The sequence below is a fragment of the Hymenobacter terricola genome (assembly GCF_017921975.2).
GTDB lineage: Bacteria > Bacteroidota > Bacteroidia > Cytophagales > Hymenobacteraceae > Hymenobacter > Hymenobacter terricola.
Map to the genome: position 1 here is coordinate 1 of NZ_JAGEMO020000018.1, position 115,343 is coordinate 115,343.

At 63.3% G+C, this 115,343-nt stretch carries 87 protein-coding genes, 1 tRNA gene and 1 rRNA gene (1 of these 89 running past the window's edge); 43 read left to right on the forward strand and 46 right to left on the reverse strand.

Annotated features, from left to right (window positions below; genetic code table 11):
* The 6 genes from J4G38_RS14185 to J4G38_RS14210 form a co-directional block, all read right to left on the reverse strand.
* Positions 1–77, reverse strand: a 16S ribosomal RNA gene (locus J4G38_RS14185); the annotation flags it as partial.
* A gap of 1,108 nt (positions 78–1,185) precedes the next feature.
* On the reverse strand, positions 1,186–2,454 hold the full coding sequence (locus tag J4G38_RS14190) for an adenylosuccinate synthase (RefSeq protein ID WP_210518455.1): 1,269 nt from the start codon (positions 2,452–2,454) through the stop codon (positions 1,186–1,188).
* Between the two features lie 141 nt (positions 2,455–2,595).
* On the reverse strand, positions 2,596–2,946 hold the full coding sequence (locus J4G38_RS14195; RefSeq protein WP_210518457.1) for an STAS domain-containing protein: 351 nt from the start codon (positions 2,944–2,946) through the stop codon (positions 2,596–2,598).
* Complete coding sequence (locus J4G38_RS14200; protein ID WP_210518744.1) at positions 2,943–3,419, reverse strand: Fur family transcriptional regulator; 477 nt, start codon at positions 3,417–3,419, stop codon at positions 2,943–2,945. Before J4G38_RS14200 ends, J4G38_RS14195 begins: the two co-directional genes overlap by 4 nt.
* Positions 3,420–3,628: 209 nt before the next feature.
* Positions 3,629–3,961, reverse strand: a complete 333-nt coding sequence (locus J4G38_RS14205; protein ID WP_226163423.1) for a CHY zinc finger protein — start codon at positions 3,959–3,961, stop codon at positions 3,629–3,631.
* Between the two features lie 2 nt (positions 3,962–3,963).
* The gene (locus J4G38_RS14210; RefSeq protein ID WP_210518459.1) at positions 3,964–6,162 is read right to left on the reverse strand and encodes a RelA/SpoT family protein; all 2,199 of its coding nucleotides are present in this window, start codon (positions 6,160–6,162) and stop codon (positions 3,964–3,966) included.
* A gap of 140 nt (positions 6,163–6,302) precedes the next feature.
* Here J4G38_RS14210 and J4G38_RS14215 point away from each other — a divergent pair.
* From J4G38_RS14215 to J4G38_RS14225, 3 genes are all read left to right on the forward strand, one after another.
* Positions 6,303–6,384, forward strand: a tRNA-Leu gene (locus tag J4G38_RS14215).
* Between the two features lie 88 nt (positions 6,385–6,472).
* Entirely contained in the window at positions 6,473–7,801 is a 1,329-nt protein-coding gene (gene tig, locus J4G38_RS14220) for a trigger factor (RefSeq protein WP_210518461.1), read from the forward strand.
* Between the two features lie 143 nt (positions 7,802–7,944).
* Positions 7,945–8,652 (forward strand): ClpP family protease, encoded by a 708-nt coding sequence (locus tag J4G38_RS14225; RefSeq protein ID WP_317198203.1) that lies wholly within the window; start codon positions 7,945–7,947, stop codon positions 8,650–8,652.
* Positions 8,653–8,762: 110 nt separating this feature from the next.
* Here J4G38_RS14225 and J4G38_RS14230 read toward each other — a convergent pair whose 3' ends face one another.
* From J4G38_RS14230 to J4G38_RS29175, 7 genes are all read right to left on the reverse strand, one after another.
* Complete coding sequence (locus tag J4G38_RS14230) at positions 8,763–10,937, reverse strand: prolyl oligopeptidase family serine peptidase (protein ID WP_226163425.1); 2,175 nt, start codon at positions 10,935–10,937, stop codon at positions 8,763–8,765.
* 423 nt (positions 10,938–11,360) lie between these two features.
* A complete protein-coding gene (locus J4G38_RS14235; RefSeq protein ID WP_210518465.1) occupies positions 11,361–11,648 on the reverse strand; it encodes an outer membrane beta-barrel protein in 288 nt (95 codons plus the stop codon).
* Positions 11,612–11,785, reverse strand: a complete 174-nt coding sequence (locus J4G38_RS14240) for a response regulator transcription factor (RefSeq protein ID WP_210518467.1) — start codon at positions 11,783–11,785, stop codon at positions 11,612–11,614. The genes J4G38_RS14235 and J4G38_RS14240 overlap by 37 nt, the downstream gene beginning before the upstream one ends.
* Positions 11,772–12,752, reverse strand: coding sequence for a sensor histidine kinase (locus J4G38_RS14245; RefSeq protein WP_210518469.1), 981 nt, complete (start codon positions 12,750–12,752; stop codon positions 11,772–11,774). Before J4G38_RS14245 ends, J4G38_RS14240 begins: the two co-directional genes overlap by 14 nt.
* Positions 12,701–14,506 (reverse strand): ligand-binding sensor domain-containing protein, encoded by a 1,806-nt coding sequence (locus J4G38_RS28985; protein ID WP_210518472.1) that lies wholly within the window; start codon positions 14,504–14,506, stop codon positions 12,701–12,703. The genes J4G38_RS14245 and J4G38_RS28985 overlap by 52 nt, the downstream gene beginning before the upstream one ends.
* Positions 14,437–14,805 carry a two-component regulator propeller domain-containing protein gene (locus J4G38_RS14255; protein WP_226163428.1) on the reverse strand — a complete coding sequence of 123 codons (369 nt, stop codon included), beginning with the start codon at positions 14,803–14,805 and terminating at the stop codon, positions 14,437–14,439. Before J4G38_RS14255 ends, J4G38_RS28985 begins: the two co-directional genes overlap by 70 nt.
* Positions 14,750–15,109, reverse strand: a complete 360-nt coding sequence (locus tag J4G38_RS29175; protein WP_394371041.1) for a two-component regulator propeller domain-containing protein — start codon at positions 15,107–15,109, stop codon at positions 14,750–14,752. The genes J4G38_RS14255 and J4G38_RS29175 overlap by 56 nt, the downstream gene beginning before the upstream one ends.
* A gap of 89 nt (positions 15,110–15,198) precedes the next feature.
* Between J4G38_RS29175 and clpX the strand changes: the two genes are divergently transcribed.
* Positions 15,199–16,422 carry an ATP-dependent Clp protease ATP-binding subunit ClpX gene (gene clpX / locus J4G38_RS14265; protein WP_210518478.1) on the forward strand — a complete coding sequence of 408 codons (1,224 nt, stop codon included), beginning with the start codon at positions 15,199–15,201 and terminating at the stop codon, positions 16,420–16,422.
* A 263-nt stretch (positions 16,423–16,685) separates the two neighbouring features.
* Here the strand turns inward: clpX and J4G38_RS14270 are convergent, their stop codons facing one another.
* The 5 genes from J4G38_RS14270 to J4G38_RS14290 form a co-directional block, all read right to left on the reverse strand.
* Complete coding sequence (locus J4G38_RS14270; RefSeq protein ID WP_210518480.1) at positions 16,686–20,663, reverse strand: IPT/TIG domain-containing protein; 3,978 nt, start codon at positions 20,661–20,663, stop codon at positions 16,686–16,688.
* Between the two features lie 283 nt (positions 20,664–20,946).
* Positions 20,947–22,059, reverse strand: a complete 1,113-nt coding sequence (lpxB, locus tag J4G38_RS14275) for a lipid-A-disaccharide synthase (RefSeq protein ID WP_210518481.1) — start codon at positions 22,057–22,059, stop codon at positions 20,947–20,949.
* Positions 22,060–22,186: 127 nt separating this feature from the next.
* Positions 22,187–22,603: a 6-pyruvoyl trahydropterin synthase family protein gene (locus tag J4G38_RS14280; protein WP_210518483.1), complete on the reverse strand. Its 417-nt coding sequence runs from the start codon at positions 22,601–22,603 to the stop codon at positions 22,187–22,189.
* A gap of 84 nt (positions 22,604–22,687) precedes the next feature.
* The gene (locus J4G38_RS14285) at positions 22,688–23,689 is read right to left on the reverse strand and encodes a FecCD family ABC transporter permease (RefSeq protein WP_210518484.1); all 1,002 of its coding nucleotides are present in this window, start codon (positions 23,687–23,689) and stop codon (positions 22,688–22,690) included.
* Positions 23,689–24,600: an ABC transporter substrate-binding protein gene (locus J4G38_RS14290; RefSeq protein ID WP_210518486.1), complete on the reverse strand. Its 912-nt coding sequence runs from the start codon at positions 24,598–24,600 to the stop codon at positions 23,689–23,691. Before J4G38_RS14290 ends, J4G38_RS14285 begins: the two co-directional genes overlap by 1 nt.
* A 74-nt stretch (positions 24,601–24,674) precedes the next feature.
* On the opposite strand from J4G38_RS14290, the gene rfaD reads away from it, so the two are divergent.
* Together rfaD and J4G38_RS14300 are read left to right on the forward strand one after the other, a co-directional pair.
* A complete protein-coding gene (gene rfaD / locus J4G38_RS14295) occupies positions 24,675–25,643 on the forward strand; it encodes an ADP-glyceromanno-heptose 6-epimerase (RefSeq protein ID WP_210518488.1) in 969 nt (322 codons plus the stop codon).
* Between the two features lie 109 nt (positions 25,644–25,752).
* Positions 25,753–27,150 (forward strand): FAD/NAD(P)-binding protein, encoded by a 1,398-nt coding sequence (locus tag J4G38_RS14300; protein ID WP_210518490.1) that lies wholly within the window; start codon positions 25,753–25,755, stop codon positions 27,148–27,150.
* Positions 27,151–27,232: 82 nt separating this feature from the next.
* On the opposite strand, the gene J4G38_RS14305 is transcribed toward J4G38_RS14300, so the two are convergent.
* The 4 genes from J4G38_RS14305 to J4G38_RS14320 form a co-directional block, all read right to left on the reverse strand.
* Positions 27,233–27,520 carry a hypothetical protein gene (locus tag J4G38_RS14305; protein ID WP_210518492.1) on the reverse strand — a complete coding sequence of 96 codons (288 nt, stop codon included), beginning with the start codon at positions 27,518–27,520 and terminating at the stop codon, positions 27,233–27,235.
* A gap of 167 nt (positions 27,521–27,687) precedes the next feature.
* Positions 27,688–28,695 carry a zinc-binding dehydrogenase gene (locus J4G38_RS14310; protein WP_210518493.1) on the reverse strand — a complete coding sequence of 336 codons (1,008 nt, stop codon included), beginning with the start codon at positions 28,693–28,695 and terminating at the stop codon, positions 27,688–27,690.
* Positions 28,696–28,853: 158 nt separating this feature from the next.
* A complete protein-coding gene (locus J4G38_RS14315) occupies positions 28,854–29,732 on the reverse strand; it encodes a rhomboid family intramembrane serine protease (RefSeq protein ID WP_210518495.1) in 879 nt (292 codons plus the stop codon).
* Between the two features lie 139 nt (positions 29,733–29,871).
* Positions 29,872–30,735: a hypothetical protein gene (locus tag J4G38_RS14320; protein WP_210518497.1), complete on the reverse strand. Its 864-nt coding sequence runs from the start codon at positions 30,733–30,735 to the stop codon at positions 29,872–29,874.
* A gap of 155 nt (positions 30,736–30,890) precedes the next feature.
* Between J4G38_RS14320 and J4G38_RS14325 the strand changes: the two genes are divergently transcribed.
* Both J4G38_RS14325 and J4G38_RS14330 read left to right on the forward strand, forming a co-directional pair.
* Positions 30,891–31,193, forward strand: coding sequence for a hypothetical protein (locus tag J4G38_RS14325; RefSeq protein WP_210518499.1), 303 nt, complete (start codon positions 30,891–30,893; stop codon positions 31,191–31,193).
* A gap of 137 nt (positions 31,194–31,330) precedes the next feature.
* Entirely contained in the window at positions 31,331–33,148 is a 1,818-nt protein-coding gene (locus tag J4G38_RS14330; protein ID WP_210518501.1) for a family 10 glycosylhydrolase, read from the forward strand.
* 345 nt (positions 33,149–33,493) lie between these two features.
* On the opposite strand, the gene J4G38_RS14335 is transcribed toward J4G38_RS14330, so the two are convergent.
* The 3 genes from J4G38_RS14335 to J4G38_RS14345 form a co-directional block, all read right to left on the reverse strand.
* Complete coding sequence (locus J4G38_RS14335) at positions 33,494–34,753, reverse strand: hypothetical protein (RefSeq protein ID WP_210518502.1); 1,260 nt, start codon at positions 34,751–34,753, stop codon at positions 33,494–33,496.
* A 190-nt stretch (positions 34,754–34,943) separates the two neighbouring features.
* Positions 34,944–36,494 (reverse strand): SusD/RagB family nutrient-binding outer membrane lipoprotein, encoded by a 1,551-nt coding sequence (locus tag J4G38_RS14340; protein WP_210518504.1) that lies wholly within the window; start codon positions 36,492–36,494, stop codon positions 34,944–34,946.
* 162 nt (positions 36,495–36,656) lie between these two features.
* Entirely contained in the window at positions 36,657–39,800 is a 3,144-nt protein-coding gene (locus J4G38_RS14345) for a SusC/RagA family TonB-linked outer membrane protein (RefSeq protein WP_210518505.1), read from the reverse strand.
* A gap of 299 nt (positions 39,801–40,099) precedes the next feature.
* On the opposite strand from J4G38_RS14345, the gene J4G38_RS14350 reads away from it, so the two are divergent.
* The 5 genes from J4G38_RS14350 (at position 40,100) to proC (ending at position 48,979) form a co-directional block, all read left to right on the forward strand.
* A complete protein-coding gene (locus tag J4G38_RS14350; RefSeq protein ID WP_210518507.1) occupies positions 40,100–43,300 on the forward strand; it encodes a SusC/RagA family TonB-linked outer membrane protein in 3,201 nt (1,066 codons plus the stop codon).
* Between the two features lie 89 nt (positions 43,301–43,389).
* Positions 43,390–44,688, forward strand: a complete 1,299-nt coding sequence (locus tag J4G38_RS14355; protein WP_210518509.1) for a RagB/SusD family nutrient uptake outer membrane protein — start codon at positions 43,390–43,392, stop codon at positions 44,686–44,688.
* Between the two features lie 96 nt (positions 44,689–44,784).
* Entirely contained in the window at positions 44,785–46,680 is a 1,896-nt protein-coding gene (nagB, locus tag J4G38_RS14360) for a glucosamine-6-phosphate deaminase (protein WP_210518511.1), read from the forward strand.
* Between the two features lie 160 nt (positions 46,681–46,840).
* Positions 46,841–48,022, forward strand: a complete 1,182-nt coding sequence (locus J4G38_RS14365; RefSeq protein ID WP_210518513.1) for an acyltransferase family protein — start codon at positions 46,841–46,843, stop codon at positions 48,020–48,022.
* A 156-nt stretch (positions 48,023–48,178) separates the two neighbouring features.
* The gene (gene proC / locus J4G38_RS14370) at positions 48,179–48,979 is read left to right on the forward strand and encodes a pyrroline-5-carboxylate reductase (RefSeq protein WP_210518515.1); all 801 of its coding nucleotides are present in this window, start codon (positions 48,179–48,181) and stop codon (positions 48,977–48,979) included.
* A 40-nt stretch (positions 48,980–49,019) separates the two neighbouring features.
* Here the strand turns inward: proC and J4G38_RS14375 are convergent, their stop codons facing one another.
* The 3 genes from J4G38_RS14375 to J4G38_RS14385 all read right to left on the reverse strand — a co-directional run bounded on the left by J4G38_RS14375 (position 49,020) and on the right by J4G38_RS14385 (position 54,321).
* Positions 49,020–50,645, reverse strand: coding sequence for a 3-(methylthio)propionyl-CoA ligase (locus tag J4G38_RS14375; RefSeq protein WP_210518517.1), 1,626 nt, complete (start codon positions 50,643–50,645; stop codon positions 49,020–49,022).
* 82 nt (positions 50,646–50,727) lie between these two features.
* Entirely contained in the window at positions 50,728–51,105 is a 378-nt protein-coding gene (locus J4G38_RS14380) for a GxxExxY protein (RefSeq protein WP_210518519.1), read from the reverse strand.
* Positions 51,106–51,183: 78 nt separating this feature from the next.
* Positions 51,184–54,321 carry a glycoside hydrolase family 3 N-terminal domain-containing protein gene (locus J4G38_RS14385; protein ID WP_210518521.1) on the reverse strand — a complete coding sequence of 1,046 codons (3,138 nt, stop codon included), beginning with the start codon at positions 54,319–54,321 and terminating at the stop codon, positions 51,184–51,186.
* 1,263 nt (positions 54,322–55,584) lie between these two features.
* Here J4G38_RS14385 and J4G38_RS14390 point away from each other — a divergent pair.
* The 9 genes from J4G38_RS14390 (at position 55,585) to J4G38_RS14430 (ending at position 68,951) form a co-directional block, all read left to right on the forward strand.
* Positions 55,585–56,139 (forward strand): T9SS type A sorting domain-containing protein, encoded by a 555-nt coding sequence (locus tag J4G38_RS14390; protein ID WP_210518523.1) that lies wholly within the window; start codon positions 55,585–55,587, stop codon positions 56,137–56,139.
* Between the two features lie 318 nt (positions 56,140–56,457).
* Complete coding sequence (locus tag J4G38_RS14395; protein WP_210518525.1) at positions 56,458–59,025, forward strand: T9SS type A sorting domain-containing protein; 2,568 nt, start codon at positions 56,458–56,460, stop codon at positions 59,023–59,025.
* Positions 59,026–59,273: 248 nt separating this feature from the next.
* Entirely contained in the window at positions 59,274–59,417 is a 144-nt protein-coding gene (locus tag J4G38_RS14400; protein ID WP_210518527.1) for a hypothetical protein, read from the forward strand.
* Positions 59,418–59,531: 114 nt separating this feature from the next.
* On the forward strand, positions 59,532–60,323 hold the full coding sequence (locus J4G38_RS14405; protein ID WP_210518529.1) for a hypothetical protein: 792 nt from the start codon (positions 59,532–59,534) through the stop codon (positions 60,321–60,323).
* A gap of 80 nt (positions 60,324–60,403) precedes the next feature.
* Positions 60,404–60,982: a hypothetical protein gene (locus J4G38_RS14410; RefSeq protein ID WP_210518531.1), complete on the forward strand. Its 579-nt coding sequence runs from the start codon at positions 60,404–60,406 to the stop codon at positions 60,980–60,982.
* A 61-nt stretch (positions 60,983–61,043) separates the two neighbouring features.
* On the forward strand, positions 61,044–62,855 hold the full coding sequence (locus J4G38_RS14415; RefSeq protein ID WP_210518533.1) for a DUF885 domain-containing protein: 1,812 nt from the start codon (positions 61,044–61,046) through the stop codon (positions 62,853–62,855).
* Positions 62,856–63,103: 248 nt separating this feature from the next.
* Complete coding sequence (locus J4G38_RS14420) at positions 63,104–64,888, forward strand: DUF885 domain-containing protein (RefSeq protein ID WP_226163430.1); 1,785 nt, start codon at positions 63,104–63,106, stop codon at positions 64,886–64,888.
* Positions 64,889–65,010: 122 nt separating this feature from the next.
* A complete protein-coding gene (locus J4G38_RS14425) occupies positions 65,011–66,642 on the forward strand; it encodes a serine hydrolase (protein ID WP_210518535.1) in 1,632 nt (543 codons plus the stop codon).
* A 56-nt stretch (positions 66,643–66,698) separates the two neighbouring features.
* Positions 66,699–68,951, forward strand: a complete 2,253-nt coding sequence (locus tag J4G38_RS14430; protein ID WP_210518537.1) for a M3 family metallopeptidase — start codon at positions 66,699–66,701, stop codon at positions 68,949–68,951.
* A 239-nt stretch (positions 68,952–69,190) separates the two neighbouring features.
* On the opposite strand, the gene J4G38_RS14435 is transcribed toward J4G38_RS14430, so the two are convergent.
* Entirely contained in the window at positions 69,191–71,071 is a 1,881-nt protein-coding gene (locus J4G38_RS14435; RefSeq protein WP_210518539.1) for a T9SS type A sorting domain-containing protein, read from the reverse strand.
* A gap of 187 nt (positions 71,072–71,258) precedes the next feature.
* Here J4G38_RS14435 and J4G38_RS14440 point away from each other — a divergent pair, with 187 nt between their 5' ends.
* From J4G38_RS14440 to J4G38_RS14455, 4 genes are all read left to right on the forward strand, one after another.
* Positions 71,259–72,629, forward strand: a complete 1,371-nt coding sequence (locus J4G38_RS14440) for a POT-type proton-dependent oligopeptide transporter (RefSeq protein WP_210518541.1) — start codon at positions 71,259–71,261, stop codon at positions 72,627–72,629.
* A 17-nt stretch (positions 72,630–72,646) separates the two neighbouring features.
* The gene (locus J4G38_RS14445; RefSeq protein WP_210518543.1) at positions 72,647–74,701 is read left to right on the forward strand and encodes an alpha/beta hydrolase family protein; all 2,055 of its coding nucleotides are present in this window, start codon (positions 72,647–72,649) and stop codon (positions 74,699–74,701) included.
* 107 nt (positions 74,702–74,808) lie between these two features.
* Entirely contained in the window at positions 74,809–76,317 is a 1,509-nt protein-coding gene (locus J4G38_RS14450; protein WP_210518545.1) for a M28 family peptidase, read from the forward strand.
* A gap of 92 nt (positions 76,318–76,409) precedes the next feature.
* A complete protein-coding gene (locus J4G38_RS14455; protein ID WP_210518547.1) occupies positions 76,410–77,039 on the forward strand; it encodes a flavin reductase family protein in 630 nt (209 codons plus the stop codon).
* A 95-nt stretch (positions 77,040–77,134) separates the two neighbouring features.
* Here J4G38_RS14455 and J4G38_RS14460 read toward each other — a convergent pair whose 3' ends face one another.
* Positions 77,135–77,473 (reverse strand): hypothetical protein, encoded by a 339-nt coding sequence (locus tag J4G38_RS14460; RefSeq protein ID WP_210518549.1) that lies wholly within the window; start codon positions 77,471–77,473, stop codon positions 77,135–77,137.
* A 124-nt stretch (positions 77,474–77,597) separates the two neighbouring features.
* Between J4G38_RS14460 and J4G38_RS14465 the strand changes: the two genes are divergently transcribed.
* On the forward strand, positions 77,598–78,764 hold the full coding sequence (locus tag J4G38_RS14465; RefSeq protein ID WP_210518551.1) for an esterase/lipase family protein: 1,167 nt from the start codon (positions 77,598–77,600) through the stop codon (positions 78,762–78,764).
* Between the two features lie 80 nt (positions 78,765–78,844).
* On the opposite strand, the gene J4G38_RS14470 is transcribed toward J4G38_RS14465, so the two are convergent.
* The 3 genes from J4G38_RS14470 to J4G38_RS14480 form a co-directional block, all read right to left on the reverse strand.
* Positions 78,845–79,150: a hypothetical protein gene (locus J4G38_RS14470; protein WP_210518553.1), complete on the reverse strand. Its 306-nt coding sequence runs from the start codon at positions 79,148–79,150 to the stop codon at positions 78,845–78,847.
* A 108-nt stretch (positions 79,151–79,258) separates the two neighbouring features.
* Entirely contained in the window at positions 79,259–80,872 is a 1,614-nt protein-coding gene (locus J4G38_RS14475) for an HTTM domain-containing protein (protein WP_210518555.1), read from the reverse strand.
* 137 nt (positions 80,873–81,009) lie between these two features.
* Positions 81,010–81,222: a hypothetical protein gene (locus tag J4G38_RS14480; RefSeq protein WP_210518557.1), complete on the reverse strand. Its 213-nt coding sequence runs from the start codon at positions 81,220–81,222 to the stop codon at positions 81,010–81,012.
* A gap of 219 nt (positions 81,223–81,441) precedes the next feature.
* Between J4G38_RS14480 and J4G38_RS14485 the strand changes: the two genes are divergently transcribed.
* The 5 genes from J4G38_RS14485 (at position 81,442) to J4G38_RS14505 (ending at position 87,631) form a co-directional block, all read left to right on the forward strand.
* Positions 81,442–81,858, forward strand: a complete 417-nt coding sequence (locus J4G38_RS14485) for a thiol-disulfide oxidoreductase DCC family protein (protein WP_210518559.1) — start codon at positions 81,442–81,444, stop codon at positions 81,856–81,858.
* A gap of 319 nt (positions 81,859–82,177) precedes the next feature.
* Entirely contained in the window at positions 82,178–84,658 is a 2,481-nt protein-coding gene (locus J4G38_RS14490; protein ID WP_210518561.1) for a reprolysin-like metallopeptidase, read from the forward strand.
* A gap of 238 nt (positions 84,659–84,896) precedes the next feature.
* Positions 84,897–85,841: a T9SS type A sorting domain-containing protein gene (locus J4G38_RS14495; RefSeq protein ID WP_210518563.1), complete on the forward strand. Its 945-nt coding sequence runs from the start codon at positions 84,897–84,899 to the stop codon at positions 85,839–85,841.
* 238 nt (positions 85,842–86,079) lie between these two features.
* Positions 86,080–86,994, forward strand: a complete 915-nt coding sequence (locus J4G38_RS14500) for a T9SS type A sorting domain-containing protein (RefSeq protein ID WP_210518565.1) — start codon at positions 86,080–86,082, stop codon at positions 86,992–86,994.
* An 88-nt stretch (positions 86,995–87,082) separates the two neighbouring features.
* Positions 87,083–87,631: a cupin domain-containing protein gene (locus J4G38_RS14505; RefSeq protein WP_210518567.1), complete on the forward strand. Its 549-nt coding sequence runs from the start codon at positions 87,083–87,085 to the stop codon at positions 87,629–87,631.
* A 28-nt stretch (positions 87,632–87,659) separates the two neighbouring features.
* Here the strand turns inward: J4G38_RS14505 and J4G38_RS14510 are convergent, their stop codons facing one another.
* From J4G38_RS14510 to J4G38_RS14525, 4 genes are all read right to left on the reverse strand, one after another.
* The gene (locus tag J4G38_RS14510; protein ID WP_210518569.1) at positions 87,660–88,883 is read right to left on the reverse strand and encodes a serine hydrolase; all 1,224 of its coding nucleotides are present in this window, start codon (positions 88,881–88,883) and stop codon (positions 87,660–87,662) included.
* On the reverse strand, positions 88,883–89,998 hold the full coding sequence (locus J4G38_RS14515) for a mandelate racemase/muconate lactonizing enzyme family protein (protein ID WP_210518570.1): 1,116 nt from the start codon (positions 89,996–89,998) through the stop codon (positions 88,883–88,885). Before J4G38_RS14515 ends, J4G38_RS14510 begins: the two co-directional genes overlap by 1 nt.
* 201 nt (positions 89,999–90,199) lie before the next feature.
* Entirely contained in the window at positions 90,200–90,886 is a 687-nt protein-coding gene (locus J4G38_RS14520) for an outer membrane beta-barrel protein (protein WP_210518572.1), read from the reverse strand.
* Positions 90,887–90,975: 89 nt separating this feature from the next.
* Entirely contained in the window at positions 90,976–91,200 is a 225-nt protein-coding gene (locus J4G38_RS14525; RefSeq protein WP_210518574.1) for a hypothetical protein, read from the reverse strand.
* Between the two features lie 363 nt (positions 91,201–91,563).
* On the opposite strand from J4G38_RS14525, the gene J4G38_RS14530 reads away from it, so the two are divergent.
* Positions 91,564–92,253, forward strand: coding sequence for a hypothetical protein (locus J4G38_RS14530; protein ID WP_210518576.1), 690 nt, complete (start codon positions 91,564–91,566; stop codon positions 92,251–92,253).
* A 584-nt stretch (positions 92,254–92,837) separates the two neighbouring features.
* On the opposite strand, the gene J4G38_RS14535 is transcribed toward J4G38_RS14530, so the two are convergent.
* The gene (locus J4G38_RS14535) at positions 92,838–95,339 is read right to left on the reverse strand and encodes a glycoside hydrolase family 31 protein (protein WP_210518578.1); all 2,502 of its coding nucleotides are present in this window, start codon (positions 95,337–95,339) and stop codon (positions 92,838–92,840) included.
* Positions 95,340–95,561: 222 nt separating this feature from the next.
* Here J4G38_RS14535 and J4G38_RS14540 point away from each other — a divergent pair, with 222 nt between their 5' ends.
* The 6 genes from J4G38_RS14540 (at position 95,562) to J4G38_RS14565 (ending at position 101,970) form a co-directional block, all read left to right on the forward strand.
* A complete protein-coding gene (locus tag J4G38_RS14540; RefSeq protein ID WP_210518580.1) occupies positions 95,562–96,920 on the forward strand; it encodes a glycosyltransferase in 1,359 nt (452 codons plus the stop codon).
* Positions 96,921–97,033: 113 nt separating this feature from the next.
* Positions 97,034–97,675 (forward strand): REP-associated tyrosine transposase, encoded by a 642-nt coding sequence (locus J4G38_RS14545; RefSeq protein WP_226163431.1) that lies wholly within the window; start codon positions 97,034–97,036, stop codon positions 97,673–97,675.
* 61 nt (positions 97,676–97,736) lie between these two features.
* A complete protein-coding gene (locus J4G38_RS14550) occupies positions 97,737–98,207 on the forward strand; it encodes a YdeI/OmpD-associated family protein (protein ID WP_210518582.1) in 471 nt (156 codons plus the stop codon).
* Between the two features lie 183 nt (positions 98,208–98,390).
* Complete coding sequence (locus tag J4G38_RS14555) at positions 98,391–100,277, forward strand: alpha-amylase family glycosyl hydrolase (protein ID WP_210518584.1); 1,887 nt, start codon at positions 98,391–98,393, stop codon at positions 100,275–100,277.
* Positions 100,278–100,986: 709 nt separating this feature from the next.
* Entirely contained in the window at positions 100,987–101,667 is a 681-nt protein-coding gene (locus tag J4G38_RS14560; protein WP_210518586.1) for a metal-dependent hydrolase, read from the forward strand.
* 66 nt (positions 101,668–101,733) lie between these two features.
* Positions 101,734–101,970, forward strand: a complete 237-nt coding sequence (locus J4G38_RS14565) for a cyclomaltodextrinase C-terminal domain-containing protein (protein ID WP_210518588.1) — start codon at positions 101,734–101,736, stop codon at positions 101,968–101,970.
* 146 nt (positions 101,971–102,116) lie between these two features.
* On the opposite strand, the gene J4G38_RS14570 is transcribed toward J4G38_RS14565, so the two are convergent.
* The gene (locus tag J4G38_RS14570) at positions 102,117–104,162 is read right to left on the reverse strand and encodes an alpha amylase C-terminal domain-containing protein (RefSeq protein WP_210518590.1); all 2,046 of its coding nucleotides are present in this window, start codon (positions 104,160–104,162) and stop codon (positions 102,117–102,119) included.
* Positions 104,163–104,310: 148 nt separating this feature from the next.
* On the opposite strand from J4G38_RS14570, the gene ggt reads away from it, so the two are divergent.
* Positions 104,311–106,062 (forward strand): gamma-glutamyltransferase, encoded by a 1,752-nt coding sequence (gene ggt, locus J4G38_RS14575; protein WP_210518592.1) that lies wholly within the window; start codon positions 104,311–104,313, stop codon positions 106,060–106,062.
* 113 nt (positions 106,063–106,175) lie between these two features.
* Here the strand turns inward: ggt and J4G38_RS14580 are convergent, their stop codons facing one another.
* Genes J4G38_RS14580 through J4G38_RS14590 form a run of 3 tightly spaced genes read right to left on the reverse strand, consistent with a single transcriptional unit; the run spans position 106,176 to position 108,740 of the window.
* On the reverse strand, positions 106,176–107,051 hold the full coding sequence (locus J4G38_RS14580) for an SDR family oxidoreductase (protein WP_210518594.1): 876 nt from the start codon (positions 107,049–107,051) through the stop codon (positions 106,176–106,178).
* Complete coding sequence (locus J4G38_RS14585) at positions 107,044–108,048, reverse strand: NAD-dependent epimerase/dehydratase family protein (protein ID WP_210518596.1); 1,005 nt, start codon at positions 108,046–108,048, stop codon at positions 107,044–107,046. Before J4G38_RS14585 ends, J4G38_RS14580 begins: the two co-directional genes overlap by 8 nt.
* A complete protein-coding gene (locus J4G38_RS14590; RefSeq protein ID WP_210518599.1) occupies positions 108,048–108,740 on the reverse strand; it encodes a TIGR04283 family arsenosugar biosynthesis glycosyltransferase in 693 nt (230 codons plus the stop codon). Before J4G38_RS14590 ends, J4G38_RS14585 begins: the two co-directional genes overlap by 1 nt.
* A gap of 234 nt (positions 108,741–108,974) precedes the next feature.
* On the opposite strand from J4G38_RS14590, the gene J4G38_RS14595 reads away from it, so the two are divergent.
* Positions 108,975–109,784, forward strand: a complete 810-nt coding sequence (locus tag J4G38_RS14595) for a DUF547 domain-containing protein (RefSeq protein WP_210518601.1) — start codon at positions 108,975–108,977, stop codon at positions 109,782–109,784.
* 21 nt (positions 109,785–109,805) lie between these two features.
* The gene (locus J4G38_RS14600) at positions 109,806–110,438 is read left to right on the forward strand and encodes a DUF6134 family protein (protein ID WP_226163432.1); all 633 of its coding nucleotides are present in this window, start codon (positions 109,806–109,808) and stop codon (positions 110,436–110,438) included.
* Positions 110,439–110,620: 182 nt separating this feature from the next.
* On the opposite strand, the gene J4G38_RS14605 is transcribed toward J4G38_RS14600, so the two are convergent.
* The 4 genes from J4G38_RS14605 to J4G38_RS14620 form a co-directional block, all read right to left on the reverse strand.
* On the reverse strand, positions 110,621–111,826 hold the full coding sequence (locus J4G38_RS14605; RefSeq protein WP_210518603.1) for a hypothetical protein: 1,206 nt from the start codon (positions 111,824–111,826) through the stop codon (positions 110,621–110,623).
* A gap of 212 nt (positions 111,827–112,038) precedes the next feature.
* Positions 112,039–112,407 carry a hypothetical protein gene (locus J4G38_RS14610; protein ID WP_210518605.1) on the reverse strand — a complete coding sequence of 123 codons (369 nt, stop codon included), beginning with the start codon at positions 112,405–112,407 and terminating at the stop codon, positions 112,039–112,041.
* A 215-nt stretch (positions 112,408–112,622) separates the two neighbouring features.
* A complete protein-coding gene (locus tag J4G38_RS14615) occupies positions 112,623–112,973 on the reverse strand; it encodes a hypothetical protein (protein ID WP_210518607.1) in 351 nt (116 codons plus the stop codon).
* A gap of 150 nt (positions 112,974–113,123) precedes the next feature.
* Positions 113,124–114,197, reverse strand: a complete 1,074-nt coding sequence (locus J4G38_RS14620) for an NYN domain-containing protein (RefSeq protein WP_210518609.1) — start codon at positions 114,195–114,197, stop codon at positions 113,124–113,126.
* A gap of 163 nt (positions 114,198–114,360) precedes the next feature.
* Here J4G38_RS14620 and J4G38_RS14625 point away from each other — a divergent pair, with 163 nt between their 5' ends.
* Positions 114,361–115,343 carry the beginning of a TIM-barrel domain-containing protein gene (locus J4G38_RS14625; RefSeq protein ID WP_210518611.1) on the forward strand. It continues 2,059 nt past the right edge of the window, so only the first 983 of its 3,042 coding nucleotides appear in the window; its start codon is at positions 114,361–114,363; its stop codon lies beyond the right edge, outside the window.

Genomic DNA, 115,343 nt, shown 5'->3' on the forward strand with positions numbered 1-115,343 from the left:
GCTAAAGACCGTTCGACTTGCATGTATTAGGCCTGCCGCTAGCGTTCATCCTGAGCCAAGATCAAACTCTCCATTGTATAAATTCCTGCACCTATTCGAAAATAGGCTGATGTCGAGTGCTGACCTTGCTCACATATTGACGTTATCGTCTAATTCGTTTCGCTTGGTTTATTCCACAGTGTCCTTTTCTCGAGAGAAAAATAACAAGTGAAACACTTACTATTTTGTTTGTTTCCGTCATTCAAAGAACGTGTGTTACTTCCATTCGAAGTAACAGTGTGAGTTGCGATTCAACTCCTTATGTTGATAAAGCAATGCACTAATTGTCATGGGAGTGCAAAAATACCAACTTCTTTTTACCCGATAAACACTAACGCGTTTTTTAAAAAAATTCGTTGATGTTTTCAAATTCAATTGCTTCCTATTGAGGCAGATATTTTGTTGCTATTCAAAACGTTAAACTCATTTCGTGTTTGGCTTTGTTCGTTTTGGGAGTGCAAAGGTAGAATATTTTTCTGAATCGACAAGTTTTAAGCGAAAAAAATTTTAGAATATTTTTGCTGCGCTTTTCAATTCTCGATGCCTCCTGTTGAAGCGGGGGTGCAAAGGTACGGTGACCTTTTTCGGTTTTGCAAGTTGTTTGAAAAATAAATCTTCAGTCCTTGTTTTCCGTCGCGGCATAATAGGACAAGCCTATCAACACTTGAGTTCCACACTTTTTCAGATTTTGCCTTAAGCTTGCGTTTCAGGGCTACCCATGGTCCGTTTGACGTTTTGGGACTGCAAAGGTAGAAGGACTTTGGGCAGCGGCAAGGGGGTATTCAACTAAATAGTTGGAAAAGGGTTATAAGTAGCTGATTGCTGGGATTAAAAAAAGTAGCTCAGCATTTGTTTTAATATTGACAAAGCGCATTTCAAAGTCGATTGGGGAATGAATCAGCTCGGTTATTGGCCATGGACTGGCCGGTAGTTTCTCCCGAAAATGCCGGTGGCATAGCTTCTACCGTTGCACACGGCAACAGCTATTCCCCTTTGTGACAGGCGGGGCAAGTGAATGGTTTGAGGTTTTTTTTCGCAAAAAAGTGCCGTGGTAAAGCCCCTACCCCACTGGGAAAGCTGTACCACGGCGCTTTTCTGTTGAAGCCTTTAAGCTTCGATTGCCTGTTTTTGCCTCTGGCGGGTGACTTAGCGGTGCAGAGTACTTACTCTGTCGGGGCCAACGCTGACAATGCGGATGGGAACCTGGAGCTCACGCTCCAGGAAATCGAGATAGGATTGAAGGTTGGCAGGGAGTTGAGCGGCGTCGGTAATGGCAGTTAGGTCGGTGTGCCAGCCGGGAAGGGTGACGTATTCGGGAGTAATGGTGGTGAGTTCGCCGGGGTCGGGAAGCCGGGGGGTACTTTCACCAGTGGCGGTGCGGTAGTGAGTGCAGGCCTGGATTTCGGTGAAAGTGTCGAGGACGTCGGCTTTCATGAGGTGAAGTTCGGTAACGCCGTTGAGCATGATGGCGTAGCGGAGGGCAGGCAAGTCTATCCAGCCGGTGCGGCGGGGGCGGCCGGTGGTGGAACCGAACTCACGGCCGGCCTGGCGGATTTGCTCGCCCACGGCGTCGTGGAGTTCGGTGGGGAATGGGCCGCTGCCGACGCGGGTGCAGTACGCTTTGGTGATGCCGTATACCTTATCTATATGACGGGGGGCAATGCCGAGGCCGGTGCAGGCGCCGGCGGCGATGGTGCTGGAAGAGGTGACGTAGGGATATGAGCCGAAGTCGATGTCTAATAAGGAACCCTGGGCGCCTTCGGCGAGGATGCGTTTGCCTTGAGTGAGAAGGTCGTTGAGGAGGTATTCGGTATCGGTGAGCTGGAGGGTGCGGAGGAATTCGACGGCGGAGAAGAAGTCGGCTTCAAGCGCTTCGATTTCCAGCGCCTTATTATAGTGTAAAGCGAGCGAGGCGTGCTGGGCAACTGCTTCCTTATAACGGATTTCAAAATCGGGCAGCAGGATGTGGCCGACGCGGAGGCCGACGCGGCCAATTTTATCGGAATAAGTGGGGCCAATGCCTTTGAGGGTACTGCCGATTTTAGAGCCCCCACGGGCTTCCTCGCTGATGCGGTCGAGGGCGCGGTGCGACGGGAGGATGAGCTGGGCTTTTTTGGAAACGTAGAGGTTTTTAGCCCAGTCTACTCCCCTATCGGTGAGCTTTTGGAGTTCCTGGCGGAAGACGATGGGGTCGAGGACGACACCGTTGCCGACAATGTTCAGAATATGGGGATGAAAAATACCGCTGGGCACCTGGTGCAGGACGTGCTTAATGCCGTCGAAGGTGAGGGTGTGGCCAGCGTTGGGGCCGCCCTGGAAGCGGGCTACGGCGTCATAGGTCGGCGCGAGGACGTCTACGATTTTGCCTTTGCCTTCATCGCCCCATTGGAGGCCTACTAATACGTCTACGGGCATGGTACTCTGGGTTGTTGTTTTTGAAAGCAGCGAAAGTGCTTAGCTGGCTGCCTTCGTTGGGAGAAATAATTACGGCGTGTTGGAGTATCGTTCCAAAGCCCTCGGGGGGTGCGGGATGACGAATGACAAAAAACAGCCGCCTTATTGGGCGGCTGGGATGAGTTGCTGGCGGGCGGCGGCCTCGTCGGCGGATACGGTAAAGATATTGTTTAGCTTCGTGACAGCCAGCATCTTCTTGGGATGGTCGGCGGGGTTGATGAGGACCATTTCGCCGCCGCGACTGCGGAATTTGGTGAGGAGCGCAACGAGGACGCCGATGCCGGTGCTGTTGATGTAGCGGATTTCGGAGAGGTCAACGGCGCATTGATTGAGGTCTTCGCCGAGGTGGCTGTTGACGGACTGGAGGAGTTGTTCGGTATCGGGGCTGCCGATGAGGTCGCCGGTGAGGCGAACGAAGAGAATGCCGTTTTGGACGGTGCTGGTGGTGGTCATGCGGGGGTGGCGGAACGGGCGGCAGCCTGGGCGCGACAGTCGCCGCAGATGCCGTACAGATTCAAAGAATGGTGCAAGATATGGAAGTTCAGCAGGTCACCGACCATGGTCTGGATGCCATGGATGCGCGGGTCGCAGAATTCCACCACCTTATGACATTCGGTGCAGATGACGTGGTCGTGCTGGCGGTAGCCGTAGCTTTTCTCGTACTGGGCAAGGTTGCGGCCAAACTGGTGCTTGCTCACGAGGCCTTGCTCCACTAAGAGGTCCAGGGTGTTATACACGGTGGCGCGGCTCACTTGCAGGCCGCGTTCTTTCATGCCGGCGTAGAGTTCTTCAACATCGAAGTGACCAGAGCGGGCGTAGATTTCTTCGAGGATGGCATACCGCTCGCTGGTTTTGCGCAGGCCTTTGTTCTCGAGGTGAGCAGTGAAGAGTTTTTTGACCTCCTCCAACTTATCGGTATTGAGTATGGCCTGGGAGGCGGCGCTGGGGGTGTGCTTGGCAGCGTAGCCCGTTTCGGAAGAGCCGCCCACCCCCTGCCCAGTTTCATCAATTGGCTCAGCGGCCGGGCCTGAGTGCTTGTGAGAAGCTATTGGGGTTGTGTTCACGGTATACTAAAGGTGTAGTGGGCAGGATGGGAAGCCACGGCTAGACAAGCAGCAACAACTGCTTTTGGTTCTTACCGCTCAAAATAGAGGTGGTAATGATTGGCGCAGCCGGGGTTAAAGGCAGCCTGGCAGGCGGGGCATGTATTGTCGCAGCTCAAGTAACCGGCGATGCTGAGTGTGCTTTTGCAGTTGCCGCAGTAAATGGCTTCGGTATGGAATCCCGATTTGGGCCAGACCACAGGCGCGTGGCCGGCAGTTTCGTGGTGGCATTCGATGCAGGCGTAGAAGGCTTCGCAACACTTGAATTTAATGGCAATGATATCCCGCTCGGAGTGATAGTGGGCGCATTGGGTGCGCTCATTCACCTTGGCACCGTGAATGATGATGGGTTCAACAATTTTCACGACTATGAATCAAACCGGTCTACTTGCAGCACGCCATTCACCTTACTCAGCCGCTGAATGAGCTTATTCAAGTGGTCGGTGTCATTCACAAATACCATGATTTGGCCTTCGAAAAAGCCGTCATTGGCGTCGACGGTGATGGAACGCATATTTACCTTCAGGCTGGTGCTGATGATGCGCGTAACGTCGTTGACGATGCCCACGCGGTCGGAGCCCTTCAGGCGAATACCGGCGAGGAAGGCCAGTTCGAGCTGGTCGGTCCATTTGGCGCGCACGATGCGGTTGCCGTAGTTCGACATTAAATCCACGGCGCGGTGGCAGCTGGTGCGGTGGATGATGAGGCCTTGGTCGGTTTCGAAGCCGAACACGTCGTCACCGGGAATAGGGTTGCAGCAGCGGGCAATGCTGTAGTTGAATTTGTCGGTGTGTTCGCCGACGACAAGCATATCGGGGCGCACGCCACGGATTTTCTGCACCTCGTTGTCGAACGTTTTTGGCTCGAGCACGGACGGCAAAGGCTTAGCGGAACTGAAAATCGACTCCCGGATGGAGCGGCCATCAACCTGCCCCACCGCGAGGCGGTAGTAGAAATCCTGAGCGCTGGGCACATTAAAATAGGCCAGCAGACGGTTGAAATTCTCCTGGGTATTGGGCACATTAATGAGTTCCATGCGCTTTTCCAGGATGAAGCGGCCGTCTTCGGCTTTGGCGCGCTTATCATCGCGCAGGAAATCTTTGATTCTGGACCGTGCCTTGGTCGTGATGACGTAATTCAACCACTCCTGCGTGGGGCGCTGCTTGTGCGAGGTCAGGATTTCAACCTGGTCGCCGTTGTGGAGCTGGTAGCTGAGCGGTTCCAGCTTCTGATTGACCTTGGCCCCGAGGCAGTGCAGGCCGATTTCGGAATGGATTTCGAACGCAAAGTCCAGCGCCGTCGCCTTATCTGGCAGAATAACCAGCTTGCCCTTGGGCGTAAAGGCGTAGACCTCCTTCACGAACAAGTTCTGACGAAACTCGTCCATGAATTCGAGCGCACTGGAATTATTGGATTCCAGCATATCGCGCACCTTGTTCACCCAGCCCTCGAGCGAGCTTTCGGGCTGGAGGCTGCCGGTATCTTTATACTTCCAGTGCGCGGCGTAGCCCTTCTCGGCGATGTCGTCCATGCGGCGCGAACGGATTTGCACCTCCACCCACTGCCCGGCGCGCGACATGACGGTGGTGTGCAGGCTTTCGTAGCCATTGGCCTTGGGCGTCGACACCCAGTCGCGCAGGCGGTCCGGGTTTGGCTGGTAGAAATCCGTCACAATGCTATATACCTGCCAGCAAGCCGCTTTTTCCTGCTCCGGCGGCACATCCAGAATCACCCGAATGGCGAACAAATCATACACCTCATCGAAGGTGATGTTCTGCTTCTTGATTTTCTTAAGGATGGAATAAATGCTTTTCGGCCGGCCCTTGATTTCGTAATCGAAGCCCTGTGCCTTCAGTTCCTCATCAATGGGCTGCACAAACTCCTTGATAAAGCGGTTGCGCGTCGCCTGACTCTGCCGCACCTTGGCCTTGATTTCGTTGTACGTCTCCGTATCGGTGAATTTCAGGTACAAATCCTCCAGCTCACTCTTTATAGTATAGAGCCCAAGCCGGTGGGCCAGCGGCGCGTATAGATAGAGCGTTTCCGAAGCAATTTTCAGCTGCTTGTGGCGCGGCATCGAATCCAGGGTCCGCATGTTGTGCAGGCGGTCCGCAATTTTGATAAGAATCACGCGCACGTCCTCGCTCAACGTGAGCAGCATCTTGCGGAAATTCTCCGCCTGCTCGCTCGTGCCGTACTCAAAAACGCCGGAAATTTTCGTCAGCCCATCAATAATCCGGGCAACTTTGGTCCCGAACTCGCGCTCAATATCCGAGATTTCAGTAGGGGTGTCCTCCACCACATCGTGCAGCAGCGCCGCCACAATGCTGGTTGTGCCCAGCCCAATTTCCTCCACCGCAATCTGCGCCACGGCCAGCGGATGCAGGATATACGGCTCGCCCGACTTGCGTCGCATCTCCTTATGGGCCTCCAGGCTCTGGTTGAAGGCTTTTTTGATAAGCTTGGGGTCCCCGTCCTTCAGGTACGGCTTGGCCGTGCGCAACAGGCGGCGGTAGTGGCGCAGGATTTCCTGGCGTTCGGCTTCGGGAGAGATAACGGGAGGCATAATAGGTAAAGTAACAACGCAAGGCGAGAAAAGGTGGCCCGCGGCGCCCTACCAAGGCTAGTTGTTGCCAGGCTTTGCACACAATGGATTTAGCGAGTACCTTTGCGGGCCCATAGCAAACGGCCCATGGGAAAGAGCACGCGGATATGGCGAAATTGGTAGACGTGCCAGACTTAGGATCTGGTGCCGCAAGGCGTGTGGGTTCGAGTCCCTCTATCCGCACTTTCATTTGATGTAGGCCTTCAGTCGTATAGGCTGGAGGCTTTTTTTTCAACCTTTCAACCTGGCCAGCGGAAGCGGGCTCCCTGTTTTGAACATTACCCTCGACAAGAACGACGAGCAGCTGACCGGGCTGCTGACCGTACACCTGACCGAAGCCGACTACACGCCCACCGTCGACAAGCAAATCAAAGAGTACACCAAGCGCGCGCAGGTGAAGGGCTTCCGGCCCGGCATGGTGCCCGTGGGCATGGTGCGCAAAATGTACGGCAAAGGCATTCTGGCCGAGGAAATCAACAAAATGCTGGGCAAGGCCGTGGACTCCTATATCAAGGAGAACAACATCAAGCTGCTGGGCGAGCCGCTGCCCGTGCCGAGCAACGTGGATTTCGACACCGACAAGGACTTCGATTTCTCGTTTGAGCTGGGCCTGCTGCCCGACTTCAGCCTGCCCGCCGAGGGTGCGCTGAACGTGGAGCGCCACCAGGTGACCATCGACGAGGAGACGCTGGCCCAGACCAACGAGCAGATTGCCCGGCAGTACGGCGAGACGACCAACCCCGAGGAATCGGAAGCGGGCGACTACCTCTTCGGCAAGCTGAAAAAGGCCGACGAAGAAGGCGAAGGCCGCACGGTGTTGCTGCCTATTAATAAGGTAACCGGCGACGTGGCGCAGTTCGTGGGCAAAAAAGCGGGCGACTCGATTACGTTCGACCTGCAAGCGGCTTTCGGCAACGACGCGGCGTCGATTTCGAACTTCTCGGGCCTGAGCAAGACGGAAGCCGCGGAGGCCACCGGCGACTACGTGCTGAACGTGGAGAAAGTGAACCGCACGGCGGCCCCCGAATTCAACCAGGAGCTATTCGACAAAGTATTCGGCCCGGAGACAGTTTCTTCGCAGGAAGAGTTTGATGCCAAAGTGCGCGAGACGATTCAGTCGAACTACGACCGCGAGAGCGACGGCGCGCTGAACAACAGCATCGTGGAAAACCTGGTGAACACAGTGGACATCAAGGTGCCCACGGAGTTTTTCAAGAAGTGGCTGGTGCGGGCCAACGAAGGCAAACTGACCCCCGAGAAGGTGGAAGAGCACTACAACGACTACGAGAAGGAGCTGAAGTGGAGCATGATTCGCAACAAGGTGGTGGAAGACGCCGGCCTGCAAGTGAGCAACGAGGAGATTGTGAACCGCACGCTCGATAAAATCATGGGCCAGTTCAACATGCCGAACATGCCCGACGAGATGCGCGAATCGATGCGCAGCTACGCCGACAGCTTCCTCAAGCAGGAGAACGGCAAAAACTACGTGAGCGAGTACGAGGCCATTCTGGCAGAGAAAGTGCTGGAAAACCTGCGCGGCAAAGTTGTTGTTACGGATAAGCCCGTAACGGCCGAAGAATTCCGGACCCTGCACAGCTAATTGCTAAGCAGCCCGATTTTTGGAAAAGCCCTTACTTTGACGAGTAAGGGCTTTTTTGTTGGGGTTTCGCCAACATTCGTTTACTTCGTTCGTCTTTCTAACCTCACCCGTGCAGGCTTTTGCCCGCACCACATTTTTCTCCAATGAATCCATTACTGAATAAGCAGGAGTTTCGCAAGTTTGCCGTGAAGGGCCAGGGGCTCAACGGGCTGGGCGTGGACCAGTATTTGAGCCACATGGAAGGCATTGCCCGGCCGTATGTGAACAACATGACCCGCTCGGTTATCGAGGAGCGTCCGCAGAACTTCCGGGAAATCGACGTGTTTTCGCGCCTCATCATGGACCGGATTGTGTTCCTGGGCACGGCCGTGGACGACTACATCGCCAACATCCTGACGGCCCAAATGCTGTTCCTGGAATCGGCTGATGCCAAAAAAGACATACTGCTGTACATCAACTCGCCCGGTGGCTCGGTGTATGCCGGTTTGGGCATTTACGACACCATGCAGTACGTGAACCCCGACGTGGCCACGATTTGCACCGGCCTCGCGGCTTCGATGGGCGCGGTGTTGCTGGCGGGCGGCGCGGCCAACAAGCGCTCGGCCCTCCCCCACGCCCGCGTGATGATTCACCAGCCGTCGGGTGGTGCGCAGGGGCAGTCGTCAGATATCGAAATCACAGCTCGTGAAATCCTGAAACTGAAGAAGGAGCTGTATGACATTCTGGCGCAGCACACCGGCAAAACCTACCAGGAAATCCACGACAATTCGGACCGCGACTACTGGATGCGCGCCGATGAGGCCAAAGAATACGGCCTGATTGACGAGGTGCTCGAGAAGAAGAAAGCCTAATCACGGATTTAGCCGGAGTTTCCGGATTTCACGGATTAATTGTTTAGCAAAAACGCTCCTGCTGGTTCAGCAGGAGCGTTTTTTGTTTTTGCATAGCCCTTTGAACAGCTTTACTTCACGGCGGTGGCGGTGGGTTGGAAGGCGGGGTGGCCGGCTTGCCAGAGGCCGAAAGCGTACATGTTGGCAAAGTTGCGGAAGGCTACTTTTTTGTCTTCGGTGAAGTGGCCGTTGTCGTAGTTGACTTGCATGAGCACGGGCTTGCCCGAAGTGCTGGCGGCTTGCAGGGCGGCAGCAAGCTTGCCCGGCTGCCAGACGATTACGCGCGGGTCATTCATGCCGCCCACGCAAATGACGGCGGGGTACTTGGTGCCAGGCACAACGTGTTGGAAGGCGTCCATTTCGTAGAGGCCCATGCACTGCACCGAGTCTTTCACGGTGCCGAACTCGGGGGCATTGACGGGGCCGTTGGGAGTGTTTTCAAACCGTAAGGCATTGGAGCAGCTCACGTTGCTGATGGCCGCCGCGAATAAATCGGGCCGCTCGGTGATGGCCCGGCCGATGAGGACGCCGCCCGCGCTGGTGCCCATGCCGATGAGGTGCTGGGGGCTGGTGTACTGGTTCTTCACGAGGTAGTCGCCGCAGGCAATGAAGTCTTTCCAGGTGTTGGGCTTGGTGGTCTGGTAGCCGGCACGGTACCACTTATCGCCTTTTTCGGAACCGCCACGAGGGTGGGTTTGGGCTATAATAATGCCTTGGTTGAGCAGGGCCAGGTTTTGCCGGCTAAAGTACGGAGTGGCCGATATGCCGTAGGCCCCGTAGCCGTTCATCAGGCATACCGCGTTGCCATCTTTTCTCAGGCCTTTGCGGTAAATGAGCGAGAGCGGCACCATCGTGCCGTCGTGGCTCGGCACTTCCAGCTCCACCACCACCAGGTCGGCCACACCGGGATAGTTCATGGGCACGTAGAAGGGGCTGATGGTCAGCTTCTGGCCGGTGGGGTTGTAGTCGTACAGCTTGCCAGGGTCGTTCCAGGAAGTCACGTAGACCAGCGCGTCGTTGTTCTCGGATGGGTTATAGGGTTCGATGCCTACCGTGCCGCGGGTGGGCACCGGCACATCGGCCCACTGCTGGGTGCGGGGGTCGTACTGCCGGAGGTGCTCGTTGATGCCGTCGCTCAGAGTCACGAACAGGTAATCTTTGGTCGACGTCAGGCGGGTGATATTCTGTGCGCCTTCGGGTAGCAGCACTTTGGCGGTGGCGGGGTTGGGCGCGGCCGCGTCGGTAACCAGAACCCGGCCGTTGGGCGCCCCTTTCACGCTGTGCAGGTAGAGCCGGCTGCCTATTTTGAGGTAGCTGTACACGCTGTCGGTGGGCGCGGCCAGGCGCTTCCAGGTAATGGTGGGCTTGCCAAGGTCGGCCGGCGCGGCAAACCAGGCATTGGCGCGGCGGTCAACCGAGCTTAGCTCCCCGTACAGCTGGGTGTAGTCGTTGGAGAAATACAGGATGGGATATTGGTCGGGGCGGATGCCCATGTTTGGGTTTTTAGTCCGCGAAAACAACTCGGGGTCGGCCTTGGGCGAGCTGCCGAGGCGGTGCAGCCGGGCTTTGGTGTTGAGGTTGCCCTGGGGGTCTTTGGGGTCGTTCGAGTTTTGCGGGGTGTAGAGGAAGCCGCTGTTGTCGGGCAGCCAGTCGACCGAGCCGCCGAATACTGCCGGAATGGTTTCGGGGCGAAACGCTTTGGTAGCCACCGTCATGGTGCGCAGGGTCGACAGTTCGGCCCCGCCTTCCTGCAAGCCGATGACCACCAGCTGGCCGTTGGGGCTGGGCGTGAAGGCCGTCATGGCATAGCTTTTCTGCTTGTCGGTGGCCAGCGTCAGGGGGTCGAAGAGGAGCTTTTCGGGGCCGGTTTTGCTCTCGCGTACGTACAGCTTGCCCACTTTCTCGCTGGGCAAGGTTTTGCGGTAGAAGTAGCGGGTGCCGCGCCGCTTGATTTCGCCGTAGCGCACGGCCAGCAGCTTGTCGTAGTCCTCGAAGGTTTTGATGAGCTGGTCGCGGCCCGGAATCTGGTCGAGGGTCTGCACGGTATAGTCGCCCTGGGCTTTGAACCACGCCTGCACCTCGGGGCTTTTCGTGTCTTCGAGCCAGCGGTAATTATCCACCACGGTCTTGCCGAAGTAGGTGTCGGTGACGGGGCGCTTGGGCGTAGCCGGCAGGTTTTGCGCCCAAGCCGGAAGCGAGGCGGCGGTAACGGTCAGGGCTAGCAGGCCCAATAAAATCGTTCTCATAGCAACCGTGGTTTTGGTGAAGAGGTTGGATTGATTGAAAGTAAGCACACACATGGCAGTACGATGCGGAAAAATTATTTATTAAGATAAATAATTTAAAACACCTCACGCACAGCAGCCGGTAGAACCATTCTGCACTGGCAGCTGGCTAATGGTACCGAAGTAGTGGGCGGGGGCGGTGCTGCTGGTCAGGCACCAATCACGGCCATGCGGAGCCGAACCGGCGCGGAGCTAGGCCCGGCTGGGCGCGGCGGAAGTACCGGTATAGCCGTGAAAACCCACCCTTTCGCCAGATGAGGCGTTATAGTTGAGGACGAAAAGACCAGTTCCAGATGTTGAGATTGCAGTTCCATAGTGAGTGCAGAAAGGGGAATTGAAGGAATCAGAAAGTCTTGGTTGGTGGCCCGCCCGGGGCTAAGCGGCTCAGAATTTGGCCGTGAGGCCGATTTTCCGGTAGCTCTGGTCGTAGCCGAGCTCGGCGAAAGCCCCGATATTCTGGGCAAAAAAGTAGCGGCCGCCCACAAACAGGCCTGACGTGACGGCGGTGGAGCTGGCCGTGCCCAGGGAGTTGCCTTCGAAGGAAACCCCGGCGTACCGCATGCCCAGGCCCACTCCGCCATAGGCATCAAACTTGTCGGACACGGGGTAGTGAAGCGCGCCGCGCACCATCACAATCACGTCGGTGTACTTCCACTTGTCGCCGTCGCCCAAATCGTAGCAGGCACTTCGGCCTGGGCCAGGGCCACGCCGACGTAGCCATCGGCGGCCAGCAGCAGACGGTAGCCGGCCGGGGCCAGCGTGGCCCGAATAAATTCGCGAACCTCGTCATTATCCTCAATAACAAGCACGATATCGGCATCCGCTCCGGGCGCTCAGCTCCGAAACCACACCGCCGCTGATGCTTTCCGGCGCATGCGTGCGTTTGATAAAGGAGGGAGCAGCGCTCACTGCTACGCCGCTCGCCACCGCCCGCAGCCCGCGCGGCAGCTGCACCGTGAAGGTGGCGCCCAGGCCCGGCTCGCTGGCCACGGCCACGGTGCCGCCGTGCAGGGCGGCCAGCTCGCGCACCAGCGCCAGGCCGATGCCGGTGCGCTGGCCATCGGCACCGGCGTCATTGGCCTGGTAAAACCGGTCGAAGAGGTGCAGCAATTCTTCGGCATCGATGCCCGAACCGGTGTCGCGCACGGCAACAGCCACGCCGCCCGCCGAGGTGGCCGCCACCGGCGGCAGCTCCGCCACGGTAACGGTGACCATGCCGCCGGCCGGGGTGAAGCGCAGGGCATTAGCCAGCAGGTTGGTGAGGATTTCCTTCAGCTTGCCGGCATCGAACACCAGCAGCACGAGGTCCCAGGGGGTTTCGCAGTACAGCATAATCTGGCGGCTTTCGGCGAGGGAGGAAAACGACACCACCAGCTGCCGCGCGGTGGCCGCCGCATCGCCGGAAGCGGGCAGCAGGCGCAGCGCCCCGGCTTCCAGCTTGCTCAAATCGAGGAGTTGGTTGATGAGCGTGAGCAGCTTGTGCGCGCTTCGCAGCACCAGGCTGCCCTGCTGGCGCACGGCGGGGTCGGCCGGTTCGGTGGCCAGCACTTCGGCCGGCCCCAGAATGAGGGTGAGCGGGGTACGCAGCTCGTGGCTGATGTTGGTGAAGAAGTTGGTTTTCACCCGGTCCATTTCCTGCAAGTGAAGCAAGGCTTGTTGTTCGAGCTGGCGGTTGGCCCGGTCGCGCTCGCGCACCTTGGTGTAGGCCCGCACGCCGTAAATAATCAGCCCAAACCCGCAGCTATACAGCACGTAGCCCACCAGGTGCGCCACCACGGCGGTCGAATACTGAAGGAAAACGTGGCCGGGCGGGCGCTCCACACGCCTGCTTCGTTGGCGGCTTTCACTTCGAACGTGTAGCTGCCCGGCCCCAGGTTGGTATAGGTGGCGGAAGTGGCCGTGAGGGGCCCGGCCCAGGTCTGCTCGAAGCCCCGCAGCCGGTATTGGTACAGCACTTTCTCGGGGTTGGTCAGGTTCACCCCCACGTAGTCGAACGTGAGGTGATTGAGCCGGGCGGGCAGCGCCATGCCCGGCGCAATAGCCGTGTCTTTGAGGAAGATGCGCAGGCCGGTGAGCTGGGTGAGCGGGGCCACGCGGTTGAACTGGGCGCGGGCGGGGTCGTAGTGCATCAGGCCGTTCACGGTGCCCACCCACAGCCGGCCGCCGGGCTCCAGGAGCACGGAATTTTGGTTGGCCTCCTGGCCCATAAAGCCTTCGTGCAAGCCGTAGCTCACGGTCTGGCCCCGGAGCGGGTAGAAGCAATCGAGGCCGCGGTTGGTGCCCACCCACACCTGCCCCACTTCGTCGCACTGCACGAAGTAGGGGTTGCTGGATTGCAGCCCCACTTCGGGGCCGAAGGCGTGCGTGCGGCCGGTGCCGGGGGAGTAGCTCAACACGCCCTGCCCAATGGTGCCCAGCCACAGCTGCCCGGCTTTTTCTTCCGATATCGAGCCCACGCTCAGGGTTTTGGCCTGCCCGTCTACGCGTTGGAACGTGTCGTGTTCGGTATCAACCCGAATCAGGCCGTGGTCGTCGCTGGCCAGCCACAGCCCACCCGCGTGGTCCCGAAACACCTGCCAGAACACGTCCGAAATCAACCCATTGTGCTTGGTGGTGAAGGTTTTGAACCGGTTCGTGGCCGGGTCGAACACCGTCAGGCCGAAGCCCGGGGTCACCAGCCACACCCAGCCGTGCCGATCTTCGGCAATACTCACCACATTGTGCCCCGCCACGCCGGGCACCTGGTCGAAATAGGTCCGGTGGCCGGTGGCGGGGGTGTAGCGGGCCATCCCATTTTCGCTGCCCACCCAGTTGTTGCCGTGCTGGTCGCGGCAGAGGCAGCGGATGTAGTGGCTGGCCTTGCCCGGCCGCAGCGGCACGGGCCGGCACTGCGGCCCGCCCGGCGGGCCCGGCTGCAGTTCCACCAGCCCAGCGCGGGTGCCCACCCAGTAGCGGCCGGCGCCCACGGCCGGCACTGCCAGCACTTCATTATCCGGAATTCCCTCGGGCTTGCCGCACTGCTCAAACCGCTCATCGGTGGGGTGTTGCGCAATGCCCTGGTCGTGCACAAACCAGATGTTGCCCTCGCGGTCTTTGAGCCGGTCGTTGTTTTCGTTGCTGTCGAGAAAGCTGCGGCTGGCCCGGCAGCGGAAGTGGCTGGCCCCCGCCGGCAATTGGCTGAGGCCGGCCGTGGTGGACCACACGTTGCCGGCGCGGTCCTGCACCACCCGCATCACCGGGATGGCGCACAGGCCTTTGGCCACGCCGTAGCGCCGGGCCCGCCAGGGCCGGGCCGCGGTGCCGGTCCCACTCAGGCGCACCAGGCCCTGGGCCGTGGCGCACCACAGCAGCGTGTCATTCACCCGTTGGAAGTGGTTGATGGCCACGTGCTGCACTTCCGGCGGCAGCACCGGGGCCGGTCCCGCGCGCGGGTTCAGCAGGGTCAGTCCCATGCCCGTGCTCACCCACACCCGGCCGGCAGGGCCGGCCGCCACGTGGCGCACCGAGCGCGAGGACAGGCCTTCCGCCACGCCATAATGGCTAACAATGGTATCCCGGGGCCGCAGTCCAGGCGGAACAAGCCGGCTTCCAGCGTGGCTACCCAGATGGTCTGGCTGGTGGCCGGAAACACGCAATACACGCCGGCCGGGATGCCCAGCCCACGCGGCCGGCAGCGCCGCACCTGCTCATCGGGCCGAACAAAGGACACGCCGCCGTAGTTGTGCCCCATCCATAAGGTGCCGTCGGGGGCGGCGGCCACGTCTTTCACGTGATTACCGGGCAGGCCCTGAACGGTGGAAAGGGTGCGGAATTTTTGCCCGTCGAACACACACCCCGCCCTGGGTGCCGGCCCACAAGTGGCCCTGGCCGTCCTGGCACATGGCGTACACCCTGGTCTGCGGCAAGCCGTTGGCCAGGGTGTAGTCGCGCAACGCCAGGGTTTGCGCGGCAGCCCCGGCAGCAAGCAACCACCGGCCGATAAATAGCGTCCTCAGCAGTATTCTCACCATATCGAACCAGCGTACCGTTACCAAGTAACTACATTGCAATAGCTTCCGTCGTACCAGCAATTGCCGAAAAACTACGCGATATATGCGCAATGCCGTATTGCTAGCCTTCGATGGCGGCACCATTTTTCTGGCCGCAGACGTTGGGCTTGTTGTACCTTTGAGCCCGCTTGTCTGAAAGCCAGCCCCTCCCACCCTATTCTATTCCTCCCTCCGTGGCCGAAATATCCTGTTCCTTTTGCAATAAGAGCAAGCGCGAAGTTGCCGTTATGATTTCGGGCATCAACGCCCACATCTGCGAGAAATGCGTGGGCCAGGCCCAGCACATTCTCGACGAAGAGGCCAAAGCCCAGGATGCCAGCAAGCAGCCCAAGTTCAACCTCATCAAGCCCAAAGCCATCAAGGAACATCTTGACCAATATGTAGTTGGCCAGGACGAAGCCAAGCGCGTGATGGCCGTGGCCGTGTACAACCACTACAAGCGCCTGATGCAGAAGCCCACCGAGGACGAGGTGCAGATTGAAAAGTCGAACATCATCATGGTGGGCGAAACCGGCACCGGCAAAACTTTCCTGGCCCGCATGCTGGCCAAAATCCTGCAAGTGCCCTTCTGCATCGCCGATGCGACCGTCCTCACCGAGGCCGGCTACGTGGGCGAAGACGTGGAAAGCATCCTCACCCGCCTGCTCCAGGCCGCTGACTACAACCTTGAAGCCGCCGAGCGCGGCATCGTGTACATCGACGAAATCGACAAAATTGCCCGCAAGAGCGACAACCCCAGCATCACGCGCGACGTGAGCGGCGAGGGCGTGCAGCAGGCGCTGTTGAAGCTGCTCGAAGGCACCAACATCAACGTGCCGCCCCAGGGCGGCCGCAAGCACCCCGAGCAAAAAATGATTTCGGTGAACACCGAGAACATCCTCTTCATCTGCGGCGGCGCGTTCTCGGGCCTCGACCGCATCATCAAGAGCCGCCTGAACACCAAGCCGATGGGCTTCGCCAAGACGAACCTTGAGGAGCAGGTAGATACCCAGAACTTCCTGCGCTACGTGACGGCTCAGGACATCAAGAGCTTCGGCCTGATTCCCGAGCTGATTGGCCGCCTGCCCGTCCTCACCCACCTCAACCCGCTGGACCGCAGCACCCTCCGCCTGATTCTGACCGAGCCCAAAAACTCGCTCGTGCGCCAGTACAAGCGCCTGTTCGGCATGGAAAACATCGAGCTCAGCTTCACCGAAGATGCGCTGGAATACATCGTGGAGAAGGCCGACGAATACCGCCTCGGCGCGCGCGGCCTGCGCTCCATCTGCGAGAGCATCATGACCGATGCCATGTTCGAAATGCCTTCCGAAGCCGATTCGGACGCGCTGCAGATTAACCTGAGCTACTGCCGCAGCAAGTTCGAGAAGTCGCCGTTGCGCCACATGCGGGCCGCGTAGCCTCCTAACGAAACCTCACCCCGGCCCCCCTCTCCAAAAAAGAGGGGGAACCAGTTCAGCCTAAGGAGTAAGAAAGAAAAGAGCCCAGCGCGAATGCGTTGGGCTCTTTTTGTGCATAGAGGTTAGCCAAGAACAGGACCGGTGCCCCCTCTTTTTTGGAGAGAGGGTGAGGTTAAATGCCCGCGCCGCTTGCACAAAAAAAGGCCCGCCAATCGGCGGGCCTTTTCCTTATCCAGCCAGGACATTCCCGGCCAAATCCATCCTTACTCCACTACCACGCGCTGGATGCTCGGAGCGCGGCCGTCCATCTGCACGGTGAGCAGGTAGGTGCCGCTGGCCAGGCTGGTGGTGGGCAGTTCGGTGGTGGTGCCGCTGAAGGTACGGGTACCTACTGTCTGGCCCAGCACGTTGCGCAGCGTAACCGAAGCTTTGCTGGCCGAAGCCGTCAGGGAGATGTGCATGGTGCCTTTGCCCGCCACCGGGTTGGGCCACACGCTGAACCCGCTCTGGTTGGCTTTGGCCGTGGCCGATACCACCGTCACGGTGAACAATACCCCGTTGCTGGGGATACCGCCGGCCGTGGTCACTACCACGTCGCCAGTGGTGGCGGTGGCGGGCACGGTGAAGGTGATGGTGTTGTCGTTCACCACGGTGAAGTTAGTAACGGCCAATCCGTTGAGCGTAGCGGCCGTGGCAGCCGTGAAGTTGCTACCCGTGATGGTCACGCTGGTGAGTGCCGGGCCGCTGGTTGGGTTCAGGCTGGTAATGATGGGAGCTGGTGGCGGCGTGGCGCAGTTTGTGCTCAGCACGAAATTGCCGGCCGATGTCTGGTAGCCAGTCACAAAAACCAGGTAACGGGTGCCGTACACCGAAGCAAACGTCACCGCAGAGGCGTATTGGGCAGCCCCGCAGTTTACGTCGTCGTTGCCGGCCACGCAGACGTAGGCCCCGCAAGGGCCCGAATACACAAACAGCTTGGTATCGAAATTGGTACCGGCGTTGCAAGTAGCAACGGTGATGCTGGCGCCGGTGCCGACGAGGGAATAAAATACGCCGCCTGCGTCCACGGTTTCGGTACAGCTGCCGGTCGGGTCACCGGTGTCAGTAGCCCCAAGAGTTGAGCCACTCACGTTCTGGCCACAAGTTAGCGCAATCGCATTGGCACAAAAGTCGTTGGGGATTGGCAACAGGAAAGCGACCGCCGACGTGCCAGTTCCGCCGACGCTTGTCACGGTGATAAAGCCGCTGGTGGTGCCGGCGGGCACGGTCACGGTAATCTGGGTGGCCGAGTTCACGACGAATCCGGGGGCCACCGTGCCATTGAACGTGACCTGGGTAGCGCCCGTGAAATAGTTGCCCGTGAGCACCACCACCGTGCCCACCGGGCCCGTGGTTGGAGTGAAGGAAGAAATAACCGGCACCAGAATGACGAACGGGGTAGTCGAGACGCCCACCCCATTGGGGGCTGTCACGGTGATAAGGCCGCTGGTGGTGCCGGCGGGCACGGTCACGGTAATCTGGGTGGCCGAGTTCACGACGAATCCGGGGGCCACCGTGCCATTGAACGTGACCTGGGTAGCGCCCGTGAAATAGTTGCCCGTGAGCACCACCACCGTGCCGGGGAGGCCCGAAGTAGGCGTGAACGATGTAATTATCGGCACCGGAGGCACCGTAAAATCGGTAGCCGAAGTGCCCGTGCCCAGCGGCGTGGTCACGGCAATGGGTCCCGTGGTAGCGCCGACCGGCACCGTCACGGTAATCTGGGTGGCCGAGTTGATGGAGAAGGCCAGTGCGCCCGTGCCATTGAAAGCCACCTGCGTAGCCGCCGTGAAGTTCGTGCCGGTGATGACCACCGTGTTGCCTATCGGGCCGGTGGTGGGCGTGAAGCTGGTGATGGTGGGCGGGCTGCCCACCAGGAACGGCGTGGCCGATACCGCCGTGCCGGCGGGCGTGGTAACCGCGATGAGGCCAGTGCTGGAGCCCGCCGCCACCGTGGCGATGATGCTGGTGGCCGAGCTCACCGTGAAAGTGGCAGCCGTGCCATTGAAGCTAACGGCCGTGGCACCCGTGAAGTTGGTACCGGTGATGGTAACGGCCGTGCCTGCCGGCCCGCTCGCGGGCGTGAAGCTGGTGATGGCGGGACCGGGGCCGGGAGCAATGGTGAAGTTTGCGTTCGAGACGTCGAAGAAGTAGTTATCGGCAGATTCCACCATCACGCGGGCCTGGGCCGTGGTCACGTTGGGCGCGTTTACGGCGGCGGTGCCATTGTTGGGCACGTTGGCGGCCAGCAGCACGGGGTACGTCAGGCCACCATCCAGGCTCAGGCGCAGGTTCACGGTGGCGCAGCTCACGGGGGCTACATCGGTGCCGGCTACGTCCCAGGTCACGGTTTGGGCCGCGCCGCCCGTCCAGCTCACGGCCGTGTTGGGGGCTGTTACCAGAAATGGGCCGGCGGTGCTGCTCACGCTCAGGTTCACCAAAGCGCTGTAGTCTACGCCGCCGATAACACCGGCCGCGCCGCTGTGGGTATCGCGGGCCGTGCACCGGAATTTGAGGGTCCGCGTCACCGTGGGCAGGCGCTCACCGAGCACGGTGGTGTTGTTCACCAGGTCGGTCAGGCGTGGGAAGTAGCGGGTGGCATCGAAGCTGGGCACAAAGGAGCGGAACAGCGGCGGCGTATCATTAGCCGCCTGGGCGGCGGTGGGCGACCCGGCCGGGCCGAGGTCCAACTCTTCCCACATATAGGTCAGGGGGTCATTTTCAGCGTCGGTAGCCGAAGCCGTGAGCTTGAAGGGGGTGCTGATGGGCAAGGTTTTGCCACTAGCCGGCGCGGTTACCACGGGAGCCGTGTTGCCGGTGGCGGTGGTAGTGCCGCAGGTAGTGGTGGCAATAAAAGCCTGCATTTCCTGGTAGTTGCCCGTGTGGAAGATGGGGTCGGAATGGGGTTGCAGGTCATTGGCCGAGCCGCAGATGCCGGCATAAGCCATGATGGTCGAGCCCGAGCCAGGCTCCCAGGCCGTGCTGGCGTTGCGGTTGCCACCGCCGCAGTTACCGCCCGTCCCGTTGAATGGATGATTGCCGGCAAACTGGTGGCCCATTTCGTGGGCTACGAAGTCAATGTCGAAGGCATCGCCCACGGGGTTCGGTAAACCAGTTACGCCCTGGGCCTTGCGGGTGCTGGAGCACACAGCGCCCAAGCTGGCCACCCCACCGCCACCGGTGCTCACCACGTGGCCGATATCGTAGTTGGCCGTGCCGATGATGCGGTCGATGTTCGATTGGTTCTGGCTCAGCAGCACGTTGTTGGTGTTACTGTCGTCGAAGACCGGCGAAGGCTGCGTGCCGATGCCTCTCAGGAAAATCAGTTGGTTGTTATTGGCTACCAGCACCATGCGCACGGCCAGCTCTTTTTCGTACACCCCCACCACACGGTTCACGGTGGCTACTTCGCCAGCCATTACGGAGGCAACGGTGTTGCCTTTCGTGACGGCGTATTCGGGCGTGCAGGCCAGGGCCAGGCGGTAGGTGCGCAGCTGCGGGCCGCTGAGCAGGGCGGCGGTACTGCCGCTGGTGCGGGCCGCCGTCGCCAGCCGCAGGGCAGTGGCCTTGGCGTCGGCAGCGGTAGCCACAAAACCGCAGGAAGGCGGGGTGCCGGCCGCGGCCCGGTTCATGTCTTTCCTATAGAATTCGAGGTAGTGCCGGGCATCGGTCCGGGTCACGGGGTCGATGTAAAAGCTGTTGCCGTTGCCAGTCAGCACCTGGGCATGAAAGCCGAGTTGCGTAATGTCGAGCCGTACCGAGGCCGAAGCATCGTCGAGCCCCACCCCGGCGTAGGTTTTAATGTCCGGAAACTGCGCGGCCAGGGCCGGGGCCATCACCGGGGCCTCGCGCACGGCAAAGCGGCCCGTGCTGCCATTGGGCAGGGGCAGCGCCAGCACCAGCGGAACGGCGTTGGCCCGGGTTTCCAGAGGGGCGGTGGCCAGGGCGGCGCGCAGGGCCGCCACGTCCAGGGTCAGGGCCTGGGAGTGAAACAGGGCTTCGGACAGGGGCGATGCGGCCGCGGCAGTCCGGGCTTCGGCATTGGCCTGAAAGAACTGCGGGGCCGACTGCTGGGCCTTCGCGCCCAGGGTCGTGCCCCACGTCAGGAGCAATGCCGCTCCTATTCGGCCCAGTTTTTTTCCAAACGAGGAATTAGTTGCCAGCCGTTGGGTGGCCGGCGGGCAGTGGTAACAAATCTTCATACTTAAGGTGGTTGAGGTGGAGACAGTAAATCTAAGGAGAAAACTGCCCGCCTCAAGTCCCTCAATCGCCCTATGCTGGCGAATAATCGACAAATCTACTGCATCAAATCACCAACCTATTTTACGCAAATCCAGTGCTCAGCTTAATCAGGGTCTATATACAGGTTTTTTGGCGCAAAAAGCATGAGGGAATTCACCGCCTCATGCTCGTATTTTATATATAGCACTTCCGGCCACCAAGCGTCGGGCAGGCATGGCCATTCTATGTCAGCGGCGCCCGCACTCAGCCGGCTTGCAGGTATTTCACCATCAGCTCGGCCGTTTTTTTGGCGGCCTGCTGCTGGCCCAGCTTGGCGCGCAGCTCGGCATAGCCGGTTTCGATGCGCGCCTGGTACTCGGCATTGGTGAGCAGGGTGCGGAGCTCGTCGAGCAGGTTGCGAGCGTTGAAATCGCCCTGAATCAGCTCTTTTACCACCTCGTGCCCCGCAATCAGGTTGACCAGGGAGATGTAGGGCACCTTAATCACCATTTTGCCGATGGCGTAGCTCAGGGCGCTGGTGCGGTAGCACACAATCTGGGGCACGCCAAACAGGGCGGTTTCGAGCGTGGCCGTGCCGCTCGTGACGAGGGCGGCCCGGGCGTGGCTCAGCAGGTCGAAGGTCTGGTCGAACAGGAACTTGATGCCGTTGCGCTCGAAGTGGCGGTAGTAGTTCGGGTCGAGGTTGGTGACGCCGGCCACCACAAACTGGTATTCCTGAAAACCGGGCAGAATGGCAATCATCTCGTGCAGCATTTCCTCAATTTCCTGCTTGCGCGAGCCCGGCAGCACCGCAATGATGGGCCGGGCCGGGTCGAGCTGGTTGCGCTCAAAGAAATCGGACGTGGGCTGAAATTCGGCCACCGCGTCGGCGGTGGGGTTGCCGGTGTAGTCCACGGCGTAATCGAATTTCTGGTAGAACTCCGTTTCGAACGGCAGGATGACGAACATCTTGTCGACGCGGGCCTTCACCTGTTCCACGCGGCCCTGGTTCCAGGCCCAGATTTTGGGCGAAATGTAGTAGAACACCTTGATGCCCTTGTCCTTGGCAAACTTGGCCATGCGCATGTTGAACCCGCCGTAATCGACCAGAATCAGCACATCGGGCTTATAGGCCAGCACATCCTGCTGGCATTGCTTCAGGTACCCGCGAAACTTGAGGACGCTGGTGGCCGCTTCCAGAAAGCCCATGATGGCCAATTCCTGGTAGTGGCGCACCAATTCGCCGCCCTCGGCCTGCATCAGGTCGCCGCCCCAGTAGCGGAATTCGGCGGCGGTATCCTGGCCGCGCAGCTCGCGCATGAGATGGGAAGCGTGAAAATCGCCCGACCGCTCGCCGGCAATGAGGTAGTATTTCATTAAAGCAGTTATCAGTTAGTAGTTATCAGTGAGCAGTTTGCCGTTATCATTGTCGTTATTTTTTGTCCGATAAAACCTGGTATTCCGGGCAACTGCTAACTGTTTAATTGATAACTGTTCACTGACCTTAGCCGCCGTAATATTCCACGAAATTGCGCGGTGTTTCGTAGAGCTTTACGCAGTGGAGCTGAGCCTGGGTGATGGCGGGCAGCTCGCGCTCGATGATTTGCCAGAAAGCAATGGCCAGGTTTTCGGTGCTGGCCATTTGGCCGGCCATGAAGGGCACGTCGAGGTTGAGGTTCTTGTGGTCCACCTGGTCGGTGACGTGCTCACGCAGCAGGTCGGAAAGGGCCTTCAAATCCACCACAAACCCGGTTTCGGGGTCGGGCTGGCCCTTCACGGTCACAATGAGGTCGTAGTTGTGGCCGTGCCAGTTGGAGTTGGCGCAGGGGCCGAAGACCTCGCGGTTGCGCTCATCGCTCCACTTGGGGTTGTGCAGCTTGTGGGCGGCGTTGAAATGTTCCTGGCGGCTGACGTATATCATGCTTTAGTTGTCCGTTGTTAGGTGTTAGTTGTCAGCTTTAAAGGGGCTTTCACCACCTGACAACTGACAACCAGCGACTACCAACTATGTGGTTTTCCGCAGCAAATATACAAAGAAGGGTACCCCGAACAGGGCCGTGACCAAGCCCACGGGCAGCCCCGCCGGCGGGTAGAGCAGCCGGGCCAGCAGGTCGCAGGCCAGCAGAAAGCTGCCGCCCAGCACCGCGCACCCCAGCAGATTGTAGCGCCCCGTGGTGCCCAGCAGGCCCCGCGTGAGGTGCGGCACGAGCAGGCCCACGAAGCCCACCGGCCCGCACAGCGCCACCACCCCGCCCGTGAGGCCGGCCGCCAGCAGCACCAGCAGCCAGCGCCGCCGCGCCACGGGCAGGCCCAGGGCGGCGGCCCGCTCCTCGCCCAGCAGCAGTAAGTTCAGGTCTTTCTGCATGAAAGCCAGCACGAACAGGCTGATGCCCAGCGCCGCCGCCGGGTAGGGCAGCACGGCCCAGCCGGCCCGCTCGAAGCTGCCAAAGGCCCAGAACACCACGCTGCGCAAGCTGCCTTCGGGCGAAGCCAGGAAGGTGAGCAGGCTGCCAATTGCCGCCGCCAGGGCTCCCACCGCCACCCCCGCCAGCAGCAGCGGGGCCGGCAGAATCCGGCCGCGCCGGGTGCCCAGCGCCACCACCAGCAGCGTGGCCAAAAAGGCGCCCGCCAGGGCCGCCACGGGCGGCAGATACACGCCCATAAACGTGAGCGAGGGCACCAGAACATACGTGGCAATGGCCCCCAGCGAAGCCCCCGAGGCCGTGCCCAGCAGGTACGGGTCGGCCAGCGGGTTGGTGACCAGGGTTTGGAGGAGGTAGCCGCTCACGGCCAGGCTGGCGCCGGCCAGCAGCGCCAGCAGCAGGCGCGGCAGGCGCAGCTGCACCAGCACCAGCTGGGCCGGGTCGGCGGGGTTATAGTGACGGAAAGTATTCAGGATGAAGCTGTACGATGTGGCGTAGCTGCCCACGCGCAGGCCCAGTACCAGCAGCGCCAGCATGAGAACGAGGCCGCCGGCCAGCCACAGAACGGGGCGCCGAACCTGCATCAGCGGGCGGAAACGGGGGGAGCGGATTCAGCGCGCAGCAGCAGCTTTTGCAGCTCGCGGACCGACTCGACTACACGGGGACCGGGGCGCTCCATCAGGTTGCCGGTGATGGCGTACACGCGGTGATTTTGATAGGCTTTGATGCGCTTCAGCTCGGGGTAGTTTTTGAAAAACGTGCTGTCCAGCTTCTCGAAGCTGCCGCCGAGCAGCACGTCGGGGTTCAGCTTGAGAATGTATTCGCGGGTGAGGGCCGGGTAGGGCTGCGGGAAGGTTTCCGTCACGGCATTCTGGCCGCCGGCGAGGCGGATTTCATCCGTAAACAGCGTGTTCTGGCCGTAGCAGTAAATGGGGTCCTGCCAGGTAATGGCCAGCACTTTGGGCAAGGAAGGGACCGGATGGCCCGGTGCACTGCCAAGCAATTTCAGGCGCTGGCGCAGCGAATCGGCAACGTGCTTGGCCTGCGGCTCCCGGCCCAGCAAATGCCCCACGGTTTCCATTCCCTTAAAAACGTCCTCCACAGTGCGATAGCGCTGGTAATACACCGGGATGCCCAGCTCCTTGAGCCGCTGGGCATCATCAACGGACGTGATGCCTTCGGTAGTGAAAACCACGTCGGGCTTCAGCAGCACCAGTTTTTCGAGGTCGAGCGGGTAGTTGTTCACCACCGGCTTTCGGGACACGGGGGCGGGAAAATTGTCCTGGGGCACGCGGGCCACGATGGTGGCGGTATCGGCCACGGCGTACAGCATTTCGGTCATGCTGGGGGCCAGGGCCAGCACGCGGCGCGGGTGCGCGGGCAGGCTGACGGTGCGGCCCAGGCCGTCGCGCACCGTGACGGTGGCCTCGGGGGCAGTGGCGGGGTGGCAACCCAGCAGCAGCGCCAGGGGTAAAAGCAGCAATCGAACACGCATGGCGCAAAGGTAGGCCGGCGGCTTCGCGGCCCGGCGCGCCGGTTTACCTTTGCTCCTTTCCAAACCCGCCCAGTATGATAGTAGTCACCGGCGCGGCCGGCTTCATTGCCAGCTGCCTTGTCTCCCGCCTCAACGCCGCCAATTTTAACGACATCGTCGTGGTGGATAATTTTTCCATCGAGAAGAAGCTGCCCAACATCGAGGGCAAGAAGCTGCGCGAGTATGTGGACCGCGAAACGTTTTTCGACTGGCTCGATGCCAACCACGAGCAGGTGGAATTCATCTTCCACCTCGGGGCCCGCACCGATACCGCGGAGATGGACCCGGCCGTGTTCGACCTGCTCAACCTGAACTATTCGAAGCAAATGTGGCTGGCCTGCGTGCGCTACAACCTGCCGCTGGTGTACGCTTCGTCGGCCGCTACGTACGGCGACGGCACCCTGGGCTATACCGATACCGACGAGGCCCTGTTCCCGCTCTACCGCCCGCTGAACCCCTACGGCGACTCGAAAAACGACTTCGACAACTGGGCCTTGCAGCAGGAGGAAAAGCCGTATTTCTGGGCGGGTTTGAAGTTTTTCAACGTGTACGGGCCCAACGAGTACCACAAGGGCCGCATGGCCTCGGTTATCCTGCACGCCTTCAATCAGATTCAGCAAACGGGCTCGATGATGCTGTTCAAATCGCACAACCCCGACTACACCGACGGCGGGCAGATGCGCGATTTCGTGTACGTGAAGGACGTGGTGGAAGTGTGCTTTTTCCTGCTGAACCACCGCACGCATTCCGGCATCTACAACCTCGGCAGCGGCCAGGCCCGCACCTTCCTGGATTTGGCGCTGAACACCTTCCAGGCCCTGGGCCGCACAGCCGATATCCAGTTCAAGGACACGCCGGAGGACATTCGCGACAAGTACCAGTACTTCACCGAGGCTGATATGAGCAAGCTCCAAAGCATTGGCTACGAGCTGCCGTTTACCCGCCTGGAAGATGGCATTCAGGACTACGTGCAGAACTACCTGGTGCCGGGCCGGTACATGTAGCAAGCAGCGGTAGAGACGCATATTTGCGTCTCGTTGCTCGCGCCGTTTGAATGTAACCTCAACGACGAGACACAAATATGCGTCTCTACTCCGCCTCTCCACTCGCTCCGTGACCCCACCCGCCAGTCCCGTTATTACTGTCATCGGCGGCGGCTTCGCGGGCACGGCGCTGGTGCTGCAGCTGCGGCGGCAGCCCGCGCTGGCCGGGGCCGTTATTCACCTCATTGAGCCCCGCGAAATCCCCGGTCCGGGCCTCGCCTATACGGCCCGGCGGCCCGAGTATCTGCTTAACGTGCGCCCCGGCGCCCTCAGCCTCTACCCTACCGTACCGGTCCACTTTACGGAGTGGCTGCACCGGCAGCCGGAAAGCGCTGCCGGTGTGCCGGAGTACGCTTCCCGCGCCACTTACGGCCGCTACCTACACGAGGAATTGGCCACGGTGCTGTCCTTGGCGGCCGGCGATGCGGGCGTGCGCTGGCACGCCACCACGGCCACGGCCGCCCCGCTCCTTTCCGATGGCCGCCGGGCCGTGCAGCTGGCCGATGGCACCGAAATCCGCAGCGACTACGTGGTGCTGGCGCTGGGCAATTTCCCGCCTCCCCCGCCCACCGGGCCCGATTTGCGCTACCTCCAGCACCCTGGCTACCACGCCGACCCCTGGGCCACGGGCAACCTGCGCCGCATCGGCCCCGATGAGGAAGTGCTGCTCATCGGCTCGGGCCTGACGGCGGTGGACGTGCTGCTGGCCCTGCGCCAGGATGGCCACCGCGCCCCGGTAACGGTGGTGGCCCGCCACGGCCGCTGGCCCGCCGCGCACCGCCCGGCTACAACGGCCTATCCCAGTTTTTACCCCGAGCTGGCTCCCGAAACCACGGTTACGGGCGTGGTGGCGGTGTTCAAGCGGCATTTGCGGGCGGCGGCGGCACAGGGCATTGACTGGCGGCCGGTGCTGGACTCGCTGCGGCCGGATTTGGGCCGCATCTGGGCGGCATGGCCGCTGGCGGAGCAGAGCCGGTTTTTGCAGCATCTGGCCGGGCTGTGGTCGGTGGCGCGGCACCGCAGCCCGCCGCATAATGCCGAGGCCGTAGCCGCCCTCACCGTCGTTGGTTTCGTGCAAATGCAAGTGGGAGCCGTGCGCGAAATATTGCCTGACGGCGACCAATTGCGGGTGCGCGTGCGGCCCCACGGCACGGCCGGCTGCTGGCACACGGCGCACCACGTTATCTGCTGCGCGGGGCCGCTGCTGGACTATGCCCGCATCGCCACTCCGCTGGTGGTGAGCCTGCGCGAGGCCGGCCACCTCACCCCCGACCCGCTGCACCTGGGCATGCTCACCGATGTGCACGGCGCGCTGCTGGGGGAAGATGGCGCGGCTTCGCCGACGTTGTTTACGCTGGGGCCCAGCCGGCGGCCGGCGTATTTTGAGTCGACGGCCGTGCCGGAATTGCGGCAGCAGGCCGGGGCTTTGGCAGCGGAAATTGCTAAGCGGCAATTCAACCGGGCTTAACTCTGGGGAGCATAAAAAAACTGCCTGAACCGTTCCCGAAGGAAACGATTCAGGCAGCAAAGCCCACGGCAAAAAGCTGAAATTACGCGGCCATGCGGCCGGTTTGCGCCGGAAACAAAGTCCGTACCGACGCTTCTTCCGCAAAAAACGAGGGGACAAGGGGCGTTGCTTCCGGGGCCGTAGCCGCAGCCGTTTCGTTGGCGTGGTGGCGCAGGGAGCGCATCAGGAGGTAGCGGTATTTTTCGGCGTCGGCCAGGGCCTGCTCGACGGCTTGCACCGCATCGGAGAGGGTGACGACGGACTGCAGCTCACGGCGCGGACGCCGGGCTTCGAAGACGTGACCATTGAGGTATTCGGCAGCAGATTTCATGGCAAAAGCGGGCTGTTTTTCAATCGACCTTCAGCGTACTTTACCAACCCCAAAAAGCCCGTTTTCATTCCCAATAAAACCTTTTACAGCAATCTTTTACCGCCCCAGAAGAGGCTTGAGAATCAGTAGCACCCAGGCTTCTCTCCCAGCGGTTTCACGGCCGTCTTTCACCCGATTTTCAGCACGATTTTGCCGAACTGCGCACCGGCTTCGAGGCGGCGCAGGGCGGCTTCGCCTTCGGCCAGCGGAACCACCTCATCGACCACGGGCACGATTTTCTGTTCCGTGACCAGGGCCAGCATGTCCTCAAAATCCTGGCCGGTGCCCATGGTGGAACCCAGGACGCTGAGCTGCTTCCAGAATATTTTGGCGGGCGGCACGTCGGGAATGGTCCCCAGCGTGCCCCCGTAGAACACGATGCGACCACCGGGCACGGCCGCGTCGAGCAGGGCGCCGAAGGCGGACCCGGCGGCGCTGTCGATGATGACATCGAACGGGCCGCCGGCTTGCTGGACGAGGGTTTTCACCCAGCCCTCGGTGTTGTAGTTGATGCCGCCCTGGGCCCCCAGCGCCTGGGCGCGGGCAATTTTCTCGTCGGAGCTGGAAGTGACCCAGACTTCGGCGCCCCGGGCGGCGCAGAGCTGCGCGGCCGTTATCGCCACGCCCCCGCCGATGCCGGTGACCAGCACCCGTTCCCCGGCCTGCACCTGGGCGCGGGTGAAAGCGGCCCGATAAGCCGTGAGGCCCGCCAGCGGCAGCGCCGCGCCCTGTTCGAAGCTGAGGTGCGCGGGCAGCGGGTGGATGTACTGGGCCGGCAGCACGATGTATTCGGCGAAAGTGCCGGGGTCGGGCATGCCCAGCACCACAAAATCGCGGGCCTGAGCGCGGGGGTTGTCGCCCCAGCGCAGGCCGGGGTTGACGAGCACGCGGCTGCCCACTGCGGGCGCGTCGGCGGGCACGCCGGGGCCGTGGGCGGCTACTTCACCAGCGCCGTCGGCCCCAAGGGTGCAGGGCAGCTTGATGCCGGCGTACTTGCCCTGCTGGATGAACACGTCGCGGTGGTTGAGGGCGGCGGCGTGCAGTCGCACCAGGATTTCGCCGGGGCCGGGCGTGGGCGTGGGAATTTCGCGAACGGTAGCCGGCTGGTGGACGGCATCAAGCTGGAGGGCGTGCATAATTTCAGTTTACAGTGAGCAGTGAGCAGTGAGCAGTGAGCAGTGAGCAGTGAGCGAACTTAACCCCATGCGATTTCACAATGCTTACGGACGGTTTTTGTTCGAGGCAGCATCCATCATCGTTGTCTTCCATATCCCAACTGCTCACTGCTCACTGCTCACTGCTCACTGCTCACTGCTAAATGAGGCCGCAAGCCAATCAGGGCCAGCGGGCCGGCGATGAACAGGCCCGTGGCCAGCCCGCCGAGGTGGGCGGCGTTGTCGATGTTGCCGGTGAGGCCGGAGAGCAGGTTGCTGAACACCAGGTAGAGCACCAGGCCCAGCATGGCGCGGCGGTCGGACTTATCGAGCACCAGCTTTTTGCCGATTAACAGCACCAGCAGCAGGCCGTAGAGGCCGAAAATGGCCCCGCTGGCCCCCACGGAATTGATGCCATCGGCGTGCCACCAGAGGCTGGCCAGGCTGCCGCCCACGCCGCAGGCCAGGTACACCAGCAGCAGGCGCAGCGGCCCCACCCGGTCTTCCACCAGCAGGCCCAGCAGCCAGAGCGAGAACATATTCAGCAGCAGGTGCGACATGCCGGCGTGCACGAACAGGCACGTGAGCAGCCGCCAGGGCTGGCCGTGCAGCGTGAGCCCCGACACATTGGAACCCCAGAGCACCAGCTGGTGCGCGGTGGGATTGGAGGCCGAGACGCCGCTGAGCACCATGAGGCCGAACACCAGCAGGTTGAGGTCGAGCAGCAGCGGCGTGGCCAGGAAGCGGCGCGAGGGAATAAACAGGCCGCGCAGCAGCTGGCCAATCAGCTGGGACCAGGTTTCGGCGGCGGGCAGCGGGAGCGGCGGGGCGGGGCGGGCGGCATCGGGCAGAAGCTCGCGTCGCCGCAGCTCGGCCACGGCGGCGGCCCCCACGGCGGGCGGGTAGCGGGCCGCGTTCTGGGCCAGGTACAGCAGCTCGGCCTCGGTTTTCTGGGCGAAGAGCTGGGCGGCCAGGGCGGCCGTGGAGCCGGGAAGGTTGTCGGGGGCGGATGAGTCCATTGGAACCGGACGCGGCAAGGAATGCGCCAGCCTGACCAACCGGCCACTTTGCCAGATGTTGGGCGGGCAGTAGCGCGGACTTTGTAGTCCGCGAATAGCACCGTTGCACTCGCGGACTACAAAGTCCGCGCTACGTTCCTCACATCCTTACGTGCTTGAGAATGGTGCTGTAGGGCCGGCCCGTGACCGGCGACTTCGGCAGCAGGCCCGACAACAAGTCGCTGACATCGGCGGTGCGCTTGCGGGTATTGTCGTTCTCGTAGGCTTGCGGGTTGTTGGCCACAATCAGCAAATCGCCCAGGCCTTCCTGCTGCTGCCGGGCCACGCGCGACATAATGTCGAGGTGGCTGGCCATGGCCGGGCTGAACTTGAAGCCATAGCGCATGGCCTTGTTCCACAGCTCCCAGCTGGCCCCTACGGCCTGCACGTGCCCCGGCAGGGCGGCATCGAGCTTGCCCAGGCGGGCCTGCTCGAATACGTATTCGGTCTGGGTTTCGGCCGTCCAGAACCGCTTGGCCAGCTCGCGGTACTGGTGCAGCGGCATGCCCGCCTTGGCCGCGGCGGCGCGCTCGGCGGCGGGAATGTGCTGCACCTGCTCCTGCACGCTCCGCAGCACGGCGGGCCCAAAATCGGGGATGACCGAAGTAGCTACTTCCGTGAGCCGGGGCGGGGCTTTGCGGGGCGCGGTGGGGGCGGTGGTAGCAGCCGGGGCCGGGTGGTTTTCCTGCTTGATGAAGTAGGCAGCCACGAGGCTCACCACCAGCACCGCCCCCACTAGTGCGGCCAGCAAACCGGTTTTGGGGCCGGTTCGGGCCAGCTCGTGCGGGGCCTCCAGGTTTTGGGGCAGGGGCGCGGCGGGCGCAGCTACCTGCACGCCGCGGCGGCGCAATTCGCGCCGGGCCCCGTCCACCAAAGCGGGCTGGTAGTGCTCGGGGTGCTCGACAAAGTACAGCAGCTCGGCGTCGGTTTTTTGTTGGTAGAAGCTGGTGGGTGAGTCGGACACGGCGGCGAATGGGGGCTGAGGAATGGAAGCAGCTGGCAAGATGGCACCGGCCGCGCAAACTGCCGCGCCCAACCGTAGGGCACCGCCGCCGTAAAGCCTCTAATGGGCCTGCATCAGGGCCCTGGCTATTCTTTCATTTCCCTTTCTTCATCGCCATGCCCAGCCCCGAGCAAACCCCCACCGACCCGCAACCCGACCAGGCCAGCTCCGCGTCGACGCCCGACCAGAGCGCCGAAAGCGACGCCACCATCAGCACGACTCCTAACCTGGACGTCGACACCGATTCGAGCACCGAAAATACCGGCCTGCTCCCCAGCAGCACGCAGCAGAACATGGGCGACGGCGCGGGCATTCGCGGCGACTACGGCGACGCCAGCCAGACCAACGGCCTCGAAGGCGGGCCCGACCAGAGCGCGACCGACCAACCGATGACCGACACCGAGCTGACCGGCTCCTGAAGCACGAGTACCGCGAATTTCCCATTCGCCGCCGCACCATTTTGGACCAGTGGCAATGGCGGGGCGGCGGATGGGAAATTCGCGGTATTCATTCACGGCGTAATTTGCAGCATCATTCGTGTTGCTGAATTTTATTGATGCTTCGTTTCCCCGCCGCTGGTCGGCTTCTGTTGTTTCTGCTGCTGCTGAGTGGCGGCTTACTTTCGGCCCAGGCCCAAACCCCGGCCGACTCTACCGAAACGGTTGAAGCCCTGCCGCCCCCCAAGCGCGAACTGCGCGGCATGTGGATTGCCACCGTTGAAAACATCGACTGGCCCAACCAGCGCGGCGAGGCCCCCGAGCAGTACCGCCGCGACTACCGCCGCCTGCTCGACGCCGGCCAGCGCGCCGGCCTCAACGCGGTGTTCGTACAAATCCGGCCCGCGTCGGATGCCTTTTACAAGTCCGACATCGAGCCCTGGAGCAAGTGGCTGACCGGCGTGCAGGGCAAGGCCCCGGCCGGTGGCGACGACCCCCTGCCCTTCCTCATCACCGAGGCGCACCGGCGCGGCATGGAATTCCACGCCTGGTTCAATCCCTACCGCGCCACCATGGATTCGGTCACGCGCCGCCTGGCCCCGAACCACCCCTACCGCCAGCATCCGGAGTGGTTTCTGCGCTACGCCGGGCAGCTGCTCTACAACCCCGGCCTGCCGGCGGTGCGAGCCCACATCACCCGCGTCATTCTGGACGTGGTGCGGCGCTACGACATCGACGCCGTGCATTTCGACGATTATTTCTACCCTTACCCCGAGCCCAACCAGGTGTTTCACGACGAAGCCGCCTTCCGCGACTTCAACCCCGAGGGCATCGCCAAGCTGGCCGACTGGCGCCGCAACAACGTCAACGTCCTCATCCGCGACCTGCACGACAGCATCCAGTCGGCGAAGCGCTGGGTGAAGTTCGGCATCTCGCCTTTTGGTGTCTGGATGAACAAATCGGCCGACCCACTGGGCTCCGATACCCGCGCCGGGCAGCCTTCCTATTCGAATCTGTACGCCGATTCGCGGCTGTGGCTGGAGAAGGGCTGGATTGACTACATCCTGCCGCAGCTGTACTGGAGCACCACTTTCCGCCTCGTGCCCTACCCCATTCTGCTCGAATGGTGGACCCGCAACCACTTCGACCGCCACCTCTACATCGGCCACGGCACCTACCGGATGCTCGAAAGCACGCGCTCCGACACCACCTGGCGCAACCCACGCGAGCTGCCCCGCCAAATCCGTCTCAACCGCGGCTACGACGGCGAGGCCAGCGGCAGCGTGTTCTTCTCGGCCAAATCCCTGCTCAGCAACCCGCTCCACACCACCGATTCGCTGCGCCTGAGCCTGTTCCGCTACCCGGCCCTCATCCCCACCATGCCCTGGAAGGATGCCGTGCCGCCCCTGCCCGTCACCAACCTCACGCTGCGCCGCCTCAGCCACTACGTCACCCTCAACTGGCAGTCCGGCCCGCCCGCTCCCGACGGCGACATCGCCACCTACTACGTCCTCTACCGCTTCGAAGCCTCCGAGCGCAGCACGCCCAACGACCCGCGCCGCATCCTGGCGCTGCCCCGGCCCGCGCCCGGCTTCCCCGCCACCTTCGTGGACACCACCGCCGTGCCCGGCCAGGCCTACGCCTACTACGTGACCGCCGTGGACCGCCTGCACAACGAAAGCCGGCCCATGCGCGTCATCACCAGCGGGCAGCAGGGCCCCGAGCTGGCCGTGGGCCAATCACCCGCCGGCACCGCCCGCCCGGCGCAGCCCGCCTCGCCGCCCATCGCCGCCAAGCCGAACCCCACGCCGACGAACCCGCGCCTCACCCTGCCCGCCAGCGAAAGTCCCGACAAAGCCGCCCCGTTCACCAAAGTCAAAATCAAGGAGAAGCCCCGGAAGCGCGGCTTCTTCGGGCGGCTGTTTGGCGGCGGGTGAGCCGGCAAATTGCCCGCCACAGGTGGCGGCATACCTGAGCACACCGGTGAAGGGCATTGCCACAAGTGGCGGGCCGTGTGGGCACACCGGTGAAGGGCATTGCCACAGATGGCGGGCCGTGTGGGCACACCGGTGAAGGGCATTGCCACAGGTGGCGGGCCGTGTGGGCACACCGGTGAAGGGCATGGCCACAGGTGGTGGTCCTACTAAGCACACCGGTAGTGGGGCCTGCCGCATGCGGTAATGCCCATCGGCACTACGCCCACGGCATTGCCGCATGCGGCAATGCCAGTGGGGACCGCACCGATGGCACCTGCCGCATGCGGCGGAAGCTTTACCGACTACCTACAGCAGCTTATATTCGAACCTGACCCGCGCATTGGAGCCGGCGGTGCTGGGCTTCACGCTCAGAATCCGAAGCAGCGCCAGCTCGGCACCGCGCACGCGCACGGCGTACACATCGTCGGCCGCCACGGGGCCGATGTCGGTGAGCAGGGCCGCCGCGTTGGCGTAGAGGGTGGTGCCCACGGCGTTGGCCGTGGCCGAGGTGTAGAAGCCTTTATCGAGCTGGGCGGCGGTGATTTTGACGTAGCGCGTGGTGTTGGCCGCCGACAGCGTGATGGCGCTGCCGTTGAGGCCGCTCACGAACAGGTCCTTGGCGGTGGCCGGGTTGGCGGCGGGCTCAATGAGGCCGGTGCGGAAGTTGAACGCGAGGGAATCGGGCGTGGCGTTGGGGCCGCCGCTGATGCGGCCGGTGCGCAACGTGGCCAGCGGCGTGGGATTGGTGACGTTGATGGCCGGCGCGGTGGCGGTTACCGTCTGCACGGCGCCGTAGGCCACGAACGAGAATACCACCGACTGGCCCAAAGCCCCGCGCGGAACAGTCACGTCAATGGTGCGGGTGTTGGCCGCGCCGTTGGAGGGATTGCGCACCACGCCCACCCGCACCGGGGCCCCGGTGCCAATGCGGTAGAACGTGGTGAGGCTGTCCACGGCCTTGAACAGCGGCGCGGCGGGCGCGGGCAGGGCCGGCGGCGTGGGCACCACTCCAATACCGGTTTCATTGATGATGAGCGAATAGCCAATGATGTCACCCTCGCTTTGCGCGGTGGCCGCCAGCCCGTTGCGGTAGGTGGCCGGCGTAGCGCCAAACTTAATCGTGATGGGCTGGGCCACGTTGTAAGTGAAGCGGCGCAGGCGCCTGGCCCCGTTCTGGAACGTCAGGGTCACATCGACGCGCACGGGCACGCCGTTCACGGCGTTGGCGGGCACCACGTAGGGGACGGCTTGGGCCAGCAGGCCCCCGGCGGCGTTGAACGTGCCATTGGCCGGGTACGTGCCCGTCACCACCGAATCGGCCTTATTCACCACCTGAAACACGGTGATGTCGCGCAGCTTATCGGTTTCGGCGTAGGTGACGTAAAGCGGCACGCTTTCGCCCGGCGCGTAGCGGGTGCCCAGCGGCACGCGGGGCAGGCCCAGCCCCGCAAATCCCGGGTCCTCAACGGGCTGGTAATAATCGTCCAGCTCCTTTTTACAGCCGCCGAGCAGCAGCCCCAGGAGCGGCAGCGCCAGCAACAGGTTTTTAAACGAGAAACAGTTCATATCGTGAGGTATTGAAGTCAAGGGAAGGAAAGGCATTTGCACTGAGAAGGGGAACCGTCATGCAGAGCGCAGCGAAGCATCTCGCGTGTGGTGGTAATCTCAATCGTTGGCCGTCATTGGTTGGTGGTGGCACGCGAGATGCTTCGCTGCGCTCTGCATGACGGCCCTTTTACTCAGTCAGACAATGCCGTTACGGCCGGTCAAACCACAGCGGCTTGGTCACGTAGTCCTGGTCGGAAGTGGCCCCGGCTTCGGTGTAGAGGCCGATTATGGCGTTGGGGTTCACGGTAACTTCGGTGGCGCCGGGCAGCAGGCGGCGCGGAAGCTTGCCGGCCCCCAGCGGCGGGTTGTTGTTCACGTAGTACGGCAGCAGGAAATTGACGTACAGGTCGGCGCGGTAGTCGTAGCGGCGCAGGTCCGACCACGAATCCGGGTTCAGGAACATGGCAATGTATTTCTGCTCCATGATGCTGCGCAGCGTGAGCGTGGCCTCCGTCTGGGGCACGGCGCTGCTGGCCAGGTAGGCGGCAATCTGCCCATCGAGGATGACCGGGAACGTGACGGCCGGCGGCGAATACGAGCCGCCCGCGCCCACTTTTTTCATGTGCGCCGTGATGCCGGCGCGCAGGGCGGCCAGGGCGCGGGGCTTGTTGCCGGCCAGGAACTCGGCTTCGGCCTCAATAAACTTCAGCTCGTGGTAGGTGATGGCCTCGTAGTAGCCCAGGTCGCGGGCGTACCAGCTGCCATAAAAGTCGGTGAGCGTGGAGCCGGGCGTGAGGTTGGCCGTGGTGCTGGTGCCGCGGCCGGGGTCGATGCCGGTGCTGATGGTGGGCGTCAGGATGCCGAAGCGCGGGTCGACCACGCCGGGAAACGTGGTGCCGTTGAGGTATTTGACGATGTTGGAGGAGAACGTGGCCGTGCCGAAGTTGGCGCGGGTCACCCCGAAAATGTTGGTCGTATTCGCCAGCGGGGCCACGGCCGTCTGGAAGTTGATTTGCGCGTCATCGGCCGAAGTTCGGAAGGCGTTGTTGCACAGGGCCAGCACGGCGTTGGGGTCGTAGTTGGCCTTTTTGGTGAGGTGCTGGGCCTGGCGGGCTTTCAGGGAATAGGCCAGGCGCACCCATTTGGCGGGGTCGCCCTTGTAGAGAATGTCGCCGCTTTCGCTGGGGGCCGTGCTGTAGAACGGCCGGAACTCCGCGCTGGCGGGCTTGCTCATTTCCACAATGCCCTCGTCGCAGAGCTGGTTGATGGTGGCGTAAATCTGCTGCTGCGAATCGTACTTGGGCGTGAAATTGGCCCCGCCCTGGTAGGCTTCGGAGTACGGAATATCGCCCAGCATATCAGTAGCGTGGGCCAGAATCATGGCCTGCATGATTTTACCGGCGCCCACGTAGTACGGCGAGCCTTCGTCCTGCGCCACCTTCTGCATCACCGGAATGTTGCCACCCGACTGAAAGTAGGAGTAGTTGAAGGTATTCGTGCTCTGCGCATTGGTGAAGTAGTACTGGTCGTTGCCGCCGCTGTTGGCCGTGCGGCTCACCACGTACTGCGTGATGTAGGGCGTGCGCAACGCCGTGAACATCTGCGTCTGAATGCCGTTGGAAATAATGCCTGGCAGCAGGAAGTTGGGCGTCGAGACGACCGGATTGTTGGGGTTGTTGTTCACGTCGAGAAACTTCTCGCACGCGGTCAGGGCCGGGAGGCTGAGTAAGAGGCCGAAGCCCAGAATATATCGTTTCATGGGGTTAGTAGTTAGTGGATTGGCCGTCGGGCCGTCATGCAGAGCGAAGCGAAGCATCTCGCCTGAGAAAGTAAATCATTCGCTGCAACAGCATTGATTACTGCTGCACGCGAGATGCTTCGCTTCGCTCTGCATGACGTGCTTTTTAGACCAGCACATCGGTTAGAAATTGACCCGCACGGCCATGTCCACGCCGCGGGTGGCGGGCACGTTGCCGTAGTCGAAGCCGTTGGAGCCGCCGCCGCGCACGCCCGCGCCGGCTGCGGCCGTTTCGGGGTCGGCACCGCTGTACTTGGTCAGCAGTATTAGGTTGCGGCCGGTCACGCTCAGCTCCACGCCTTTGATGAACTTGGTGGGACTCAGCAGGCTGGCGGGCAGGGCGTAGCTGAGGGTGGCGTAGCGCAGGCGGGCCCACGAGCCATCTTCGATGAAGGCGGTGCCCACCCGGCCCAGAATGCTGGTGTAGTAGGCCTGGGTCAGCTCCACGGGGCGGGTATTGGCCGCGTACACGGTGTTGCCGCTGGCGTCCTTGGTGGCCACCACGCCGTCGAACACGACTTGCTTGTAGCGGTCCACGGTGCGCGGCGAGGTGCCCACGCCGGTCTGGTACCAGTCGTTGCCGTTAATCACCTTGCCGCCCACCCGGAAATCAAACAGCGCGGCCAGCGACAGGCCTTTGTAGGTGAAGGTGTTGGTGAGCTGGGTGGTGAAGCGCGGGGCGCGGTCGCCGGCGTAGGTCAGGTTGGTGTTCACGCTGGGGTAGCCTGTTTTGGCGTCAACAATGACCTGGCCGTAAGCGGGGCTGGCGGGGTCGGTCACGCGCACAAAATCGGTGGCCCCCACGCCCGTGATGGGCCGGCCCGGAAAGGCGCCGCCCTCGTGCACGTCGGTGATGAAGGCATCGGACTGAAACACCACCGTGAGCGGGTAGGGCAGCTCTTCGACGCGGTTGGTGTTGTGGTAAAAGTTGGCAATAATGTCCCAGCTGAAGTCCTTGCCGCGCACGGGCGAGCCGGTGAGCGAAACTTCCTGGCCTTCGTTGGTCACCACGCCGCCGTTGATGTATTGGAGGATGAAACCGGCGGCCTGGCTCACGCGGGGCGCGATAATCTGGTCCGAAGTGCGCGAGTAATAGTAGTTGAAATCCAGGCCCAGCCGGTTTTTGAGAAACTGGAGGTTGGCCCCGGCTTCGTAGGTGCGGGTGCGCTCGGGCTTTAGGTTGGGATTCGAGCCGAAGAAGTCGTTGCGGAAGCCGCCGCCGATGTAGGTATTCTGGGCCAGCGCGGCCTGAATGCGGTAGGGCTGCGTATCCTTGCCCACCTCGGCCACCGAGGCGCGCACCTTGCCATAGTTCAGGATGTTGCTCTGGTCGAGACCCAGGGCTTTGGTGAACTCATAGCCGATGCCGGCCGAGCCGTAGAGGAAGCCCTTGCCGTAAATCTTGTTCTGGTCGGGCCGCGGCAGGGTCGAGGACCGGTCGTAGCGGCCCTGCAATTCCACAAATACCTGGTTGAACGCGCTGATGCTCAGGCGGGCGAAGTTGCCGATGAGGTGGCGCTTGGTATCGCGCTGCAAGGCGCTGCGGTTCACGGTATTATTCAGCCCCACAAAGCCGGGGTTCTGGAAAATCAGCCCGATGTAGTCCACGGCCTGGTCCTTGTTTTCCTCAATGGTGCTGCCCAAAATGAACGTACCGCCGAAGTTGGGGCCGAAATCCTTGGTGAACGTGGCCAGCGTGGAGGCCGTAATCAGGCGGAACTGGTCCACGGTTTCGGCCAGGCCGCCGTTCTGGTTGCCCACCTGCGAGGTGCCCACGGCCCGCACCGAGGTATTGCGCGAGGTGTACAAATCGGTGCCAATGTTGTGGCTCAAGGTCAGCCATTTGGCCACCTTGAAACTCAGCTGGATGTTGCCGATGAAGCGGTTGGTGCGGTCGGTCTGCGGGTTTTTCTCGACGGTGAAATAGGGGTTGTCGGCGTCGGCATCGGTGCCGTTGCCCAGGGCCAGCAGGCGGCGGCGGGTGCCGTCGGGGTTGAGGTAGTTGCGGGCGTCGTCGTTGCGCGGCCAGTCCAGCAAGCTCAGCAGGTAGCCGCCCGACGACCCGAACAGGCCCGGCCCCTGAATAGGCCGCTCGCCACCCGAAGTCAGGTACTGGGCTGAACCACTGACGCTGAGTTTGGGCGAGATTTCGGCCGTGCCCGACAGGCGCACCGTGGTTTTGTCGTACTTGCTCTGGGGCGTCACGCCGCTCTGCTGCAGGTTGGAAGCCGAGACGAAGAACGTGGCCTTGTCCGAGCCGCCCGACATGTTCAGGAAGTTCTGGTAGGTGTAGCCCTTGCGGTAGAAGTTGGCCAGGTTGTCGTACACCGGCTGTCCCGGCGCAAAGCGCGGCCCGAACGAAACCCGCGTGGTGCCATCAAACAAGCCGTTGGAACCCTGGCCGTACTGGTCCTGCATCTTGGGCAGACGGTTCACTTCATCCACCGATACCTGGCTGCGCACGTTGAGCGTGGTGCGCCCGGCCGTGCCTTTTTTGGTGGTAATCACCACCGCGCCACCGGCGGCACGCAGGCCGTAGAGGGCGGCGGCGGCCGGCCCTTTCAGCACCGTGATGCTGGCAATGTCCTCGGGGTTGAGGTCGCCGGCGCGGTTGGCCGAGCCCACCGAGCGGCCCAGCAGGCCGTTGAACTGCGAGCCCGCACCCGGCGCGGCGCTCTCCGAAAACGAGCCGTTGTCCATTATCATCCCGTCGATGACGAACAGCGGCTGGTTGTCGCCATCGAGCGAAGTGCCGCCCCGGATAACGATGGCCGCGCCTTCGCCCGGCGCCCCGCCCGAGGACGTGATGTTCACGCCGGCCACCTTGCCTTGCAGCGCGTTCACGAGGTTGGTCTGGCGCGAATCGATGATGTCCTTGCTCTTCACTTCCTGCACCGAGGTCACGAGCGTGCGCTTGTCCTGGGCAATGTTGTAAGCCGTCACCACCACTTCATCGAGGCCGGTGGTGCTTTCTTTCAGGGCCACATCCACGGCGCCGGCGGCGTCCACCGTGCGCTCCTGCGAGGTGTAGCCAATGAAGCTGAACACGATGACGGCTCCCGGCGCGGCCGATACCGAATAGCGGCCGTCGGCGCCGGTGGTGCTGCCGGTGGTGGTGCCCTTCACCAGCACGGTCACGCCGGGCAGCGGGCTTTGGTCGGTGCCGGAAGTCACGATGCCGGTGACTGAGCGGGAAGTTTGGGCCCAGCCGGGAGAGGCCAGCAGCACGCCCAGCAAGAGCAGGAATAGCCAGTAGGTTTTTTTCATGGGAACAGGAATTAGTGGGAAATCGAATAGGAATCGGTGAAATTAGCCCCGCAGATGCCCAGCACGGCGCGGGCCAGCTTCGGCCGGGAGCATCAGGGGCTGAAGGAATTAAAACAGTGCAGCAGCATATGCCCTATGCAGAAAAAGGAAGAAGAAGGCTTCAAATGTGCGAAATATTCAGTTAATACTCATGAAAGGTCGACTTTAAGAAAATGGCTATTTTTCCGGGAAAGCACAATTACATAAAGTTTTTCTGATATTAGTGGTATGCCTTTTATCCCCACCAAACCCACTTCACTATGCGAAACTCTTACAAATCAGGCAATCTGCTCCACCGTTGGGTCGGACTGCTGCTGTGCTTGTTGTTGGCGGTGCCGGCGGCGGCCCAGTCTCCGCAGCGCTACACCCTGAAGGGCCGCGTGACCGATGCCGGCGGCCACGAGCTGCCCGGCGCTACCGTGCTGCTCAACGGCACGGCGTTCGGGGCGGCCACCGGGGCCGACGGTGCCTACGCGCTGTCCACCACCGTGGCCCCCGGCGCCTACACGCTCACCGTGTCGCTGATTGGCTACGCGGCCGTGTCGCGGCCCCTGACCCTGGGCGCCGATGAAACCGTGACCACCGACGTGGCCCTGACCGAAGCCCGCCAGAAGCTGGACGAAGTGGTGGTGGTGGGCTCCACCATCAGCGCGCCCAAGCGGGAGCTGGGCAACGCCATCAGCACGGTGCGGGCCGAGGATTTGGCCCAGAGCGGCTCGGGTGGGCTGCTGAATTCCCTGCAGGGCAAGGTGCCCGGCGCCCAGATTACCCAGAACTCGGGCGACCCGGCCGGCTCGCTCTCGGTGCGGCTGCGCGGCGTGCACTCGCTGAGCGGCTCGTCGGACCCGCTGTATGTGATTGACGGCGTGATTGTGAGCAACGCCAGCACCAACGTCTCGCAGCTGGCCCTGAGCAACGACATCGGCGTGGCCAATGCCGGCCAGAACCGCCTGGCCGACCTGAACCCGAACGACATCGCCAGCATCAACATCATCAACGGGGCGGCGGCGGCGGCCCAGTACGGCTCGCGGGCGGCCAACGGCGTGGTGCTCATCACCACCAAACGCGGGCAGAACGGGACGCCCCGCGTGTCGGTGTCCACCAGCTTCAACATCAACGAGCTGCGCAAATCGGTGCCGGTGAATACGTACGGCAAGCAGTTTGGCTTTGCCGGGCTGCGGCTTTATACCATCGGGGGCATTTCGGCGGCCCAGATTGCGGCCAACCCCGGCACGACTACCACCAACATTACCCGCGCCGGCGCGACGACGGCGCTGGCATCGAACCTGGTGGACGTGCCGCGCTACAACTACTTCGACCAGATTTTCCGGACCGGCAACGGCACCGACGACGGGGCCTCCATCGCGGGCGGCTCGGAGAACACGCAATACTACGTGTCGGCCAACTACCTCCGGAATCAGGGCATCATCAAGGGCACCGATTTCACGCGCTACAATCTGCGGGCGCGGGTCGACCAGCGCCTGGCCAGGTGGGCCAAGGTGTCGGCGGGGCTGAGCTACATCAACAGCTTTTCGAACGAGAAAGCCAACGGCAACGTGTTCTACAGCCCGATTAACTCGGTGAACATCACCAACAACATCTACGACATCACCCAGCGCGACGCCGCCGGCAACCTGCTGGCCGTGGAGCCCACCCGCGTAAACCCGCTCTCAACCATCGAGGACATGAAATTTACGCAGAGTGTGAACCGCACCGTGAGCGACGTGCAGGTGAACCTGACGCCGTTCAAGGGCTTTTCGGTGGATTACGTGCTGGGCGTGGATGCGTATTCGCAGGTGGGCCTGAGCTACATCCGGCCCTACCCCTACCAGGCCACGGCCGGCCTGCCCGCCGCCCGCTACCCCGGCGGCTTCGCGGCCAACGGCAACAACGCCGTGCTCCAGCTGAACTCCGACGTGAACCTGGGCTACGAGGTTAATTTCAATGATAACCTGAAGCTAGGCCTGCGGGCCGGCTACAGCTACCAGTACAGCCAGCAGGACTACACCACCACGCAGGGGCAAAATCTGGCGCCGTTCATCACCACGGTGTCGGGGGCGAGCAGCACCACCGTGGTGTCGGCGGCCAACGTCGACCGCTTCGATTTGAGCGGCTACTACGGGCAGGCCACCATCGGCTACCGCAACCTGGCGTTTCTGACGGGCGCGGTGCGGCGCGACCGGTCCTCAAAGTTTTCCAGCACCGAAACCAACCAGGTGTACCCCAAAATCAGCGGCTCGCTGGTGGTGTCGGACCTGGCGTTCTGGCAGAACAGTGCCTACGCCAACGCCTTCAACAGCCTCAAGCTGCGGGCCAGCTACGGCGAGGCCGGCAACCTGACGGGCATCAATTCCTACGAACGGTTCTACCCATTCCTGCCGGTGGGCTTCCTGGGCAAAAACACCATCGTGCCCGGCACCCAGCTGGCCAACCCCGCCGTAAAGCCTGAGCGCATGGCCGAGCTGGAATGGGGCGCCGACTTTGGCTTCCTGCGCGACCGCCTGACGCTGGGCGCGACCTTCTACTACCAGAAAATTAACGACCTGGTGGTGCGCCGCAACCTGGCCCCGAGCACCGGCGGCTCGGCCATTGTGAACAACGTGGGCACGATGGAAAACCGGGGCCTGGAACTGTCGCTGAGCGCCACGCCCCTGAAAACGGCCGACTTTACCTGGGACATCTCGGTCATTTTCAGCCGCAACCGCAACAAGGTATTGAGCCTGCCCGGCTCGAATGGCGCCATCCAGGCCATTTCGGTGGATAACGCGGCCGGCGCGCCGGTGTACCTGCTGGAGGGCCAGCCGGCGGGCGTGTTCTACGGCTCGGGCTACGCCCGCAACCCCGACGGCTCGCTGCTGCTCACCTCCCAGGGCTTCCCGCAGGACGAGCGCACGGTGGGCCAGGCCGTGGGCTCGGCCAGCTTCACACCGGCCCGCAGCGGCGACGGCCAGCCCAGCTACGGCACCGGCTCCACCATCGCCAACATCATCATCGGCAACCCCAACCCGAAGTGGACGGGCTCCTTCAACACCACGCTCAGCTACAAGAAACTATCCCTGCACTTCCTGCTCGATGCCGTGCAGGGCAACAGCGTGTTCAACGCCGACAAGCGCACCCGCCAGGGCGTGGGCCTCGGCGATTTGGCCGAGCAGGAATTGCGCGGCCAGCTGCCGCGCGGCTACATTTTCGCCATCTACAACACCCAGGAATTCCGGGTTGACGACGGCTCCTACGTGAAGCTGCGCGAAGTGGCGTTGAACTACACGCTGCCCACGTTCACCAAGTTCATCAGCGCGCTGAACCTGACGCTGGTGGGCCGCAACCTGCATTCGTGGGACAAATACAACGGCTTCGACCCCGAAACCAGCGCCGGCGGCTCGTCGGACCTGCTGCGCGCCATCGACTTCGGCAACGTGCCCATTCCGCGCACCTATCAGGTCAAGCTCTCGGCCACGTTTTGAGTGTAGCGCGGACTTTGTAGTCCGCGTGTGAGCCGTTCCGATGCGGACTACAAAGTCCGCGCTACCCTCCACTTCCAGCAATCATCATCATGAAGAAAATATTCACCCTCGCCGCCCTGCTGTCGATTCTGACGCTGGGCAGCTGCAACAAGGACTACCTGAACCCCAGCACCGCCAGCCAGGACCAGGTCGTCACCTCCTCCGACGGCCTCATCACGCTCTGCAACGGCCTGCAATACCGCTACAGCGCGGGCGGCCTGCTCAGCGTGCTCTATAATACGGTGGCGGCCGGCGGGCTCAGCACCCGCGAGCTCACGATACTCAACGTGGGCAATATCGAGGAATACAACGTCAGCCTCGGGGCCGGCAACCTCACCAACAGCAACGGCGTGGTGCGCAACCTCTGGACCCAGGCCCAGCTGGTGCGGGCCAATGCCGACCTGATATTGGCCAACGTGGGCAACGCCCCGGAAGCTGGCACCCGCAGCGGCATCGTGGCTTATGCCAGCATTTTCCGGGCGCTGGCGCTGGGCACGCTGGCGCAGTATTTCGAGCAGATTCCGCTGGTGACCCAGGAAAACGCGGCATTTTCTGACCGCGTAACGGTGCTGCGCAATGCCGTGGCCCAGCTCGAAGCCGCTGCTACCCTGCTGGCCGCCACGCCCGTTTCGGCCGATTTCACCGCCAAAATCGTTCCCGGCCTCGACCTGCCCAACACGCTGCAGGCCCTCATCGCCCGCTACAGCCTCGAGGCCGGCGACTACGACAAAGCTCTGGCCGCCGCCGGCCGCGTGGACCTCACCAAACGCTCCCTGTTCAACTTCGACGACAACACCCGCAACCCGCTCTTCGAGACTTCTTTCGGCAACAAAAACGTGTTTGAGCCCACCAACGCCAGCCTGGGCCTCACCGGCGCCCTCACGCCCGACCCCGCCGACCAACGCATTCTCTTCCTCATTCGCAGCAACCCCCTGCCCACCCAGAACCTGGGCACCGGCTTCTACACGGCCAACAACGCGCCCATTCCGGTGTACGTGCCGGGCGAAATGCTCTTGATTCGGGCCGAAGCCTACGCCCGCAAAAACGACCTGCCCAATGCCGTAATTGAGCTGAACCGCGTGCGCACCAAAGTGGCCACCGCTGTCGACCCTCTCGGCGCAGCCCTGCCCGCCTACGCCGGCCCCGTAACCGCCGCCGGTATCCTGACGGAAATCCTGCGCAACCGCTATATTGAGCTGGCTTTTCAAGGCTTCCGGCTCGATGACAGCCGCCGTTTCGGCCGCCCCGCGCCGGGCACCACCGGCGCCGAGCGCAACCGCAATTTCTTCCCCTACCCCCGCGTGGAGCGCGAAAACAATGCCGCTACGCCGGCCGACCCGGTGATTTAGCAGCTTCCCGCTCCCGAAGCCGGCACGTTCTGGGGCTGGGAGTGTGGTTCCCCCAGCCGCGCCGGTACATTTGACTACCCAAAACATCCTCTCCCCATGCCCCTCGCCGCCACCGTTTATTCCGATTCCGAAGTAGCCTCCGCCGCCGTAGCGGCCCAGATGGCCGACCTCATCCGCACCCGCGCTGCCGAGGGGCGCAGCTGCGTGCTGGGACTGGCCACCGGCTCGTCGCCCACCCGCGTGTACGAGGAGTTGGTGCGCCTGCACCGCGAGGATGGCCTGAGCTTCCAAAACGTCATCAGCTTCAATCTGGACGAATATTACCCGATGGCACCCGACTCGCTGCAGAGCTACGTGCGCTTCATGCGGGAGTATTTGTTCGACCATGTCGACATCAAGCCCGAGAACGTGCACATTCCCGACGGCACCGTGCCCACGGCGCAGGTGGCCGCGTTTTGCCAGCGCTATGAGGAGGATATTCAGGCGGCCGGGGGCATCGATTTGCAGCTGCTGGGCATTGGGCGCACCGGGCACATTGGGTTCAACGAGCCCGGCTCCGGCCCGGCCTCCCGCACCCGCATGATTACCCTGGACCACGTCACGCGCACCGATGCGGCTTCGGACTTTTACGGCGAGGAAAACGTGCCGCGCCGGGCCCTGACCATGGGCGTGGGCACCATCCTCGAAGCCCGCCAGATTGTGCTGCTGGCCTGGGGCGAAGGCAAGGCCGCCGTGGTGAAGCGCATGGTGGAGGGCGAGGTAACCGACACCGTGCCCGCCACTTACCTGCAGCGCCACCCCGCCGTGCAGGTGGTGCTGGACGAAGCCGCCGGAGCCGAGCTCACCCCGCGCAAAACGCCCTGGCTGCTGGGCCTGCCCTGCAACTGGCACGACGACGCGCTGGTGCGAAAAGCCATTACCTGGCTAGCCCGCACCGTCACGAAACCCATTCTCAAGCTCACCGAGGAAGACTACAACGAAAACGGCCTCTCGGAGCTGCTGGCCCAGTCCGGCCCGGCCTACGACATCAACATCCGCGTGTTCAACGAGCTGCAGCACACCATCACCGGCTGGCCCGGCGGCAAGCCCAACGCCGACGACGCCTACCGTCCCGAGCGCGCTGGCCCCTTTCCCAAGCGCGTGCTCATCTTCAGCCCGCACCCCGACGACGACGTGATTTCGATGGGCGGCACCCTGCTCCGGCTCGTGGACCAAGGGCACGAAGTGCACGTCGCTTACCAGACGTCGGGCAACATCGCGGTGTTCGATGACGAGGCCATCCGCTTCGCCGATTTCGTGGCCGATTACGACCACACCTTCCGCCTGCCCACCAACGCGCCCACCGAAAACCTGTACCACCGCGTGGCCGATTTCCTCAAAAGCAAGCAGCCCGGCCAGGTCGATTCCGAGGAAGTGCAGGAGATAAAGGGCCTCATCCGGCGCGGCGAGGCCAAGAGTGCCTGCCGCCTGGCCGGCATTCCCGACGCCAATGTGCACTTCCTCAACCTGCCCTTTTACGAAACCGGCCGGGTGCGCAAAAAGCCCCTTGGCGACGAGGACATCCGCCTCACCATGGAGCTGCTGAACCGGATTCAGCCCCAGCAGATTTACGCTGCCGGTGACCTGAGCGACCCGCACGGCACCCACCGCGTATGCCTGGCGGCTATTTTCGAATCCATTCACCGCCTGCAAGCCTCCGGCACGCCGTGGCTCGACGACTGCTGGGTGTGGCTCTACCGCGGCGCCTGGCAGGAATGGGACGTCGACCAGATTGAGATGGCCGTGCCGCTCTCGCCGCAGGAGCTCACGCGCAAGCGCCGCGCCATCTTCAAGCACCAAAGCCAGAAAGACCGGCCCCTCTTCCCCGGCGCCGACCAGCGCGAGTTCTGGCAGCGCGCCGAGGCCCGCAACCGCACCACCGCCAAGCTGTATGATGAGCTGGGCCTGCCGGAATATGAAGGCATTGAGGCCTTTGTGCGGTGGGAGTTTTGAGTTAACAGAACGAACCCCAAAGAACGTCATGCGGAGCGCAGCGAAGTATCTCGCGTGCCGCCATTATTCCTTTTCTTGCGATTGAATTACTTCCGCACGCAAGATGCTTCGACTGCGCTCCGCGTGACGTTCTTTGACTAAATCCCTCCCCACCCGCGCCATGAACACCACCACCCAAGCTGCCCAGGAAACCACCGGCACCACGCCGCTGGTTGAGGCCTCCCAGCCCGGCCGCCTCATCAGCCTCGACGTGTTTCGGGGCCTCACCGTGATGGCCATGATTCTGGTGAACAACCCCGGCGACTGGGGCCACATCTACCCGCCGCTGGAGCACGCCGAATGGAACGGCTGCACGCCCACGGACCTCATTTTCCCGTTTTTCCTATTCATCGTGGGCGTGAGTTTAGTGTATGCGCTGGACGGCCCCAAACGCCAGGGCGGGCCGCAGGGCGCGGTGTTGCTGCGCGTGCTGCGGCGGGCGGCCGTGCTGTTCGGCCTGGGCCTGCTGCTGTCGCTGTACCCAAAATTTGACTTCTCGGCGGTGCGCATCATGGGCGTGTTGCAGCGCATTGCACTGGTATTTCTGGGGTGCAGCGTCATCTTCCTGAAAACCAGCTGGCGGACCCAGCTGTGGCTGATTATCGGCTTCCTCCTTGGCTACGCGGTGCTGTTGCAGCTGGTGCCCGTGCCCGGCTTTGGTCCCGCCAACCTGGAGCCCACCACCAACCTCGGCGCCTGGCTCGACCGCTCGGTATTCGGCGAGGCCCACCTCTGGAAAACCAGCAAAACCTGGGACCCCGAAGGCCTGCTCGGCACCCTGCCGGCCCTGGCCACCGGCCTGCTGGGCGGCCTCACCGCCCAGTGGCTGCGCCGCAAGGACCGCGAACCAGCCGCCAAAGTGGCCTGGCTGTTCGTGGCCGGCGGGGCCATTATTCTGCTGGGCCTCATCTGGGCGCCGTGGTTTCCCATCAATAAAGCCCTGTGGAGCAGCTCTTATGTGCTTTATACCGGCGGGCTGGCCATGGCGGGGCTGGCCGCGCTGTACTGGATTTGCGATGTGCAGGGCTACCGCGCCTGGACGCGCCCGGCGCTGATTTACGGTGTCAACGCCATTCTGGTGTTCTGCCTGTCGGCGCTGCTTTCGCGCACGTTCGGGCTGTTCAAGCTGGCGTTGCCGGGGGGCAAAATCGGGGGTTTCAAGGAGTGGCTGTACGAATGGGGAATTGCCCCGCACTTTGCCGACCCGCGCAACGCCTCGCTGGTGGGGGCCGCGCTGCTGATTCTCATTTGGCTGGGCATTCTCAGCTGGATGTATAAAAAGGGCGTGGTGCTGAAGGTGTGAGGAGAAGCAATTTCAGTAGAATTGGCCGTCATGCAGAGCGCAGCGCAGCATCTTTCCCGCAATGGTAATCCAATCGACAGGATTTAGTTAAGCGGTAAAGATGCTGCGCTGCGCTCTGCATGACGTTCTTGCGGTACTAAGCAAGTATTCGCAACAATGAAAATCCTCATCATCGGCGGCGGCAACATGGGCCTGACCTACGCCCGCAGCTTCGTGCGCGCCCACATCACCTCGCGGCTCGATTTGCGCCTGCTGGCCCGCTCGCCCGAGCGGGTGCCGGCCCTGGCGGCGCATGAAATCGGCACGGTGTGGGGCTCGCCGGCCGAGTGCGTGCCGGGCGCCAGCATCATCATCCTGGCCGTGAAGCCGCAGGACTCACCGGCCCTTTTCGATACGCTGCGCGGGTTGATTCAGCCCGACCAGCTCATTCTCAGCATCATGGCCGGCGTGCGGATTGAAACGCTGCGTACGGCCCTGGGCGCGCCCAAAGTCATTCGGGCCATGCCCAACCTGCCCGCCCAAATCGGCATGGGCATGACGGCCTTCACCAGCACCGACGCCGTGACCCGCGCCGAGCTGGTGCAGGTCCAAAACCTGCTCTCGACCACCGGCAAAACGGTGTACGTGGAGGAAGAATCAGCCATCGACGCCAGCACGGCCATTTCCGGCAGCGGCCCGGCCTACGTGTACTACTGCATGGATGCCCTGATGGCGGCGGCCACCCAAATGGGTTTCAGCGGCGCCGAAGCCGAGCTGCTGGTGAGCCAGACCTTCCGCGGCGCCGTGGAGCTATACTCCCAATCGGGCCTGAGCTGCGCCGACTGGATTGCCAAAGTGGCCTCCAAAGGCGGCACCACCGAAGCGGCTTTGCAGGCGTTTGGCGCGGGCGCGGTGCGCGAGGGCCTGATGGCCGGGGCGGGCGCGGCGCGGGATAGGGCCGAGGAATTGGGAAAGTAGTAAATACGCCAGATGAGCATGACGTTCTTTTAGCCCATAATTACGCCACCGAATAGCCCGCAAAATCCTTGCGAAGCTGCGTTTTGAGCAGCTTGCCCGTGGCGGTGTGCGGCAGCGAGTCCACGAATTCAACGGCGTCGGGCTCGCAGAACTTGGCCACGCGGCCCCGGAAGAAATTGAGCAGCTCATCGGCCGATAACTCCATGCCGGGACGGCGCACCACGATGAGCAGGGGCCGCTCGCTCCACCGGTCGCTGTGCACGCCGATGACGGCGGCCTCGGCCACGGCGGGATGCGCCACGGCCAGGTTTTCGAGGTCGATGCTGGAAATCCACTCGCCGCCGGACTTGATGACGTCCTTCGAGCGGTCGGTGATTTGCATGAAGCCGTCGGGGTCGATGGTGGCCACGTCGCCGGTGCGGAACCAGCCGTCGGACGTGAGTTCACCGGGGGTGCCGCTGCGGAAATAGTCGGCCACCACCCAGGGGCCGCGCACCAGCAGGTCGCCGAAGGCCACGCCGTCGTGGGGCAGCTCGTGGCCGTCGTCGCCCACTATTTTCATATCGACCCCGAAAACCACGCGGCCCTGCTTGGCCAGCACGGCGGCTTTCTCGGTGGAGCTCAGGTCCAATTGAGTGGCTTTGAGGCGGCTGCCGGTGCCCAGGGGACTGGTTTCGGTCATGCCCCAGGCGTGGGTGATGGTCACGTTCAGCTCTTCCACGAAGGCCTTCATCAGGGCCGGCGGGCAGGAGGCGCCGCCCACCACCGTGCGCCGCAGCGTGGTGAACTGGCGCTGGCCTTCGCGCATGAATTGCAGCAGCGCCAGCCAGATGGTGGGCACGCCCGCCGAGAAGGTAACATTCTCGCTCTCAAACAGCTCATATAGGCTCGCACTGTCCATGCCCGCGCCCGGCAGCACTAGTTTCGAGCCGTTGAGCGGGGCGGCGTAGGGCAGGCCCCAGGCGTTGACGTGGAACATGGGCACCACGGGCATAATCACATCCAGCGCCGAGCAGCCGAGCGAATCGGGCAGCGAAATGCCGTAGGCGTGCAGCACCGTGGAGCGGTGCGAATAGAGCACGCCCTTGGGCTGGTCGGTGGTGCCGGAGGTGTAGCAGAGCGAGCAGGCCGTGTTTTCGTCGAAAGTGGGCCACTCGTAGTCGCCGGTTTCGGCGGCCAGCAGGTCCTCGTAGCTGCACAGGCCGGGCAGGGCCGACTGCGCGGGCAGGTGCTCGCGGCCGGCCATCAGCACCCATTTTTCCACGGTGGGGCACACGGCAGCGAGGCGTTCCACCAGCGGCAGAAAGGTCAAATCGAAGAACAGGAACCGGTCCTCGGCGTGGTTGATGATGTAGACGAGCTGCTCGGGAAACAGGCGCGGGTTGATGGTGTGGCACACCGCGCCGATGCCGGCCACACCGTAGTACAGCTCAAAATGGCGGTGGGTGTTCCAGGCCAGGGTGCCCACCCGGTCGCCGTTTTCAGTGCTGAGTTTCAGGAGGGCCTGGGCCAGCTGCTTGCTGCGGCGGTTAGCGGCGGCGTAGGTGTAGCGGTGAATGCCGCCCTCGGGCAGCCGCGACACAATTTCGGTATCCGAATGCCACTTGGCGGCGTGCTCGATAATTGTGGCCACGCGCAGCGGCTCGGCCATCATCAGTCCTAACATAGGGGGTGGGGTGGGATTTGGTGGAGTAGGATTTCACGCAGTGTCGCGGAGTGTTTAAGCGCAGTGTCCCGCAGTGTTGTTCTTACAGGCCGTTCACGAGGCGGTGCATGTGTTCTTTGAGGCTGTCCACATTGAAATTAATGAGCTGGCCCAGCTTCAACTCTGAAAGCTTCAGGTAAGTCAGCAATTGCTTGTAATGAACCGGAAGCAATACTTCAACCGACTTTAATTCGACAATAACTCTTTTTTCGATGAGCAAATCCAGTCGGTAGCCTGCGTCCAGGCGTTGGCCACCGTACACGAAAGGCAACGCAACCTGTCGCTCAACCCGTAGCCCTACCTGCTCGAGCTCATAGGCCAATGCGAGCTCATATACCGCCTCCAGCAGCCCCGGCCCCAATGCCGTGTGGACCTTATATGCCGCACGTCGAACCTCAAAAGAAATGGCATTCTCATCCATCTGGCAAGTATAAACCATTCAACAGAAAAACACTGCGGGACACTGCGATAAACACCCCGTGACACTGCGTGAAATTCGCTACCGCGCCGCCTCAATCGCCAGCTGCAGCAGCGACGAGCGCACACTCAGCTCCGTCAGCTTATTATTCCGGCGCGTGGGGTGCACGCGGTTAGTCAGCAGCACCACCACCAAATCCTTTTCCGGCTCTACCCAGAAGTAGGTGCCCGTGAAGCCGGTGTGGCCGTAGCTGCTTTGCGAGGCACTTTTGGCCGAGTTCACGGTGGGGTTGGCGGCGGGGCGGTCGAAGGCCAGGGCGCGGCGGTTGTCGGGGCAGAACTGGCAGCGGGTCCAGTCGGCGAGGATGGTTTTGTCGAAGAGCTGCTGGCCGCCGTAGCGCCCGCCCCAGGCGTAGGTCTGGGCGAGCTTGGCCACGTCGTTGGCATCGCCGAAAAGGCCGGCGTGGCCCGAGAGGCCGCCGAGCAGCGCCGCGCCTTCGTCGTGCACCGTGCCGTGCAGCAGCTGCCGCCGGAAAGCCGAATCAACTTCCGTGGGCACGATGCGGCTGAGCGGAAAGCGGTTGGTGGGCCGGAATCCCAGCGTGGTAGCGCCCAGCGGCCGGTACACTTCGCGCTGCAAAAAGGCATCGAGCGGCTGCCCGGTGCGGGCCTTCACCAACTCCGGATAGAGGATAAACGACAGGTCGGAATACACGTAGCCCGGCTTGGCGTTCAGCGGCGAGGCTCCGATTTCCTGGTAGATGCGGGCCGGTAAATCCTTGCGCGCCCACAGCCCGGCCGCGGCCGGCAGCGGGAATCTCGCCGACGAATCGGCCCGGAAATAGCGGCGGCGCAGGTCGCCGTTCTTTTTCGTCAGCTCCTTCCAGAACGGAATCCAGGCTTGCAGGCGGGCTTGGTGGGCCAGCACGTCGCGCATTTTCAAATCGGCTTTGTTGGTGCCGCGCAGGAAGGGAAAATAGTTGCCCAACGTGCTGTCGGGGCTGAATTTGTGGGCGGCTTCCAGCTTGAGCAGCGCGGGCGTGGCGGCCAGCAGCTTGGTCATGGAGGCCAGGTCGTAGAGGTCGTCGTTGCGCACCGGGCGGGGGATGGTGGGGAGAAAGGTAGAGGGAAGCAGGGAAATTGCTTTCGGCTTTCTACCCGCTTTTGCCGGCTTCTCCTTCTTCCCCCCTGCCAGCTCTCCCTCGCTCCCAAAGCCCGCATACGTCTGGTTGCCATAGCTTTTGCGGAGGACCACGGTGCCGCGCCGGGCAATGACGACCTGCGCCCCCGGAAACGCCTGGGCCGCCAGCGCCCGGCCCACTAGGCTGTCGACGCGGGCTTCGAGGCGGGGGTCCATGCCTTCGTCTTCAGGGTTGGCGTAGCGCAGGCGGAAGCTGCCGGCGGTGCGCAGGCCGAAGCCGCGCGGGTACTTGTCGCTCACCGTAACGGGCAGGCGGCCGGTGGCCGCGATGCCGCCAAAAATGGCCTGGGCCGCCAGGCTTTGGGCATTCGGGCTTTCCTGGTAGGCCAGCACCACGGCGGCGGCGCGGTCAAGGTCGCGCACCTTGGCCACGGCGTAAGCCGAGCCGAACACGCTGAGCACCAGCGTTTGCTTCTGGGTCACGAGCTCGCGCAGCAGCAGGTTGGTTTCCGGTGTGATGCCGAAGCTGGTGGCCGGCAGCCGGCCCAGGCTTTGCAGCGACACCAGAATGAGGTTGTAGGGTTTGAGGACGTTGCGCAGCTGGGCCAACTCATCGAGCGTGGGCGTGGCCGAGGCACGGAAATGGGCCGTGGGCGAGTAGTCGGCCACGGCTTTCTGGAAGTCGGTGGTGTCGGCGCTGGTGCTGCCCAGCACCAGCGTGGCAATGCGCAGGGTGTCGAGGCGCTGGAGCGGCAGCAGGCTTTTCTGGTTGCGCAGCAGCGTGATGCTCAACTCGGTGAGGCGGTGGCTGAGGTACTGGGCGTGCGGCGGGTTGAGGTCTTCGTAGAGGTTCTGGAGGTCGATGGGGCGGTAGTGGTTCAGGCCGGCCCACTGCTTGAGGGCCAGCACGCGGCGGCAGTGCTGGTCGATGTCTCTTTGCGAAATCCGGCCGCTGTCCACCGCGATACGCACCATTTGGAGCGCCAGCGGAATGTTCTTGCTGAACTCCAGAATGTCGTTGCCGGCCATGATGGCGCGCACGTCGGCCTCGCCGGGCGGAAACATGCTGATGACGCCCTTCATGTTCATGGCATCCGTGAAAATCAGGCCTTTAAAACCCATCTGCTCGCGCAGCAGGCCCGTGATTATGGGCCGCGACAGCGTGCTGGGGCCGGGTATCGTGTCCAGCGCGGGCACGTTGAGGTGGGCCACCATCATGCCGCCCAGGCCGCCCGCAATCAGGCTGCGGAAGGGCGGCAGCTCCAGCGAATCGAGCCGGCGGCGGTCGACGCGCACAGTGGGCAGGGCCAGGTGCGAGTCGGCGTCCACGTCGCCGTGGCCGGGGAAATGCTTGGCCACAGCCAGAATGCCGGCGTCCTGCATGCCGCGCATGTACTGGCGGCCGTCGCGGGCTACGGCGGCCGGGTTTTCGCCCCAGCTGCGGAAGCCGATGACGGGGTTGGCGGCGTTGTTATTCACATCGACCACCGGCGCGAAATTGACGTGCATGCCCAAACGCCGGAACTGCCGGGCCACCTCCTGGCCCATGTCATACAGCAGCGCGGTGTCGGTTTCGCCGCCCAGGCTCATCTGGTAGGGGAATTTCACCACGCTATCCAGGCGCATGCCCACGCCCCATTCGCCGTCCAGGGCCACCAGCAGCGGCACTTTGCTCTGGCTTTGGTAGCGGTTCAGCAGGCGCGCCTGCCGGCCGGGGCCGCCCTGGAAAAATATCAGCCCACCAATGCCGTACTGCTGAATGAGAGTCGAAATGGAGTCCTCGTCGATGCGCTTGCGGTTGGAATACGCGGCCACCATGAACAGCTGCGCCGCCCGCTGGTCGGGCGTGAGCACGCGCATCAGGCTATCGACCCAGGGCGAATGCAGGTATTGGGTGAAGGCCGGCGTGCCAACGGCCGGCTTTTTTTGCTGGAGCGCGGCCCGAGCGTTGGCCCGGCGGGCGGCTTCGACGCGGGGCAGCGTGGGCCGGCGCACGGGGCCCACCGGGCGGCGCTGGGCCGAGGCCGACAAAGAAGCTGCCAGCAACGACAGCAACAGGAAAATGCGGAGAAACGACAAGGGCGGGAAGCTATAGTTTATGCGAAAGTAGCGCCGCCGGCCCCTTTCCTGTTCCGGCCGAGCGCCGCCGCTGCTCGGCTCACTTACAAGTGCTCCACAGCTTAATACGGCCCACGCCGGCTATTCGCGCATCGGCCGGCCGTGGGGGCAGGCAATGGCATCCTGCAAGGAAAACAACCGCGAATCCGACAAAAAATTACGGTCCGGCTTTCCAGCCTCCTTCGCCATTCCAACTCACGCCGGACAGCTCAGGTAAAAAATAATTACACAATTTTTATATATTTTTTTGTTTTAATACAAAAACCTGACAATCAATAGATTGTGTTTAAATATCGCAGTACTTATTCATGCCTGCCAACTCATCCCCTATTGCAGGCTAGGATTTAGAATCTATATTGCTATGGCTTTACTTAGTTTGAATTGAATTATTTCACACTTACCAACTGCATTTATTTGATAACGTGCATGCAGGCGAAAGCACGCACAGCTGACAATCGTTCTCGCGCCATGCTTTCCAGCCTACCATTCTCATTAAAAAGCTTATTCACAAACCTTTTTTTTTCTCTCATGAAAAACTTTTTACTCTTTGCAGCTGCGAACCACGGCCAGCGTAAATCCATTTTTATCTGCGCGTTAAGCTTGTTAATTATCCCATTCTGCACCAAAGCTCAAACCCTTTCCAAAACTCAAACCTTTGATGGTGTATACACTGGCCCAGCTAAAGAAAGCGAGCTGGGTTTTACAAAGGTTGCAAGTGCGGCTTATTTCAACAATTCTACTACCAATGCTGCCGCCGGCAATTTTGAAACTTATGGAGTGAAAAATACTGGCAACAGTTCTCCTGGCACTGTTGCCTCAATAGCTTTCGACGCCCAGATTTTCCAAAAAGGGTCTGTTAACAACATGCTGACTTTTCAAGTCGGGAGCCTTGGATACAACTCCCCTAACCCGGCATACACTGATGGCTTTGGAAACGGCAGTTCCATCGTGGTAAGCCTGACTTTAACGAATGCCAGGACGGCAGCTGTAGCCACCGCTACTGTCACGATAAACCCAACAGCTCCTAGAAACGGGCCTCTATTCGTTGCAGGCAATACTTCCGGTTCCCCTGTAAATGCTACCATAACCGGTGCAAACGCGCAAACCGTCACCGCCAGTGCTGGTACTATATCAGGTGTTAACATTACCCTTCCTAACTTCACTGACAGAACCGCCGTAGCCACTACAATAACCCTTACCACTTCGAGCAGGAATATTCTTGTCTTGGACAACGTCACAATTTCTTCGGGCTCGCCCCTCCCCGTCGAGCTCACCCGTTTCGATGCCGCTGCCAAAGGCGCGGGCGTGAACCTGACCTGGGCCACGGCCACGGAGAAGAGCAACGACCATTTCGACGTGCAGCGTAGCGCCACCGGTGGGGTATTCCAAACCATTGGCAGCGTGCAGGGCCAGGGCAATACCACCAACGCCCACGAGTATGCCTTTGTGGATAGCCGCCCGCTGGCGGGCCTGTCCTACTACCGCCTGCGCCAGGTTGATACCGATGGCACCAGCGCGTATTCGCCCGTGGCCACGGTGCAGACGAAGCTCGGCGGCGAAGTTGCCGCGTACCCCAATCCCAGCGCCGGCACCGTGACCCTGCCCGCCAGCACCGGCCCCGTGCGCTACCGCGTATTCAACGCCCTGGGCCAAACCCTGCTGAGCGGCCAGGCCGCCGGCGAGGCCCAACTCGACGTGAGCAAGCTCACCAAGGGCACCTTCTACCTGGAGCTAACCACCGAAGCCGGGCACACGACCCAGCGCCTGATGCGCGAATAGCCCCGCCCCCGCACTCCCACCGAACGAGGCATCAGCCCGGCACCCTTTGGGGATGCCGGGCTGATGCGTTTTTGGCGGGAGTGAAGCCGGATTGGCAAGGCCCGGCCCGTACGATTTACCGGGCTTGCCTCCGATTGTGCGGCAGTCTTACGGGCTGAAATCCAAGGCATCAGGCCCGATTCGGAACCCGGCACCATGCGGCCGAATAATATTGATTGCCGCCCCCTTAAACTACAGGGCGTGGGCCGGGTCTGCTTTGCGCCCGTTGCGCCGGCCGGAAATCCGTGCCGCTCGCTCATTTTTCATCCCACGCTTTTCATGAATACACTCCTACGTTCGCGGGTGCTGGCGGTCCGCTGGTACCCAACTATTGTCTTGCTGTGCCTGCTGGCCATGGGCCGGCCGGGCCAGGCACTGGCTCAGGTGAGCCCCGGCACCCTGAGCCCGGCCACCAGCACGGTGTGCGCGGGCTTCAACTCGGGCGTGCTCACGCTGAGCGGCAACACCAACCCGGTCGTAAAATTTCAGGCCGATTTCGGCAGTGGATTTGTGGACATCGCGAGCAGCGCCGCCCAGACTTACACCTTTGCCAACCTGACCCAGACCACCAGCTACCGCGCCGTGACGCAAGGCAGCTCCGGCGCTGCCACGTCCAACGTGGCCGTTGTAACTGTGAATCAGCCGCCCACGGCCACCATCAACTCGCAGGGGCCCACTACGTTTTGCCAGCGGGGCACCATCTTCCTGGTAGCCGGGCCCAGCGGCACAGGCTATTCGTACCAGTTTCTCCTAAATGGCCGCGACATTGCCGGGGCCACCGCCCAGACCTACACCGCCAACGTGACGGCCGCCGGCAACTACTCCGTGCGCGTGACCGATGCCTTCGGCTGCTCGTCGGTTTCAGCCCTGGTGCAGGTGCGCGTGAATGCCAATAACGTGCTGGCTCTGAGTGCCGGCGGGCCCACCACCTTCTGCCAGGGCGGCTCGGTGCAGCTTTCGGCCAACATTACCGGGGGCGGCACCAGCAGCTACACCTACCAATACCAGCTGAATGGCAACCAGATTCCGGGCGCCACCAGCGCTACGTACACGGCCACGGCCAGTGGCACCTACTCGGTGGTGGCCTACAATCCATCCACCTGCTCGTCGACCTCCAACGACATTGTGGTGACGGTGAATCCGGTAACAACGGTGACGCTCTCCTACCCCGCACCCAGCTACTGCCAGAGTGGCCCCAGCAGCCCCACGGCCACGGTTTCGCTCACGGGTGGTACGTTCTTTACCTCCACCGGCCTAAGCCTGAACACCGGCACCGGCGCCATCAACCTGGCCCAAAGCCAGCCCGGCACCTACATTGTGGGCTACACCAGCGCCGGCACCTGCCCGGCCAGCGCGGCCACCAGCGTCACCATCACGGCGGCGCCCACGGCGGGTTTTAGCTACGTGGGCGGCAGCCGGTGCGCGGGCAGCGCCGGCGCCTTCGCTCCCACCGCCGCCACGGGCGCCACGGCCGGCAGCTACACCGCCACCCCCACCGGCCTGAGCCTAAATGCCAGCACGGGCGCCATCAACCTGGCACAGAGCCAGGCGGGTACGTACACCGTCACCAACACCATTGCAGCCGCCAATGGCTGCGCGGCTACTTCGGCCACCACAGCGGTGGTGCTCACGGCTCAGCCGGTGGCGGTGCTGGCGGCTGGTGGCCCCACCACATTTTGCCAGGGCGGCAGCGTGGTGCTCACGGCCGGCGGCGGGGCCACCGGCGCCACGTATCAGTTTTTAAATACCGGCCAGGCCATCAGCGGGGCTACTTTGGCCACTTATACGGCCACGGCGGGCGGCAGCTACAGCGTGGTTGTGACCAACGCCAGCGGCTGCGCCAGTACCTCGCCCGCCACCACCGTCATCGTGAGCCCGGCCACCACGGCCACCTTCACCTACCCGGCCGCCAGCTTCTGCCGCAGCAGTGCGCTGCTCACCACGCCCACCATCACGGGCACGGCGGGCGGCACGTTTGCAGCCCCCACCGGTCTGGCTATCAGCGCCAGTACCGGGGCCATTACGCCCAATGCCAGCACGGCCGGCACCTACGTCGTCTCCTACACCGTAGCCGGCTCCTGCCCGAGCAGCAGCACGGCCAGCATTACCATCACGGCGCCGGCCACAGCCACTTTCAGCTACGCCAACGCGGCCTTTTGCGCCACGGGCACGGCACCCGCGAGCCTGGCGGCCGGCAGCACGGCCGGCACCTTCGCCTCCACTAGTGGTCTGGTATTGAATGCCAGCACCGGCGCTATCAACCTGGGCACGTCCACGGCCGGCACCTACCCCGTCACCAATACCGTGGCCGCCAGCGGGGGCTGCGCCGCCACGGTGGCCACGGCCACCGTCACCGTGAGTCCGCTGCCCGCCCAACCCGTGCTCACGTTCCTGAACGGCGTACTGAGCACGGGCGCTGTGGCCGGGGCGAGCTACCAGTTCTACCTGAACGGCAGCGCCATTGCCGGGGCCACGGGAGCCACCTTCGCCGTTGCCCAAAACGGCAGCTACACGGTGGTGGTAACCGGAGCCAATGGCTGCGCCTCCCTGCCCTCGGCGGCGCTGGCTGTGGTGGTCACGGCTACCCACGCCAGCCAGGCTGCTTTTGAGCTGACGGCCTACCCCAACCCCACCCTCGACGGCCGCCTCACCGTGGCGATGAGCGGGGCGCACCCGGTGACGCAGCTGACCGTTTTCAACGCCCTGGGCCAGCAGATGCTGACCGCGACAGTACCAGCCGCCGCCACTTCCCGCGAGTTGGATTTAAGCGGGGTAGCGACTGGCATCTACATGCTGCGCGCCACCACAGCCAGCGGTACTGTGACGCAGCGTATTGTTCGGCAGTAATACTAAAATGCTTACATGCTCAAAAAAAGACCTCAGTCATTACCATAAGTAGTTTTTAGGCAATAACGGCCGCCACTTGGCATGCAATATTTCGCCTTTTCAACTCACCCGTTCTTCATTTTTTCCTGCACTTTCAGCCATTCGGAATTAACGTTGAAAAGAATTTTCAAAATTGAAAATTCCTCATATTAATTTCATCTTGTAAGTGTAGGTTTAATACACATTCTCACCCTAAATTTTTTGTTACCATGAAGAAGCTCATGCTTTCGCTCTCGGCCGCCCTGTGCACCTTCGCCGCCGTAGCCCAAACCACACCTGCTGCACCTGCCAAAGCCCACGGCGGGCACCACGGCCACCATGCCCACCACACCGGCACGCACCACAAAAAATAGTTGGGCGGATTGCCTGACGATATTAAAAGCCTCTCCGGCGCGTCCGGAGGGGCTTTTTGTTTATACTACCACGTAGTAAATCCCGACGCTGGTTTTGCGCCTAACTCCCACTTCATGCTCCTAACCTGGCTCCTGGCCGGCGGCCTGCTGCCCGGACTCGCCCCTGCCGATACCACCACCGAGGCCCCGCCACGGCACTTTGCCACCGCCCTCAGCTATGGCAGCAACTCAACCTACTTCGGCCGCTCACAGGCCACGGCTTTCCCCTACCTCGCCGCCGATTTCACCTACACCGCCAAAAGCGGCTTCTATGGTTCCGTGGAGCTGTATAACCTATTGAACACACCCACTGCCCTCGACGAAACCGACCTGACCGTGGGCTGGGACCACGACTTCGGCGAAACCCTGGATGCCTCGGTGAGCTACTCGCGCTTCGTCTTCCCCGCCGGCAGCGAGCTGGTGAAATCCAACGTCAACAACGCATTTGATGTGGGCCTGGGGCAGGATTGGGGCTTTTTATACTCGCGGCTGAGTGCCACGTACCTGTTTGGCAAGTCGACGAGCAAAGGCGACGCCTTTCTGATTCTGGAAAACTCCCGCTCCTTCGAGATTCCGCACGTTTTGGGGGCCGCCAACTACCTCACCATCGAGCCATTAGTGAGCGCGGCAGCCGGCACGCAGTCCTTCGTGGAGGCCAGCCTCACCAAGCGCAACGGTGCCAAAAACCGCAACGTCCGCCGGTTCAGCATGGTCGATTATGAGTTTGCCGTGCCCGTGAGCTACACCGTGGGCAAGCTGGAGCTGGCCGCTGGCTGGCGCTACATCATCCCCGTGAACCTGCCGGCCGACGACGTGGACTCGCGGGCCCTGGCCATCTGGACAGTGGGCCTCACGCTCACGCTGTAGCGCCTGGCGGCTGCCTTTTTTGGCCCGCACCCGTACTACTTGGTAGGATTGATTTTCGAACCCTCATTCTGCTAAGTATCATGCTGATTATACAACTACTATTGGGCCAGCGCGGCCATTGGCGGCTGGCCTTTGCGAGCGGCGCGCTGCTGCTCGGTGCCTGTAGCGGCCAGGCGCCCCTCGAACAGTCCAGCGGCGGCCAGGGCCGCTCCACGGCCGTGCAAGCCGATTCGGCGGCGATGGCCACGCTGCCCACCGAAGCCTGCGGCCTGCTCACGGCCCGCGAGGTGGCGGTCCTCACCGGCCGGGCGGTGCGGCAGCAGGCCCAGGGCGACGCCTGCCGCTTTGTGGAAGCCGACCAGCCCGCCAGCCCCGATGCCGTGGTCACGCTGTCGTTTCGGCCGGCAGCGGCATTCGCTATCGCGCAGGCCGGCAACGACCTGCGCCGGCGCAACATGGTGCCCGTAGACGGCCTGGGGCGCGAGGCCTATTACGACGACAGCCACGGCGACCTCTACGTGAAATTGCCCGAGCGCACGCTCGTCATCGGGATGCCGCGCCGCGCCCGCAACTACTCGCGCGAGCGGGTGGCCCCGGAGCTGGCCCGGCTGGCGCTGGCGCGTCTCACGGCCCGCCCGGCGGGGGCACCGGCGCAGTAGCAAGCGTGAACAGGGGCCATATCAGGCGGTTTCGTAGCTTGCGGCACATTCCCATTCTCACATGAAAAAATTTGCCCTCGCCGGCCTCGTTGCCGCCGCTCTCACCACGGCCTGCAACCAGACCAAAACCACCGAAACCGCCGCTGGCGGTACGTCCGGCACCGCGGCCGACTCCACCAAGGGCCTGCCCGGCCTGTTCAGCAGCTACTGGGAGAAGCAGTCGCGCCTCGACCCGATGTCGGCCACGGCCCAGGGCGACAACCGCTACAACGACCGGCTGCCCAACGACGGCACCAGAGCCTACCGCGACACGCTGACGGCTTTCTACCAGGATTACCTCGGGCGGCTGGAGAAATTTGACCGCACCAGCCTGAGCGACAACGACAAAATCAGCTATGACATCTTTCAGTATGAGATGAAGCAGCGGCTGGCCGGCCTGAAGCTGAACACCTGGATGATGCCCGCCAACCAGTTTTGGGGCCTGCCCCTCACGCTGGGCCAGTACGGCTCGGGCGAGGGCAACCAACCCTTCAAAACGGTGAAGGACTACGACAACTGGCTGGGCCGCGTGCGCGGCTTCACGGTGTGGACCGATACGGCCATCGCCAACTTCCGGCGCGGCGTGAAGGCGGGCGTGGTGCTGCCCAAAACCTTGGTGGTGAAGATGATTCCGCAGATGCGCGGCAAGGACATCGTGGTGACGGACCCGGCCAAAAGCCTGTTCTACGGCCCCATCACGCGCTTCCCCAAGGACTTTTCGGACGCCGATAAAACCCGCCTGGCCGACGCTTACAAAAAAGCCATTCTGACCGAGCTGGTGCCCAGCTACCAGAAAATGGGCGACTTTCTGGAGAAAGAATACCTGCCGAAAGCCCGCACCACGAGCGGCATCGCGGCCATTCCCGGCGGGCCGGAGATGTATAGCTACTACGTGGCTTACTGGACCACGACGACCAAAACGCCGGCCGAGATTTACAAAACCGGCCTGGCCGAGGTGGCCCGCATTCGCGGCGAGATGGAGCGGGTGAAGAACGAAACCGGCTTCAAAGGCGACCTGAAAGCCTTCTTCGAGTACCTGAAAACGGACAAGAAGTTCATGCCCTATAAGTCGCCCAGGGAGGTGCTCGACGCCTTCCGTAAAATCCAGGCGACCATCGACCCGAACCTGAAAAAGATGTTCGGCCGCACGCCCAAAACCCCGTTTGAAATCCGCGAAACCGAGAAATTCCGCGAAGCTTCGGCTTCGGCCGAGTACAACCAGGGCTCACCGGACGGCTCGCGGCCCGGCATTTTCTACGTGCCCATTCCCGACGCGGCGAAGTTTAACACCACCTCCGGCATGGAGTCGCTGTTTCTGCACGAGGCCATTCCGGGCCACCACTACCAGATTTCGTTGCAGCAGGAAGACAAGGACTTGCCGAAATTCCGGCGCTTTGCCTGGTACGGCGCCATGGGCGAGGGCTGGGCGCTCTACACCGAAAGCCTGGGCAAGGAACTGGGCCTTTACACTGACCCTTACCAGTATATGGGCGCGCTGGGCGATGAAATCCACCGCGCTATCCGGCTGGTGGTGGACACCGGCCTGCACACCCGCAACATGACCCGCGAAGAAGCCATTGCCTACATGATGGCCAACGAGGCCATGTCGAAGGACGGGGCCACGGCCGAGATTGAGCGCTACATGGCCATCCCCGGCCAGGCGCTGAGCTACAAAATCGGGGCCCTGAAAATCCAGGAGCTGCGCGCCAAGTACCAGAAGCAGCTGGGCAGCAAGTTCTCGCTCAGCAATTTCCACGACGAGCTGCTGAAGGACGGCGTGATGCCGCTGGCCGTGCTCGAAACCAAGATGGACGCCTGGGCCGCCAAGCAGTGAGCAGAAAACCGTCATGCTTATCTGGCGCCCGCGTAGTCGAAGCAGCTCGTGTGGGGTTGTAACTCAATCGGTCAACGATGCGAGCGAGGTGCTTCAACCGGCTCAGCATGACGTTCTTTTTTCCTCAGCCTTCATTCAAAAGCCCGCACCGGATTGTTCCGGCGCGGGCTTTCTTTAGTGTAAAAATCACGCATCTTTATGGGCAGGCAAGCTGAATTAGCGTAGCTTGCCCGCTTACTTCGTTGTTGATGCACAAGCTTTTTCTGGCTATGCTGGCGCTGTGGTGCCTGTTGGCGCATCCGGCGGCGGCAGCTGCGCCGGTTGCTGGTACTACCGCGGCCACGCTGCTGGCCAACCTGTTCAATAACTACTGGGAGGACCGCGCCCGGCTGTTTCCGCTGATGGCTACGGCCCAGGGCGACAACCGTTTCAACGACCGGCTGCCCAACGACCAAACCCGCGCTTTCCGCCAGCAGCAGGCGCGTTTTTACCAGCGCTACCTGAACGACTTGCTGAACATTGACCGGGCCCGGCTCTCGGCCGACGACAAGCTCAGCTACGACATTTTCCAGCACGAAATGCGCAGCCGGATTGAAGGCACGCGCCTGAAGACGTGGATGATGCCATTTGCCCAGTTCTACAGCCTGCCCACGACGCTGGGCCAGCTGGGGGCGGGCACGGGCGCGCAGCCCTTCAAAACGGTGAAGGACTACGACAACTGGCTGGCCCGGATGAGCAGGTTTCCGGTGTGGGCCGACTCGGCCATCGGCAACTTCCGGCAGGGCATGAAGGCGGCCGTGGTGCTGCCCCGCGTGCTGGTGCTGAAAATGGTGCCCCAGCTCCAGGCCCAGATAACGGCCGACGCTTCCAAAAGCCTGTTTTATGGGCCCATTACGTGGCTGCCGGCCAGCTTTTCGGCCGATGACAAGGCCCGCCTCACGGCTGCCTACCAGCAGGCCATTCTCACCGAGATAGTGCCTACCTACCGCAAGCTGGCCGACTTCCTGAAGACCGAATACCTGCCCCAGGCCCGCAGCAGCAGCGGCCTGAGCGACGTGCCCGGCGGCGCCGAAATGTACCGCTACGACGTGCGCCTGATGACCACCACCGACCGCACGCCCGACGCCATTTACCAAACCGGCCTGGCCGAAGTGAAGCGCATCCGGACCGAAATGGAGGCCGTGAAGAGGCGCGTGGGGTTCAAAGGCAGCCTGCCCGGCTTCTTCACCTACCTCAGCAGCAACTCCCGATTCACGCCCTACAAAACGCCGGAGGACGTGCTGAACGCCTTTCGCGGCATCCAGGCCCGCATCATGCCCAACCTGCCCAAGCTGTTTGGGCGCGCGCCCAGGTCGCCGTTTGAGATTCGGCAGACGGAGGCTTTCCGCGCCGCCACAGCCTCGGCCGAGTACAACCGGGGCACGGCCGACGGCTCACGGCCGGGCATTTTCTACGTGCCGATTCTCGATGCCACCAAGTTCAACGTGACTTCCGGCATGGAGTCGCTGTTTCTGCACGAGGCCATTCCGGGGCACCACTACCAGCTGTCGTTGCAGCAGGAAAACACCAGCCTGCCCAAGTTCCGGCGCTTCGCCTCCTACCCGGCTTTCAGCGAGGGCTGGGCACTGTACTGCGAAAGCCTGGGGCGGGAGCTAGGCCTCTACACCGACCCCTACCAGCGCATCGGCGCGCTGGGCGACGAGATGCACCGCGCCCTGCGCCTGGTGGTGGACGTGGGCCTGAACGCCAAGGGCATGAGCCGCGAGCAGGCCATCGACTACATGATGGCCAACGAGCCCATCAGCGAGCAGGCCGCCACGGCCGAAATCGAGCGCTACCTGGCCATGCCCGGCCAGGCCCTGGCCTACAAAACCGGCCAGCTCAAGCTGCGCGAGCTACGCAGCCGCTACGAAAAGCAGTTGGGCAAGGCCTTCAGTCTCCGGGCTTTTCATGATGAGATTCTGGCCGGCGGCTCCATGCCCCTGGCCATTCTGGAGCGGCGGATGGATGCCTGGGCGGCCCGGCAGCGCTAGGCAAAGACCCGACAACGGTGGGAAGAGAATTGTAAGTCCGACGGCAAAAACCCGGACCCTGGGTGTAGCCGAATTAGCCTATCTTGTCGGCTTATCATCGATTTTCACCTAAAATTCCTCTTATGCTTCAATTGTATCCCCCGGCTGGCCGCTGGTTGGCGGCCTTGCGGGCCGGTTGCGGGATGGCCTTCGCCCTGCTGGCTACCCCGGGCAGGGCCCAAATGGCCAGCCCACCCACCGCACCGCTCGACCTGGCGGCCGTGGATGCCGTGGTGGCCCGCACCCTCAGGGGCTTCAACGTGCCGGGCATGGCCGTGGCCGTGGTGAAAGACGGGCAGGTGGTGCTGGCCAAGGGCTACGGCGTGCGCTCGCTGGCCACCAAAGCCCCGATGGATGCCAACACCCTGGTCGGCATCGCCTCCAACACCAAGGCCTTTACCGCCGCCGCCCTGGGGATGCTGGTGGACGAGGGCAAGCTGCGCTGGGACGACAAGGTGACCGATTACATCCCCGAGTTCAAGATGTATGACCCCTACGTGACGGCCGAGTTCACGGTGCGCGACCTGCTGTGCCACCGCAGCGGGATGGGCCTGGGCGCGGGCGACCTGATGTTCTTCCCGGATTCGTCGGATTTTACGATTAAAGACGTGATTCATAACCTGCGCTATTTCCGGCCGGTGTCGTCGTTTCGCAGCAAGTTCGACTACGACAACAACCTGTACCTGGTGGCCGGCGAAGTAGTGGCGCGAATTTCCGGCCAGCCGTGGACCGATTTTGTGGAAGCCCGCCTGCTCCGGCCGCTGGGCATGACGCGCACTGCCACCGGATTTGCCCGCCTGCCCGACCCCACCAACGTGATAGACGCCCACGGCCCGGTGGACGGCCAGGTGCGGGTTATCCAGCGCGACCGGGACGCACTGGCGGGCGCTGCCGGCGGCATCTACAGCAGCGTGAACGACCTGAGCAAGTGGGTCCTGATGCTGCTGGGCGGGCCGGGCGCGCCGGCTCCGCTGCTGAAACCCCGGACGCAGTGGGAGCTGTGGTCGCCCCAGACCATACTGCCGCTGAGCCCGGCCCCAACGCCTTACAACACCCACTTCTCGGCCTACGGCCTGGGCTGGTTTCTGAACGACGCGCGGGGCTACAAGGTGGTGTCGCACACGGGCGGCGAGGTGGGCATGGTCACCAAGGTGCAGCTGGTGCCCGAGCTGCACTTGGGCATCATCGTGCTTACCAACCAGGAAGACGGGTTGGCTTTCACGGCCGTTTCGGCCCATATCCTGGACCATTACCTGGGCGTGACCGGCCAGGACCGGGTGCAGGAAATGCTCGGCCACCGCCAGACGGCGTCCGGCGAAACCGATAAAATCACCGCCGCTGCCTGGAAGCAGGTGGCCCTGGCCCAGAAGGCCGCCCCCAAAAAGCCCGATTACAGGGCCTATCTGGGCCGCTACCACGATGCCTGGCTGGGCGACGTAAACCTGTACCTGCAAGGCAACCAACTGTGGCTGCGCGCCGTGCGCGCCCCGCGCCTGATGGGCCAGGTCCTCCCCTATCGCGGCAGCACTTACGTGGTGCGCTGGAAAGCCCGCAGCCTCAACGCCGACGCCTTCGCCACCTTCGCCCTCGACGAGCAGGGCCACGCCTCGGGGTTCAAGATGAACCCCATTTCGCCCGCCACCGATTTCAGCTACGACTTTCAGGACCTCGACCTGAAGCGGGTGGCAGAGCCCGGCCCGGGCGCGGGCCAGTAACGGGTAACGGGCTTTATCTTCACGGGCCACAACATTTTGCTGATTTTTTTCTTCGCATGCTGATTTCTTCTCACGCCCGGCGGCCGGCCGGTTTTCTGGCGGTGCTCGGCCTGGCCGGGGCCCTGTTTTCCACTCCTGCGATGGCCCAAACCACTGCTTCCACCAGCGCGCCGGCCACGGCCCGCGCCGACCAGCCGCCCCTGCTCGCGCCCTGGGGCGGCCCCCACGGCGGCGGGCCCGCTTTTGATAAGGTGAAAGTGGCCGATTTCAAGCCCGCGCTCGAAACGGCCATGGCCGAGAACCTGGCCGAAATCAACGCCATTGCCACCAACCCGGCCGCGCCCACGTTCGAAAACACCATCGCGGCCATGGAGCGCAGCGGCGGGGCCCTCGACCGCGTGCAGGCCGTATATGGCGTCTGGAAATCGACGCTGAACGACAAAGCTTTCGGGGCCGTGGAAACCGAGATGGCTCCCAAAATGGCGGCCTTCAACGACCAGATTTCGCAGAACCTGGCCCTGTTCAAGCGCATTGAGGCGGTGTATAGCTCGCCCGCTACCAAGCAGCTTACCCCCGAGCAGCAGCGGCTGGTGGAAGTCGACTACAAGCAGTTTGTGCGCTCGGGGGCCAAACTTGATGCCACGGCCAAGGCCCGGCTGTCGGCCATTAACCAGGCGCTGGCGGGGCTGTTCACTAACTTCTCGCAGAACGTGCTGGCCGAGGAGGCCGACTCGGTGCTGATGCTGAAAACCGACAAGGACCTGGGCGGGCTGCCGGCCTCGCTGCGCGACGCGGCCAAAACCACGGCCGGCACGCGCAAGATTGCGGCGGCGGGCGTCATCACCAACACCCGCTCCAGCATCGACCCGTTTCTAACTTACTCCGACCAGCGGGCGCTGCGCGAGAAGGCGTGGCGCATGTTCACGAACCGGGGCGACAACGGCGGCGCGCACGACAACAACGCCCTCATCACCCAGATTCTGCAGCTGCGGGCCGAGCGCGCCAGGCTGCTGGGCTACGCCACCCACGCCCACCTGCGCCTCGACAACACCATGGCTAAAACGCCCGAAGCCGCCATGCAGCTGATGGAGCAGGTGTGGAAGCCCGCCGTGGCCCGCGTGCACGAGGAAGTGGCCGATATGCTGGCCCTGGCTAAAAAGGAAGGTGCCCCCGCCAACTTCAAAATTGAGCCCTGGGACTACCGCTACTACGCCGAAAAGGTGCGCAAAGCCCGCTACGACCTCGACCAGAACGAGGTGAAGCAGTATTTGCAGCTCGATAAGATGCGCGAGGGCATGTTCTGGGTAGCCGGCGAGCTGTTCAACTTTGCCTTCGTGCCCGTGACCGATGTGCCCGTGTACCACCCCGACGTGCGGGTGTGGCAGGTGAACGATAAAACCACCGGCCAGCAGGTGGGCCTCTGGTACTTCGACCCCTACGCCCGGCCCGGCAAAAACTCGGGCGCGTGGATGAATGCCTACCGCAACCAGGAGCGCATGGACGGCAAGGCCGTGACCACCATCGTGTCGAACAACTCGAACTTCGTGAAGGGCAAGGACGGCGAGCCGGTGCTCATTTCCTGGACCGACGCCACCACGCTGTTTCACGAGTTCGGCCACGCCCTGCACGGGCTGTCGAGCAACGTGACCTATCCCACCCTTTCGGGCACCAGCGTGGTGCGCGACTACGTGGAATTTCCCTCGCAGCTGCTCGAAAACTGGCTGGCCACGCCGGAAGTCCTCAATAAGTTTGCCCTGCACTACCAGACCGGCCAACCGATTCCGGCGGCGCTGGTGGCCCGCATCAACAAGGCCAGTACCTTCAACGAAGGCTTCGCCACCACCGAGTTTCTGGCCAGCGCCCTCATCGACATGAAGCTGCACCTGGCCGGCAGCCAGAAAATCGACCCCGACAAGTTTGAGCGCGAAACCCTGGCCCAAATGGGCATGCCCCATGAGCTGGTGATGCGCCACCGCACGCCGCAGTTCTCGCACGTTTTCTCCTCCGATGGCTACTCGGCGGGCTACTACTCCTACCTGTGGTCGGTGGTGCTGGCGGCCGATGCCTTCAGCGCCTTTACCGAGGCCAGCGGGCCTTACGACAAAACCGTAGCCGCCCGCCTGCGCCAGAACGTCTTCACCGTGGGCAACACCGTGGACCCGGCCGTGGGCTACCGTGCCTTCCGGGGCCGCGACCCGAAGATTGACGCCCTGATGAAGGAGCGCGGTTTCCCGGTACCGGGGGCCAAAGACGGCCCCAAAGACCCGGCCGCCAAGCCCCGCGCCGCCGCGAAACCGAAGGGCAAATAGGCGGAAAACACAAATAAATAGCAGCGCGCAACTGCCCAGCCGCAAAGCGGCGGCACGCTGGTAGTAAATAAGTCAGGAAGTATTTCTGAGCCGCAAAGCGGCGGCATCTATCGCAAGCAAAGAGTGCCGCCGCTTTGCGGCTCAGTTCGGTTTTCAATCCGTTACTACCAACGTGCCGCCGCTTTGCGGCTAAGGGGAGGCACCAACCACATAAGCCCTAAACCTAAATAATAACTCCTTCAGTCACGAACTAAGCGCAGAATCTGGCTGAACTGCGCGCCCTGCACCCGCACCAGATAGGCGCCCCGGCTGGTGCCCATCAGCTGGGTGCGGGTGCCGCCGGCGCAGGCCTGGGCGGCCTGCACGGGGCGGCCCAGCAAGTCGAGCACGGTGGCGGTGTAGGTGCCCGGCGGCAGGGCCGTGAGGTCGAGGGTGGCGGGGCCGGCTCCGGCCGGGTTGGGGTACAGCTGCACGGTGGTTTCGGCGAAGCGCACGGCCCGCACCGGGGAGTACTGGGCGCTGCCGTCGGCGTCGACCTGCCGCAGACGATAGTAGAGCACGGTGCCCAGGCGGCCGGCGGCGGGGTCGGGCCAGCGGTACGAATGGGTTTCGGTGGTGGTGCCGTGGCCGGGCACGGTGCCTATCAGGCTGAACTTCCGGCCATCGGGGCTGCGCTCGACTTCGAAGCGGGCATTATTTTTCTCCGAAGCCGTGGCCCAGCTCAGCAGCGCGTCGGAGCCGTGCGTCGTCGCTTCGAAGGCGGTGAGGATTACCGGCAGCGGGGTGATGGCGCTGCTAAGCTTGAAAATGGTGCCGCTCTGGTCGTCAGAAATCAGCAGGTTGCCCTGCGGGTCCACGGCGGTATCGACGGGCCGGGCCCAGGCGTTTTGCGTGGCATCGTCCAAAAAACCGGTGACTAAGTCGGCTTGTACGCCGGGCGTCTGGGTGGCGGTATTCCAGGGAAAATAGACGACTTTATAGCCCGTCCGCAGCTGGCGGTTCCAGGAGCCGTGCAGCGCCACCACGGCCCCCCCGGCGTAGGCGGCCGGGAAGCCGGTGCCTTGCAAAAACGTGAGCCCCAGCGCCGCCGAGTGCGCCTGAATTCCTTTGTTGATGCGGTCCATGGCGTTGGGGTCCACGGCGCCGGTGCGGTTCCAGTCATAGTCCAGGTCGAAGGGCATGTTGTCCAGACCTGCGTCGGGGTTGGGGTTGCAGAAAGGCCAGCCGTAGTTGCCGCCGTCGCGCACCTGGGTAAACTCGTCGGGCGGGTGGTTGTCCACGTAGCTGGTCATCACCTGCCCGTAGTTGCCGGTGGCGTCGTTGTACGGGTAGGGCGTGTTGTCGCGGTTATTGACCACCACCCACAGCGTGTTGGTGCCGGGGATAAACGCCAGGCCCTCGGCATTGCGCAGCCCGCGGGCGAATAGGCGGCCGTTGCTGCCATCGGCGTCATATTGGTAAATGGCGCCCCGCACGGGGTTGCTCTGCGTGTCGGACAGGCAGGCGTTGCACGTCGAGGCGATGGACACGTAAAGCTTGTGGTTGCCATCGAGGGCCAGGTTTTTGAGCTGATGCCCGTAGTTGCCGCCCAGCTCCGGGGTGCTGGCATCGGGCAGGCCGGTGATGACGACCTGCCGGCCCTGGCCGGTGAGGTCGCCGGGCTGGTACACGTAGCGGTTTATCTGGTGGCTTTCCGACAGGTAGAGGTACGTGATGCTGCCGATGGTGTGAAATACCAGGTCGTGCGGATTGCGCAGGCCCGTCACAAAATCCGTCACCACCGGCGTGCCGCCCGCGCTGCCGGGGCGCACGAGCGCCACCTTGCCCGCGCCGGGCTGCGACACCAGCAGGTTGCCGTCGGGGGTGAGGGCCATGAACCGGGCCCCCGGCACCCGGGCATACACGGCCAGCGCGAAGCCCACCGGCACCTGCACGGTGTGGGGCACGTCGAAGGGCGCGCTGGCCAGCGCGGCGGGCACCGTGAGCGTAGCGGCGGTAGCGGCGGGTAGCACCTGGGCCGGGGCCTCACCAGCCAAACCAGCGCAGAGTCCCGCCACGGCCCAGCAACGGCCCAGGCGGCCAGCACCGGCCGGGGCCAGCTGCAACAAATTAATTTTCATGCGGATAGATGTTAGCAAACATGAACATTACCAAGACTGTAACAACAATTTACTGCTTTTTGTGAGAAGTATTTAAAAGCGGAGCCTTGGGGCTGACCCGGCATTTTCCCGCGTTTCAAAAATTCCTGTGTTCCTGGTTTTGCAGCCGCTGCGGCTAACTTGCCGCATCACCTACCCGTGGCGGCCCATGCCCCCTCCTGTTCTGTCAACTGCCCCCGCGTTTCCCCGCGCCCTGCCCTTCATCATCGGCAGCGAGGTGGCCGAGCGGTTCAGCTACTACGGCATGATGACGATACTGCCCACGTTTCTGGTGGCGCAGTTTTTCAACCCCACTCACAGCACGGCCCTGACGGGCGAAGCCGAGGCCCGGGCCAACGCGCTGGTGCACTCGTTTTCGGCGCTGGGCTACGCCCTGCCGGTGGTGGGCGCGCTGCTGGCCGACTGGGTGCTGGGCAAGTACCGCGTCATCCTCTACTTGTCGATTCTGTACTGCGGCGGGCACGTGTTGCTGTCGGCGTTTAATGACGATTTCAGCGGGTTCCGGCTGGGGCTGCTGGTGGTGGCGGTGGGCATGGGCGGCATCAAGTCGAGCGTGACGGCCAACCTCGGCGACCAGTTCACGCCGGCCAACGCCTCCCTCCTGCCCAAGGCCTACGGCTGGTTTCAGATGAGCATCGACGTGGGCGCGGCGCTGGCCACCATTCTCACGCCGTTGCTCTACGCGCACTTCGGGCCGGCCGTGGCGTTTGGCGTGCCGGGCCTGCTGATGGCCACGGCGGCCTGCACCTTCTGGGCGGGGCGGCGGCGCTACGTGCGGGTGCCGCCCACCGGCCTGCGCGCCGGCCTGCGCCAGACGCTGGGAGCGGGCGAGGGCCGGGCCGCCCTGCGCCGGGTGGCGGTGGTATTCGCCTTCGTGCCGGTGCTCTGGATACTGAACGAGCAAAGCTCTTCCGAATGGGTGCTCCAGGCCACCCACCTCAACCGCGAGCTGTGGCCGGGCTTCACGCCGCTGGCCGAGCAGCTGCAGCTCTCGGGCATTGTGTTCGGCATTGCGCTGAACCCGCTGCTCACCTACGGGCTGTACCCGGCCCTGGCCCGGCGCGGGCTGCGGCCCACGCCGCTGCGGCGCATGGGCGCGGGCATGGTCATCGCCACGCTGGGCGTGCTCATCGTGGGCGCGGTGCAAACGCGGGTGGATGCCGGCGGCCACCCCTCGGCCTGGTGGCAGGTTCTGGCCTACTGCGTGCTGGTGGGTGGCGTGATTATGGTGGCCATCACGGGGCTGGAGTACGCCTACACCCACGCCATCAGCGCGCTCAAAAGCCTCACCACGTCGCTGTGGGTGCTCACCATCGCGGCGGCTAATTTTGGGCTGAGCCTGGTGAACGGCAGCATTGCGCGGGGCGGCTGGCTGGCCGGCCTGCACGGGGCCAACTTCTACTGGTTTTCGGCCGGACTGATGGCCATGAACGTGACACTCTTCGCACTGGTAGCGGCGCGCCTGCCCGAGAAAGTCTACATCGGGAATCCGCCGTTGGAGCCGGCGGCAGCCGAATAATTCAGTATACTGCGGCCATGAACATGCTCTTGCTGCTCCTGCGCACGGCGGCCCGACCGCTCCCGCGGCTGGCGCTGGCGCTGGCGCTCCTGCTGCCGGCCTACCCGAGCCTCGCCCAGCGCCGCTTCGAACTGGCCGATATCGGCAAGGTGGTGAGCGTGACCGACCCGCAGCTCTCGCCCGATGGCAACAGCATTCTGGTAGTGGTTTCGAGGCCCAACCTTGGCACCAATCGCCACGAAGCCGAAATCGTGCTGGTGGACGTGGCCAGCGGCCGGCAGCGCGTGCTGGTGGCCGGCCGGCCCACCGCGAAGCAGCCCCGCTGGTCGCCCACCGGCAACCGGGTGGCGTTTCTGGCGCGCCCCGGCATGGGCCAGGACGCGCATACGCAGCTGTTCGTGCAGTCCTTCGCAGGTGCCGCCGAGGCCCGGCAGATAACCAACGGGCCCACCAGCGTGCAGCACTTCCGCTGGAGCCCCGACGGGGCCACGCTGGCCTACACCGCCGCCGATGAGCCCGCCAACCAGGCCGAAACCGAGCGCGGCAACGACCGTTTCGAAGTGGGCGATGGCAGCGCCACGCTCACCGCCGCCCCGGTTCCCGACCATCTCTGGCTGGCCGATGCTGCCGGCGCGCAGCCCGCCCGCCGCCTCACCAGCGGCCCCTGGAGCCTGCCCAACGATTCTTCCGAACCCTTCGACTGGGCTCCCGATGGCCGCACGCTCGTGTTCACGCGGCGCGCCACGCCGCAGACCGGCGACCTGAATTCCACCCTCTGCACCGTGAATGTGGCCACCGGCGCCATGCGCGAAGTAAGCGGCCCGCCCCGGCAAATTGAGCTGCCGGCGTTTTCGCCCGATGGCCGGTGGATTAGCTACCAAACCCCACGCGACACGGGCTCTTTTGAGGCGCTGGAATTCCAGCTGATTCCGGCCGGGGGCGGCCCCGCGCGCGCCCTCACCCGCACCCTCGACCGCAATCTGCAACGCGCCCTGTGGAGCCCCGATGGCAAAAGCCTGCTGGTGGGCGGCAACGACGGAGCCGGCGTTTCCATCTGGCAGCAGGAGCTGACCGGCCGGAGCCGCAAGCTGCCGCTGGGCGCGGTGTCGCCCAATGGCAGCTACTGGGTGGAAATGTCGGTGGGCCGCCGCAATTCTATGGCCCTCACGGCCAGCGAGCCGGGCCGCCCGGCCGAGCTGTACTACCTGGCCTCGCCCAAGTCCGCGCCGCGCCGCCTCACCGATTTCAACCACGAAACCGCTGCCCTGGCCCTGGGCCGCATGGAAACCGTGGACTGGACTTCGGACAACCTGCGGCCCAACGGCATCCTGACCTACCCGCCCGACTTCGACCCGGCCAAAAAATACCCGCTGGTGCTGATGATGCACGGCGGGCCCTCCAATTCCTCACGCGTGGCGTTTTACGGGCTGGGGCAGGCGGTGGCGGCGCACGGCTACGTGGTGTTTCAGCCCAACTACCGGGGCAGCGACAACCTGGGCTACGCCTTCCAGCGGGCCATTCGGGGCGATGCGGGGGCCGGGCCGGGGCGCGACGTGCTGGCCGGCATTGCCATGCTGGAACGGCGCGGCTGGGTCGACACCAGCCGCATTGCGCTAAGCGGCGCGAGCTACGGCGGCTTTATGACGGCCTGGCTGATGGGCGAGCCGCGCCGCTGGCGCTGCGCCGTGGCCGGGGCCGCCGTGGTCGATTTGCTCGACAGCTACAACCTGAGCGACAACAACGCCGCCAACGCCGTGCACTACGGCCCCTCGCCCTGGCTGAGCGCCGAAAACCTGGCGCGGTACCGGGTGCAGTCCCCCATTTCGCGGGCCACGCGCTGGCGCACGCCCACCCTCATCCTGCACAACGTGGGCGACTACCGCGTGCCCATCGCCAACGCCTATAAATTCTACCACGCCCTGAAAGACAATCACGTACCGGTGCGCTTCGTGGCGTTTCCCATTGCGGCCCACGTCCCCGGCGACCCCGTGCGCAGCGCCGAATGGAACCGCCTCTGGCTGGAATGGCTCGATGAATACCTGCGGCCGGACACCGCGCCCACCGCCAAATGAAACGGGCCGGGCAATGAACTTCGGGCGGCCCGGCTATTGCACCGCTGCAAGCCTGGCAGCACCATTTTTGCCAGCTACGTACAAATCCATTCACTTTCCTGCTATTCATGAAAAGACTATTCCGCTTCACTTTGCGCCTGCTGGTAGCGGGCCTGGCTTTGGCCGCGCCGCTGGCCGCCTCCGCCCAGAAAAAACCAGCCGCCAAAACCGCTGCCAAAGCCACCACCGCCGAAAGCGCCATTCACGAAGCCGATATCAAGCGCGACCTGTTTGCCCTGGCCGGCGACCATTTCCGGGGCCGCGAGGGCGGCACGCTCGACGAGCTGAAAGCCTCGGTGTGGCTCGCCGAGCAGATTCGCGCCATTGGCTTGCTGCCGGCCGGCGACGACGGCACCTATTTCCAGTGGTTCCATTTGCAGCGCACGCGCCTCACCAAGGCCAGCCGCCTGAGCATCGGCACGCACCAATTGAAGCCGAACCAGGACGCCCTGGTTTTCGCACCCACCACCTACGCCGTCACGGCGCCGCTGGTGTATGTGGGCACCGGCACCGCGTCGGAGATGGCCAAAATCGACCTCAAAGGCAAGGCCGTGGCGCTGCTGTTTTCGGGCCAACCCACGGCCGACCTGAGCTTTCGGCGCTTCCTGACGGCCACCCTGCGCGACAAGTCGGTGGAGCTGATGAAGGCCGGCGCGGCGGCGGTGATTTTTGTTTCCGATTCGCGGGCGCAGGCCGTGTACGAGCACTGGGGCCACATTTACGAGCGCGGGCGCTATGGCCTGCCCGGCGACCCCAACACCAAGATGGTGGACACGGCCCCCATCATCCTGCTGCCCGAATCGGCCAAGGACTGGGTGCAGCAGGCCGGCCAGCAATTCAGCACCGATTTGAAAGTAGAAAGCTTCCTCTATCCCACGGTCAACATCGTGGCCAAAGTGCCCGGCACGGATGCGCAGCTGAAGAAAGAATACGTCCTTTTCAGTACCCATCAGGACCACGACGGCGTGCGCGCCCCCGTGGCCGGCGACTCAATTTACAACGGCGCCGACGACAACGCCACCGGCTGCGCGGCGCTGCTGGCCATCATGCGGGCCTTTAAGCAGCAGCCGGCCCGGCGCTCGGCGCTGTTCGTGTACCACGGCGCGGAGGAGCGCGGCCTGCTGGGCTCGCGCTACTACTCGGCCAACCCCACGGTGCCGCAGGCCAGCATCGTGGCCGTGCTGAACGCGGAGATGATGGGCCGCAACGTGGCCGATAGCGCCGCCCTGCTGGGCTCCATTCCGCCGCACCTCAACTCCTCGGACCTGGTAACAACGGCCCTGGCGGCCAACCAGGCCGGCCCCAAATTCAAGCTCGACACCGAATGGGACAAGGCCACCCACCCCGAAGGCTGGTATTTCCGCTCCGACCACCTGCCCTACGCCCGCCTGGGCATCCCGGCCATCATGTACACCTCGCTGCTGCACCCCGACTACCACACCCCGCGCGACGAAGCCAGCCGCATCGACTACGCCAAGCTGACGCGCATGACCCAGTGGATGTACCTTACCGGCTGGGCCGTGGCCAACCGCACCGCCCCCCCTGCCCGCGAGCCCGGCTTCAAGCTGGAACGCTAATTTCAGTTAGCAGGGAACAATTAGCGGTGAACAATTTTAGTTCGGAAGCCTTATCTGCTAACTGTTCCCTGCTAACTGCCAACTGACCTTTCATGCGCCACCTCACCGCCGCCGACATCCAGGCGTTCGAAAAGATTTACCGCCTCAACCTCGTCAACGGCCTGCCCGGCTTCAAGCCCGCTAATCTGGTGGGCACGGCCGCGCCCGACGGCGGCACCAACCTGGCCGTCTTCAGCTCGGCCCTGCACCTGGGCTCCGACCCGCCCCTGCTGGGCATCATCACCCGGCCCACCACCGTGCCCCGCCACACCTACGCCAACCTCAAAGCCAGCGGCTGCTATACCCTCAACCACGTGCCCGTGGCGCTGGCGGCCGCAGCCCACTACACCTCCGCCAATTTCCCCGACAACGTTTCGGAGTTTGATGAATGCGGCTTCACGGCCGTGTTCCGCGGCGATTTCCCCGCGCCCTACGTAGCCGAAAGCCCGCTCAGCATCGGCCTGCGACTGCTGGAAGAGCACCACATCAGCAACGGCACGGTGCTGCTGGTGGGCACCGTAGAGCACATTTATCTGCGCGAAGAAGGCCTGCGAGAAGACGGCACCCTCGACCTCGTGGCGCTGGCCGATGCCTGCATTTCCGGCCTCGACGGCTACCACGCAGTGCAGCCGCCGGTGCGCTTTGGCTACGCCCGGCCGGGCCAGCCGCCGGTGGCGGAATAAGGCTCGGCGGGTGCCGCGAGCACCTCGTTGCCTCGAACGCAAAAAGCCCGCCACCGGGATGGCAGCGGGCTTTTTGCGTTCGAAGCAACGAGGTGCTATTTTTTTGGCTGGGCCTGGTCCACCGGGGCCATCTGGCCGCTGGCGGTTTGGGGCGAAGAAGCGCTGGCACCGGCCGGGGCCGAATTCAGCTTGTCTTGAGTAGTGCCGTTTTTGATGGCCGTGGCCGAGCCCTCGCCCGTGGCGGCTGGCGCTTTCTGCTGGTTATTGATACTGTCGCGGCTGATATCGGCCGTGTGCCAGCCGGGAGGGTTAGAAAAACCGCGCTTGAATTGGGTATTTTCGCCGGGGCTCCAGCGGTTATCGCAGGACGAAAGCGTGGTTGCCAGGGCAGTGCCCAGCAGCAGGGCCAGGGCGAAACGGGAAGAAAGCTTCATGAAGTGGTGCTAGGGATTGGGAATGCAAAGTACGTTGATTTCGGGCGGAAGGCCAACGGAATATCGGGGGTGGCGCTACTTTCGGGCTTCATTCCCGCCTCACGGCCGCCCGGCCTTCCTGCTTATGTCCGATTCCGCCCCCCGCCAGCCGTCCCGCTTCCGCCGTGCCCTGGGGGCCGTGGGGCGGGCCGCCCTCCTGCCCGTGCGCGGCGCCGGCTACCTCGTGCGGTCGGGCAAGGCGCACCAGCATTTCTTTCTGCCGGTGCTGAACGGGGCCCTGGGCGACCAACTGGCCGCCCGCTTCGACCCGCGCGCCATCCGCCTGAGCTTCCGGCGGGGCGGGCAGGACGTGGCCGTGGCCGACCTGCGCCTCGCCGAGCCCCTCCAGAAAACCGTGGTGTTCGTGCACGGCCTGATGGGCGATGAGCTCATCTGGCAAACCGGCTTCCAGGACCCGCCCGGCAGCCGCCGCTACGGCCCGCGTTTGGCCGAGGAAACCCACGTCCGGGCACTGTACCTGCGCTTCAATTCCGGCCTGCACCTTTCCGAAAACGGCCGCGAGCTCAGCCGCCTGCTCACCGAGCTGGTAAATACCTACCCCGACGCCATCGGCGAGCTGGTGCTGGTGGGCCACAGCATGGGCGGGCTCATTATCCGGAGCGCGGGGTATTACGCTGCGCTTAATGAAGAATTGGGAATGAAGAATGAAGAATTGAGGCCGGTACCCAAAGCTCCAGCCACCGATAATTCCTCATTCTTCATTCCCAATTCCTCATTAAGCGCAACGCCCGCGCCCTGGCTGGCCCATCTGCGGTCGGTCTTCCTCATTGGCACGCCCAACGATGGCTCGTGGCTGGAACAAAACTCCCACCTCACGGCGCGGCTGCTGGAGCGCATCAACCTGTTTCCCACCCGCTTCCTGAGCAAGGCCCTCAACCAGCGCAGCAACGGCATCAAAGACCTGCGCTACTCCATTCTGGTGGACGAGGACTGGCAGGACGCCCACGCCAACGACCTCACGCCGCCGCGCACGCCCGTGCCGCCGCTGCCCGGCGTGCGCTACCACATTCTCATGGGCGCGTGGCTGCGCTCGACCCGGCCCTCGGCCCTGCGCGAATACTTTGGCGATGGGCTGGTGGGCCAGGGCAGCGCCCGCGGCCACGCCACCTTTGGCGATGAGGTCGCCCTGCCGGCCGGTGCCCAGGTGCGCACGGCCGTGTTCAGCCAGCAGCACCACGGCGGCCTGCTCACCCACCCCGAGGTGTTTCAGTACCTCAAGCAGTGGGCCTGAAGGCGGGGCGGCCAAGGGAAATAAAAGGGCCATATCCGAGGAGGGATATGGCCCTTGTTGCTATCTCAGCACTTGGCAAATCAGGTAGTGGTGCCGCTGGTGGTAGTGCCAGTGGTAGTGGTGCCCGAAGTCGTGCCAGTGGTAGTGGTGCCGGATGTGGTGCCGGTAGTAGTGGTGCCGGATGTAGTGGTACCGGTAGTAGTGGTACCGGTAGTAGCGCCGGAGGTGGTGGTACCCGTAGTGGTGCCGTCCGTGGTGCCGGAGGTGCTGCCCGAAGTGGTGCCGCTGGTGGAGCCGGCATTTTCAGAGGTGGTGCAAGCGCTGAAAACAGTGAGCGACGAGCACAGAACGGCGCCGGTCAGCACAGAAAGCCATTTACGTTTCATAGGGCATGGGATTGGTAAAAAGAAAGGTATTGCTACCGTTGACTCTGTGACTATACGAGCGTTAGCTGCGCGATTTATTCGTATTTCCGCCCAAAAACTACTTATTTCCTATTCCGTATTTTTTACCAGAGCGGGAGTTTCCGCGGGCATTTCACAGTCGCACAGCACTTCGCGGACGGGCTTGGCCACCCGGTAGTCGGGCAGCGACTCCTCCTTCATGTACACCACCGAAAGATGCCGCAGCGGCGCATGGGCAGGGTTTTCGTGCCAGATGCGCAGCAGGTAATTGCAGTAGTAGGGCCGCATCCAGGCATTGCTCACGAAGAGGTAATTCTCGGAATACTTGCGCCACCGGTCGTTCTTGAACAAGGCCACCACCGCGGCCGGCTTGGCGTAGCGCACGGGCGCGCCGCCACGGTTCAAATCGAGCTGGCGGCCGTCGGCCGTGGTGCCTTCCAGAATGTACCAGCCATCGTCCTTGAACACCGTGGGCGCAAACATGCCCCAGTGCTGGTCGACGCGAAAAAGATAGCCAAACCAGCGCACCGGCGCCGCCATCAGCCGGCCCGCCGGCCGCAGCACGGCCACGTCGTCGAGGTTCCACCAGCACACGTAGGCCAGCACCACGGCCACCAGCGTTTCGCGCACGTCGCGCAGCAGCTGCCGGCTCCCGGCCGAGGGTTCGCGGGTGCGTTCCAGGCGCAGCCGCCACGGGGCCTGCCAGGCGGGCAGGCGCGGCCGCCAGCGCCGGAGCCGCGCCGCGTGCGGCAGCAGGCGCGCCTCCAGCCAATCCACGGCCACGGGCGGCAGCAGGCCCAGCACCGACGCCATATTCACCAGGAAAAACAGGCCCACGTACAGCGTAAGGCTGATGCCGAGGTGAAACCCAACCAGCACCCCCACCACCAATAGCCGCCACCGGGCCACGCCCACCGGCAAAAACAGCGCAAACGGCAGCAGCAGTTCGGTATAATACGTGCCAAAGGTGAGGAAGCGCAGCAGGTCCGGGTGCGGATAAAGCAGCCGCCCCACGGGCAGCAGCAGCTGGTCGAGACTGAAGGCGTAGTAGAGCGCCGTGCCGGTCTGGGTCCATTCGGGGCCGTTTTTGAGCAGGGCGGTGCACCAGTACAGCAGCGCCAGCTGCACGATGTAGGCCACCGTGGCCGCGCTGAAATAGTCAAGGCGCTCGGGGGCCGGCCGGGCGCGCGCATCCCAGGACCACACGCGCCCCCAGGGCAGGAAAATCCCCCAGAACAGCAGCATCCGCAGGAGGTCGTCGCCGCCCTGGCAGATGAGCGGATTGCGGTTTTGCACCGACACCAGCAACACCCACGAAGCCACCGTAGCCAGCCGCGTGTGGTAGCCGGCCAGCAGCGCCCCGGCCAGCCCGGCCGCCAGCGCAAACAACGCGGCCTGGGCCTGCCACAGCCCGCTGGCGGCGTGCAATGAAAACTGGTAGGGCGTCCAGGCGTGGTCGAGCAGCGCGGGCAGGGGCAGCACGCCCATGTTGGCGTAATGGGCCTCCAAATCAGTGCTGCGAATGGCCAAATCGAGCAGTACTACGGCGGCCGTGGCCATGCGCAGCAGCGCCAGCGCCCGCAAATCGAGCACAAACGGCCGCCGCAACACGCTCCAGAAACCCGGCGTGGAAGCGGCCGGGGACTCACTCACGACCGGTTCGGGCTCCTGAACGAGTTGGGATAGAAACGGAGCACGGTCCATAGATTGGCGGAAATTTTGGGCCGAAACCGGCTACTACCCAACAAGACGGAAAGCTAGTCATTGGCGCACCCCGCCTTTTCGCCTTGCTAAAAAGAATGCGTAAAGCGCCGCTTAGCGCGTGGTCGAGCCGCTGGTGCTCAGCGCTTGATGGTGTCCATAGCACCGCTGGTGGTGCCGCTCATGGTACTGGTCGAGTCGCTGGTCATGCTCGTGGAGCTTGAGGAACCGGCCGGGGTAGTGGTCGAGGTACTGGTTTCGGTAGTGCTGGTTTTGTTGCCGTTGCAGGCGCTCAGCAGAGCGGTGCTGATGGCAAATGCCGCCCCGAACACAGAGGTTTTTTTGATGAGCATCGGATTGCAAGGTTGGTTGACTGGGTAGCTATACGGACAAGCCCAGGCAGCCAACCGCCGCATAAACCCGTATTTTCGCCCGCATAACTACGTAGCAAGCAGACAAAACCAGTTTTTTACCCGCCCTTATCCGTTCCGCATCGGCACTTTTCCTGCGCCGGCCCAACCCGATACCGGCCGGGCCGTTAAGGACCAACTGCCGGCCTTGCCATCCTTCCCATGCCCGATACCGCTCCCGATACCATCCTGTTCGACGGCGTGTGCAACCTCTGCAACGGCTTCGTGCAGTTCGTTATTCGCCACGACCCCAACGCCCACTTCCGCTTCGCCGCCCTGCAAAGCGACGCCGCCCGCGCCTTGCTGGCCGCCCAGGGCATTGCGCCTGCGGCCCTGCCGGCCGAGCCCGAATCGGTGCTGCTGCTGAGCGGGGGGCAGCTGTATTCCCACTCTACGGCCGTGCTCCGAATTGCCCGCGGGCTGGGTGGCGGGTGGCGGCTGGCCGCGCTGGGCTGGGTGCTGCCCCGCGCCTGGCGCGACGCCGTCTACCGCTTCATTGCCCGCCACCGCTACCGGTGGTTTGGGCGGGAAGAAAGCTGCATGCTGCCCACGCCGGCGCTCAAAGCGCGCTTTTTGTAGCGGGCCTGGCCGGGGCAGCAGGCCACACTTCCGGAAGCAAAAAAAGAAGAAACCTGAAGCCATCGGGGTCGCCCGGCACGCTGCCTGAGGCAGCAACTTGCTGGGAACAAATTTAATTTTTCTAATAATTACCTATTGCTATTAACTAATCTGCTTCCGATTCAAAAATAATTGCGTAGCGGTTTACGTGAACTATCCTGCGTTATGCGTTGCTTTGCTATTCTCTGAATGGCAGCTGGCAATTTTTGGATTTTGCCAGTTGCCGCCTTGGCCGCTATGTTGGGGTTCAGGCAATGTATTATCAGGTAATTATTTGGCTATGCGCAACGGCTACCGGGCAGTTTTCTTCGTATTTATCACCACCCTGCTGCTGGTGGGGGAAGCCCACGGCCAGGCGCCCCCCCCGCTGTGGCAGCCGGTGCCCCCGCCGCTGGCCCGCGGCGCGGCAGCCTCCCTGGCGCCGGCCAGCTGGTTCGTGCTGGATGCCGCCCAGCTGGCCGCCCGCCTGGCCCTGGCCCCGCCCGAAACGCAGCCCGCCAAAGCCGTAGCCCTGGAGCTGCCCTTTCCCGACGGCACGCTGCACCGCTTCGCCATTTCCCGGGTGCCGGTGATGGCCCCGGCGCTGGCCGCCCGCTACCCCCAGATTCAGACCTACGCCGGCCGGGCGCTCGATGACTTTGCCACCACGGTGCGCCTGGAAACGACGCCCGCCGGCCTGCACGCCCAGGTGCTCACCCCCACCGGCCCGCTCAGCATACTGGCTGACCCCAGCGCTGCCAGCCGCTACCAAAGCCAGGCCGATGCCCCGCTCGATTTCGACTGCCTGGCCCTGCCGGTACCGGGCCGGGCGCTGCGCACCCTGGGCGGCACTCCCCCCCTGCCGCCTGCGCCCTACGGCAGCCAGCTGCGCACCCTGCGCCTGGCCCTGGCCACCACCGGCGAATATTACCAGAACCCGGCTTTTGGCAATAACAGCCTGGTCACTACGATGGCCAGCCTCGTCACGCTGGTGAGTGCCCTGAACGCCGTGTATGAGCGGGAGCTGGCCGTGCGCCTGCAGCTCATTGGCAGCAACAACCTCCTCATTTACACCGACCCGACCACCGACCCTTATACCAACAGCACCCCCGGCACCATGATTGATGAAAGCCGCGCTTCTATCAACACCGTGATTGGCAGCGCCAACTACGACATCGGCCACGTGCTGGGCTACCGGGCCGGGGGCTACTCCGGCGTGGCCTACATTGGCGTGACGTGCCTCGATGCTTTCAAGGGCGGCGGGGCCTCTACCGGGGCCTCGCCCGGCCTGATGGCCACGGTAACCACCCACGAAATGGGCCACCAGCTCGGGTCGGCCCACACGTTCAACGGCGACCAGGGCAATTGCAGCGGCGGCAACCGCAGCGCGGGCCTGGCCTACGAGCCGGGCGCGGGCAACACCATCATGTCGTACGACAGCCGCTGCTCGCCCGATAACGTGGGGGCCGGCATCACCTATTTCCACGCCGGCAGCCTCAGCGCCATTATAACCGACCTGGGGAGTGCTTGCGGCTCCGCCACGGCCACCGGCAACCAGCCCCCCAGCCTCACCGTGCCGCCCAGCACCTACACCATTCCGCTGGGCACGCCCTTCGCCCTGGCCGGCAGCGGCACCGACCCCGACGGCGACGCCCTTACCTACTCCTGGGAAGAGCTGGACACCGGCAACCCCAGCGGGCTGGCAGGCGCGGCCACCGACGTGAGTGGGCCGCCGCTGTTCCGCAGCTTTGCGCCGGTGGCCAGCCCGGTGCGCACGTTTCCGGCGCTGACTTCCATTCTGAGCAACACGGCTTCGCTGGGCGAAATACTGCCCCAGGTGGCCCGTTCCCTCAATTTCCGCCTCACGGCCCGCGACAACCACAGCGGCGGGGGCGGCGTGGCCGGGGCCAACGTGGCCCTGGCCGTGGCCGCCGCCGGCCCGTTTGCCGTCACCACCCCCAGCGCCGCTTTCACCGCCGCCCCCAACAGCCTCTACAACCTGGCCTGGAGCGTGCTTGGCACCGACCAGGCCCCGGTGAGCTGCGCCAACGTGCAGGTCCTGTTCTCCACCGATGGCGGCCTCACCTTTCCCACCGTGCTGCTGGCCAGCACCGCCAACGATGGCACCGAACAAATCCGGCTGCCTAACGCGACCACGACCCAGGGCCGCCTGAAAATCCAGGCCCTGGACAACGTCTTCTTCGCCATCAACAACGCCAACCTCACCCTCTCCGGCGCCGCCGTGCCCCTGCCCGTAGAGCTCACCGCCTTCACAGCCGAGGTGCGGGCAGCCACGGCGCACCTGGCCTGGGCCACGGCTTCGGAGAAAGACAACGCCGGTTTCGCCGTTGAGGCCTCCGCCGACGGCGCCTCTTTTCGCCGCCTGGGGTGGGTAGCGGGCCAAGGCAGCAGCGTGAGCCCCCGCCAGTACCAGTTCGACGACGGCTCCCTGGCCACTTACCCCGGCCCGGCTGTGTACTACCGCCTGCGCCAGCTGGACCAGACCGGGGCCGAAACCTTCTCGCCGGTGCGGGCCGTGGCCGTGCCCGGCGGCCTGGCCGCCCAGCTGCGGGTGTGGCCCAACCCGGCGCGCGGCACCGTGGCGGTAGCGGGCCTGCCTTCCGGCCAGGCCGTGCAGGTATTCGACCTGACCGGCCGGCTGCTGCTCACCGGGGCTCTGCCCGCCAGCGGGCTGCTACAGCTGGTGCTGCCCGCCCGCCTCACGCCGGGCATCTACGTGGTGCGCGGCGGCGGGCAGGCCCGGCGCCTGGTGGTGGAGTAGCTATTAAGTTGTTAGCAGGCTAATAATCATTTGAATGACAACTGACAACCCGTTTACTTTTGGCTGACTGCCCGGCCCGCAGGTGCGATGCCCGGTGGCTTTGCAAGCCTAGTTTGGGTATAGACGTCGGTAAAAACCAGGTTTCTGTCGTTTTAAGCGGCTTTTTGGGGGTGAATGCGGGTATCTTTGGGGCGTACTGTCGTACACATTACCTCACTTTCTTCCCCTTTTTAAGCTTATGAGAGCTTTTACCCGTATTGCGCTGGCCCTGGTGGCCGGCACCGGCCTGGCTGCTTCAGCCCAGGGCCAGGCCCTTCCCAACCTCAACCTCGAAACCTGGACGCAGCGGACTACCGCCGTGGGCACGGGCGTGGAGGCGCCCCAAAACTGGCAGACGACCGACGACTTGTACGGCGACTTTTTTGGGTCTTTGCCAAACAGCACGACCACCGTTTCCAAAACGACCGACGCCCACGGCGGCACGTATGCGGCCCTGCTGACCAACAAGCTCTACACGCTCCAGGGCGCTTCGGCTACGCTGCCGGGCATTATGGCGCTGGGCAGCCAGATTAATTTCTCGTCCGACGGCGCCGAGATTACCGGGGTTCCCTACACCAGCCGGCCCACCCAAATCCAGTTCTACTACAAGCTGACGGGGGCGGCGGCGGCCAGCGACTCGGCGGCCATCTTCTTCTCGCTCACGCACAACGTGGCCGGCAGCACCCAGGAAGTAGCTTTCCGGGGCGTGCTGCTGCCACCGGTAGCTACCTACACGCTGGTCACGCTGCCCATCACCTACTCCAGCGCCGCCGCGCCCGATTCGGTACACCTTACCTTCCTTTCCAGCAACACGAGCCACCCCACGGTGGGCACGCAGCTGTTTGTGGATGACGTGACCATCGGCACCGTCACGGCCACCCGCAACGCCGAGCTGCAAGCCGCCGTGAGCGTGGCGCCCAACCCCAGCACCGACGGCCGCTTCACGCTGAACACCACCCAGCCCGCCCTGCTGGCCGCCCCCTTCACCGTGACCGATGCCACCGGCCGCGTGGTGCTGCAAGGCCCCAAAGCCAGCCCCGCCGCCCTGCGCGAAGTTGCCCTGGGCGACCAGGCCGCCGGCCTCTACACCCTGCAGCTGCACACCGAGCAAGGCACGGTGGTGCAAAAACTGGTGGTGAAATAAGCCCGCCCACCCCTCTTCCAGCGTTGCCAACGGCCGCCCCTCGGGGTGGCCGTTTTGGTTTTGGGCGGCCCCGGGGAATCGGCCCGCAGTCCCGGGCCGGTGGCTGAATCGAGCCTTTAGACCACTGTTCAAGCTACAATTAAATATTAAATTTAATATATCTTTATAGGACGCCGGCAAGCGGGTGCGTTTGCCCTGGCGGGGCCCTGGCACTGCCTCACCCTTTCTTCCCTGTCTCATGAAAACAACTATCCACCTCCTGCGCCTCCTGGTGGCCGGCGCGGGCCTATTGGGCGCCGCCCCGGCCCCGGCCCAAACTTTTCCCAACAGCAACCTCGAAACGTGGGTGACGCGCAACGGCCGGGAGGTGCCGTCCAACTGGCTGACCACCGACGACTTCATCGGTGGCATTTTTCCCACGGGCACGGTGACGAAAACCACGGTGGCGCACGGAGGCTCTTTTGCGGCCCAGCTGCAGACGCAGGCCGTGGCGGGCGTTGCTCAGTTTCCCGGCATCCTCATCCTGGGCACCACCCTCAACCGCAGTTTTACCGGGCTGGGCGGCGTGCCATTCACGGGCCGGCCCCGGAGCTTGCAGTTTTATTACGAGCTCAGCGGCACGCAGGCCCTGGCCGATTCGGCGGCCATGTACGTGCTGCTCACCCGCCGGGTGAATGGCGCGGCCACCCTCGTGGCCGGCGCCAGCTACGTGTTTTCGGTCCCGGCCGCCAGCTATGCCCCGGTCACTTTGCCGCTGCAATACACTTCGGGGCTGGCCCCCGATTCGGTATCGATGGTCTTTATTTCGGGCAATTCCCGGACCGTGACCACGGGCACCACGCTGCGGATTGACGATATTTCCTTCACTGGCACGGCCACGGCCACCCGCGACGCGGCCCTGAGCGCCGCCCTCACCGCCTTCCCCAACCCCAGCCCCGACGGCCGCTACCAGCTCAGCAGCGCCGAGCCCGACTTGCTGGCCGCGCCCCTCGCCGTGCTCGACGCCACCGGCCGCGTGGTACTGCGCGAAGCCGCTCCGCCCAGGGCCGCCGCCCCCACCCGCTCCCTCGATTTGAGCGCCCTGCCGGCCGGCCTCTACACCATACAGATTTTTACCCCCAGCGGCACCGTGACGCAAAAGCTGGCGCGCTAAGCCACCCGGCCGCCTGCGGGCGCGGCGGGCACCCGCCGGACAATGTACCCCACCCGATAACCTTCCATCTTACTGACTTGCCTACGCGATGAAACGCCGTGCATTCCTGGCTTTGCCGCTGCTTTTGCCCGCAGTACCGGGGCTGGAAAACCTGCTGCTGGCCGCCCCAGGCCCAACCAAAGGCGTGAAAGTGGACGCCGGGCAAGACCGGTTCGGGCAAAGCTTCACGTATTTGGGGGCCCGCTTCGAGTTGAAGGTGTCGGGCCAGGACACCAACGGCGGCATGAGCATCTACGACACGACCCGCTTCGAAAAGATTGGGCCCCTGCTGCACACCCACACCAACCTCAACGAGTGGTTTTTTGTGACGGGCGGCGAATTCAAGTTTCAGGTGGGCACCGAGCTGTTTCGGCTGAAGGCGGGCGATTCGCTCTTTGGCCCGCTCGGCGTGCCCCACGCCTTCGTCAAAACCAGCGAGGAACCCGGCCGGCTCATCATCCTGCACCAGCCCGCCGGCACCATGGAAGCGTATTTTCTGGAAGCGCGCCAGCTGAAGGACCCCACCCCGGCCGAGCGCGAAGCCCTGCTGCGCAAGCACAGCATGATTCCCGCCGGCCCGCGCCTCACCCCCGACTAACGCCTGGGCGCCCGGCCGGCGCTCCGGCCTACCGCCGCCGCTCCGCTTCGTACACGCGGCGGCCCAGGTCGCGCAGAAAGGGCAGGCCGATGGCGTCGTACTCGTACTTGTCGTCGTTCAGCACGCCGTCGGCGTTCACATACAGCACGGCGCTGAGCAGGAATTCCACGCCGTTGGCGCGGTCTTCCACGTAGGCGTTGTCGATGAGAAAGCCGTAGGCCTGGCCGATTTTATTGAACGCCCGCACGCCCGGCGGCAACGGCGCGAGGCCGCCCCCGCCCAGCAGGAATTTGGCGTAGGTATCCGGGAAATGCGCCCTGTCGTAGCGCGGGTGGATGCTTTCGCCCGGCGGCTGCGACAGAGCGGCGCGCAGCAGCGCATAATCGTCGGGCTGGAGGCGCAGACGCTCGGCCGGCGGCACGGTTTCGGGAAAGAGCACGGCCCGGAGCAGGCGCTGCAAGTCGGGCAGCGAAAACGTATTCCGCTGGCCGAAATCCATGGGCTTATTTACTACTTCGGTGCCCTTCACGTAGGCTCGCCCGATGCTTTCATCGCGCAGAGTCAGCCGGGGCCAGGGGCCGGCGTAGTACCCGGCCGGCTGCTGGTAAAGCAGCTGCGTGGCGGTGGTATCGGCGTAGAAAGCCACGGGGTTGGTGTGGCGGCTGGCGGGCTCCTGGTCGCCCACGGCCAGGCGGTGCAGCAGGCGGCTGTGGCGCAGGCCGAGACGCTGCAGTTCGCGGTTCAGCTCTTCGGGGCCCACAAATTCGTAGAGGCGATTGAAGGCGTCGTTGTCGCTCACGAGTAGGGCTTTGCGCACGTAGTTGGCCAGCGTGGGCCGGCCGCTGGCGCTGCTGGTGTCGCGCCGCACCGGCGTCTGGCCCGCGAAGGCGGAGTCCGTGAGCATCACCGATTCCGGCATGAGGCCGGGGATTTTTTCGGTTAAAGCCCGCAGCTTTTGCAGGGCCAGGGCGGCGGCGGCCAGCTTCACGGCGCTGGCGGGGTAGAAGTATTCGCGGGGCCGCAGCCGGTAGCCGTAGCTCCGGAAATGCGGCGTGCCGGCCGCGTCGCGCCGGATGCGGGTGTACAAAAGTTGCAGGTGGTACGGGCCGGGGTGGGCCAGCACGCGGCCCAGGCCGGTGGTGTCGTGCCGCAACAGCTGCCGCAGCGGATTCGGCAGCAGCTGCGCCGCCACCGGCCCGGCCAGCAGCGCCAGCGCCCCCGATAGCAGCAGTCGAATCCAGGCCCGCCTCATCAGAAATGCACCTGCTCGGCGTGGTGCAGGTAGGCTTCGTCGATGGTGGCGCCCAGGCCCGGCGTGGTGGGCACCGCCACCACGCCGCCGGCTTGGTATTGAATGCCGCCCACCACGGGGTCCTCTGCGAACATGAGCGGGGTGTCGAAATCGCAGTACCGGATGGCGTCGTTGGTGAGGGCGAGGTGGGCGGCGGCGGTCATGCCCAGGCGCGATTCGAGGAAGCCGCCCACTTGCAGCTTCATGCCGGCGGCCTGGCCCAGGCGCGCCACTTTCTGGGCCCGGTGGAAGCCCGACGACTTGCCCAGCTTGACGTTGAGCAGCCGGCAGGCCCGCAGCTGAATGAGCCGGGCCGCGTCGTGCTCGTCGCCGCAGCTTTCATCGGCCATGATGGGAATGGGCGAGGACGCCGACACCCGGCTCAGCTCCATGAAATGCTGGCGCAGGATGGGCTCCTCGCAATGCTCAATGTCGAATTCGCCCAGGGCTTGCAGCACGGCAATGGCGTTGCTGGCCGTGTGCCAGCCCTGGTTGGCATCGATGCGCAGCGCGTGCGTGGGCCCTATGCCGTCCCGAATGGCCCGGATGCGGGCCACGTCCGCCGCCAGGCTGCCCCCCAGCTTCACCTTGATGGCCGGGAAGCCCTCCTGCTGAAAGCGCGTGGCATCGGCCTGCATCTTATCGGGCGGGCCGAAGCTCACGGTCATGTCGGTGGTCAGGACTTTGCGGTTATTCCCGCCCAGAAACTCATAAATCGGCAGGCCCGCATGCTGGGCCGCAATGTCGTGCAGGGCAATGTCGAAGGCACTTTTGATGCTGCTGTTGCCGTAGATGATGCGGTCCATCTCGGCCAGCGCCCCGGCCAGGTCCAGGGCGTCGCGGCCCTTGAGGGCGGGCGCAAAATACTGCGCCACGATGAAGGCCGTATCCACGCTCTCCCCGTTGATGGTGAGAAAAGGGCTGCTTTCGCCGTAGCCGGTGTGGCCGTCGGCCGTGCGAATGACCACCACGATGTTCTGCACCGCGTGCAGCGGCCCGAGGGAAATCACGAACGGCTCGCGCAGCGGCACAAGCAGCTTGTAGATACTGATGGCTTGGATGGTGGTGCCGGGCATGGGAACGAAAGGCTAGGCTGCAAATGACGGGGCCCGAACGGAATAAGCAAGTAACCTGGCTACCCAAAGTTGCGGACGAGCCGCAGCGCGGCGACAGGTTTGTAGCCAACCCTGCATTCCGCATCCTGCTGGCCCTGCTGGCGTGCGTCACAGACGCGCGCCAGCAGGGCGGGGAACACCGACATACCAATCCCACCGGAGCTACCCGGCCCGGCGCGCATTGAAGTGGTAGCGCAGGCCAATCCCGGCCCCCGGCTGCACCTGCCAGTGGTAGTAGTCGCGCGCGTTGAGGTACCAGTTGTTGGTGGCCTCGGCCGTAAGCTCCAGATGGGGCGTGAGGGTGAAACCCACGCTCAGCCCCCCCGTGATGTACCCGTTTTTCGCCCGTAAGTCAAGCTCGGTCTGAGTGGTGGGCTGGCCGGTCACGGTGTTGTTGTTTTCATAGTGATAGTGGTGTAGCAACACCGTGGCCCCCAGCAGGGCATCGAGGTGCAGGCGGTGCGCGGGCTGGCGGGCCAGCCGGAAGCGCAGCAGCAGCGGCACCGCCGCATTAAAATACGTGTCGGTTTGGGCGTAGGTAAACGGCTGCCCGGCGTTGTTTATCCCGCTGAAGCTGTCCGCATGCGACTGGCTGCGCTGCATGTAGCCGCCCTGCACCGCCAGATGCGGCGTAATCTGATAGCCCAGATACCCATACAAGGGCCCAATGGTGCCCTCCTGGGCCGTGAAGACCGAGGTGGTGGCAAAGGTCTGAAAGGCGGCCAGCCCGCCAACATACCACCGGTAGCCTGGTGCCGGACCGGCCCCGGCAGCCTCCTGTGCCCGGGCGCCGAAGCTCAACGCACCCAGCAATAATGCACCGGACCACACGCGTGAAAAAGTAGCCATAACGGGGGTAGCCGGGGAATAGACGGCCGCCCGTAGTATCGCCGCCCCCGGTCTTTTATTGCGTGGCTATTCGCTTTTTTCCTTCCGCCTCAGAGGTAGCTGGTGTGGCCGGGCAGGCGGCCGAAACGGTAGCGGAAGCCCAGCCCGACGGTGGGCGCCAGGGCCGGCCCACCGGTGGCCGCGCCGCTGGTGTAGCAGCGCTGGTTCAGGGCGGCTTCCACCAGCACATCGGCCCCCGGCCCCACGTTGCCCATTCTGGGGGCGCGGCGGCCGACGGCGGGCGGGGGCCGGGCCCACCCCGACACCCCGCCCACCCCTCCGAACCCCCAAAAGACCTTACGCTGAGCGTCCGGAGGGATACGCTGAGTGTCCGGAGGCGTGCGCTGAGTGGTCGGAGGCGTGCGCTGAGTGTCCGGAGGCGTGCGCTGAGTGGTCGGAAGCGTGCGCTGAGTGGTCGGAAGCGTGCGCTGAGCATTCGGAGGCGTGCGCTGAGCATTCGGAGGCATGCACGCAGCGTTTAGCCGAATGCGCCGAGCCGGCGGAGGGATGCGCCGGCCGATTAATGGGCCGCGCGGCTCGGGCGGAGCCAAATGCGAAACATTTCGCTACCTTGGACATACCTCCGGCTGCGGTTGGGGCTAGTTGTCTATCCCAGTACCCCTTTTTCCTTTTTGCTGATGCGCCAAACGCAACCCACGCCCCTCTTCAACATGGCCCAGAGCGAGCTGATTAAAACCAGTTTCGACAAACACGGCTACCTCGTGCGCGACGCCGCCGAGCTGGCCCCGCGCGGCGTCGATGCCCCGCGCGTGGCCGCCTTCGACAAGCAGCGCCAGGACTTCGAGGCCCTGCCCACCGACATCGAGCTCGATGCCGCCAGGCAGAACACCACCCTCGCCAAAGACAAGGTGCAGACCCAGGCCGTGACGGAGCTGCAAGCCATCATGGGCATCGTGGGCACGGTGCACGACGTGCGCTCGGCCAGCTACAAGATGTTCGGGAGCGCCGGCCTCACCAATGGCCCCGCCTCCGACCTCTACGTGGGCCTGCTGCGGGTGGTGCGCGTGGGCCGTGCCCACCTGGCCGAATTCGCCGCCAAGGGCCTCACCGCCGCCATGCTGGATACGCTGGCCGCTTCGGCCACCGAGTTTCTGGACCGCCTGGGCAAGCAGCAGGACGCCGAAGCCGCCCGGGGCCGCGCCGCCGACGGCCGCATCCTGGCCGGCAACGCCCTCTACACCGAGCTTATCGACCTCTGCGGCATCGCCAAGGCCCTCTACGCCACCACCGACGCCCGCAAATACGCCGACTACGTGGTGACGGATGCGCCCGCGCCGGGCGGGGGAGCGGTGCCGCCCAAGGTGTAGTTTCGGGGTCGATTGGAAGGAAACAGGGCACCCCGTGGGGTGCCCTGTTGTGGTTTCACCTGATTGGAGCATCCACACTATCATTCCCTACTTGACTTACCCATATTGAATCCATATCGCAGGCCCACCTCATAGCCATAATTCACCTTTCGGGCATTTGCGGCATAGTCCGGGGCAGTTAGGTTGCGGTTAGCAGTGGCTTGCACCAGCAGGTCGAGATTAGACGCCAGGCGATAGAATGGGGTACGTGGTGGAAGTAACCAAAAAGACCTGCGCCCCATATTCAACCCCCAGGTAATACCGATATCGCGGCACAAGCTTCCGGCTGCCGTGCGCCGAGGTAGCTGCATTATCAGCAGCGACTGGCGCATTCTGTGCAGCGCAATGGCTGATTGGCCGTGCGAATATAAGCAAGCCAAGTAGTACACATCTGTTCGTAAAACCTTTGCCGTACATTATCAATGGGCTTTAGCGCAGAAATAAAGCAACTGCCCCCCTGCTGGCCCCTGCTGGCGCGCGCCAGCAGGGGGACGCGCGCCAGCAGGAGGTCCCAAGATGGCGCGGAGTACGCCCCCGCGCCATCGTTAGGCTACCGGCACGGCGTCACCAACGGGGGCCGGCAGCTTTTTAACGGCGGGCGCGGGCGGCGGCACCACGTTCACGCGCACCTCGCCAAAGCCCACGCCCACCACGAGGCTGGGCAGGGTGAGGCCGGTTTCCAGGGTGGCCTCGGTCACGACGGCGGGCTGGCCGTCGGCGGTGACGGTGATGGGGCCGGCCACGCCGTGCAGCACCACGCGGTAGGTGCCGTAGCTGGGCCGGTAGTCGCCTTCGATGGCCTGGGTGAGCACCAAATCGGTAGCCGAGCCGGTGACGGTGAAGCGGCGCACGGTGCGCTGGCCTTCGCGGTAGGCGTAGCCCTCGCCGCCGTCGTCGTAGTGCACGCTTTCGGCCCGGCCGTTTTTGTAATACACGTGCAGGGTGAGCTCCTCGATGACTTTTTCGCCCACGTATTGCAGCACGGGCTGCATGGTGACCACGGCCCCGGCTTTCACGAAGAGCGGAATGCGGGTGAGGTCGGCGTTGGCCCACACTTCGGCGCCGCCGGCGGTGGGCGCGTCGGTCCAGTAGTAGAACCAGTCGCCGCGGGGCAGGTACATCCAGCGGCCTTCGGCGCCGGGCTGGGTGATGGGGCAGACCAGCAGGTTGTCGCCGAGGCCGAATTCGGCCATGCGCAGGTAGGTTTCGGTGTCGTTCTGGTCGAGGAAGGTGAGCGGGCGCAGCATGGGCTTGCCTTCGGTGGCGTACTGCCAGAAAGCGGTGTACATGTAGGGCAGCAGGCGGTAGCGCAGCTCGATGAACGAGCGCACGATGTCGGTCACGGCATCGCCGAAGCTCCAGGGCTCCTGGTCGCCGTGGTCGCCGGAGGAATGGGTGCGAAAGAACGGGTGGAAGGCCCCCAGCGCAATCCAGCGGGCATAGAGCTCGCCGGTGGGCGTATCCACAAAGCCGCCGATATCGGACCCGATGAAGCTGAAGCCCGAGATGCTCAGGCGCTGGCACTGGATGTTGGCCAGCCAGAGGTGCTCCCAGGAAGCAATGTTGTCGCCGGTCCAGCCGGAGGAGTAGCGCTGGCCGCCGCTGTAGGTGCTGCGCGTGATGGTGAACGGCCGGTTGGGGTAGCTGTACTTCTTCACGCCATCATTGGTGGCGCGGGCCATCTGCATGCCGTAGATGTTGTGGGCCTTCTGGTGCGAGGCCGAGTGGCCGTCGTAATCGAAGCGGACATCGGGCGGGAAGGTGCCTTTTTCGAACACCGCCGGCTCGTTCATGTCGTTCCACACGCCGCGCACGCCAATGTCCTGCACCAGCTCCTTGAAGAGGCCCGCCCACCACTCGCGCACCCGGGGCGCGGTGAAATCGGGGAAGTTGCAGAGGCCGGGCCACACCGAGCCTTTCATCAGCGGGCCATCGGCGCGGCGGCAGAAGTAATCGTTGGCAATGCCCTCCTGGTACACCGGGTACTCGGGGTCAATCTTGATGCCGGGGTCGATGATGACGATGGTTTTGAAGCCGTCCTCGGCCAGTTCCTGCACCATGCGCTTGGGCTCGGGGAAGTGCGTTTTGCTCCACGTAAAGCAGCGGTAGCCCTCCATGTAGTCGATGTCGAGGTAGAGGGCATCGCAGGGAATCTGGCGGTCGCGCAGGCCGCTGGCAATTTCCTTCACGTTGCTCTCCGGGAAGTAGCTCCACTTGCACTGGTGGTAGCCCAGCGTCCAGAGCGGCGGCAGCTCGGGCGGGCAGGTGAGCAGGGTGTATTCCTGGGTCACCTCCATCAGCGTGGGGCCGTAGATGAAGTAGTAGTTCAGCTCGCCGCCCTGGGCCCAGAAGCTGGTCACGTCGGCCCGCTCGGCCGCAAAGTCGAAGCTGGCCTTGAAGGTGTTATCGAAGAAAATGCCGTGGGCAATTTTCTGGTGCAGCACGTGGTAGAACGGGATGTTCTTGTAGAGCGGGTCGGAGCCCTTCACGTAGCCGTAGGTATCGGAGCCCCAGTTGGTGAAGCGCTTGCCGCGCAGGTTCATGTTGTCGGGCTTGTCGCCGAGGCCGTAGTAGTGCACGCCGGCGGGCACCTGCTTGCTCATCTTCACGATGTCGTTGCCGGTGTCGTAGTCGTACTCCCAGTGGAAGCCCTTTTCGTCGTCGCTGAGGATGGTGCCGGAGCGGTCGAGCACGCGGGCCTTCAGGTTTTCCTTCTGGATGATGCAGATGAGGCGGGCCGTGGTGAGGCGGTAGTGGTCGGGCTTTTCGCGGAACTCCACCATGGCGGGCTCCTGCCGGGCGGTGGCATCGGCGGGCACGGCGTAGGAAAAGTCGGACGAGAGCGGCCCATCGGTGAGGTAGCGGAAGCGCAGAATCTTATCACTGAGCACGTGCAGCAGCAAGCGCACACCGTTCTGGCAATTAAAAAGGAAGCGGTGGCCGTCGAGCTCATCGGCCCGAATAATTTCGCCGGGATAATGTTCCTGGTGGCTTTTGGCCGCCAGGTCGTTCACCATGTAGTTATTTTCCTGAATCGTGGTATCCATAAATTAATTCTAAGCAAAAGGCAAAACGCTCCGTTAAATCGGGCAAAAAAAGACCGGCCACGCCGGTTAAGTGAAGGTTGAGTACGCAAGTTACTTTTTTCTGGTCCGGCCGAACCGGATTTTTTGCCAAGATATGGGCCGGATGGCGTAGCATTGAGGATTGATTGGCCGCCCAGCCGCCATAAGCGCAGCCAGGGGCTATATTTAGTTTCCCCACCCCCCATGACCCTGCCCGAATTTTCCGTTTTGCTGCTGGCGTGGGATGATGCTGACCCCAATGTGGTGGTGCTCGGTGGCTCGGCCCTGCTCCCCACCCTGCCGCTGGTGTACCAGATGGCCGCGCAGCAGCCCGTGCTGGCCGTGTATCCGCACCTGCCCCCCGGCGAAGCTACCGGGCCGGGCCGGGCCGCTATCATACCCCAGGCAGCACCTGCGCCTACCGCCGAACCTACCACCGGCCCTAAAACGACCATAACGGAGGCCGCAACTCCTCCCCAAGCGCCCATTGGCGCCCTGGATACGGCCGTGGCCATGCCCGGCGTGCGCCTGTTGCCCAGCCCGGCAGCCGTTGCCAAAACCATGGCCGTGCCGCAACCGACATCCCGCCTCGTGGGCCTCGATGACCTGACGCCGGTCAGTCCCGCGCCGCTGCAAACGGCGCGGCGGCCGCCCGTTGCCAGCCTGCGCAGCCAGCCAGCGGCGGCCGCCCGCAGCCAGTGGCCCACCGGCAAGCACGCGCCGCCCACGGCAAGCTGGCAGGCCCCGGCCGCGCCGTACGCTGGCTCGGCGGAAGCCCGGTATTTCCCGCCACCCCCGCCTGCTCCACCCCGCCCCGCCGGATTTACCGAGCCGGTGGCAGCCGGTCTGGCCACCCAAACGCAGCCCGCCGCGCTACCTGTTCGGCCAAGGAGCGCAACTATACTACGGCCTAATGGGCGACCGCAGGCTGGCGACCTGCGCTTCGACCCCGACCCGGAATTGCCCCGCGTGCACCACCCCGAAGCATTCGACGAGCCCACCGAGGAAGTAGGCCCCGCCGAAGCCAACGACATTTCGGCCCCGGAAGACGACCTCCTGCCCGATGAGCCTGCCCCGGCGCCCGAAGCCCCGGTAGCCGTTGCGCCCGCTGTTCCGGCTCCGGTTCCGACCCCGGTTCCGGCCGCTGAGCCGGCCGCGCCTGTGGTGCGGAAGCCCGCGCCGGAGGGGCTGAACTTCCGCATGATTCAGTACGCCCGCCGGGCGGCCCAGCTGGTGCAGGGCCGCGCCGATTTCGGGGTGATTTATGCCCCAAACTGGCCGGCGTGGCTGGCGGCGCTCGAAATCCGCAACAGCTCCGGCCAGCCACTGGTGCTGTACGCGGCCAGCCTGGCGGCCGACCTGCCCGACCCGGCCGAGCACGGCTGGCAGCTGGAAATGGAACGGATGACCATGCGCCGGGCCACGCTCATTCTGGTGCCCGACGTGGCCGTGCGCCGCCGCCTGCACCAGCTGTACGGCAACGCCATTGGCGAAGTGCGCGTGGTGGCCGCCACTGACGAGGATGCCGTGCAGCGCGTGTTGCGCGAAGTAGCCATCTGGTAAGCGCCCCCGGCCGCAGTTTAGCGCGAAGCGCATAACTGCTGGCCTGCCGATGGGGCGGGTTTGCAACTCGCTGCCGCAAAGCGGCAACCCCGCCAGCCCTACTTTTTATCAACATGGCCTGCCCCATTCACAACCAGGAAGGCCTCTACTTCATCACCTGCACGGTGGTCGAATGGGTTGACGTCTTCACCCGCCCGCTCTACAAAGACCTTATTATCGACAGCCTGCGCTACTGCCAGCGCCACAAAGGCCGGGAGCCATTCGCGTATTGCCTGATGGCCAACCACCTGCACCTGATAGCTCGCGCCGCTGAAAACCACGTCTTGTCCGATATCATGCGGGATTTCAAGAAACGCACGGCCAAGGGAGCCTTTCGGGCGCTCCACACCAATCAGCAGGAAAGCCGGCGGGGCTGGCTGGAATGGATTCTGCACAAGCAAGGCGAATTTAACCCGCGTAATACCCGCATTCAGCTTTGGCAGCAGCCCAGCCACAACGTAGAGCGGCAATCGGAAGCCATGACGCGGCAGAAGCTGGAATACATCCACCAGAACCCGGTGCGGGCCGGAATTTGCTATCGGGCCGAGGATTATGTGCATTCTTCGGCGGCATTTTATGCGGGCTTGGAGGCAGTGTTGGTGGTGGGGCGAGGAAATTTGGGCGGTGTAGTGGCGAGTCACAATCCCGCCCCACGGGGCGGCCCGCAGTTCGCTGCGCTTACACTGCGGCCAGCGGTGGCCGCCGCGCCGGATTGACCTGGAATTGGCTTCCTTTGTTCAGTCAAGCCATACTTTCTATTCTCAAAAGCCTCTTGCCATGCAGCCCGAACACGAATTTGAAGCCGTTTTAGAAGCCGGCGATGGCGATGGCGGCGTTTTCATCGTCCTCCCCTTTTCGGTGCCCGACGTTTACGGCACGCGGGGCCGGGTGCCCGTGCAGGCCACCTTCGACGGCTACCCCTACCAGGGCAGCGTCACGCCGCTGGGCGATGGGCACCACGCCCTGCATATGCTGAAGCAAATCCGCAAGGCCATCGACAAAACCATTGGCGACACGGTGCGCGTCACGCTTTCGCGCGACGTGGCAGAGCGCAAGATGGAAGCCCCCGCCGACCTGGCCGAAAAGCTGGCCGCCGAGCCCAACGCCGCCGCCTACTTCGCCAAGCTGGCCTACACCCACCAGCGCGAATATGTGCGCTGGCTCGAAGGCGCCAAAAAGCCCGAAACCCGCACCCGCCGCCTGGGCGAAATCGTAGAAATGCTGGCCCAGGGCCGCAAGCGCGGCTAGTTTTTTCTTGCCTGAATAACAGGCCGTCAGGCCGAGCGCAGCCGAGGCATCTCGCGTGCCACCACTAATTTAACTGGTCCAACGAAGCGAGCGAGATGCTTCGGCTGCGCTCGGCCTGACGTTCTAACATCAAACTCCTACCAAATTCCTCCATTGGTTTCCCACCCAACCATGCTCATTTCCATGAAGAAAAGTTACCTGTTGCTGCTCCTGTCGCTCCTGCTCCCAATGCTGGCGGGTGCGCAAGCCGTTGCCATCGACCGCGTGAACCCCACCAACTGGTGGGTGGGCATGAAAAACCCCAGCGTGCAGCTGCTCATCCACGGCCCCGGCGCGGGCACGCTGGCTTACACCATCAGCTACCCCGGCGTGAAGCTGGTGAAAACCAACACTGTCGAAAACCCAAATTATGCCTTTCTTGACCTCGTCATTGCGCCCACGGCCAAGCCCGGCAAGGTACAGATTGTTGGCAAAAAAGGCAGCCAGACCGTAGCCCACAGCTGGGAGATGCTGGCCCGCAACAACAGCCCCAAAGGCCAGGGCGTGACGGCGGCCGACTTCATATACCTGGCCATACCCGACCGGTTTGCCAACGGCGACCCGAGCAACGACAAGTTTGCCGACATGCGCGACCCGAACCTGGACCGCGCCAACCCGTTCTTCCGCCACGGCGGCGATTTGCAGGGCGCCGCCCAGCGCATCCCCTACCTCAAAGACCTGGGCGTGACGGCCGTATGGTTTACGCCGGTGCTCGAAAACAACCAGCCGCTCACCAACGAGGGCGGCACCATGCGCGCCTCCTACCACGGCTACGGCTTCACCGACCAGTATAACGTGGACCGGCGCCTCGGCGGCAACGCGGCCTACAAAAGCTACGTGCAGCAGGCCCACGCCGCCGGCCTGAAAGTGGTGCAGGACGCCGTGTACAACCACGTGGGCAACACGCACTGGATTTTGCAGGACCTGCCCATGAAAAGCTGGCTGCACCAGTGGCCCACCTACACCAACACCACCTACCGCTACACGCCCATCACGGACCCGCACGCCGCCCAAATCGACCGAAAAATCACGCTCGACGGCTGGTTCGTGCCCTTCCTGCCCGACCTCAACCAGCAGAACCCCTACGTGGCCAACTACCTGATTGAAAACGCCATCTGGTCGGTCGAGAACTTCGGCGTCGATGCCTGGCGCATCGACACCTACCTGTACAACGACCAGCCGTTTATGAACCGCTGCAACGCGGCGCTGCTGGCCGAGTACCCGCGCATCCACATTTTTGGCGAGTCGGCGGTGACCAATGTGGTGGACCAGGCCTACTACACCCGCAACAAAATTGACTTTCCCTTCAAGTCGAACCAGCCCGGCGGGCTCGATTTTGTGCTCGAAGGCGCCATGCTGGCCGGCCTGAAGGAAGCGGGCACGCCCGCCGCCACCGGCTGGGACGGCGGCCCGCAGCACCTCTACCAGACCCTGGCCCAAGACGTGGTGTACCAGGACCCCACCAAGCTGGTGACCTTCCTCGACAACCACGACCACGACCGGTACCTGTCCGTCATCGGCGACGACCTCGACAAGTATAAAATGGGCCTGACCTGGCTGCTCACCACCCGCGGCATCCCGAGCATGTACTACGGCACCGAAATCCTGATGAAGAACTTCAAGGACCCCACCGATGCCGAGGTGCGCAGGGATTTCCCCGGCGGGTGGCCCGGCGACAAGGAGGACAAATTCACCGCCGCCGGCCGCACCGCCCGCGAGAACGAGGCTTTTGATTTCGTAAAAAAACTGGCCACCTACCGCCGCGGCCACCCGGTGCTGCACGACGGCAAGCTGATGCAGTACCTGCCCGAAAATGGCCTCTACGTGTACTTCCGCTACGATGCCACGGGAACGGTAATGGTGGCCTCGAATGGCACCGACAAGCCGGCCACGCTGCCCACGGCCCGTTTCTCGGAGCGCCTGAGCGGCTTCACAAAAGCCCGGAATGTGATGACGGGCGAGAGCCTGGGCAACCTGGCAACGCTGCAACTGCCCGCCAAAACCGCCGTGGTGCTGGAGCTGGGGAAGTAGCCCCGAATAGAATGCCGAAGCTGTTTAAAAAGTCAGCCGGTCATGCTGCGACCAGCTCAGCACGGCGCACTTTTTTAGTTTCCCCAACTTTTTAAACAGCTTCCCCAACAAACGACGCCAGCACAAGAGGCCAGTAACAACGCTGAACGGCAACACCCGGCCCGGGCTACCGCACGCCCAATCAATTCGATGTTTACCTTCAACTCACGCTCCAACGCTGTCCGGCTTACCCAGACCTTCTTGGAATGCCAACCATTGAGCAACAAGCCATTGGCAAAATAGCTATTTGAATGCCTGCGTAAAAAGGCCTGCGTCGATAACGTTTACCAAGGTATGAATCAGCCAATCTGTCTATTAAAAAGTGCTGATTATCCATTTCAATCGACTCAGGCCGCCCCCAATTTTACGCACCTCATCCATCATCAGCCGTCTAAGTGCCATGGCGCATGCACTTGCGTATTTCCTGCTCCCCTCCTGCCTGGGTGTGGGAATGGCTTTGCACGTCTCCGCGCAACCATCAGTGCACGATGTGCGCGGAGCAGCACCCGTGGTGCCGCGGGCTTCGGAGCCTGCCGCCGCCCCTCATTGAGTGGGAACCTGGACGTGGGGAGTGCCCGCTTGTAGCAAGCCCAACGATTTTGGCCGGCAAAGCGGCCCAGTCATTTAACCCTCGAAAAGGGTTCTGGACCACTTTTAAATTGTCGCAAAAATGGACATCACTTATTACGGCCACTCCTGCTTCCTGGTCGTGGCCGGGGGCAAGCGTCTCCTGTTCGACCCCTTTATTTCGGGCAATGAATTGGCCACGCACATCGATATTGAGGCGATTCAAGCCGATTACATTTTCGTGTCGCACGGTCATTTCGACCACATCCTCAATGTCGTAGCCATTGCCAACCGCACCGGCGCGCTGGTGCTGGCCGGCTGGGAGCTGTACAATTATTTCGGCGCGCAAGGGGTAAAGAATGTGCATCCAATAAATCCAGGAGGGCAATTCACCTTCGATTTTGGCACGGTCAAGGCGGTTATTGCCCAGCACTCCAGTAGCCTGCCCGATGGCAGCTATGCCGGCGTGGCCAGCGGGTTTTTGGTGCAAGCCAAGGAGGGCAACTTCTACTACAGCGGCGACACGGCCCTGACCCTGGATATGACCTTGATTCCGCAGTGGGCCGACCTGGACTTTGCCGTTTTGCCCATCGGCGATGTGTTGACGATGGGAGTGGATGAGGCCATTCAGGCGGCCGCCCTGGTTAAGGTTAAGCAAGTTATCGGGGTGCATTACGATACGTTCGAGTTTATTAAAATTGATAAAGCCGACGCCATGCAAAAGTTCGAAAAAGCCGGCCTGGCGTTGCATCTGCCCGCCATCGGGGCCAGCATTGTTCTGTAGGCTGCGCGGGCACTCACTCGGGCCGCGTAACGGCGCGGCCACCCCGCCCTGCACTCAGGTAAGCCGATGCAGGACCTGCCCGAAAACGGCCTCCACGTGTATTTCCGCTACGATGCCCACGGCACCGTGCGGGTAGCATCCAACGCCACCGACAAGCCCGCCAGCCTGCCGGCCGCCCGCTTCGTGGAGCGCCTGAGTGGCTTCAGCAAAGCGCGGAATGTGATGACGGACGAGAGCCTGGGCAGCTTAGCTACGCTACAATTGCCCGCCAAAACCGCCGTGGTGCTGGAGTTGGGGAAGTAGCGCAGGCGACAATTTAAGCGCAACGGCGAAGCGGCTGAGACCTCAATTCAATGCAATCGGCGTACGCGACACATAATTCATGCATTGCTACTGTTTAGCCATCCGTCTCTTCGCCCAGGCTGTGGCCAAAGGGCAGTCCGGATTCGCTACTCCCGCGCCAGCACCAGCGCCACCCGGCTCGGCACGTACAGGCTGAGCTGGTGCTCAAACGTCTCGTATTCGTAGCTTTCATCAGGCCGGTCGAAGCCGCCGAACTGGCTGTTGTCGGAGGACAGCACCACGCGGTATTTGCCTTCCTCCGTCACCCAGAAGCGGTAGTCGGTGAGGCTGCGCTCGACGTGGAAGTTGATGATGAACACCAGCCCGGCGCGCTCGAACGCCAGCACTTTGTTTTCCTCGTCCTCCTTGAGCAGCTTGGCGGGGCCGGCGGCCAGCAGGTGCCGGGCCTTGGCCAGGTGAATCATGGCCTTGTCGAACTCGCCCAGCTGGTGGTATTTCAGGTCGGGATTATCGGCCAGGTTCCATTGGCGGCGAGCGAAATGGTAGCTCCAGCCGTTGCCCTCGCGGGGGAAGTCGACCCACTCGGGATGGCCAAACTCGTTGCCGATGAACGTGAGGTAGCCCTCGCCGCCGGTGGCCAGCGTGACCAGCCGGATGATTTTGTGCAGCGCCACGCCACGGGCCGCGCCGGGGTCGGGGTCGCCGGCCTGCATGTGGGTGTAGATGCCGGCATCAACCAGCCAGTGCAACAGGGTTTTGTCGCCCACCAGGGCCTGGTCGTGGCTTTCGGCGTAGGCAATGGTTTTCTCGCCGGCGCGGCGGTTGGTGAGGGTGTACCACAGGTCGCCGAGGGGCCAGTTTTCGTCGGGCGTGTGCTTGAGCAGCTTAATCCAGAAGTCGGGAATGCCCATGGCCAGGCGGTAGTCGAAACCCACGCCGCCTTCCTTGATGGGCCGGCACAGGCCCGGCAGGCCGCTCATGTCCTCGGCAATCAGCAAAGAGCCTTTCTTAAACTCGTGGGCCAGCGTAGTGGCCAGCTGCAGGTAGAGAATGGCGTCCTCATCAGCCGACGGGCCGAAGTAGTTGTCGTAGTTCATGAAGGCCACGCCCTCGCCGTGGTGGTGGTAGAGCATGCTGGTCACGCCATCGAAACGGAAGCCGTCGAAGTGGAATTCTTCGAGCCAGTAACGCAGGTTGCTGAGCAGGAATTGCTGCACCTCGGGCCGGCCGTAGTCGAACAGCTTGCTGTCCCAGCCGGGGTGGTTGCCGCGCTCGCCCTTGTGGAAATAGAGATTGCCGGAGCCGTCGAAATCGGCCAGGCCCTCGGCCTCGTTTTTCACAGCGTGCGAGTGCACGATGTCGAGCAGCACCGCAATGCCGCGCCGGTGCGCTTCGTCGATGAGAAACTTCAGGTCCTCGGGCGCGCCAAAACGGGAGCTGGCGGCAAATAAATTGGCCACGTGGTAGCCGAACGAGCCGTAGTACGGGTGCTCCATCACGGCCATCAGCTGCACGGTGTTGTAGCCGTCGGCCTCGATGCGGGGCAGGATGTTTTCAGCAAACTCCCGGTAGGTGCCCACCCGGCCTTCCTCCGTCGCCATGCCCACGTGGGCCTCGTAAATGAGCGGTTCCGGCGCGGCGGTGGCCGTTTTGAACTTCTGGTCGGTCCAGACGAATGGGGTTTCGGGCCGCCACACCTGGCCGGCGTAGTCCTTGGTGTGCTCGTCCTGCACGGCGCGGCGCAGGGTGGCGGGCAGGCGGTCCTTGCCCTGGCCGTTGGCCACGACGTGCACCTTGTAGCGGCTGCCGTGGCTGAGGCGCTGGTCGTATTCCGCATCGGGCAAAAAGGCTTCCCACACCCCAAAATCAAGCTTGTGCAGCGGGTTGGCCTGCCGGTCCCAGCCATTGAAATCGCCGACGATTGATAGCGCATCGGCGCCGGGCGCCCACTCGCGGTACACCCAGCCGCCGCGGGCCGCGTCGTGGTTCAGGCCCAGCTGCTGGTGGGCGGTGGCGTAGTTCAGCAGCGAGCCGTGGTACTGTTCGATTTCGGCCAGGCGGGCTTGCAGGCGCTCCTGGCGCTGGCGCAACACAGGCTCGTAGGGAGCCAGCCAGGCGTCGTTTTTGACGAGGGTGAGCGGGGCCGGGCGGCGGGCCTTGGCGGCGGGAGCGGTGGGGTTCGTCTTGGCCATGATGCAGGGAAGGTTTACGTCAAATGTAACGAGCCGGCACGGCTGGTTGGGCAGAGGCCGCCACTGGCCGGCAATTCTACCTTGCTCAACGGCAATTCGGTAGTGCTGGTTAGCAATCGGCGGAAACGTAGCGTTAATTTGTTCGATGATGAAATACCGTCTACTCACCCTTCCGTTGGCGCTGCTGCTGGCCTGTTCGGCCGAGCGGCCGGTCACCTCTACCTCGCGCGCCTTTGAAGGGGCCCTGGCCACGCCAGTGCCCAAGGCCGCCGCGCCCAGGCTGGCCCACTACGCCATGGTGGTGTCGGCTCATCCCGAGGCTTCTAAAATTGGCACCCAGATACTTTTGCGCGGCGGCAATGCCTACGACGCGGCCGTGGCCGTGCAGTTTGCGCTGGCCGTGGCGCTGCCCGTGGCCGGCAACATCGGCGGCGGCGGCTTCCTGCTCTACCGCGACCGCAACGGCTCGGCCGGCAGCCTCGATTTCCGCGAAACGGCCCCGGTTGGCGCCACCCGCGATATGTACCTCGACAAGCAGGGCAACGTGATGCCGGGCCTGAGCACGGCCGGCACGCTGGCCGTGGGCACGCCCGGCACCGTGGCGGGCATGGTCACGCTGCACAAGCAGCTGGGCAAGCTTTCGTGGGCTACGCTGGTGCAGCCCGCCGTGGCCCTGGCCACCAGGGGCTTCCCGCTCACGGCCAAGGAAGCCGCCGGCCTGAACCGCACCCGCGCCGATTTCCAGAAGTACAACCCCGGCAACCCGCCCGCTTACCTGCGCCCCGGCGGCGGTGAGTGGCAGGCCGGCGACACCCTGCGCCTGCCCGAGCTGGCCCGCACCCTCACCCGCATTCGCGACCAGGGTCGGGCCGGGTTTTACAAGGGCGAAACCGCCCGCCTGCTGCTGGCCGAGATGAAGCGCGGCAACGGCCTCGTGAGCCAAACGGACCTGGACGGCTACCGGGCCAAATGGCGCGAGCCCCTGCGCGGCCGCTACCGCGACTACGACGTGATTACGATGCCGCCGCCCAGCTCCGGCGGCGTGGCCCTGCTGCAAATGCTGCAAATGCTGGAGCCGCTGGACCTGGCCCAGGCCGGCTACCACTCGCCCCTGGCCGTGCACTTCGTCACCGAAGCCGAGCGGCGCGTGTACGCCGACCGCGCCACCTACCTCGGCGACCCGGATTTTGGCCTCGTGCCCACCCAAAAGCTGCTGGATGTGGACTACAACCACCAGCGGGCCGGCTCTATGCGCTCGCGCGGCCGGGCCTCGGCCAGCGCCGATGTGACCGCCGGCACCAACCTGCCCGGCTACGAAAGCGACCAGACCACCCACTACAGCATCGTGGATGCCCTGGGCAATGCCGTGAGCTGCACCACCACCCTCAACGGCGCGTATGGCAGCCGCGTGGTGGTGCCCGGCGCCGGCTTTTTGCTCAATAATGAGATGGACGATTTCAGCGTGAAAGCCGGCGTACCCAACTCCTATGGCCTGGTGGGCGGCACCGCCAACGCCATTGGGCCCGGCAAGCGCATGCTCAGCAGCATGACGCCCACCATCCTCACGCGCAACGGCAAAGTGGCCCTGGTAACGGGCACGCCCGGCGGCAGCACCATCATTACCAGTGTCTTGCAGTCCATCATCGGCATTGTCGACTATGGCCTGAATGCCCAGCAGGTGGTGACCGCGCCCCGCCTGCACCACCAGTGGCTCCCCGACCAGATTGAGGTGGAAGCCGGGGCCCTGCTGCCCGCCGCGCAGGACACCCTCAAGGCCCGCGGCTACCACCTCAACCCGCACCTGCCCTGGGGCCGCCTCGACATCATTCACATCCTGCCCGACGGCACCCTGGAAGGCGGTGCTGACCCGCGGGGCGACGACACGGCCCTGGGATATTGACCCGCGCCGTTACCCAACCCAAAGAGCGTCAGGCAGCATTGCCCGACGCTCTTTTTTTGCCCAGCCCCAAGGCCAGCGATGTTCGACGGCGGCTTGATTTGCCTCAGCCGGCTTCACTCGTAAAAATTTCGCATCCGCCGGATGGTCGTCAGGACTACCCAGTCGCCGAGCCGGGGCATGAAATTGTGGACCAGCACAATGATGCGCCCCAGCGCCGAAATGACGGTGCGCGGCCGGCGCTTGCGGATGTGGCGCCGGATAATGTGGGCCACTTCGACCTGCGTTTTTTGCCAGCGCTGGGGGCGGTGCGCAATGGGCACGGGCTGCCCGGCCGCGTCCAGCACCCGCTTGTCGGCGTCGTTCTGGGTGAAGCCGATGTGCACCACGCCAAAATGAATGCCCGTGTGGGCCAGCTCCAGCCGCAGGGTGTGGGCCAGGTTGGCCACGGCCGCCTTGCCCGCGCAGTAGGCCGAGCCGCTGGGCATGCCGTTGAGGGCCGAAATGGAGGAGATGAACGTGACGCTGCCCCGCGTGCGGATAAGATGCGGCAGGGCAGCCTTGAGCGGAAACACCGAGCCGTACACGTTGCTGTCGAGCACCCGGCGAAACACGTCGGGCTGCATGTCGGCGAAGTAGGCACGCTGCGAAATACTGGCGTTGGTCACCAGAATATCGACCTGCCCGAAGGCCTGGATAGCGGCATCAACAAGCCGCTCGCAGGCGGCGTAGTCGGTCACGTCGGCCACGCAGCTGGCCACCGCGAAGCCGGCCGCCAACAGGCTTTGCCGGGTGTGTTCGAGGCGCTCGGCGTTGCGGCCGTTGAGCACAACGGCGGCCCCGCTCTCGCACAAGGCCCGGGCCGTTTCCCGGCCAATGCCCGACTCCGAACCCGTGACAATGGCCACTTTGCCCGCGAACGGCCCGGTATGCGCCAGCGGAGCCGGAATGGTGGCCGGCGAAGTACCGTTGAGCGGGTTCGAACTAGACATAGTGGTTGGTTTTGAACCAGTCGAAGGCCTCGGCAATGGCCTGGTCAATGGGGGTTTGGGGCAGGTGAAGTTCGCTGATTGCTTTCCGGGCGCTGAAATAATGGCCGTCGTTGGCCACGGCCACCATCGCTGAATTGAGCTGGGCAGGGCGACCGCTCAGCCGGGCCCACACGTCGCAGCCCCGGCCGTAGAGCCGGGCCAGCGCGGCCGGAATTGGCCAGCGCGGCATCGGCCCACCCATCGTGGCGGCCATCAACTGAAAAGCTTCCCGGTAGCTCAGGTCCTGGCTACCAAGAATATACGATTCACCCACGCGGCCCTGGGTGAGGGCGTTGACGGTGGCCACGGCCACGTCGCGGACGTGCACGTAGTTTTTGCCGCCGGCCGGATAGCCCGGCAGCTGGCCCCGGTACAGCTCCAGCAGCAGCGCGTTGGAAGTGGGTTTGGCATCGCCGGGCCCCAGCATGAACGTGGGATGCACCAGCACGGCCGGCAGCTGCTCCTGGGCCACTGCGCGCAGCACGGCAGCGGTGGCGGCCTGCTTACTGTCCATGTAATCAAGGCCGTAGCGCTGGCCGGCGTAGGGCCGGGTTTCGTCGCCGGGCGCCTGCCGGGTGCCGAAACCAAAAACATTGGCCGTGCCCACGTACACCAGCCGCTCGATGCCTGCTTGCCGGGCCAGCGCCAGCACGGCTTCGGTGCCGCCCAGGTTCACGGCCCCCACGGCGAGGTTGCGGGCGGGGTTCACCTGGGCCAGCGCCGCAGCGTGGATGATGGCCGAGCAGCCGTCGGCCGCGCCCATTAGGCTGGCTGGCTGCGTAATATCACCCTCCCGGATTTCTATGGGCAAGCTTGTCAGAGTGGGCAATGGGGAAGCCGCCGGCTGACTGCCGGGCCGGAGCAGCGCCCGCACCGGCAGCCCGCGCCGCCGCAATTCGGCCACGAGATGCCGCCCCAGAAAGCCGTTGGCACCGGTGACGAGGACGGGCTTCGCCATCAGCGGTAGTTGAGCATGGCTTTGTAGGTGCGCGCGATGCGGGCGGGCGACACCTTCAGGAAGAACAGCGAAAAGGCCGTCAGGTTGGCGATTTGAACCCGCAGCCAGCCGTTGGTTTCGTATTTGCGGGCCGATATCAGCACGTCATGCGGCACAATCAGGAAAAGGGCGGCCCGCCGGATGCGGATAATAATTTCGAAGTCCTCCATGATTACAAACCGCTCGTTGAAGCCGCCCAGCCGCTGAAACAGCACCTTGGTGATGAACAGCGTCTGGTCGCCCCCGCGGCTCATCAGGCCCTCAAACCGGGTGCCGAAGCTGTTGATGCGCAGCAACGGATGGCGCGAATCGAACCGAAACCGGTAGCAGCCCGCTTCATAGCCCCGCCCCACCGCCGCCCGAATGGTGGCCACGTAGCCGGGGTGAATGCCCACATCGGCGTGCACGAAATAGAGGATGTCGCCGGTGGCGTGCGCGGCGCCGTGGTTCATTTGGGCCGCCCGGCCGGGCCGGGGCGCCAGCAGCACCGTGGCCCCGGCCCGCCGGGCGGCGTCGGCCGTCCCGTCGGGACTGTGCGCGTCCACTACCAGTATCTCGACTTCGCGGCGGGGGTCGTACCGGCGCAGCTCCTGTACCAGCCGGGCAATGGTGGCCGCTTCGTTGAAGGTGGGGATGATAACGCTGAAGGACATGAATAGAAACGGTGCGAACGCACAAAAATGGCTGCTTTTTTGGCATTCCCGGCGGCGCCCGGCCACCGGCGGCCAGTTGAAGCCCAAAGCCGTATTTGCCGGCCGCTGAGCCCCATTCCGTGCCGGCAGCAGCTGGCTCAACAAGCAGGCCCTGGCTCCCTTACGAGAAAGCCCGCGCGTTGAGTTTGCCGCCGCAACATCTATTCTGCTGCGGTCCCGCGTATATTCCCAGCAATGAACACCATCCGCCGAACTACCCGCAACGCCTTCGTGGCTTTAAGCGCCTGCACGATAGCGACTTTACTGGCTTTTACGACACCTGCTACCGCGCCGGCCGCTCGCCCGGCACACGTAGTCACTACCGCCGCCGTAGACCATAGCGCCTACGATAAGCTGTTGAAAAAACACGTCAACGACAAAGGCCTGGTGAACTACAAGGGCTTTAAGGCCGACGAGAAGGCGTTCAACCAATACCTGGATATGCTGAGCAAGAACCCGCCCGCCGCCAGCTGGACCCGGCCCGAGCAAATGGCTTACTGGATAAACGCCTACAACGCCTTCACCATTCGCCTGATTCTGGACCATTACCCGGTGAGCAGCATCAAGGACATCGGCTCAAAAATCAAGATTCCGTTCGTGACCACGCCCTGGGCAGCCAAGTTTTTCAGCATCGGCGGCAACAAGATGAGCCTGGACGAAATCGAGCACGGCACGCTGCGCAAGAAGTACAACGACCCGCGCATCCACTTTGCGCTGGTGTGCGCGTCCGTGTCGTGCCCGCGCCTGCGCGCCGAAGCCTACACCGCCGCCAAGCTCGAAAATCAACTCGATGACCAAGGCCACGACTTCCTGAACAACCCGGCCAAAAACAACGTCCACAAAGACGCCGCTCAGCTTTCGAAGTACTTCGACTGGTACAAAGGTGACTGGAACGACAACGGCCAGTCGGTGGTGAAATGGGTCAATAAATACTCAACGACCAAGATTGACAACAGCACCAACATCTCCTTCCAGACCTACAATTGGAACCTGAATGAGCAGTAAGCACCGCCCCGGCGGCCAGCCATGCGGCGGCGCGTAGGCCCCCGCCACCTGCTCTGGCTGGCGGGCCTGGGGCCCGCCGCCGGGCAGGCCCAACCCGCCAAACCAACGGCCCTCGCTACCCGCCGCTACGCCATTGAAGTGGCCGGCATCCGGGTGGGCACCATGACGGCCACCCGCCAGCCCCAGCCGGGCACCCCCGACGTGACGTTCACGCTCACCAGCGACGTGAAGGTAAATTTCCTGGTGTACCATCTCAAGGTTTACTACCAGGTAGTCAACCAGGTGCACAACGGCCAACTCCTGCTCTCGACGGTAGTGGCCCACACCAACCAGGGCGATTTCTCCTCCCGCACCGAATGGAAAGGCGACCATTACGACATCGTGGCCGACCAATACAAATACCAGCACCGCGCTACTGAGCCGCACCCCATCACCTACACGGTCACCAATTTATTCTTCGGCGAACCCACCAGCCAGCCCCGCGCTTTCGCGGAGTATTTCGGCGACTACTTCGCCCTCAGCCCGGCGGCAGCGGGCACCCACCGCGCCCAGCGCGACGGCCGCGAAGACGAGTACCAGTACACCAACGGCCAGCTGGTCACTATCATCAAAAAGAACTCAATCAAAAACTTCGTTATCAGGTGGCTGCCATAGGGCTCACCAACAAAAAAGGCCCCTCAGTGAGGGGCCTTTTTATTAAATTGGGCATCGCAATCGGCGAGCCCGGAATGCTTTAAGTTGTCAGTTATTAGTTGTTAACAGGCAGACGCCCCCTTGGCTGGCAACTAACAACGAGCGACTAACAACCCGGTTACTTTCGCACGACTGCTTAACTATTAGCTCTTCCGGTTGGCATTGAAGCGGGTGTGCTGGTCCTGCACCACCACGTCCAGCTCTTTGGCCAGGGTGTTGTAGCGCGAGATATCCATCAGCTTGAGGCGGGCCAGCAGGCGGTCGGCTTCTTCGAAGTTGTTCATCCACAGGTTGGCTTCGGCGGCGTCGTACAGGGTGGCGGCCGTCACTTTTTCGTCGATGCGGGCTTTTTTGTCTTTCGGGTTCGATTCCGTCAGCGCCTTGCTCCACAGGGCCACGGCTTCGCCGATATTCTTTTGGGCGTCGGCGGCACGGCTGGGGTCGGCCAGCAGCTTGTAGCCCATCAGCGCTTTTTCGTAGGCCTGGGGGTACTCGTCGTAATTCACCTTCTTGTCCGTCACCACCCAGATGGAGGTGTTGCGCGTGATGGGGCGCTGGCCAAACTTACTGTCCAAATACTCGGTCACCAGCTTCATGTTAGTTTTCATCGAGTTTTCGTCCAGCTGGCGCAGGTACGCGGCCTGGTTGTTCCGCCAGAACTTGTTCAGGCCGTCTTCGGTGGCGAAGGCTTCGGTTTTGCCCACGGTGTAGGTGTTGGTGGCTTCCACCAGCTCGTCGAGCAGCACGGTGCCGTCCTTGGTGGTCACCTTCACGGCGATGGGCGACTTGTAGGATACCTCGTAGGCGTGCTTGATGCCGTCGCCGGTCGAAACCCCGGCAAGTTGCACCGAAGAGCCCTTCACCGCCAGCGGCGTGACGGGCCCCTGCGTGAAGCCGTCCAGACTCACCGTCACGCGCAGGTCCCCGTCGGGGCCTTGGGCGCGCTGCAAGCCGCTCAGGCTCACATAAGTAGTGGCCAGCGTTTTGGCATCGTACACCTGGGCCGTGTAATCGGCCGCCGGAATCACGGCGTCGCCGGGCTTGCGCTCATCAAGCAGGAAGCGGTTCATGGCCTTTTCCTTCAGCGACTGTGCTTTGTATTCCTGCTTGTCTTTTTCGGCCTTCGATTTGGCGTCGGATACGGCCGATTCGTGGTCGGCTTTCTGCTGCTTCACGGCATCAACGTAGCGCAGCACCACCTCGGGCGAGTAGGTGCGGGTGCCCGCCGGAACCGGCACCATGGGCAGGCGCACGTAGTCGAAAGTAACTTTTTGAGCATCGATGCTCTGCCCGAAGGTAGTGGCGGTGCAGAGCAGGGCGGCGCCCAGGAGGGGTAACGAATATCGCATAAGCTGGTTAAAAATGACTTAAAAGAGTAAAAAATGAAAAAAGCCCACAATGGGGCCTGTAATTTACTAAATATCTGACCAATATGCCTGTTTATTTTGGTGCCCTCAAGCGCAACCGACCGGTTCCAGCCCCAAAAAGGGGCCATCCGGCTCGGCTGCCTGGTGAGCAGCTCGCGCCGGATGGCCCCTTTTTGGGCAGTTAACAAAGCTGCTTAGTGAGCAGCGGGCACCCGGGCTATGAGGCGCAGGTTGCCGGCGGCGGCAATCAGCTTCTGGCTGATTTCGCGGGCTTTATCGCCGTTACCGCTGAAGTTGTGCACGGACAGAGCCGACTGGGCCGTCAGCTCGCCGAGGTTCTGGAACGCGACGGCCATGCCGGCGGCGTTGTTGCTGTCGATGTGGCCGCGCAGGGTTTCCAGTTCCTGGGCGATGGGGCGCAGCGCGGGCTCGTTGGTGGAGCGCAGGTGCTGAATCCAGTTATCAATCTGGTTGTAGCCCGTGCCGGGGTCTTGCTGAAAACCGCTGCTGATGGAGTCGAACAGGACGCGGATGCTGGATTCTACTTCGGAAATAAAGCTCATGGAGAAGAGTTGGTAATTGGATGAGGCGATGCAGTGACGGATGTGGCCGGCCGGACTTCGGCGGCAAAGATACACCGCGAGGCAGGCACACGGGCAACCCGCGGCCCCCGGGCTCAGCGGCAAGCCACCCAAATTCAACGCCGGATTTTACGCAAAAAAGGCGGCCAACTCAGTGAGTTGGCCGCCTTTTTTGGGCAGTTGGCAAGAACCGGAACCTAGCCTTTCAGCTGGCTGGCGGCCGTGCTGAGGGCTTGGCCGAGCTGCCGCAGCTTGTCCTGGGCATCGGGCGTGGCCGAGGCCGCCACCTTAGTTGTGTGCTCGCCCAAAGTGCTCAGGCTGCTCGCCAACGCACCGGTATCGGAGTTGCCGCTTGTGAGGGCGTCGTGCAGGTTTTGCAGCTCCGAGCTGATGCCCGACAGCTGCTGGTTGCCTTGCAGGGTTTTAATCCAGCCAGCGATGTTGGGACCGGCTGCGCTAGCGGCAGCGGCCAGGCCGCCTTGCAAGGCGTTGATGGTGGCATCGAGCTGGCTGGTGCCCAGGCTGCTCTGCGATGAGGAATTATCCATGGTGCTGAAAGGAGTAAAATGTGAAATAATACCCTACCAACCCATCGTCCCGGCAATTGTTAAGTGCCCGACGTACAACATTTTGTCATTAAAAAATTGTTATGTCGCAGCCAAACTTTTCCGCTCGCTGCCGCTTATGCGGCGGGCTTTTTAGTCCTCGCCTGGGTGCAATTCCTGCACGTCGGGATGGCTGTAGTTCACCACGATAACGGAGAAAGGGTGCGGCTCGCCTTCGCGCTTCTCGATGCGAATGGCGCCGGCGTCGCGCAGCTTGTTGAGCAGGTCGCGGCGCTCGTAGTCGGGCAGCTCGGGCAGCTCATCGGTGAGCAGGCGCATGAACGGGCCCAGCCACAGCTCGGTCACGCGGCGCTGCTGCTTGGCTTCGAGCTTCTGAAATTCGGCCAGCATGAAGGCCAGCGTGCGGCGCTCCACGTCGCTGGCCAGGCGGCGGACGGGGGCAAAATCGGGCACTTCCTCGGCCGGGCGCACCGCCGGAGGCCGGGCGGCGGCCGGCACGACAGGCCGCGGCACGCTGGCCGACGGCACCATTCCCACCAGCACGGGTTTGGATACGGCATCGGCGGGCGTGGCGGCGCGGGCAGCCAGCGCGGCGGCCGAAGGCACCCCCGCCAGACCTTGCTCGCGCAGGCGGCGGCTTTCCTCGATGACGCGCAGGCGGTCAGCGCGGCGTTTTTCGAGCTGCCCGATGCGCTCCGGGGCCAGCAGGTCGCGGGCGTCGATGAACTGCTGGGCGCCGATGTTCTGGAGCAAGTCGCCGGATACGGACTCGCGGAAGCCAGCCACCAGCACCTGCCGGGCCTGCCGGCGCAGGTGCTGCAATACGGGAATGTAGTCGCGGTCGCCGGCCACGAGCACGAACGTGCCGATGTCGGGCCGGGTGTACATCACCTCCAGCGCGTCGATGCAGAGCTGCATGTCGGCGGCATTTTTGTGGTCGGTGCCCAGCACGTTGCGGGTGCTCACGCCCATCAGGTACAGGGCGCCCTGCGGGGCGGTGGCCAGGCGCTCGAAGTCGGCGTAGGCGTAGCTGATGAGGCAATCGAGGCCTTTGGCGCTCAGCTGCTCGCGCAGCGTGCGGATGATGTCGAGCACGTAATCGTTGAGGTCGGGTGGGTCTTGGAAGTGGTTTTTAAGGAAATAATAAACGTTTTCAAAGTCGATGAAAACGGCGGCGTAAGAGGAAGCGGGCGACTTGGGCGACATATAGCAAAGGTATTATATCCCAGGACGGAAAAAGCTGTCCCACTGTGAATTTATGGCGCGGCTTCCCAATTGGTGCGTCGCCGAAGAATATTCCCTAGACCGGGCCGCCCTTCGCCCCTATTGGCTTCGGCAGTAACTTGCCGCTTCCAGCTTTTCCTGTTTAATGAAGGTGTATTCCCACTTCCTTGTTTCCGTTTTAACCGTAGCGGCGGCGTTGCTGCTGCTGCCCGCCGCCCACGCCCAGCGCGCCGACAACGGCCGGCCGGCCGATGACCCGTTTGGGCGGCGCGTGGTGCCGGCGCGGGCGGTGCCGGGCGGGCGGTATAAGTCGCATGCATTTACCAACAACGCCCTACTCGTTGAAGCCACCGATGGCAGCCACCTGCAACTAACCCCGTGGGCAGGTGGAGTGCTTAAAGTCGATTATTTTCCGCCGGGCCATTCCCTTACATCGGACACCTCCATAAGTGTGGTGCAGCAGATGAGTGACACACGTCGCACCGGCTGGGGAATGCCTGCTGTTTTCAAGCAGTTTCCAAATTCCAGCATTGATTTACTCATCAACACTGGTCCACTAAGTGGTGACATTATCAGCATTCACAAAGACCCGCTTCGCATAATTCTTTACGCTAAAGACACTTCGGCGCCGCTGTCCTTGTCGCAGTCATTGCCCTCGTTCGACGTAGCCGTTCCCTTTCGCCGCGAAGCCGCCGCCCCTACCTCCGCCACTACGGCCGAGCCCGGCGGCACGGCCGTGCGCTTCCGCCTCGCGCCGGGCGAGCGGCTGTACGGCACCGGCTCCCGCGCCTTGCCCGTGGACCGGCGCGGCTACCGCCTGGAGCTGTACAACCAGGCCCATTACGGCTCGCAGAATAACGAGCCCAACCTGAACATCACGCTGCCCACGGTGCTCAGCAGCCGGGGCTACATGCTGTTTTTCGACAACCACGCCCCCGGCTACCTCGACCTGGGCAAGACCGATAAGAACGTGCTCGAATACGGCGGCGAGGGGCTGGCTTCACTCTCCTACTTCGTGATAACGGGCCGCGACCAGGCCGAAATCCTGAACCGCTACACGGCCCTAACGGGGCGGCAGCCGCTGCCGCCGCGCTGGGCGCTGGGCCTCATCCAGAGTCGCTTCGGCTA

Bases quoted from the DNA above. Each gene is read 5' to 3' on its own strand.
- J4G38_RS14190 (WP_210518455.1), bottom strand. From the start codon at position 2,454: ATGCCCGTAGACGTATTAGTAGGCCTCCAATGGGGCGATGAAGGCAAA.
- J4G38_RS14195 (WP_210518457.1), bottom strand. From the start codon at position 2,946: ATGACCACCACCAGCACCGTCCAAAACGGCATTCTCTTCGTTCGCCTC.
- J4G38_RS14210 (WP_210518459.1), bottom strand. From the start codon at position 6,162: ATGCCTCCCGTTATCTCTCCCGAAGCCGAACGCCAGGAAATCCTGCGC.
- J4G38_RS14225 (WP_317198203.1), top strand. From the start codon at position 7,945: ATGAATCCATTACTGAATAAGCAGGAGTTTCGCAAGTTTGCCGTGAAG.
- J4G38_RS14230 (WP_226163425.1), bottom strand. From the start codon at position 10,937: ATGAGAACGATTTTATTGGGCCTGCTAGCCCTGACCGTTACCGCCGCC.
- J4G38_RS29175 (WP_394371041.1), bottom strand. From the start codon at position 15,109: ATGGTGCCGCCATCGAAGGCTAGCAATACGGCATTGCGCATATATCGC.
- J4G38_RS14270 (WP_210518480.1), bottom strand. From the start codon at position 20,663: ATGAAGATTTGTTACCACTGCCCGCCGGCCACCCAACGGCTGGCAACT.
- lpxB (WP_210518481.1), bottom strand. From the start codon at position 22,059: ATGAAATACTACCTCATTGCCGGCGAGCGGTCGGGCGATTTTCACGCT.
- J4G38_RS14280 (WP_210518483.1), bottom strand. From the start codon at position 22,603: ATGATATACGTCAGCCGCCAGGAACATTTCAACGCCGCCCACAAGCTG.
- J4G38_RS14285 (WP_210518484.1), bottom strand. From the start codon at position 23,689: ATGCAGGTTCGGCGCCCCGTTCTGTGGCTGGCCGGCGGCCTCGTTCTC.
- J4G38_RS14290 (WP_210518486.1), bottom strand. From the start codon at position 24,600: ATGCGTGTTCGATTGCTGCTTTTACCCCTGGCGCTGCTGCTGGGTTGC.
- rfaD (WP_210518488.1), top strand. From the start codon at position 24,675: ATGATAGTAGTCACCGGCGCGGCCGGCTTCATTGCCAGCTGCCTTGTC.
- J4G38_RS14305 (WP_210518492.1), bottom strand. From the start codon at position 27,520: ATGAAATCTGCTGCCGAATACCTCAATGGTCACGTCTTCGAAGCCCGG.
- J4G38_RS14310 (WP_210518493.1), bottom strand. From the start codon at position 28,695: ATGCACGCCCTCCAGCTTGATGCCGTCCACCAGCCGGCTACCGTTCGC.
- J4G38_RS14315 (WP_210518495.1), bottom strand. From the start codon at position 29,732: ATGGACTCATCCGCCCCCGACAACCTTCCCGGCTCCACGGCCGCCCTG.
- J4G38_RS14325 (WP_210518499.1), top strand. From the start codon at position 30,891: ATGCCCAGCCCCGAGCAAACCCCCACCGACCCGCAACCCGACCAGGCC.
- J4G38_RS14330 (WP_210518501.1), top strand. From the start codon at position 31,331: ATGCTTCGTTTCCCCGCCGCTGGTCGGCTTCTGTTGTTTCTGCTGCTG.
- J4G38_RS14335 (WP_210518502.1), bottom strand. From the start codon at position 34,753: ATGAACTGTTTCTCGTTTAAAAACCTGTTGCTGGCGCTGCCGCTCCTG.
- J4G38_RS14340 (WP_210518504.1), bottom strand. From the start codon at position 36,494: ATGAAACGATATATTCTGGGCTTCGGCCTCTTACTCAGCCTCCCGGCC.
- J4G38_RS14345 (WP_210518505.1), bottom strand. From the start codon at position 39,800: ATGAAAAAAACCTACTGGCTATTCCTGCTCTTGCTGGGCGTGCTGCTG.
- J4G38_RS14350 (WP_210518507.1), top strand. From the start codon at position 40,100: ATGCGAAACTCTTACAAATCAGGCAATCTGCTCCACCGTTGGGTCGGA.
- J4G38_RS14355 (WP_210518509.1), top strand. From the start codon at position 43,390: ATGAAGAAAATATTCACCCTCGCCGCCCTGCTGTCGATTCTGACGCTG.
- nagB (WP_210518511.1), top strand. From the start codon at position 44,785: ATGCCCCTCGCCGCCACCGTTTATTCCGATTCCGAAGTAGCCTCCGCC.
- J4G38_RS14365 (WP_210518513.1), top strand. From the start codon at position 46,841: ATGAACACCACCACCCAAGCTGCCCAGGAAACCACCGGCACCACGCCG.
- proC (WP_210518515.1), top strand. From the start codon at position 48,179: ATGAAAATCCTCATCATCGGCGGCGGCAACATGGGCCTGACCTACGCC.
- J4G38_RS14375 (WP_210518517.1), bottom strand. From the start codon at position 50,645: ATGTTAGGACTGATGATGGCCGAGCCGCTGCGCGTGGCCACAATTATC.
- J4G38_RS14380 (WP_210518519.1), bottom strand. From the start codon at position 51,105: ATGGATGAGAATGCCATTTCTTTTGAGGTTCGACGTGCGGCATATAAG.
- J4G38_RS14395 (WP_210518525.1), top strand. From the start codon at position 56,458: ATGAATACACTCCTACGTTCGCGGGTGCTGGCGGTCCGCTGGTACCCA.
- J4G38_RS14400 (WP_210518527.1), top strand. From the start codon at position 59,274: ATGAAGAAGCTCATGCTTTCGCTCTCGGCCGCCCTGTGCACCTTCGCC.
- J4G38_RS14405 (WP_210518529.1), top strand. From the start codon at position 59,532: ATGCTCCTAACCTGGCTCCTGGCCGGCGGCCTGCTGCCCGGACTCGCC.
- J4G38_RS14410 (WP_210518531.1), top strand. From the start codon at position 60,404: ATGCTGATTATACAACTACTATTGGGCCAGCGCGGCCATTGGCGGCTG.
- J4G38_RS14415 (WP_210518533.1), top strand. From the start codon at position 61,044: ATGAAAAAATTTGCCCTCGCCGGCCTCGTTGCCGCCGCTCTCACCACG.
- J4G38_RS14420 (WP_226163430.1), top strand. From the start codon at position 63,104: ATGCACAAGCTTTTTCTGGCTATGCTGGCGCTGTGGTGCCTGTTGGCG.
- J4G38_RS14425 (WP_210518535.1), top strand. From the start codon at position 65,011: ATGCTTCAATTGTATCCCCCGGCTGGCCGCTGGTTGGCGGCCTTGCGG.
- J4G38_RS14430 (WP_210518537.1), top strand. From the start codon at position 66,699: ATGCTGATTTCTTCTCACGCCCGGCGGCCGGCCGGTTTTCTGGCGGTG.
- J4G38_RS14435 (WP_210518539.1), bottom strand. From the start codon at position 71,071: ATGAAAATTAATTTGTTGCAGCTGGCCCCGGCCGGTGCTGGCCGCCTG.
- J4G38_RS14440 (WP_210518541.1), top strand. From the start codon at position 71,259: ATGCCCCCTCCTGTTCTGTCAACTGCCCCCGCGTTTCCCCGCGCCCTG.
- J4G38_RS14445 (WP_210518543.1), top strand. From the start codon at position 72,647: ATGAACATGCTCTTGCTGCTCCTGCGCACGGCGGCCCGACCGCTCCCG.
- J4G38_RS14450 (WP_210518545.1), top strand. From the start codon at position 74,809: ATGAAAAGACTATTCCGCTTCACTTTGCGCCTGCTGGTAGCGGGCCTG.
- J4G38_RS14455 (WP_210518547.1), top strand. From the start codon at position 76,410: ATGCGCCACCTCACCGCCGCCGACATCCAGGCGTTCGAAAAGATTTAC.
- J4G38_RS14460 (WP_210518549.1), bottom strand. From the start codon at position 77,473: ATGAAGCTTTCTTCCCGTTTCGCCCTGGCCCTGCTGCTGGGCACTGCC.
- J4G38_RS14465 (WP_210518551.1), top strand. From the start codon at position 77,598: ATGTCCGATTCCGCCCCCCGCCAGCCGTCCCGCTTCCGCCGTGCCCTG.
- J4G38_RS14470 (WP_210518553.1), bottom strand. From the start codon at position 79,150: ATGAAACGTAAATGGCTTTCTGTGCTGACCGGCGCCGTTCTGTGCTCG.
- J4G38_RS14475 (WP_210518555.1), bottom strand. From the start codon at position 80,872: ATGGACCGTGCTCCGTTTCTATCCCAACTCGTTCAGGAGCCCGAACCG.
- J4G38_RS14480 (WP_210518557.1), bottom strand. From the start codon at position 81,222: ATGCTCATCAAAAAAACCTCTGTGTTCGGGGCGGCATTTGCCATCAGC.
- J4G38_RS14485 (WP_210518559.1), top strand. From the start codon at position 81,442: ATGCCCGATACCGCTCCCGATACCATCCTGTTCGACGGCGTGTGCAAC.
- J4G38_RS14490 (WP_210518561.1), top strand. From the start codon at position 82,178: ATGCGCAACGGCTACCGGGCAGTTTTCTTCGTATTTATCACCACCCTG.
- J4G38_RS14495 (WP_210518563.1), top strand. From the start codon at position 84,897: ATGAGAGCTTTTACCCGTATTGCGCTGGCCCTGGTGGCCGGCACCGGC.
- J4G38_RS14500 (WP_210518565.1), top strand. From the start codon at position 86,080: ATGAAAACAACTATCCACCTCCTGCGCCTCCTGGTGGCCGGCGCGGGC.
- J4G38_RS14505 (WP_210518567.1), top strand. From the start codon at position 87,083: ATGAAACGCCGTGCATTCCTGGCTTTGCCGCTGCTTTTGCCCGCAGTA.
- J4G38_RS14510 (WP_210518569.1), bottom strand. From the start codon at position 88,883: ATGAGGCGGGCCTGGATTCGACTGCTGCTATCGGGGGCGCTGGCGCTG.
- J4G38_RS14515 (WP_210518570.1), bottom strand. From the start codon at position 89,998: ATGCCCGGCACCACCATCCAAGCCATCAGTATCTACAAGCTGCTTGTG.
- J4G38_RS14520 (WP_210518572.1), bottom strand. From the start codon at position 90,886: ATGGCTACTTTTTCACGCGTGTGGTCCGGTGCATTATTGCTGGGTGCG.
- J4G38_RS14530 (WP_210518576.1), top strand. From the start codon at position 91,564: ATGCGCCAAACGCAACCCACGCCCCTCTTCAACATGGCCCAGAGCGAG.
- J4G38_RS14535 (WP_210518578.1), bottom strand. From the start codon at position 95,339: ATGGATACCACGATTCAGGAAAATAACTACATGGTGAACGACCTGGCG.
- J4G38_RS14540 (WP_210518580.1), top strand. From the start codon at position 95,562: ATGACCCTGCCCGAATTTTCCGTTTTGCTGCTGGCGTGGGATGATGCT.
- J4G38_RS14545 (WP_226163431.1), top strand. From the start codon at position 97,034: ATGGCCTGCCCCATTCACAACCAGGAAGGCCTCTACTTCATCACCTGC.
- J4G38_RS14550 (WP_210518582.1), top strand. From the start codon at position 97,737: ATGCAGCCCGAACACGAATTTGAAGCCGTTTTAGAAGCCGGCGATGGC.
- J4G38_RS14555 (WP_210518584.1), top strand. From the start codon at position 98,391: ATGAAGAAAAGTTACCTGTTGCTGCTCCTGTCGCTCCTGCTCCCAATG.
- J4G38_RS14560 (WP_210518586.1), top strand. From the start codon at position 100,987: ATGGACATCACTTATTACGGCCACTCCTGCTTCCTGGTCGTGGCCGGG.
- J4G38_RS14565 (WP_210518588.1), top strand. From the start codon at position 101,734: ATGCAGGACCTGCCCGAAAACGGCCTCCACGTGTATTTCCGCTACGAT.
- J4G38_RS14570 (WP_210518590.1), bottom strand. From the start codon at position 104,162: ATGGCCAAGACGAACCCCACCGCTCCCGCCGCCAAGGCCCGCCGCCCG.
- ggt (WP_210518592.1), top strand. From the start codon at position 104,311: ATGAAATACCGTCTACTCACCCTTCCGTTGGCGCTGCTGCTGGCCTGT.
- J4G38_RS14580 (WP_210518594.1), bottom strand. From the start codon at position 107,051: ATGTCTAGTTCGAACCCGCTCAACGGTACTTCGCCGGCCACCATTCCG.
- J4G38_RS14585 (WP_210518596.1), bottom strand. From the start codon at position 108,048: ATGGCGAAGCCCGTCCTCGTCACCGGTGCCAACGGCTTTCTGGGGCGG.
- J4G38_RS14590 (WP_210518599.1), bottom strand. From the start codon at position 108,740: ATGTCCTTCAGCGTTATCATCCCCACCTTCAACGAAGCGGCCACCATT.
- J4G38_RS14595 (WP_210518601.1), top strand. From the start codon at position 108,975: ATGAACACCATCCGCCGAACTACCCGCAACGCCTTCGTGGCTTTAAGC.
- J4G38_RS14600 (WP_226163432.1), top strand. From the start codon at position 109,806: ATGCGGCGGCGCGTAGGCCCCCGCCACCTGCTCTGGCTGGCGGGCCTG.
- J4G38_RS14605 (WP_210518603.1), bottom strand. From the start codon at position 111,826: ATGCGATATTCGTTACCCCTCCTGGGCGCCGCCCTGCTCTGCACCGCC.
- J4G38_RS14610 (WP_210518605.1), bottom strand. From the start codon at position 112,407: ATGAGCTTTATTTCCGAAGTAGAATCCAGCATCCGCGTCCTGTTCGAC.
- J4G38_RS14615 (WP_210518607.1), bottom strand. From the start codon at position 112,973: ATGGATAATTCCTCATCGCAGAGCAGCCTGGGCACCAGCCAGCTCGAT.
- J4G38_RS14620 (WP_210518609.1), bottom strand. From the start codon at position 114,197: ATGTCGCCCAAGTCGCCCGCTTCCTCTTACGCCGCCGTTTTCATCGAC.